The sequence below is a fragment of the Olegusella sp. genome, from assembly GCF_057238325.1.
Window position 1 is genome coordinate 1 of sequence record NZ_DBHHGF010000003.1, and the last position, 115,343, is coordinate 115,343.

Consider the following 115,343-nt stretch of genomic DNA (forward strand, 5'->3'; position numbering starts at 1 on the left):
CATCTACACAGGTAGATGACCCTATTTGCTAAAATTTGCTTCGGAATTCGGGATAGATGAATTAGCGCAAGTAAAAATTTTTTGCTTTAGCAAACTTTGCCGCCGAGAGGCATGTCTGCAGGCGTGGCTGGTATGCGGGCGCGTGCGCCTTTTATAAGCAGCGTAATAACGAGCAGCGCAACATGCATATTCAAGCTGGCGGTCTTGCTACGAGTAAAGGGCGCTTCTTGAACCCGATGCATGGCATTTATGGCAGGCGGTTCAAAAGCGTACCAAACGGCTCAAGCCCAGGTAAAAATTACCGCAAGGGTGCATATTGAACCCGATGTGGATAAAAGGGTGCTTCTTGAACCCGTTGCGGCCACTTTAACAAGATGGTTCAACTTTCGAACTTGCGAAAAAAATTACCTGCTTTTGCGGTCACTGAATTCGAAGTTTGAACCATCTGTGGATACTGAAAGCTACCACCCAAAAATGAAACGTATTAGCCAATCTCTTCCAAAATGGCTGGCGCTAAGTAAAGTGGTTTTAGCTCGAGCATATCCTTATGTGATGTGTCCTTTTGAGAAAAAAGAATACGCCTAGAGATAACACCCGAGTATTTCTTGGCAAACTCATCAATTGATTTATGGTTGTTTGCGTTGGAAGATTTTACTTCTATAGCGACAATCTTTGCTTTATCTGCAAGCAAAAAATCAACCTCGTATGAATGACTTTTTCCTTTGGGTGTCCAGCTGTGGTAGTACAAATTTTTACCTAAACTTGCAAGCGTTTGTGCAACTGCATTTTCGTATAGATACCCTAAATCAGCAGAAAGTTTGTCACTCAAAAGCTTTACATAAATATTTGCATTAATATGACTCTCGCTGTTGAACATCATAGTTACAAACAAACCAGTATCAGCTAGATATAACTTGTATGATTCAAAATCTTTTGTCTGAGCTAATGCCAAGCTAGGATTTGTAACGTTGTAGCAAGGAAGGACAGTCTTGGAATCCAGTAAATCAAAGAGACGCTCATTATCCTTATTTGTAAGACGCTTACCCGTAGCCGCTGATATACGAAACTGATTCTTTTTTGCCGCAAGCTGTGCGGGAATTGCTTCAAATATTGCTGAAGTACGTCCACTAGAATCAATTTTTTTAAAGTCTGCCTTGTATAGCTCTATAATTTCTCGTTTTATATGATCGATGGTTTCAAAATTCTCACCATGAACAAAGGCATTTACCGCTTGAGGCATACCGCCAACTGCCATATAAATACGGAAATCTCGCATAAGAACTCTATTTGTTGCATCGCCAACAGGCTTTCCCAAAGCCAATATCTGACGGAGAACATCAAAGCTATTCTTTCCCTGTGCCCAAGAGAACTCCTCGTAATCCATGGGATATACGGGAATCCGATGCTCCTCAGAAGGAATCACTATATCTTTTACATTCTTTTTTATAGATATAAGCGAACCGGTCTCGATATATTCGTATCGTCCATCTGCAACGAGATATTTAATAGCTTGGCGAACCTTCGGCGCCAGTTTGATCTCGTCAAAAACGATAACAGACCTCTTTGGTACGAGGGTAACGTTGGTCTGAGCCTGCAAGCGCAAGAAGAACAAATCAAGATTTGCCAAGTCATCAAATACGGCCAACAGTTCTTTGGTGATATTGGCAAAATCTATAATTATGTAAGAGTCATATTCTTCCTCAGCAAAAGCAGCTGCTATGGTGCTTTTGCCCACTCGCCGGGGGCCTTCTAGCAGCGCAGCATATTTATCTGCATAATTCTTCTTCCACTCCAGCAGTTTGCTGTAGGCTTTCCTTTTGAACATTTTTATCACCATAGAATATAATTACGATTTCGCAATATATTGTAATTGGTAAATTGGTAATTTCGCAAGGTAACTTTGCCGAAAAAATACGTTTTCGCAATATATATGGCTATGCAACAGTAGTGCCCCAAACTGCCGCAGACAGATCGAAAACGTTACAGACCTCCGTAAACGGTTTGATGCCGTCGCTTTGCTTCCACAAAAGCACTACTCAATTTTTTACTGAGGGTGCTTCTTGAACCCGTTGTAGCTACTTTCCGCAGGCGGTTCAAAACCGTACCAAACGACTCGAGAAACGGCAGGTAAAAATTAGCGCAAGGGTGCATGTTGAACCCGTTGTCTTCCATTTAATGCAGGCGGTTCAAAAGCGTACCGAGTGCGCGGGAAAAGGCCAGGTAAAAATTGTTGTAAGGGTGCTTTTTGAACCCGATGTGGAAAAAAGGGTGTTTATTGAACCGCCTGTGGGGAAATGCGAGTAAAAGGGAGCATATTGAACCTGATGTGACTACGTTATGGCAAAGGGTTCAAAAGCGTACCAAGCAGGACAAGAAAACCCTGCTGACGCAAGGCCAACAGGGTTGAAGCGTTATTTAAAAGCGCAATTTCGCGCGCGCCGTGCAGCGTAACGTATTTGCAGCGCAACGTACCCACAGCGTAACGTACTCGCAGCGCAATGTACTTGCCAACGTCACACACCTTCGACGCCAACATACCCGCCAGCGCAACGTACTTGCCGGCGTAGTACAGCAGCTATTCGTCGCCGAAAGAAATACCCAGCTCGCGCGCCTCGCGCACAAGGTCGCTCTCGGGGTCAACATACTTGAGCTTGCCAGCAATATCGGCCAATGGCACCTTTTTCATCTTGCCTGCCACCTGTGCAACCAAGAAACCATACTCACCGTTGACCAGCGCATGTCCAGCAACCGCACCACACTGGGAAGCAAAAATACGATCCTGCGCATCAGGTGCACCACCGCGCTGAGTATGGCCCGGAATAGCCACACGCGTCTCGCGACCCGTACGCAACTCAATCTCGCGCGCAAGCGCATATGCAACAGAAGGATCAGTCCTCTGAGCAACTGCTGCCTTGTACTCCTTCTTGTTGAGCATCTTTTCACCCTTGGTGATGGCACCCTCGGCCACCACAACAATGGCAAAACGCCCGCCCATTTTTTCGCGCTTCTCGATGGCCTCAACGACGTTATCGAGATCGTATGGAATCTCAGGAATCAAAATAACGTCAGCACCACCTGCAACGCCTGCATACAGTGGAATCCAGCCCACCTTATGACCCATAATCTCGATAACAAAGACACGACCGTGCGAGCTTGCGGTTGTCTTGATATCGTCAATCGCCTTGGTCGCAATATCGATAGCCGAGGGGAAACCAAAGGTCATATCAGTACCCCAAGTGTCGTTATCAATCGTCTTTGGCAGACCGATAACACGCAGCCCTTCCTCATTCAGCAGATTTGCCGTCTTGAGTGAGCCGTTACCACCCAGTACACACAGGTAATCAAGTTGCAGTTTTTTGTAAGTCTTCTTCATGGCCTCAACCTTGTTAAGACCATTTTCATCGGGTTCATGAATCAGCTTAAACGGCGTACGGCTGGTGCCCAAAATGGTGCCACCCGTAGTCAGCAGACCGCTCACATCCTGCCACTCGAGTTTGCGATACTGACCATACATCAGCCCACGATAGCCATCGAGAAAACCATAAAACTCGACTTGATCTTTGCATTCGTTGGTAACCGTACGTACAATGGCGCGCATGGTTGCGTTCAACGCTTGGCAATCACCACCGCTGGTGAGCATACCGACTCGAAGCATATGGTCCTCTTCCCTCTCACATCGCCGTTACTGTCATTTTTGCTGGTACCGACTCACAAACTCAGTACAGTCGTAGCTCTATTGTACGCCGCAGACAAGCCAGACAAGCAGAACTTAGTGCACAAGCAAGAAGTACGCCACCACGGCCACACCCAGCACGATTCGATACCAACCAAAAGGCTTGAAATTGTGCTTTTTGACAAAACCCATCAAGAAACGAATAGCAAGCAAAGACACCACAAAAGCAACTGCACAGCCAGCGAGCAGCAGCGTTAGTTCATTCGGAGCAAAGCTATTGCCTTTGAGGAAAAACTTCACCAAACGCAGGCCACTGGCACCCACCATTACAGGCACTGCCAAAAAGAAGGTAAACTCCGCCGCAACCGTACGCGAGCAACCCAAAAGCAGGCCACCGATGATGGTTGAGCCCGAGCGTGAGGTACCTGGCACAATCGAAAGTACCTGGAAAATACCAATACCTATTGCCGTCAACCAGGGCATATGACGTACATCCGTTACACGCGCATCAGCATCGGCAAGTTCACTGGGATTGCTTGTCACGGGAGTCGCCATATGACGAGCAGAACTTCCACGAGCAGCCAACTGCTGCGCACGACTATCACGACGAGACTCGATCACAATAAAAAGAACACCATAGACAATAAGCGCAGCGGCAATCACAAAAGGACTGCCTAGGTGAGCTTCCATCCAGTCGTCCAACGGAATGCCAATTGCAGCTGCAGGAATACAAGCAACGATAATCTGTGCCCAAAGCCGCCAAGTATCATGGCGCTCATCGGAGCTTTTCTTGCCTGAAAAGGGATTGAGTGCATGGAAGAAAAGCACGCAAACCGCAAGTATTGCTCCCAGCTGAATGACTACCAAAAACATATCCCAAAAATCTTTGGACACATTGAGCTTAACAAACTGGTCGAGCAACAGCATATGACCCGTCGATGAAATGGGTAGCCACTCGGTAATACCTTCTACTAAACCAAAAAGTACAGCTTTGAGCAGTTCAATCATATCCATGGACACACCCCCGCTAGTTTTTGGCTGCATTGCGTCTTGCTGCTACAGGCGGCCCGCCATAACGAGCACAACCATAGATACCGCGCACGTGCAGACTGCAGATGCCTTGCTTGACTATCTTTGCTTACCAATGTAGGACAAGTCAGCCGCCATCCACCCGCCCCCAGCGAACTGCCACGGAAAAACACCGACCGCCTACCGTCTAGAGCATCCACGGACAAACTTATCATCTGCCAGCTGGGTAAACTCTAGTTAATAGATACTCTACGGAAAGCGGGGGATTACGATGACAAAGACTTACACTGACCTCGGCTATGACAAGATTTTTGTAGCACTGGATGGAACTGACCTGCAATATAAGGTGCTCGATCGTGCAATCACAACAGCGGCAAATGATAACGCAGAGCTCTACATTGGTCATGTCATCGACTCGACTGCGCTAGAAACCACAGGGACCTATCCATCGGGTCTCATTTCCGCCCTTGAAGAGGATTTCCGCAATTCTATCGCCGAGCAAATCGCCAAGGCACAAGCAGAACCCAACATCAAAAAAGTCACGGTTATTGTCAAGGCGGGGCGCATCCGCGAAACGCTCAAGGATGAGATGCTTGACGAAATCAATCCTGATTTAGTGGTGTGCGGCGCGCGCGGATTGTCGCCAATCAAATATGTTCTGCTTGGCTCGATTTCGACCTTCTTGATTAGGACCGCAAAGGTCGACACTCTTGTGGTGAAGTAACGCCTGACTGAAGTAGCGTCTGACATTAAGTTGCCACAAGCCCTGCAAGCTGCGCGACTTTATTATGCGGTTTGTAGGGCTATACGCAGCTGCGGGGCTATATGCAGCTATACAGTCAAAAATACGGTGATGATAATCAAAGCAAAGCCCAACAGCTCTGCTCCAGAAAAAGTAGCACCAAGAAAGACAATCGATGTAATGGTTGCCACCACAGGCTCGGAAGTCGCAAGCAGCGAACCTCGCACCGAGCCGACTTCTTTGACACCTTGCAGGTAGAGACCGTAGGCGCCAAAGGTACCGATAACCACAGAAAACACGACGCCCAGCCAGCCAATCCAGTCAAGTGCGGGCATATTTTCCCAGGGACGCACATAAGCCGAAAGTAGCACTCCTGCCATCAAAAAAGCCAAACCATTGACCACAAAATTGCCCCAGCGGCGCATCATACGCGCTGGCAAAATAGCCAAAATAGCAGCGGAAACAGCACAAATCAAACCCCAAATAAGACCTTGAGGCTGCAGATTCATCTGAGTGGGCACACCCGCGGTTGCCACTAAATACGTACCCACCAGCGCGAGGAATAGACCGAGTGCTTCACGTTTGCGCGGCTTGCGGCGCGTAGTAAGGCACACATACACCAGCACCATGGGCATCTCTAGCGACTGCAACACCGTCGCCGTACCCGAGTCAGTCCAATCAATGGCCTCAAGGTAGGCGACCTGCGAAAATATAATGCCACCCAACGCCACAAGCAAAATTCCCCAAAGGTCACGCGGACTATGCAGGGCATCTATCAGACGACGGCGATTGCGCAACAGCGCCACAGCTAAAAATAACCAGCACGCAGTCAGCTCACGTACACAAGCCAACCACAAAGGGTCAACGTTATAGGCATCCATCAAAAATTTGGACACGGTACCGTTTGCACCCCAAAGTGCGCCTCCAAGCAGCGTAATAAACACGCCGCGCAGCAGTGCGCGTCCCGTGGGATCGGGAGTTGGCGCCTCGATTTTTCCTGAAGGCGTCGATTGAGGCTGAGGTTCAAGCATGGGCATCTCATCTCTGGGTATCATAAATAAGTGCACAAAACCTAAAGCACAATAGCACCAATACACCGCTTGGAGGACCTCATGCAACAGGATAAGAAGGACTTCACTATTCCCAACCCCAAACTTGTGGTTGGCAGCAAGCATTCGGGCTTTAGCGTCACCGCAATTCATCCTATCCCCGAGCTCTCAGCCACTGGCTATGAGCTACGTCATGACGCGAGCGGCGCACGTGCGCTCTGGCTGGCTTGCGACGATGTCAACAAGTCATTTGCCATCAGTTTCAAAACGCCACCTGCTGATGACACGGGTGTTTTCCATATCCTTGAGCATTCAGTGTTGTGTGGTTCGGATCGTTTTCCTGTCAAGGAGCCTTTCGTCAATTTAATTAAGACGAGCATGCAGACCTTCTTGAACGCGATGACTTTTCCCGACAAAACCATGTATCCCGTAGCGTCAACCAACGAGCGCGACCTCGAGAATCTCATGGATGTTTATCTGGATGCCGTGCTGCATCCTGCCATCTACCAGCGCCCGCGCATTTTTGAGCAGGAAGGCTGGCACTACGAACTTGCCGGCGAAGGTGACGACGCCCAACTTATTTACAACGGTGTTGTCTTTAACGAGATGAAAGGCGCCCTATCTGATCCTGATGAAATCGTATTTGAGCAGGTCAGTCGCGCGCTCTTCCCCGATACTCCCTACCGTTTTGTCTCTGGCGGAGATCCGCGATATATCCCTCAGCTCAGCTACGAGCAGTTCATCAACACGCATGCGCGCCACTACAATCTCGCCAACAGCTACACCATTTTGTATGGTGACCTTGATATTGAGCGCGAGCTTGCCTTTATCAACAAACGTTTTGAGCAAGCTGTTGATCGTGGCGTTGGCAAGCCCAACGTACTGCCGATGCAAGCCCCTGTCCAAGCAGGACTTTCTCAAATCAAAATGGCGACAGCCCCCGAGAATGCCTCTGTCTCGCTGGCTTACGTATTTGCAACCGCTGACCAGCGCAAACGTGTGCTAGCAGCAGATGTACTGCTTGACACCTTGGCGGGCTCCAATGAGGCTCCGCTCAAGCGTGCCGTACTCGAAGCGGGTCTTGGCCAAGACTTTAATGCCACGTTGATTGATGCCGAACTACAGCCTCAGGTTATCTTCCAGCTCAAAGGAGCAAAGCCAGGCGTGGCTAAGCAGTTCCGTGAGCTTGTTGAAAATACCTGTGCACGTCTAGTTGCTGAGGGCATCGAGCGCGAACGCCTAGAGGCATCACTTGCTCAGGCAGAATTTAATCTACGCGAAGGCGATTGGGGTGTCTACGCTGATGGTGTTGCCCTGTCGATGCAGGTTATGTCAAGCTGGCTTTACAACGATGATGACCCTGTGGCATATCTCCATTACGAGGACGCGCTCGCACAACTCAAGGATGCAGTCAAAACGGGCGGCTTTGAACAGCTGCTTGATGAGATGGTTGTTCATTCCCAGCATTCCTGTGCTGTAGAGCTAGTACCCACCGACGAAGGTGCTGCAAATGCAGAGGTCGCAGAGCTGGCCGAGTTGCGCGCGCAGATGTCTGCCGATCAACTGGCCGCCATAGCTGACGAGGTTGCAGCCCTTCGTGCCAAGCAGGAAGCCCCTGACGCTCCCGAAGATATTGCGCTTTTGCCTCGCCTGCACGTTTCGGATATCAAAGACGTACCCGAGGAAACGCTGGCTACGCTGGATGAAACAGCGGCTCTGCCCTGCTATGCCTATGATTTAGATACTCACGGCATTGATTACGTCTGGCACTACTTTGATCTGCGTCGCTTTAGCTTTGATGAGCTGCCCTATGTTAGTATGCTCACCGATTTGCTTGGCAAACTCGATACCACAGAGCATGACGCTTCGGCACTAGACATGCTTATCGAGCGCGAGCTGGGCTTCTTGAGCTTTAGCGTCGAAGCCTATGGCCGAGATGAAGACCCCAGCTTTGTGCACCCGCTACTGGTTGTACGCGCTTCTGCTTTGGCAGACAAAACGGCGGCACTGGCCACTCTACCTGCCGAGGTCTGGAGCAAGACCCTCTACACCGACACGGATCGTATCTACAACTTGCTGGTACAGCACCGTATTGCGATGGAGCAAAACTTCATCGGCGCAGGTCACCGTGCCGCAATGGCAGCACTTGCCACGCACTACTCAGCAGCTGCAAAGGCAACTGCACAAATGGGCGGTGTGGAGTACTATCTTTTCCTCAAAGATCTGCTTGCCCACTGGGATGAGCACAAAGACGCCCTGGTAAACACGCTCACCAACATCACACAGCGTATATTTACTGCAGATGAAGTGAGTGTCAGCTTTGCTGGTAGCGCTGATAGTCGCAAACGTTTTTGGGAGTTGGGCGGCACGCTGGGCCTTACCAAAGCAGGCAAGCAAACCGCCGCACATCAGCTAGAAATCGCTCTTCCCGACCCCGACACACCAATGCGCCAAGGCTATATCATTCCTTCCGATGTTTGCTACGTTGGCGAAGCGCAGCCGCGCTCTATGGCAGATAACTGCAGCTTGGGCGCTTGGACAGTGGCTTCGCGTGCGCTTTCTTTTGACTATCTGTGGAACGAAGTCCGTGTCAAGGGAGGTGCCTACGGCACTGGTTTCCAACATGGCAGCACGGGTGTGACCCAGTTCTGGTCTTACCGTGACCCTGGTATTGATGACACAATTGCTCGCTACGAGGGCGCGAGTGCATGGCTTGCCCAATGGAGCGGTGGTGAAGACGAACTTGAAGGTTACATCGTCTCTAGTGTCGCTAGTCATGACACGCCACTCAAGCCTCGCCAGATTGCACGTCGTCAAGATTCGCAGAGGTTTGCTGGCAAGCCGCAAGGTTGGCGCCATGATGTGCGCAATCAGATGCTAGCCACCACCGCCGAAGATTTGCGTGCGATGGCAGTACCCTTAAGTGAGCTGCACGATCACCGCAGCGTTGTAGTCTTTGGCGGCAAAGACAAGCTCAAGGAGTCACAGCTGAACCTAACGCTCACGCAACTGATGGATGAAGCAAACTAGCTGCCGCACTGCGTTATACGTTTTGCTTCGCCATATGAGTGCGGTTTGGCATCATTTTTTGCACCTTTATCGAGCCTCTGTGGGTATTTCAGCGAATGCTGCACCCACGGAGGCTCTCTCTGTCATAAAATTAACTTGTATGAGCCGCCTGTAAGGGGGCATTTGGCTCAGGTCTCGGCGGTTTTCCTGACGAGACACAGACGGGATGTCGGGTTTTGCTCGGCATCGTCGACGTTGGAGAGGAGTGCTATATGCAGTATTCAGCGGAAGTGGAGAGGATGTGCCCGGTTGCCAAGGGTGCATACCATGGTCCTGCCCCGATTCCCGAGGAGGGAAAGTGGGTTCAGGCCAAGAAAATTGAGGATATCTCTGGCTATACGCACGGCATTGGTTGGTGCGCCCCCCAGCAGGGTGCTTGCAAGCTTTCGCTTAACGTCAAGGCTGGCGTTATCGAAGAATGCCTAGTCGAGACCATCGGCTGCTCGGGCATGACTCATTCCGCTGCTATGGCTGCCGAGATTCTTCCCAAGAAGACCATTCTTGAGGCTCTCAACACCGACCTTGTCTGCGACGCTATCAACGTTGCTATGCGCGAGCTTTTCTTGCAGATTGTCTATGGTCGTACCCAGACTGCTTTCTCCGAGGATGGCCTGCCTATCGGCGCTGGTATCGACGACCTCGGCAAAGGTCTGCGCTCCATGGTGGGCACCACCTATGGCACCGCGGCCAAGGGTCCCCGTTATCTTGAGCTGACCCAGGGCTATATCACCCACATCGCCCTCAACGAGAAGGACGAGATTATCGGCTTTGAGTTCGTCAACCTCGGCAAATTCATGGATGACGTCAAGGCTGGTACCGATGCAAACGAGGCGCTCGAAAAGGCAAAGGGCCGCTACGGTCAGTGGGACGCGCCCGCCAAGGTCATCGACCCCCGTGCCGAGTAACTTGGGGAAAGAAAAGGAGGCACGTCTTATGGCAGTCACATTTGAAGGTTACGAGCGCCGTATCGCAAAGATTACCAAGGTGCTCGATAGTTATGGCATTTCCAGTCTCGAAGAGGCTGAGCAGATTTGTCTGGACAAGGGCATCGATGCTCGCAAAATTGTCTTTGATGTTCAGTCCATCGCATTTGAAAACGCCGCATGGGCATACACTGCAGGCTGCGCAATTGCAATCAAAAAGGGTTGCAAGACCGCATCTGATGCAGCTGCTGCTATCGGCGAAGGTCTGCAGGCGTTCTGCGTTCCTGGCTCTGTAGCTGAGGATCGTAAGGTTGGTTTGGGCCACGGTAACCTAGGCGCAATGCTTTTGGGCGAGGATACCGAGTGCTTTGCATTCCTCGCAGGTCACGAGTCTTTTGCTGCTGCTGAGGGCGCCATTGGTATTGCTAACAACGCCAACAAGGCCCGCAAGAAGCCGCTGCGTGTTATCCTGAACGGCCTTGGCAAGGATGCTGCACAGATTATTGCTCGCATCAACGGCTTTACCTATGTTCAGACCCAGTTTGATTACTTCACTGGTGAGCTGACCGTTGTCGAGACCACCAAGTACTCCGATGGTCCTCGCGCTGCCGTTAATTGCTACGGTGCTGACGACGTCCGTGAAGGTGTCGCTATCATGTGGCATGAAAACGTTGACATCTCGATTACCGGTAACTCCACCAACCCCACTCGCTTCCAGCATCCTGTCGCAGGCACCTACTTCAAGGAGCGCGTCCTCGCTGGCAAGAAGTACTTCTCTGTTGCATCTGGTGGCGGCACGGGCCGTACCCTGCACCCCGACAACATGGCCGCTGGTCCTGCTTCCTACGGCATGACCGACACCATGGGTCGTATGCACTCTTCGGCACAGTTTGCTGGCTCGAGCTCCGTACCCGCACACGTTGACATGATGGGTCTTATCGGCATGGGCAACAACCCCATGGTCGGTGCTACCGTCGCATGCGCTGTCGCTGTCGAGCAGGCCATGGCATAAGCGAGCTGCTCTGCGCTTAGGCGCATTAGTGGACGATTACGCCCACACCCCATACCCCCACAGGCATCCGCCCGTGGGGGTATTTTGTGCCCACATCATCTTGCATTTGCTTGCTTTGCCGGTCATCTATCTGGTTATAGATTAGGTTTACAATTCCAAAAGCCACGTTCTATTTCATGCCAAGTGTCAAACGCCACGTTTCATTTCACGCCAGATGCCAAACGCCACACTCTGTTTCATGCCAATTGTCAAAAGCCACGTTCTACTTCACTTTTTTCGCCAAAAGCCACACATCTCTTCACGCCCAAAAAATCTACCTGCACCGTGAAGGCCATTGAAGAGATCTGTGGCTTTTGACATTTTTTCTGAAACAGAATGTGGCTTTTGGCAAGCGGAGCAGCGATTGCTGAAACGATGTGTGGCTTTTGGCAGGCGAGGCCGTGGTGGCTGAACCAGAACGTGGCTTCTTTAGTCGCGGCTTATCCGTAAATCAATCAATCTCATTTGCGGTTTTCACGCCCAGATAATCGTAGTTTTAACCGTGGGTGTACTTTGTGGCAGCGTGAAGCATATTAACCTCACGTAGCTCAAGCTTACCCTTAATGTAGGGTCTGTACATTGCATCAACCGAAGCAACACCCATCGAGCAACCACCGCAATTTTCGCAGGAGCTATCATCACAAAATGACAAGCCCTGTGCCACAATAGCCATACGCTCCTCGGGAGTCGTATCCTTAATCAGCACACTCTTCATTACAATCCCCCTTAAAAACCGCAGCTACAGACCTCGACGATAGATTGCCCGCGTCGCTTCACTTAGCTGAGGATATGCCCAGCGCACAGGCGCCTTGTCCCCCATTTGCAAAGCAGAACCAATTGCCGTTGTAGCATCCCAATCATCCGCGTTGCGCAAAGCAAGCGCACGGCAAAACTCATCATCAACAGGAAAACGCAGAGAGTTACCCTCTTCATTAAGCAGGTAACTGGCATAGGCCACAGCAAAGTCGCCACCAACCGCGCGCACACCTTCAAGGCGAGCAATCAACTGCGAAAAGAATTCCTTCATGCCTTCTGGCGAGCAATTGCATACAAGTCGCCTCAGCAAATACGACTCCGTAATACGCAAAGACCTCTCAAGCACTGCAGCGTCAATATCCTGCTGATCATAGGCGTCGTAGAAAAACAGTAGCAAAGGATTGACCGCTGTCTGGGGACTAATATCCGCTTGACCAAGTTTGCGCAAATCTGCGAGTGCAGCATCAATTTCAGGTCGCGAATCGCAGCCCTCCATTATCCGTCCCTGGGTGATGTGCACATAAGAACGCACGGTGCGACGCAATTGGTTGATAAGAGTGATAATGGCATTTCCACTGCTATATCCGTTGTCACGTACATAGCGCTTGAACGTCGCATAGATATCAGAGCGCTTAAATGTTTGAGGCGCACAGCTGGCAGTTAGCCAGTCATGCAAGAAGTTCTCAAAAAGTTCCGCGCCATTATCAGTATCTAGCGACTGCTCAATCGGTCGCCAAAAACTGCGATACAGCGACTCTTGGCTCTCAATCGGAGCTGACATCAAAATAAAGTTGCGCACAAGATCAGCCGACGACAAATCCTTGCCCGTGGAATTCATCGACTCAAACACCAGCTGAGGATTGTCCTGACCTTCGGTTAGTGCAATAGATGCCACCTGTAGCTGCTGAATTCCCAGCCAGATAATATTGGCGTCGACGGTTTCTAGCTGACGCTCAAAATAGGCAAGATTTTCCTGCAGGTGACTTGCGCCTTCTGCCTGGACAAGCAGATCTCCTTCGGATGTTGCAGGCGCTATCGGCACAGGTGAGGCAGCTGCAGTCTCTGTTTGCTCACCTGATTCCAGCTCATCAACAAGTACCTGAAACACCGCACGGTCGCCTTTGGAAAGCGTCAGCTTGTAGTGGTCAACGCCATTACGATGTTTGTTGGTTAGATAGCCATCATCAAGTATTTCTTGAGCAGAGAAGCTGAGTTGCGACGCTCGCTCGGGATGGCAACATGCATAGCGCGCTAGAGCCACAAACACCAGCATCAACGTGGTGACTCGCTGCTGACCATCAATGAGCAGCCGCGACTCAACGCCCGAGGAGGAAACTGCCCCATCCTGCACCCACACAATTGAACCAGTAAAGTGACTTGGTGGCATCAGCGTGCGTCCACCATATTCACTACGAAGCCGTGCATCTTTTGCTGCACGCCCTACTGTCATCATATCGTCCCAAAGCTGTGCACACTCGCGCTGGCCCCAGGTATAGGGTCGTTGATATACCGGCACAACAAAACGCAGGTTAACAGGGGTAATGAGCCCGACAATAGTCGCGGTATCTGCATGCATGATTTGCTTCCTTAGCTAAAAAAGACATGCCGCCAAACCATCTTGGCAGCATGTCCAGTCTAGCAGTCAGCAGTTAATGCAGCGTATCTATTTTTGGGGCGCCTTCTCCGGAAGCGACTTGCAAAAATAATGCACCAGCACTTGTGTCGTAATTATCGCTAGGATGCTAAATACTAATAACACTGCCGGAGAAAAAAAGATATCTAAAGGCTGTATCTCGAATAAGCGAGAAAACAGGTAATTTGTAGTGTCAATAAGGAAAAAAATCCCAAATTCAAAAAAAGGAAATAGCAAACAAACTGCAGGTATAAGCCATCTACCCTTCCCCTTTCCGAACACTAGTGAAGATATCAAGAGTAATCCTGGGATTATCACTACACACCATAACCAAGTGCCAGACATAGCCGCAATTTCGTCAGCATGAGTTGTGTAGGTATCGATTGCCATCACAATGCCCGGAATCTCAGCCAAGGCAAAAACAATATGTAGGATTGTCGGCTTATTTACAAACATGGCTTTTTCCTCTTTACCGTCCCAGAAAACCAAGGAATTTCGTCAACATTTCAACGCGCAGCCCAAGCATTTCAGTATGGAAAAGAAAACTAGGTCATCTTTCAATTGTCGAGTGATCATTGGGCAATTTCAAAAAAGATTGGCAAAAATAATGTACAAGCACTTGTGTGGCAATAATTGCAAGAACGCAGAGAATTGTGCTTGCCTCCCTGCCAGGAAAGTAGGAGTTACTAACAGTCAATATCAATTCAGGGAACATATAACACGAATTAAGCGCGAAACAACAGGCGCCAAAAGTCTCGATAAACAACAGCAAACAGAGCGCAGGAATGAGGCGCCTACTTGTGCCTCTACAAAAAATAAGTGAAACCAGAAGCAGAACCCCCGGAACAACACCTGCGCACCAGAACAGCGCATCGGCAGACATGTCATATGCACTTAAATTGATAAACCAAAAATAAATTAGGACAGCTATGCCCGGAAGTTCAAGCAGGGCAAAGGCAAGATGTACGATTTTCGACTTATCTGCAAACACAGCGATAGGCTCACTTTCTCCTCCCCTTTGGGAAGTTGCTTCTGACCTACGTATACACTATTTGTTGTGGTACACCTGCACACGGTCACAATATATCGGTGAGCGGGCAAGCAGAAAGATTTTTTCTTGCAACGCTGATGCAATATTTATATGAGCCACAGCGCTAGAAAAGTTTTCGTCACGCGTCTAGCTGGGGTTCTAGAGCTTTTCAACCGCTTTTCTTCAAACTATCAACAATTGATTTCAGTATTTTAGGACTTGTCCACATTATGTGGTATAGATTGTCACCCAGATACCCAATAGATTGTGTATACTAGAATCTCAGATCATTTACTTAGACAAAAAGCGCTAGCGTAGCGCGCCATTCAGCAAGGAGACAGGCATGAAAATTATCAAGCGCAATGGCAGTGAAGTTGCCTTTGACCTCTCAAAAATTACCAATGCTATCCTTGCTGCAAACAAGGAAGTGCCTGCCGACGAGCGACTCACCGACCGTGAAGTTCAGTTTGCTTCTCTCAACGTCGAGGAAGAATGCAAGCAGCTCGCTCACACCGTGTCCGTCGAGGAGATTCAGGACCTCGTTGAGGACCAGCTGATGAAGCTTGACCGCTTCTCCGTGGCCCGTAAGTACATCATTTATCGCTATGTACAAAATCTCAAGCGCCAAAAGAACACCACCGATGACCGTATTTTGTCTTTGATTGATTCCAACAATGAGGAAGCAAAGCAGGAAAATTCCAACAAGAATCCTACTGTCGTTTCTGTCCAGCGTGACTACATGGCAGGCGAGGTTTCTCGCGACCTAACCGACCGCAAACTGCTCCCCGAAGACGTTGTCAAAGCTCATCAAGAAGGTATCATTCACTTCCACGACTCTGACTATTACGCACAGCGCATGCACAACTGTGACCTCGTCAATCTCGACGACATGCTGCAAAACGGTACTGTAATTTCGGGCACTATGATTGAAAAGCCGCATTCCTTCTCGACGGCTTGCAACATTGCAACCCAGATTATTGCCCAGGTTGCCAGTTGCCAATATGGCGGCCAATCAATCTCGCTAGAGCATCTTGCTCCCTTTGTTGATATCTCCCGCAAAAAGATCCGTCGTTCGGTCTATGCCGAGATGGAATCTATCGGGTTTGATGCTTCAAATGAGCAAATCGAAATCATGGTCGAGAAGCGTCTCCACGACGAGATTGCCCGCGGCGTCCAGACCATCCAATACCAGGTAGTCACCCTGATGACCACCAATGGCCAGGCACCCTTCATCACTGTCTTTATGTATCTAGGTGAAGCGCGCGACGAGCAGACCAAGCGTGACCTTGCTCTCATCATTGAAGAGACGCTGCGTCAGCGCTACCAGGGCGTCCGTAACGAAGCGGGTGTCTGGATTACGCCCGCCTTCCCCAAGCTTATCTACGTGCTTGAAGAGGACAACGTCCGCGAAGGTACACCCTACTTCTATCTCACCAAACTCGCAGCCAAGTGCACCGCAAAACGTATGGTGCCCGACTACATCTCTGAGAAGAAGATGAAGGAATACAAGCTCTCTACTGGTGAGACCGAAGGCAACGGTGATTGCTATACCTGCATGGGTTGCCGTTCCTTCTTGACACCTGACCGCAGCGCCAACGGTGGCTATGACAACATCTCCCGCGCAAAGAACTATGTCCCTGGCAAGCCCAAGTACTATGGACGCTTCAACCAGGGTGTTGTGACCATCAATCTTCCTGATGTTGCTCTTTCCTCTGGTGGCGACATGAACAAGTTCTGGAAGATTTTTGATGAGCGTCTGGATCTCTGCCACAAGGGTCTGCGTTGCCGTCACGATCGCCTAGTAGGCACGCTTTCCGACGCAGCACCTATCCTTTGGCAGTACGGCGCACTCGCCCGTCTTGACAAGGGTGAAGCCATTGACAAACTGCTCTATGGTGGTTACTCCACCATCTCACTGGGTTACGCAGGACTCTATGAGTGCGTAAAGTTCATGACTGGTCGCAGCCACACCGACCCCGAGGCAAAGCCCTTTGCTCTACAGGTTATGCAGCATATGAACGACCGCTGTGCTGAGTGGAAGGCTGCTGAAGATATCGATTACAGCCTGTATGGCACGCCCATTGAGTCCACCACCTATAAGTTTGCTAAGTGTCTACAGCGCCGTTGGGGCATCATCCCTGGCATTACGGACAAGGGCTATATCACCAACAGCTATCACGTCCATGTGAGCGAAAAGATTGATGCTTTCACCAAGCTCCAGTTTGAAAGCGAATTCCAGCGTCTATCCCCTGGCGGTGCTATCAGCTACGTTGAAGTTCCCAATATGCAGGACAACCTTGAGGCTGTTGTTGCCGTTATGCAGTTCATCTATGACAACATCATGTATGCCGAGCTCAATACCAAGAGCGATTATTGCCAGGTTTGTGGCTATGACGGAGAAATTCAGATTGTCACCGATGACGATGGCAAGCTCGTGTGGGAATGCCCCAACTGCCACAACCGCGATCAGGACAAGATGAACGTAGCACGTCGTACCTGCGGCTATATTGGCACCCAATTCTGGAACCAGGGCCGTACACAGGAGATTAATGATCGTGTGTTACACCTCTAAAGCATAGCACGGTGCCTGTCTGCTACTACATTCGGCGTCCACATGTATGACTCGGAGCCAGGGAAGTTTTGCTTCCCTGGCTTCTTTTAAGCACTTGTAGGATACAAACCGCAAATGCAAACCACAGATGGTTCAAGGATGGGGCACAAACCGCAAATGGTTCAAGTTTCGGAGTTGGAGTACACAAAACAGCTGGTCATTTTTTTCGGTAGACCGAAGGATGAACCATTTGAGTGAATACAGGCCGAAGGATGAACCATCTGTATGAATGCAGGCCGAAGGATGAATCATCTTTCGAAATGAACCATCCATCGAAATTTTGGCGACGCGGGAGATGGGCATCTGGTAGCACAGATAGAGGCAAGAAGGAACCTAGCAGCGTGGATAAAGACAATCTCAGGGAACATAAGTTGATACAAATCGGTATAAGTTACTATAAGTTAGTATGAGCCGAAACAGCTTGGTTAAAGTCAGCATACTCCCGCGTGCATCCCCCGAAAGGAAGACCACCATGGCAATTAATCCTTTTAAACCTACAGCGGGAAAACTCCCTCCCATCCTTATTGGCCGTCAGGCAATTATCGACGATTTCAGACATGGGCTGCTCAACGGCGCCGGCGCACCGGAGCGTCTGATGCTGCTGACGGGTCAACGCGGCTACGGCAAGACTGTTATGCTCACAGAACTTGGAAAAGTCGCGCTTCAACAAGGTTGGGAGCTCGTTTCAGAAACCGCAACCGCTGGTATGTGTGAGCGCATGATAGAGACACTAACTGCAGGAAGTCCTCGAGTAACGGGGGCAGATTTAGGACCAAGCATTGGCATTGGCAATATCGCAAGTCTGAGCCTAGGTCATGTCGATTTTTCCATCGAGCAGCAGGCACTCACTTTGCGTAGCGCTATTAACGAGCGCCTCAAGAAACTCCCGCCTGGACGTGGCATATGCTTTTCTATTGATGAAGCACAAGCAGCGTCTTTGGAAGATATGACTATGCTTGCCACTACCGTACAACACGTTATCCGCGACCAAGATTTGACCAACGCCAGTGATAAAGACCAAAAGGGTATAGCCCTTGTCTTTGCTGCACTTCCTTCGCTCATGGATGACTTACTTAATGACAAAGTTCTCACTTTTTTGCGACGAGCAGTTCAACGAAAATTGGGTCCGGTTCCTATTGTTGAGGTAAAAAATGCATTCATTACTTCGATAACACATTCAGGAAAGCAAATCGACACGACTTTGGCACTACATGCTGCACAGGAGACATTTGGTTACCCGTATATGGTGCAACTCGTGGGTTACTACATGTGGCAAGCAGCAGAAAGTCGCAGATCCCAACAGATCGAAGAGACCGACTTTAAAGAAGGACTGCGCGATGCAGTACTGGCATTTGAAGATGCCGTCTGTGCACCTGCATTTAAGGGTCTAACCCTTGCTCAACAAAGCTTTGTCATGGCTATGTTGCCCGACCAACCTCACGCTAGCAAGGTTGCAGATATTGCCGAACGTGTACATAAAAGCCAAAGCTGGGTTAGCAAATACCGTGCAAGTTTGATTGATGCGCGTGTCATTGAATCAGCAGGTTATGGGCACGTCCGCTTTGCAGTCCCCTACCTCGTTGAATATCTTATAAAACAAGACAAACACGAATGCTGACAGTACAAATAACCACAGATAACAAGGCAATTTTTCATGTAACTCACTAAAAACGGCTCCAAGCAATGATGCTGGGAGCCGTTTTTCTAGGCTATGACAGTCTCGAATTACTTCTTCAACTTCTTTGAGGCAAGCAGAGCAGAGCCACCCGCTAGGGCCATCATTGCTGTGCCACCCAAAACGCCTGCGTCACCTGTCTGAGGAAGTGCAGACTTGCGCGTCTTTACCACACGTTTGGTAGTTTTCTTGGAATGTGTCTTGGAGGCAGGTTTACTGGGTTTGGTATCAGGCTTGTTAGGCTCAGGATTGGGCTTGGGACTTTCCTTCTTTGCAAACACGGCATAGACGGTAATATCCTCCGTTACGGGAGTATCAGCAGTAAAGCTTGTGCCGCTGCCGTCAGCAACAGTATTCCAGCCCTCAAAGCTATAACCATCCTTAGTGGGATCTGCAGGCATTGCTTGGCCTTCATCTGCGCCAGTAGCAATAGTTTTGCTGTCCTCAACATTTACCTTGCTAAGCTCTTTGCCATCTTGGATAAAGGTAACGCTGTGCTTCTTAGGAGCGGAAATGCGGAAGCTATAGGTCATGAGATTGGGCTCGTCTGCAGGAGCTGCCTCATCGCGGCCTTCAGTATTCTGCTTGGCAGCAAAGACGTAGGGAAGACGGGAGAACTGATGTGCATCGTTTTCTGCGACTGAATCATCCTTATTAATGATTGCATCATTATCGCTTGACATGATGGTATCCGAGGCACCATACATGTAAGCGGTTGCTGTGAGATTGGTGTCAAAGGGTGCCTTATCTGTAACTTTAAGGCCATCAATATGAAGGGAAATATCCTTCCAATTTATGGCATTAATCTTCCTGTATAGCTCTTTGAGCATCTGGTAATCATTTGCGGGCTGGTTCATACGCGCCTTTACTACTAAGCGTTTGCCATCTTTTTCTGTCGTGGCAGCGAGAGTAAAGTTGTCTAGCTGGGAAAGCTTATAAGTCGTAGCATCCGTTGCTTCAAGTCCCTCGGGCAAATCGAGAACAAATACCAACTCACCGTCTTGAACAGCCAATCCGGTTTCTGGCATATTACGCTTCATGAGCTCTTGTGCAGGAAACTCTGAATTGATAATCGAAACCAGCATGGTATTCATAACCTTGCGATAAGTTTCCAGATTAACGCTCATATCCAGATTGATGGTGTCACCAACTTTGTGTTGCGCAATATCTGTACTCGACATTTTGTGCTCAGTAATATCACCATAGATGTTGTAGTCATTTGCTTCGTCTTTAATCAAATCCTTGTACTCATCAAGACCATAGGGCATCCATTGAGCTCCGCCCTTCCAGTAGTTATATTGTTCGTTAGGATTCTCTTTATGAGGGTAGTATCCTTCATCGCCTGGTTTCTTGGTATATGCTTCTACGAAGCCATCAAGCCAGAATTTTTCATCCTCTTCGAATTCCTGATTATTCTCTTCACGAATGCCAGCGTTAGGAAAAACAAAAGTTGAGTTTGCTATTTTGTAGATATTTTCACTTGCCCAGTTTGCTTTGCTGGTCTCAAAAAACTCATTGAGATAGGTTGGGATAACAAGACCTTCTTTGCCCTCGTTGAAGGAAGGCTGCAGGTGGTAGTTCAGCTCGGCCCAGTAGTTGCCATCAACAACTTGCTTCTGATCTTCTGGCATGGGTGCGACTTCGGCAAGCGCTGCGGTGGGAATACCACCAAGAGCAAGACTAAGACCAAGAGTCACTGCGGCAATACGACTTAGGTGCGGCTTGAGAGTCATGCGAGTTCCTTTGCTGTTTTTCTCTTAGGAGGACGAAATTATTTGTTGACACGTCCATCCACCTGCATCACTAAATGCACTCGTTACATCACCTTAAACTATCTGAAAGAAAAATGCACAGCTCAAGCAGTCATTCATGCCCCAAAAGGGCTAAACCTTACGTCAAATGTTCCAGCGTTTCTAAAATTTGTTCAGTTTTTTGCTCAGGCTGTCTCTCAATAGGCGGAAAGACCAAAATAACCGAAAACAGATCTGCATCTACTGCAAGTTTCAAACTCCCACCTTGCAACTCCATCAGGCTCTGAGCAATCGACAGACCCAAGCCCGAACCTTCGGTCGTGCGTGAAGAGTCTCCCTGCACAAAGCGCTCCAGCAGTTCCTCCGCACTTATATTCAATTGCGTCGCAGAGATATTCTTGCAGCTAATTTCTACTCCCCCCTCAGCTGAGGGCTTGGCACTGAAATAGGTTCTTGTTCCCGCCATGGCATACTTAGACACATTGCTAAGGATATTGTCAAAGATACGACCCATCTGCCTACCATCGGCCTTAATCATCAGCGGCTCATCGGGAGTAGTACATATCAGCTGAATGTTCTGCTTGTCCAAACGCTCTGTCCACTCACCACCCGCCTGCGCTACCAGCACAGAAGCATCCAGCGGCGCCAGCGCAACTGAGATATTGCCCGTCTGTGCCTTTGAAGCCTCGATTAAATCCTCAATGAGCTTCCTTAGACGCAGGGACTGACGGGCAAGCACATCAGAGCATTCCTCAAGCTTGTCTTCATCGCGACCCCCCGGAGCAATTGCAAGCTCAGCAGAAAGCAAGTCAGCATAGTTGATGACCGAGGTTAACGGTGTCTTGAGATCATGGCTCACATTGGCAATGAGCTCGGTACGGAGACGCTCAGCACGCACCTTATCCTGCTCGGCATCAAGGCTCCGGCGCAGTGCTTTCGCCCGTTCATCTGCAGCTACCGAGCTAGCTTGTGCCAACCTGTTGACATCACTTGCAAACCCACGAAGATTACCGCGCATCAAACTTTCATCCACTTGCGCCGTAAAATCACCAGCAGCTAGACGCTTAACCGTCTTGCTTATCTCGTCAAGACGAGCCTGGCGTTCACCCAGCATTACAAAACTCAGTGAACAAATTGCCAGTATCAAAAGTATGGCAAAAATATCTACAGTTCCACAAAAGAGCACCAGCACAACAACGACAGCATACCCCAGCGCCCAGCGCCAAAGATGCAACCAAGCGGTTTTGATATCGTCGACCATATCCCAATGCTTTGCCACAAATAGCATGCAAGCCACCATTGCACAATCAAGAGTGGTAATGATGTAGTAGCCCTCAGGAAAATCGCTCATGCCATATGCGGCATAGACAAAAAATGCATGGATCAGAGGAACCAACAAAAAGACGCTGATAATCGCCAAAATACACATGAGCCAAACCCAAATAGCACCGGCATGCTCATTGGGGATTTGCTGGTTGTTGCGCTTCACCGTGCGCCTCCCATCTTGTAGCCGCGGCCCCAAACCACCATAAGATAGCGAGGCTCAGCAGGGTTAATCTCTATTTTTTCTCGCAGGTGACGCACGTGAACGGCAACGGTATTTTCACAGCCATACGAAGGCGCACCCCAGACTGCTTCGTAGATTGCAGCGGGACTGTAGACACGTCCAGGATGCTGCATGAGGAAATGGCAGATGTCATATTCTTTGGGCGTAAGCGCAACCGCTTCGCCATCTACGGTAACTTTTTTTGCTGCGTCATCAAGCTCGATGCCACCAAGGACAAGCGTCGCGGTGGCCTCCTCTTCCTGAGGATTAGCTGCGCCTAGGCGCTTGTATCGGCGCAATGCGCTACGTACACGTGCCAATAACTCCGCAGGCACAAAAGGCTTGGTTACATAATCATCCGCACCCAAATCGAGACCGAGCACCTTATCCGCATCCTCACTTTTTGCTGTGAGCATAATCACAGGAACATTGCTGAGCTTGCGGATTTCCACCAGCGCCGCCGGACCATCCATCACAGGCATCATCACATCAAGCAAAACCAAATCGATGGGACTGCCTGCCTCAATCCCCTGTTCTACCGCCGCAACAGCTTGTTCACCGTTGTAGGCACAAAACAGCTCATAATCGGGATTTTGCAGGTAAATCTTGAGTGCACCAACAATATCATGGTCGTCATCTACCAAAAGAATGCGATACATCTGAGCTCTTTCTCAAGCAGACCATTGCATTGCAAGACAATGTGCGGTCAGGGCGGCTGGTATACATGCAAGACTATTTTCTCACGAGGATATATGAGTTTGCAGGCGCTAAGTTCTGCTTGTCAGACTTGACTTTTGCGCAGGACCCACAGATTTTGAATCTGGCCCTCAAGCTCGTCATAGGTCCAAATCTTATTGGAGCGTTCTTTGCTATTGGGATCACATACCACGATGCCATCATCCTTGAGACCTGCAAGGACAATAAAGTGACCGGTCTTGGTAAAGTCGCCTTTACCCATGATGCAAATAATAGGGTTGCCTACTTCGAGGTTGGCCTTAACACGTGCCTCTTGCAGGGGGATTTCGGTCACATCTAAGCCTAGTTTTCGGCCACCCTGAAATATGAGCGCCCAAGCACTGCCTTCACCATTGACCGCATAACCCTGAGCTGTTGCAAACTTGCCCATCGCAAGGGGCGACATCGACGTGTCACCCGTAAGATAGATATAGGCCATCGATAAACAGCTAGGGCCACAGCCAGAAAGTGCGAAATACTGACCAGCATAGCTGGTATAGCCCCAGCGCTCGTCCCACTGCAAGAAAAGAGGAACTATTTTACTCTGAGCGTATTCCGAAAGATCAATAGTTGGATGATCGTTGTGGTGCTTGTCGTAGTCCAAAACAAACTGGCGGGCTTCGGGATTGCGTTCAAACAGACTTACAAGCTCAGCAGGAGTTGTCTTTGAGGGACGCTGCCAGGGCAAATAGCCCTGCCGCAAACAGATGGCTCCAAGAATAATGAGTGTGAGGACAAAAAGAATGGTGAGACGCTTGAACCAGCCGCGATAACGATGTTGGCGGCGCGCACGACGCTGGTAGGACTGCAGGGTTGAAGCGCTGCGACTATAGCGCGTTGCGCTACCTTTATAGACAGCATCGTTATAGGGCGCAGACCCTCCGCGGATGGCTTCCATGCACCCTCCTTTCCTGATACGGACATTTCACGACATGGGTGTATCGCTCAAGCAAATTATCCGTTGACCGCACTTTAAGGAACCAGAGGCAAAATTCGAAAGATTTCCTTAACTTCGAATACCTAGGCGTATCTAGCAAATCAAATGGCTTTTTGCCTTAGACATTTAGTCCCATCTCAACCAGCGTCAAAAGAATTATTACAAAACACATCATCTAGTAGGTATAAATCAGTTTTGGGTCTATACTTTGTGGCTACCGACTACTACGGCAGGAGAGCACATGAATTACGCCACTATTAAATACTGCGATATTGCCAATGGTATTGGCGTAAGAACGACGCTGTTTGTGTCTGGCTGTCGTCGCGCCTGTCCGTTTTGCTTTAATCCCGAGGCATGGTCTTTTGAATATGGCAATCCTTTTGATGAGACAGTACAGCAGCAGATTATCGATAGCCTCAAGCCAGACTATATCCAAGGTCTTACTCTGTTGGGTGGCGAACCCTTCGAACCAGCCAATCAACGTGGATTGGTGGATTTTCTTGAGCGTGTGCGCCGAGAATGTCCAAATAAGAGTATCTGGTCGTATTCAGGCTTTACTTGGGAGGAAATTATGGGTGAAGACGCACCACATCCTCCCTATGACAAGCTGGGTGTCTCACCAGTAACCGAGGTGACCGAGCGTTTTGTTTCTTGCTTGGATGTACTGGTAGACGGACCGTTTGTTCAAGCAAAAAAAGATATTACCCTTTGTTTTCGTGGTTCTTCTAATCAGAGACTAATTGATGTACCTGCAACTCTTGCTGCACGAAAAACTGACCCTGCTCACCCCGTTATCCCCTGGAAAGACGAACCTGTCTTTTCCACACATACGATGTAACCTGACGGAATTCAAATAAACCGAGAAGTGCGCTGGCGAGCTGCCAACGCACTTTTTGTTGCGAACAATTGGCGATCATACACAAAGTTAGGACTTTGCTTGACCTATGCAAATGGAATGACTGTATCGCCCACTTTGACACGAGCAACATCGTTAACATCAATGATTTGAGGAAGCCAGATAGAGGTCTTGATCTGCTGCTTTTCGGCGTTGCGATCAATCATGCCACCGCCATTACTCTTAAATTTGATAACCTGTCCATCAACCATCGTCAATTCAATAGGTATCTCGAGATAGCTGTCCTCTTGGGCGCTCATCTTGTCGGGAGTCTTGCCACTAGGCACATCACTGAAATCATCCATACGGTCATCAGTAGTGAAATCAAGACTCAATGCCACGGGAGACAAGCTACCAGAGCTTAGCTCAGCAGCATGTCCGTTGTAGTTAAACTTGCTCGCCTTTTTGAGATCATGACCCGTATTCTCATAATCCATCTTGAAGCTCAAATCCCAGGTGCCCTTTTGCACAGTAGTCTTGCCTGCGTCTTCACCCATACAGGCGAGGTTCTTAAGGTGAACGTCCATCGTAGCACCAGTAACCTTGGCATCCGTTGCCATCTGTACGACATACTGGATAGAGTTATCGCTAGGATCTGCATCGTAGAAATAGGAAGCACCATACTGTCCATGCATCACAGGTTCAACAGTCACCAAACCAGTACTAAGATCGGTGCTACTATCCTCAAAGCCTAGAGGCAGCAGGCCATTTTTGTCAGGCTTGATATCAAAGACACTGCCATCATCTTTGGCAAGCGAAAACACGATAGCGTAACTGCTGTCATCGCCAATAATTGAGTCAGCGGTAACTGTCATGCCATTGTTGCTCGCTGATACACCGATAGGACGACCGACCTTGTTGACAATCTCGGTCTTTGGCTCTTTTCCAAAGAGCTGAGCTGCAGCAAGGGAAGGATTGATACGAATGATGCCCATAGCAACAGCGACGCCAGTACCTGCGATAAGTACGGCGCTTACGGAAGCAACAGCAACCACCACAAGGCGCGGCAAAGCATGGGACTTCTTCTTGAAGGGAATCACATTAGCCTTTACTTTCTGCGCGGAATTCTGCTGGAAAGCCAGCCGCTCGCGCTGTTCAATCTGCTCTGCTTGAGCGACAAGATGCTCTGCCATCTGAGCTTTTACGGTCTCAGAGAATTTCAACTCATCCATAGAGTTGCGAAACTGGGTACTCATCGTGCATCCCCCTCTAGAAGTTTGCGTAGACGGCGACGCTCACGGCTAAGGCGAGCCGTAACTGCAACTTCACTGCTTTCGGTCATTTCTGCAATCTGACGTGCGGAAAGGTTCTCGTAGTAATACAGATAAATCGCCATGCGCCACGCTGGTGGCAGCTGCTGAAGTTGAGCCAAAACATTGCTGGAAGCGGAGCTTTGCTCGATATATTCGGGGGCCACTAGATCCCATCCTGTGGATTCGCGCTTGGCATCGAGAGAATCGACACGCGAATACTGAGCACTTTTGAGCTGATCTTTGCAGGCATTAATGGTGACTCTGATAACCCAAGCACGTTCGTACTCGGAATCCATAAATGCCTGACCGCGCCGATAACGTAACAGCAGCTTTAGCAAGACGTCCTGACAAATATCCTCCGCATCTGCTATCTGACCCAAATAACTGGCGGCAAGACGAAGTACGAGGTCGGCATACAAATCCACCAGGCGGCAAGCTTCGATGCTAGACATTTCATACTCTTCGGACATCTCATCCCTCCTTTCACATCTCGTCGTGGTAAGGTGCGCATTCTCACTGCATATACGAACGTACAGCGAAAAGCTGACACCAATCCCATAAAAACAGCACCATTTAGTTCTGCTGCGCGCTTGAGACAATGAGTGAATTGCTATATTTTCGAGCTGCTATATGTTCCTCATGACTAACCATTAATAAATAAGCTTGCGGTGAATCCCTCTTCCCACTTTGAATCTACTTCAAGCTGGATATGAATATCATCTGCAAGCTGTTTTGCTAAATAGAGCCCCATACCGGTGGATTTCTTTCGTAGCTCACCGGAATCGCCAGAAAATCCCCGTTCAAAGAGGTACGGGAGATCACACTCTTTTACTCCCTGGCCATTATCGGAAATCCGCAGCAACACTCCGTTTTCGCGTCCTCTGGCTTCTCTTGTTGCAAGAAAAGAAAGGATGGGCGACGCTCCGGCATACTTGATTGAGTTGCTCACCAGTTGGCGGAGGATAAATTCCAGAGCTCTCGGATCCGTGAACACGCGAACGTCCAAAGCTACGGGATCATAACTCAGCTGAAACCCTTTTTCTCTCAACGATGGCCCATAGTCCGCAAGGACTTCCTCAACACAGCCCAACAGAGAGATGTCTTGGAACAAGTAATCCTTCTTCTTGCTCTTTATGCGGTGGTAAAAAAGAATTTGGGAAACATAGCGCTGTGTTTCATTGCGGATATAGTCCAGTTTGAAAAAGAGTTCTGGCGGAATAGTTCCATCGTCGTTATCAAGAATCATCGTGAGCAGCGAAAGGGGTAATTTTATCTCGTGCGCCCATGTTTCTACGTAGTCCACATAGTCTTGTCGCTCTCTCATGCTCTGCTGAATCAAGTCGTTCTTCTGCTGAAAGCTATTGAAAAGCTGCTTTAGAATCTCTTCTTTTTCTGCACCATACAAGTCATAGAGGCTATCGAAATTTTCTGCTGAGCTTGGGTCGTCCAAATAGCGCAGCAGGACTTTTTCTTTTTGCTTTTCTTTTCGCATCAGAAGGAGACAAATGGCGATAAAAAAGACAAGGGTCGCCAAGACAATCAAGCCAATCAAAGCAGTTAAGGCTTCAATATCTGCCATCCAAAGAAGAAAGATGCAGAATCCATCGACCGCCAAAATCGTCAGCAGCCACGGCAGATAGGGCTTGATTCGCTTGAGCTCACGCATCTTGGCCATCCTTCACCAAGGCATACCCCTTGCCTTGAACATACTGGATATGCTGAGGAATTCCCAAGTCTTTTAACCTCTTTTTCAGACGCGTAATATTCACGTGGAGTGCATTTTCATCGATATACTCCGTCGTCCCCCACAGTGATTGTGACAGCTCCTTTTTGCTTAGATAAGGCGCCTCCACCAAAAGAAAGCTTTCTAGAAGCTTTCCTTGGTTTCCTGGCAAAACCACAGACTGGTCGTTGAAATACAGCGTATACGTATGGCGGTCGAGGAGGAACTGCTCGCCTTCAAGCAGATTTTTTCTCCCCTCATAGCGCTTCAATACATTAGAAATCCTTGCAAGCAGTCTTTCTTTTCGGAAGGGCTTGGTGAGGTACTCGTCTGCACCCAAATCAAGAGCTTGTAGCTCGTCTTGCAACTGATCTCTGGAGGTAAGCACAAGAACAGGGATGGCACTCTTTTTCTTGAGAGTCCGACAAATCTGGAAGCCATTTTCCCCAGGAAGATTTATATCAAGCAGAACTAAGTCCGGCGAAAGACATAGCAACTGGTCAGACACACCATGAAAGTCTTGGATACATTCGACCACATAGTCTGCTGCCTGCAGCATGGTCTCAAGTTCCCTGCGAATCATAGGCTCATCTTCGATAATTGCAATGCGTTTCGCCATAGACTTCAGTCCCCCGCCTATTCCTCCCGCGCCGGCTTCATTAGTGTCCAGAGATATTGACTACTGCTCTGCTTTACTACCCTGATATAGATTGCTTCTACGATAGCAATTAGCACAAGGATGATGACAACAATGATGAGAAGCTTTCCGCTCTGATCGCGATATGAATACGGAAGTAATCCCTGGAAGAGTGTTTTGGTTCCAAATGCAGCATTTAAGAGCGCCACGAAAATAGGAATCCCAAAGTAGCCATTAATCTGGGTATTTGCCGCACGACACAAGGTCTTGTAATCTGCACCTAGATGAATCAGTGACTGATACCTCCTATGTGCCTTTTGCTGCTCCATCAAAAACTGAATACCAATGATGGTATTTCCAATAATCAAGAAGATTGTTGCCAAATAGAGCGTGAGATATGCCGATGAGACGATATAGAAAATCTGCCTACCGGCATTTTGAATATAGCTTTCATAGGAAAGGCCAGTTCCTACCAATTGGGCGTTGATGTCAGAAATCGCCATCATCAACCCTTTTTCCTCCACGAGCTTGGGCTGCAGAACTCCTCCCAAATAGCTGCTATATTCTCCTGCCGTCAGCTGGTCAAAAAGTTCATCTGGCACAATCCAAGCAACGCCAACGCTGATAGAGCGATCGGTCACAAAGTTTGTTTGTTGGATATTTGCATCAATCCCATAACTTGCAGCATCGATTTTAACAGCAACATCTGATTTCAATAGCTCACTGAGTTTCTTGATGCTTTTCTCATCGCTAAAGAAATGTTTTCCCAGATATAGACCTACCTTATTTTCACCCAGATCCAGTGGTTCCTTTCCTGCTGCTTTCAACAGTTCGTTGTATCCGCTTTCCGAAAGAATATTGTCATTATCCCTAGTAAATTGCATAAGGCTATCTGCGAACTCACGATTATCTATCATGGAGATGACATTGTTAAGCGCTGAGGCATCTATGGCAGAGGTTCCTATATTTTCCTGATAGGCACTTCCCAGCTTTACTTCCACCAAATCCTTAAAAGAATTGCTAAGCCCTACTGAAGAAAGGGTCTGGCGAATGTCTTTTACACTCGTCGTTTCATTTGGGTCTTTTACATTCGTTGGTTCATTTGGCAGGAAGGTGTAGTCCAGTACATGGTCGTCCTCTTGAATGTGCCGAAGTGCTACTGCACTGCCATAGCCTGCTAGGCAAAAGGCAGAAAACAGGAGGAGCGAGCAGATCGCCAGCAAGGTGGAGCGAGAAACAATTCCTTCCTGTATCTGGCGGAAATTGAAGTCGTGCAGTTTCTTCTTTTTTGAGTGCTTCATCACCCATTCAATGCCAAAACGCAGTGCATAGAACAGAAGAATGGTGCCAAGCGTACCGCTAAAAAGAACAAGGAACATAAATACGAGATTTTCCCACATATGTTCAGAAAGACCCAAATAATAAGCAAAACCAAGACACCCCACTGAAGATATGAAAGCAATAAAGCATGCTTTCTGATTGATTTGTTTTTTTGCTCCGACAGGCTCAAAGAAAAGTAACTCGCCGATTTCTTTGCTTACCACGCGTTTGCTGAGAACCAATATTGCCAGCAATTTCACCAGGGAAAAGCCTATAACGGTAAAAAGAATCGCAGAGAAGGACAGGGTAAAACGATGTCCCACGATTCCGATGCCAATGAGCTTTACCGTTACGAGACTGATAGCTTCAGACAGAATCACCGCAATCGGAAGTCCAATGGCAAGCGCAATCAAACTGTCCCTGACATCCTCCATCAAAATCATGCGAAACAACGTTTTGCGTTTCATCCCCAGAGTCAGATACACGCCAAACTCATGACTCCTTCTTTCCATCTGGACACTGGACGCAAAATAAACCAGCATCAGCAAAATGAAAAGGGTAAAGACATAAAACAGGGGCACCATGGTCAAGAGGCGATTGACCGCATCGCTTTCCATCTTTGTCAAAAAGCTAATGACGTCCTGATGCGAGAGGGACAAGATGATATAGAAAGAGATAACCGACAAGACCATTGAACTAAAGTAGAGCGCGTTGTTCTTTCGATTCCTCTGGCTATTTTGAGCGACTAGCTTAGAAAACATACGGTTCACCTCCCAGTCCTGCCATAACCTTTAGAATCCTCTGATAAAAATCTTCCTGAGACTCTCTGGGCTTGTCTCGCCTAAGCTCGTGATAGAGCTTGCCATCCTGGATAAAGAGGATACGGCTGCAAAAACTGGCAGAAGCGCTGTCATGAGTCACCATGAGGATGGTGGTCTGAAAATCGCTATTCATCTGGGTAAGTTTTTCCATGAGGGTGCGCGCGTTCTTTGAATCAAGTGCGCCGGTTGGCTCATCGGCAAAGACGATTTCTGGATCCAAAATCAAGGCACGCGCCGCCGCCACTCTCTGCTTTTGCCCGCCAGACATCTGTGAGGGGAACTTATCCATCACTGAGCTGATATCCAGGTACTCTGCCAGCGTCTGCAGGCGCTTCATACTCTCCTGCTCGGGGATTTCATGAAGGGAGAGCGGAAGCAGAATATTTTCTTTTGCCGTGAGATTGTCCAAAAGCTCAAAATTCTGGAAGAGATAGCCTGTCTTGTTTCCTCGGTAATCAGAAAGTGCATCTGCATTGAATGTAGCGATATTCGTACCGTTGAGGGTAATGGTGCCTGCGCTCGGTTTTACGATGGTCGCTAGGCAATTAAGAAGCGTGGACTTTCCCGATCCACTACTACCCATGATGCCCAAAAACTCTCCTGGCATAATCTCGAAGGAGACTCCATCGAGGGCCTTGGTCACCGAGGAGCCCTTTCCATAATACTTTTTTAGACTTTCAACCTGTAAAATAGCGTTCATGATATTTACACCTCCTGGCTTCATTGTAAAAAGCTATAGGTGTAAATAGAACTTACAGCTGATGTAATGTTCACGCCTCAAGAGGGCATGCAACGACTTCTTGTCCCGCGCAAAAGCGTACATAACTAGGCTGGCGACCCGTAAAAAGGCCGTCATAGAGGGTTCAAACCGCGAAGTTCCAAACTACAAATGGTTCAAGTTTCGAAGCCTTAAGCAATAGATGGTTCAAACTTCGACGCTTTAGACAATAGATGGTTCAAACTTCGGTGTGTCCTTCCACAAAACAGCAGGTAAAATTTTTCGAGAAACCGAAACATGAACCATCTGTGTTTATAGGTGCCGAAAAACGAACCATCTATGGGAACGTTGCTTTCTAGACCCGCAGCGGGAAAATTAGCGAGGCTCACCCCAGTAGAAGAGGGCCACGGTGCCAGGTCCGGTATGCACACCAATGGTGCTACCGATATTGCTGTACTGCACCTTGCCATTCATCTTGGGGAATAGTTCCTCAATCGCATCGCCCACCATATGCGCATCCTTGAGGCACTCGCTATTGGAAATATAAACTTTGTCGCTGTAGTCTAGGCCACCTACGGCACGCTCTTTCATGATTTCAACAACGCGACTAGCTGCACGTTTTTTGGTGCGAACCTTTTCGATCACAGCCAGCGAACCATCGTGTGCCACATTCATCACAGGACAAATCTTGAGCATGCCACCCACAAGACCTGCTGCCTTGGAGATGCGCCCACCACGAATAAAGAAAGTTAAATCGGTAGAGAAGAACCAATGATTGAGCTCGAGCTTGTGCTCCTCGACCCACGCCACCAACTCCTCGGCACTCATGCCCTCATCACGCAAATCAGCCAGTTTGTCAACAAGCAGACCATAGCCCGCAGAGGCCGCAAGACTATCAACAACATAAATCTTGCGCTCGGGATATTGTTCGGCAAGCAAATCTCGTGCGGTCACCGCAGCGTTGTAGCTACCCGAAATACCCGAACTCAATGTAAGGTGCACAACATCCTTGCCAGCTTCAAGCGTTGGCTTAAACAAATCGACGTATTCGCCCACACTTACCTGCGAGGTATGCGCTTCAGAACCCGACAAAATCTTGGCATAAAGCTCGGCAGGAGGTAGACTCTCGCCAAAGTCATCCTTGCCATCTATCCCATCTACCTGGAAATTAAAATATGCGTACGAAATATTGCGTCTGTCAAGATTCTCACGTGGGACGTCAACGGTAGAGCAACAACTCAGCACATATGAAGCCATATTTGCACCACTTTCTTGATGGGGACTCTCTTATCCTACTACCGATCACTACCAAACACAGAAAAATTTAGAGGTTAATGTAGCTTAACTTATTCCAATAATATGACCAAACTTGTTTGGGTGCCGACAAGTGCTTATTGGGCATAAGGATCAAAGCCCTGTGCAAATGTCGAAATCATCAGATTTGTAAGGCTTGAAGTATCGCGGCGCGGCATGGGAATTTCGTCTCGATGCAACCATACGGCACTGCGTAACTCAGAATGATCCACAGTTACATCGTCTCCTGCAGCCTCACACCAATAACCCACCAAGATAGAAGATGAGAAAGGCCAGGGCTGTCCGCGCCAATAGCGCAGTTTGCTCACCTCAAGGCCAACCTCTTCCTTGACCTCGCGCAGTACTGTCTGCTCAAAACTCTCACCCACCTCGGTATAACCTGCAACCAACGCATAATTGTCATAGCGATAGTGTGCGCGAGCATATTTGGTCAGCAGTAAACGTTCATGGCTTTTGTCAACAATACCCACAATGACACCCGGATTAATGCGCGGGTAAATCACATTTCCGCAGGCAGGACATACTAACTCGCGACTTGTTGGGGCAAGCTCGGTAGGATGGCCACACGCTCCACAAAAACGATTGCTCCGATACCAACCTGCTAGTTGGTGGCCCGTAATTGCTGCAAAGGCCAGCCAGCGCGGAGAAGCAAAACGCAATTCACGAATACTTTCCCAAGCAAAACGCGGGGAGGAAGAGTCCGCAGAAGCATTGGCTGCAGAAGCACCGACTCCAGACGAAAGCGCCTCCGCTGCATCCGCAGCACGGGCAAGAAAAAAGTCCTGCTCATCAACTGAAAATAGATAGACCAAATCTAATTCGGCTGCACTACGAGAAAAATCAGAAAAGCGGGGTAGTTCAAGATTGCCTCCCAAGCTAAAACCTGAGTTATCTTGGGACTTTTCTCCCGTCAGACAACAGAAAATCTCGATGGCACGACAACACAAAACAATGCTTTGCGCCTGGGGTTCTTTGGGTACATAACGATTGGAAAAGGCGTGCTTGCCAATATCTTGAATCATGGGGGGCCTCTAAACCAAGGGCAGCAAGTTCACTAAGGGAACAAGCACAATGGGTAAAAAACACGCCGGCAAAAAGTCTGCCACCTTGAGTTGGGTGATGCCCAGCAGATTGGTGCCAACTGCCAACAATAATAGTGATCCCGTAACCGACATCTCGGCAATAACCGCCTCAGTTAGCAAGGGTGCAATCAAACTAGCACCTAGGGACAACAGACCCTCATAAACAAATAATGACACTGCCACAAAGGGCACGCCAACACCCATTGATGCCGCCATAGGAATGCAAACTACAAGGTCAATGATGCCCTTTGCAATAAGTGTGCTGTGATCAAGCGACAAACCCGATGCAAGAGATCCCACAATTGCCATCGCACCTGTACAGCAAAATAAGGTCGTATTGACAAAACCTAAGGAAAGGCTTCCGAGCTGACCGCCCGTGGGTAACACTTTATCCAGCCGCGTCTGCACCCAGTCGCCTAGGCGATGCACTGCACCGTCAATCCCCAACATCCAACCAATCACGCCACCCAACGCTACAGCCAACGTCACCACAACAATATTGCCGCCCTTAGCTGCCATACCTTGCACCGCAACCAAAACTACGCACAGTCCTTGACCCTTGAGCAAAAAGTCTCCCAGATCATTGGATACGTGACTCTTAAATGTCAGACCGATCAAAGCTCCTAGTAATGCTTCTATGCCATTAAGCAGCGCTCCAAGCACAATCATGCTGCGTCTCCATCTTTGGTATTGCGCTTCAGCGCTTTCTCTGCCGCATCGGAACGAATTGCTGTACCCGTACGAAAAGTCTCTTTCCAAGGATTTGCTTCATTAGGGTCAGTGGGATCAAAACCACGGAAGGTTTTGCTTGAAGGATTATCGTCGTTTTCGTCAAGCGCAATCGTGCCGGGCTTGCCCATTGGACCCGGATGATCTGCGTCATCATAAAAAACCACGGGCGTTCCTAGCGGGCAATTGTCATAAATCCATTTGGCATCGCAAACTTGCAAACGCACACAACCCAAAGAAGCCGAACTTCCCTGCTTATTAAATTCCTTATATTCCAAATCATTTTCATGTTCGGACAGATATGGAACGCTATGGAACAAAATGTCACCATCAATACGGGTCACATACTGACCAAACACATCCTGAAACAACGCCCCCCAGCGATAACGCTCGGGCGTGTGAAAATAACCCAGTGGCGTATAGGTACCCGTTGCACATACCATTGCCATGTAAGGCTTTGTGTACTTGTTATCGGCATCTAACGCCAGCACGGTTACCGTATTGGCAGCTCGATTGATAGCAATCATATACGGTGCGGTTTTACCATCGGCGGCCTTTTGCGCCTGATAAGAAAAGCTCTCCGCATTGGCAAAATCTTTCCAAGAAGGGCAGTTATGTGCAATATTTTGCATTAACTTTTTGCCAAGCTTTGCATAATCATAAGGATCGCTCAGCTGACTTGGAGCCTTACCTGTACAGTTAAGCGAAGCGCGTTTACGCACGGTCTCAATACGCTTTTCGGCAGCACTCAGTTGTTTGTCCTGAGATGCAGATGAAGCAGAGTCTGCACCCAGACGTGACATACTCCCCTGTCTACATTCTCTTACGCAAACAAAAGCCACAGACACCACAACTGCCAACAAAGTGCAAACAACACCGCTCACAATGCGACGACGTTGCTGACGGCGTCGTGCCGCCTCACGGCGTTGGCGGCGTAGCTCGCGCCGCTCGGCATAGCTCTGTTGGCTATTTCTTGGCATGCTGCACTTCTTTATACCCACGCGCGACCCAGCCTACCCTAACCCAACAAATCAATGAGGTCTTCACGGGCAAGCGACGCTAGACCCATGCCGCCACCCGTACCAACTACCGCATCTGCAAGGTCGGCCTTTTTGGCTTGCAGAGCAACAATACGTTCCTCAATGGTACCTTTGCATATGACCTTATAGACGGTCACGTCACTGCGCTGACCAATACGATGCGCGCGGTCAGTCGCTTGATCTTCGGCAGCAACATTCCACCAAGGATCAGCATGAATCACTACCTGAGCGCCCACCAAATTAAGGCCCGTTCCACCAGCACGCAAAGAAATCAAAAAGACCGGCGTATCATCACTGTTAAACTCCCTAACTAGACGTACTCGCTCATCTTTGGGAGTCGAGCCCGTCAGTTCAAAGAAGCTCACATGCTCCTCGCGGAGCTTATCTGCAATCAAGCTCAAAAAGCTTGTGAACTGCGAAAACACCAATAACTTGGCTCCTGCATCAATAGAGGTGGATATCAAATCCCAAATCATATCTATCTTGCAGCTACCACCTGTATAGTCGTCATACACCAGTCGCGGATCACAGCAGAGCTGACGCAGGCGCATGAGTTCGGTCAAAATCTGCATCTTTCCCTTGTTCCAGCCTGCATCGCTTTGCTTTTCTAGAGAAAGACGTAGTGCCTGTTCGTGTGCATGGTAGAGCTTGCTTTGCTCATCTTCCATACGCGCAAAAATGGACGTCTCAAGTTTATCAGGCAGATCGGTCAAAACCCCGCGCTTAAGGCGGCGCAGGATGAAAGGCCCAACTGCCGCCTTGAGACGAGCGGCAACCTCCTCGTCTCCTGCCACAATTGGCTGCTCATAGCGCTCACGAAAACGTTCATAGCTGCCCAGGAGACCAGGCATCAGAAAATCAAAAATGCTCCAAAGCTCAGATAGACGATTTTCAACAGGAGTACCTGTCAGCGCAAAACGATGGCGAGCCTTGAGCGTCTTGACCGCTCGCGCTGCTAAGGTTTGGTGGTTTTTGACATACTGAGCCTCGTCCAAAATCACGTATTGAAAAGTCTCGCCCACGTAATCTTCGATATCACGTCGCAGCAAGTCATAGCTGGTAATAAGCACCTCATGACCCATCTCATGACGCTGCATAAACCTCTGTTGAGCTACGCCTGCCACCACGGCAATATCCATATCTGGCGCGAATTTTTCAAATTCTTCTTGCCAGTTATAAACCAACGAAGCAGGACAAACTACAAGACTTCTCCCCCGTCCACGGCGTGCAAGCAACAGAGAAATCATCTGCACTGTTTTACCGAGGCCCATCTCATCAGCAAGAATGCCGCCAAATCCCATATCAGAAAGGGCAGAGAGCCACTGAAAACCCCTCAGCTGATAGGGGCGCAAAGTCTGCGCCAAAGCAGCAGGAGCCACATAAGTCGTTGGATCGATGTTTTCAAAATCCTCTATCCACTGCTCAAAGGATTGGTCCTTGTCCTCCTCATGCAAAATACTATTGAGGAGAAATGCCTTGTACGAAGGCAGCTCAACGTTACCGGTGCCCAACTGACCAGCAGATATTCCCAGCTCGTCTACCAGTGCTGCAGCTTCAGATAAATCCAACTGAGAAATGTCCAATAGACTACCGTCACGCAGGCGATGATAACTTTTGCGTTTGCGATAACTGGCAAGCAGAGCATAAAGTTCAGAGAGAGGCAGATCGTCAGCCGAAACAGACAGGCGAATCAGCTCCGAATCCATCGTCACACCCCAATGAATAGCGGGACGCGCGGAAGAGATGAGCTTATCAAAAGCGGAGGTCGTGCGTACCTCTCCTGCGACACGCATGCGCCCAAGACCCGAAAATACCAAACGTGCCAAAGCATCTGTATCTCGCGAAGCCAAGGTCCACGCAGCATCGTTACCAACAGCGCCAACATTGGGCACAAAATAGCGCGAAGCCAGCTGGCGTGCCGAAGCTTCTGCAACGAGATCGCGACGCAAATCGCGCTCGCTATCGGGACGGGCAGGATACAGCTGCACTTCTTGGTCACCATAGCGTGCAATGATATTAAGCGTTACCAAACCGTTGACTTGGTCAAGAAGAAATACCAGCTCACAAGCTACAGGTTTAAGTGCCTCGAGCGCAGCAGGCGCCGCGATACCTAGGTTTTTTTGGAGTTGCGGCAAAACAGTCGCCGCAAAGCGAGGGGCATCCTCAGCAGCAAGGCTCAGCTTGGCCTCGGAGCTGCAATACACCGTTTGGATAAAATCCTTGAGCTCAAAAATGCGCGGGGAACAAATGAGGAGCTTGTCATTTTGTAATGCATAGGCGTGTTGCTCGGAGACAAAAAACCCAAGTCCATTATCAGAACGCACCAGCTCATATGCACCATCGCCCGTATCTTTTACGTCGAGGCGCACATCAGGATCACCTTCCTCTACAAGGAAATTTCGCAATTCACCTGCTTGGGCACTACTTGTTCCCGCTTCATAATCGCGTTCAATAAGCAGCTCGAGTGACCTGCCTTTATGCAGGGCGATAAGCTCATCAAGCTCAGGTCCAGATAAGCGCAGCTCACGCGCCGTACTTGCACCACTTCGAACGCTCACTCCGCTGTAATAGCGACCATACACACGCTCTGCCGCATAACTACGACGATTTTGCACAGCACGGACCAACCACTGTACTAACTCCCAGGAGTCGGCCTCAAAAGCCGTCTCATCATGAACAGCAGTAAGCTTTTTCCCATAATTGACAACATTGGCAGCACGCACATCGTCAACAAAGTCACCAAGATTTTTGACTACATACCCTCCGCGCGACCCCGAAATATGAAAACGAACAAACATCTCACCTGAAGCCAGGGATGTCACCAACGTGGGTTTAAGCTGCAGAGTTGCAGGTGGTTCCACTGGTCCTGCTGGTACAACAGGCAAATCGCGCTGATTACGATCGAGGAAATTTGTCACAGGCGACGAAGTCACAACATGCTTGGTCTCATCATGCCCCTCATAGAGCTCGGGACGCTCAATATAATCTAGACCCAAAGCAATCGCATGCTTGCAGGGACCCGAAAACCTATGAGCAGCGGGGCAATCACAGCTATAGTCCAGCAGGCGATCCGCTTTTTCATCAACTGAAATTTTGGTCTCATAGTAGTCAGCATAACCTGAGCTGCTTTCCACCAAGGCAACAATATCGGTTGTTTCACCTCGATATCTACAAGCACGGACCGAAAAGGCTCTAGGTGAGCTCGCAATCATACTTCCACGCTCAAACACTGCAGGTCTGACTTCTCTTTTGAGTGCTGACTGTGTAAGCATTACGCGTCACCCCCTTTGAAAACCATTTGCCATCTCGCTCTGTTCTGTCCATGCGTGCTCGCGGCAAAACAACAGCAAAAAGGCTGAACTATTAGTATATCCCCTTGATTTGAGAGGGATACGCCTAGTTGGGATGAGTTGTGCAAAATCTGCAGCTAAGAAGTATGGAAAGAACTAAAAGGCACTAATCCAAAGGAGCTTCTTCAAAAAACCAGCGATAGAGCTTTGCTTGCTCGGGAGTATCAAGACTGGATTTCAACTGGACTTTGCCTGGATGATTGTCCTTATACAACAGGCCACGCTCCTCAAGCAGATGTCTCGTCTGCCGCGCGGTACCTGCTGCTCCATCAAAGAAACGCACGTCACCGAGGACATCACGAATCTGTTTTGTCACAAAGGGATAGTGTGTACAGCCCAACACTACTCCATCAATTTTGTCTGCCCAGCACCCGATCAGAGACCCCAGCAGCGCGTGCAGATCAGCATCATCAAGATGACCTTTTTCTATCCGCGTTGCCAAACCTGCACAAGGCACTTCGATAACCTCTGCTGTACTGTGGCATTCACTTTTAAGCTGCTGATACTTGTCCAAACGCAGGGTCACGGGCGTCGCCATCACCAAAATGCGCCCATGAGGCAACGCCTCGCGAGCGGGCTTGAGCGCTGGTTCCACACCCACAATAGGTATATCGTATTCGTCACGCATCGCATCAGCAGCAGCGCTCGTTGCGGTATTGCAGGCAATTACTACGGCTTTTGCACCATTCTCTACCATCTGAGCAATGATATTGCGCGTTAGAGTACGCACTTCTTCATCAGTTTTTTCACCATATGGATTATGTGCGGAGTCACCAAAGAAGTGGAAATCCTCGTGAGGCAGCTCGCACACAAGCTTGCGTAGGACACTAATACCGCCCACGCCCGAATCAAGCACCCCAATAAAGTCCTTTGCCACCCAATCACCTCCACATATTCATGACCAAGTACCGTCGTCACTGGCAGCCGTTCTGCTTGACAGTTAGAATCCATACCGCACGACAATAGCACCTAAAGCGAATCTATAGGACACAACAATACACGCAGACGGGCGAACGGACACAAACCCAAAGGTGGGAGACTATGAGCAACGCAGGCAAAAAGGTCAAGGTTCACTATGTGGGCACATTGGATGACGGTACAAAATTTGATTCTTCACGCGACCGCGGGGAGGCGCTCGCTTTTGTTTGCATGGCGGGCCAGATGATTAAGGGTTTTGATGCTGCCGTCAACGAGATGGAAGTTGGCGAAATTCGCAACGTACATATTCCTGCAGCTGAGGCCTACGGCCCCCGTCGCCTAGAGTTGGTGCAGACCTTCCCCATTGCAGGCCTGCCTGGTGCCGAAAACCTCAAGGTTGGTATGCATCTGTCGCTGGGTTCGCAGTCAGGGGCTGCATATCCTGCCGTCGTTAGTGCTATGGACAAGGAAAATATCACCTTTGATATGAATCACGAAATGGCTGGTAAAGACCTCAATTTTGAAATTGAACTGCTTGAGATTGAGGACTAATGGCTACTGAGGAAAGTTTGTCTTCGTACAAATCCAAGCAACTCATTGTCATGCGCCGTGACCTCAGGATGCGCAAAGGCAAAATTGCAGCTCAAGCTGGTCATGCTTGCGTTGAAGCCGTGTTGATGGCGCTTGCACGCGAAAATCGTCTACAGGATGTATATCTGAACGTAGACGAGATGGGCGAACCTTGTTGGGCTGGCATTGATGACGCGGGTGAGCCATCGGCGTTGACCGACTGGTTTCGCTTTGGCGTGGCTAAGGTCTGCGTCTACGTTGATTCGGAAGAAGAGCTACTCGAGATCGCACATCAAGGTCGTGAACAGGGTTTTTTGGTGTCCCTCATTCGCGATGCAGGACTCACGGAATTCCACGGCGAGGCGACGTATACCTGCCTCGCCTTTGAGCCCCTTCGCGCATCCGACATAGACCCCATCACGGGCAAGCTTCCCCTCTATTAATCATAACCGCCCACTATGCGGGTGGTTATGATTGCGGGTCATCAACCCAGTCTCACACGTTTTATGCGCAAGACAAGAAAGAGACTGCAACAAAAACCCCTTTAAAAAAAGTCCTCTATGATTGCTTGTGGTTTTCCTGCATGCCGCAGACTACCCCTTATGTAAAGAGTTATAAGCACTTATGCTTTTCTTTCGACATAAATATATCGTTTGTCAATAATAATAAAATATAAACATAAAAAGAGTGTATACTGTATCGTAAGGATTTCAATAGATAGGAGGAACCATATGTATGCAAACAAATTTAAGCTTAAGCAGACCTTCCTGTCTTGTGTGATCGTTATTATATCTAGTAACCTATAGTGTAAGCGATACGCGTTTCTTGAATGGTAATATTAGCGGCCATAATTTAGTTACCAGCGTATATTACGGGTAGGTGATTACATGCCTGAAATTTTAGTTTTTTTGATTGTTGCAGTTATCACCGTTTCGATAATAAGAGCAATCCCATTTCTCATTGCAGCTGTACAAGAATTTATTAGTAAGTCCAAGTAGTGCTATAAATCATAAGGCTGTATCAGAAGTGAATCTGGTACAGCCTTATGATTAAAGTAGGTTGATGGACAGCATCTATCGACTATTTCCGTAACACCTTGCGTGTCAAAAGCCACAGGTTGTTTCAAGCAATGCGATTCTGCCTGCCAAAAGCTACGTTCCGTTTCATCCTGCACGGCTTTGCTTGTCAAAAGCCACAGTCTACTTCAGAAAAAATGCCAGAAGCCACGTTCTGCTTCAACACCCTTCACGTTTGCACAGGTAAATTTTTTGTGCGTGAAACAAAGTGTGGCTTTTGGCAAAAAAGAGTGAAGCAAAACGTGGCATTTGGCACTTGATATGAAACATGATGTGGCTTTTGTCACTACGTGACCACGGTTGCTCGTAGCAAGAGAAGAGAAGGGTTCATGATTCTTTTCGGACGAGATGATGAACGAGAACCCTTTTCGACAGCAGATGATGAATTAGGAAATCTTTCTTTGGAGCAGGACGATGAACGGAGTCTTTTCCCATGCTGCCAAAATTTCGATAGATGGTTCATGTTTCGGCCTCTTCTTTCCTAGATGGTTCATCTTTCGAACTTCGAGAAAATCTGACCTCCCCTTTTACGCTCGCTTACCTCGAAACTTGAACCATCTGTGAGTGTCGTGTTCGAAACTTGAACCATTTGCGGTTTGTGTTCTACCTATACTCGGTCTTTTGGCAGTCGGTACGAAGCAGAACGTGGCTTTTGACATCTAGCGTGAAATGAAGTGTGGCTTTTTGTTCCACGATGAGTTGCTACAAGGCAAGTTGATATGTCGCAAGATGTTGCTTATTCAAAATACTGATTATTCACTTTGATTGGAACTGCCGGGGTTGCGATGGCGACGGCGGTTAACACGCTTGCGAGGCTGAGGAGTCTGCTGCGTGCTAGCAGTCCCATTGCTGCCAGACTTGCGACCAGCACCAAAGCCACCCTGAGGTTTGCCACCCTGCTGAGCAGCTGCTCCACCACGGTCACCTGGACGGCGCCTCAGATGACGGCTAGCGCCACTACCCTCAGAAGTCGGACGATTCTGCTTGGCATTTGTCTTCATCTGCGGTTGTGCCTCCGCACCCTCAACACTGTGATGACGACGACGCTTGCGGAGAACTTCTGTCTGCGGCGCAATAACATTCCGCTTGTTATCATTTTTCTTGGAAGCAGAGCGCTCAGCAGTAGGATGTCCATTAGCAGAACGCCCATTTTGAGCTTCGGGTACTTCCTGAATTCTGCGGCGACGGCGACGAGGCTGAGCTGCTTCTTTCGCTACAGCTACGGGCTTTGCTTCAAGCTCATTTTTCTTTTCGGCAGGGCGACGAACTTTCTGTGACACAAAAATGTCACTTTCATCAAAGTCCTGCTCATCTGCGCCAACACCATTTTGGCGATCCAACTCAGCCAGCGCCATTTGTACGTCGGGAGAACTGAGCTTGTCTAAAATATCACGCGTTACGGTATCGGGACGACAAGGGCAATTAAGCTCTTCGCTCTTTTTGACCGCAGCATCTGACGTAGTCATATCAGCGAGTTTGACGCGGATAGTCTTGCCATTTTCCAGACGCATCGCCAGTTCTTCTTTGGGTGTGTTGTACTCGACAATCTTTGCCTTACCCAGTGGCGTATCAATAGTGGCATTACGCTTGGGTGCACGCTGCTTAAAGTCACGATATGCTTCAAACTCATAGCGCAAGCAGCACATCAAGCGACCGCAGGCACCCGAAATTTTGGCAGAGTTAAGCGGCAAATCCTGCTCTTTTGCCATGCGAATCGACACAGGCTCAAACTGATGCCCAAAGCGGGCACAGCAGAGCTCTTGGCCACAGTGACCATAGCCACCTACCAGCGCTGCTTCCTCACGCACGCCAATTTGGCGCATATCGATACGACGATGCAGCTCATGTGACAAGTCACGTACAAGCTGACGGAAATCCACGCGCTCGTCAGCCGAGAAATAGCAAACTGCCTTGGCTCCGTCAAAGGTGTACTCCACTCCGACAGGCTTCATGTCTAGACCTTCTTCTTCGGCCAGATGACGAAAGACAGGTAGCGCGCGCTCGGCATCCTCGGCGAGCTTGTCTGCCTGAGCAAGATCTTCTTCTGTTGCGACACGAATAACCGCCCGCAAGGGCACATCGCCAATAATATCGTGCAAATCGGCATCAGAATACTCACGAGCGTCAGCTGTGGTAAGTCCAATTTCAAGTCCGCGTTCAGTCTCGCAGACTACATGGTCGCCCTCGATAGCCTCGCTCTGGTGAGGATCAAAAAGCAAATCACAGCTCGCATAACGAAACTTTACCGGGATCGCGGTGGGCATATGAGCGCCTCCTTGATGCGCAAAAGCATGGCCTCAATGGTCAGCTGAGGTGTGACATTGTGAGAAAGGTCATCAGCTGCATGATTGAGAGCATCAAGCGCAGCAAAAACACCTTCAGTGCCACATGCGCTGGCAAGTTGCTCAACCACATCAGCAACATCGCTATTAACGATGTCCTGACCAACCCCCTCCGAACGCAGCAAAACGTCCCGCAAAACAGACGATAGAGCTGCAAGCATTTCCATAATACCTGAACGACCTTGAGCAGTCTGTTCGCGCTTTTCTGCATCGGCAAGCTGACGAATAGCCGAGGCGCTTAAATATTCTTTGCGAATATCGGCAAGCTCTTGCTCTTCTTCGCTCAGCTCAACGTTATCTTTTTTGGAAGTCTTTTTGTTAAGAGAAATACCTGCCGCCTCGACAAAAGTCCGAGCGGCAAGCAACGTATCCCAATCGTCTAGCTGAGCTAATTGCGCCAGCGTGCGTATCGCAACTGTACGTGCATTCCAACGCTGTGAAGACGAAAGTAGCTCTATCGCCTTTGAGGGTGTATGTGCAATCGAAAGAGCAATACGTGCATCAACAGTATCCGCAGCTGTCTGTGACTGAATAAGCGCACAGGCGTCCTGCTCGTTAGCCGCATGAAAGGGTAGTTGCTGGCAACGCGATGCGATGGTAGGCAAAAGTTGATCAAGCGTGCGCGCAATCAGGATAAAGACAACATCTGACGGTGGCTCTTCGATAGTCTTGAGCAGGGCATTTGCTGCAGCACCACCAAGCTTGCCCGCATCATGCAGGATATAAACCTTGCGCTGAGCTCGCACGGGAGCCATTGTAGCCTGCGCCGTCAGCTCGCGCGCTTGCGACACCAGATAGCCCGTCGCACTCTCGGGTTTCATAACCTGCACATCAGGGTGCGTACCATGTGCCACGCGCTGACACTCCTGACAATTACCGTCTCCCCCACGAGGACAGACGATGCACTGCGCCAAGGCAAACGCTGCTTCCGTTTTACCCGAACCCTGAGGTCCAACAAACAAATACGCATGCGACACATAATCATGTGCCAAGGCAAACGCAAGAAAATCTCGCACCTGGGGATTCCACTGAATTTGTTCCAAAGCCGGAGGCAGTGGGGACACAAGCTCACTCATTTCTAGCCTCCGCCAACCGGGGAAGCAAATCCGCTAAAACCCTACACACTCGGGCAAAAACCTCTTCGGGACTACCAGTGGCATCCACAAGTTTGACACGCTCGGGCTCTTCTTTTGCAAGCCTTAAGTAAGCAGAACGCACACGCTGCTGGAACTCTAAACCTGCCGCCTCCATGCGATCAACGCTGGTTGCGGTTGCGCGGGCAAAGGATTGTTCAACTGGCATATCCAGCACCAGCGTCCTGTCAGGCTTGCGCCCAAGACTACCCAGCTTATTAGCTTGACGCACCAATGAATCCAAAAGTCCTCGACCACCTGCTTGATAGGCGTAAGTCGAATCAAAAAAACGATCACAAAGTACTAAGGTATCTGCCGCCAGCGCGGGCTCAATTACCTCGTGTACCAGCTGCGCACGCGAGGCTTCGTAGAGCAACAATTCGCACTCAGAGCACATACCTGCATTTGCTGTATCCAACAACAGTGCACGGATCTTTTCGGAAACCACCGTCCCGCCCGGCTCGCGTAGACGGCATACACTAAAACCAGCCTCAAGAAGAGCAGTGTTCAACCGCGTGGTCTGCGTTGTCTTGCCGCAGCCATCGGGACCTTCAAGCGTTATGAACAAGCCGCTCATGCGACCATCTCCTAGCTCTTGCGTGAGGCTGTCTTTTTACTGCTTGCCTTTTTGGTGCTGGTCTTGCGCGTGGAGCTTGCCTTGCGCCCAGCGACGCGCCCACGAGTCGTGGGTTTCTTTTCTTTGCTAGGACAATCCATGTTGACGCAAATCTTCCAAGGACCACGCTGGGTATTGACCACCACCATCGGTGCACCACAGTCGGGGCAAGTCTCACCCGTTGCCTCAAGTTTGCCGCGCTGTGGCAAGGGGTAGCTCGTACCGCAGATATCATAGTTGGTACAGCGAATAAAACGTTTGCCCGTACGCTCGGATTTATGCGCTACCAAATCACCATGGCGGCCAGCCTCAGCACAGGCCTTGCACTCCCCCACAATAAGATCGGGTTCAGCATTGGTAGGACAAGCAGGATTAACGCAAGTTTCAAAGACGCGTTGACGGAAGGGATGCACCTTAACGCGGGGAGCGCCACATTCTGGGCAGACACCTGCATCACCCTCGAGCGGCTCAATGCGACCCGTTGGAACGGGATAAGTAACATCACAATCAGGCCAACCCATACAGCCAATAAAGCTGCCACGAGTCTTTGCCGAATGCTTCATCACAAGGTCACGACCGCACTTAGGACAGGCGCCCACCTTGGCATCAGCGGTCACCGCATCCGAAATACGGTCACCCAAATCATCTTTGTGCTCAATCAACTCGTCCATCATGCCGGCAAGCAACGCACGCGAATGCATAACAACCTGATCTTGCGACTTATTGCCCTCAGCCACTTTGGTCATATCGCCTTCGAGCTCGGCGGTCATATCGGGAGTCGTAATATGCGGAGCATACTGCGACAAAGCATCAATGACGGCCATGCCTAGCTGACTTGGCTCCACAGGATCATTTTTGAGATAGCGTACATCATAGAGACGCTGAATAATCGAGGCACGCGTGGATTTGGTACCCAGACCGCGCTTCTCCATCTCCTGAATGAGTTTGCCTTGGCTATATCGCGCAGGGGGTTCGGTTTGCTTGTGATCCTTATTCATGCTCGCAATCGACAGCACATCTCCCTCAGCAAGGACAGGCAACTGCTCGTCTTTGCGCAGACCATAAGGATAAATGGCGCGAAAACCTGGTTTCGCCAGCACAGATCCTGACGCGCGGAAAGGCTCTCCCGCAACATCAAGCATTACCTTGGTATCTTCGATAACCGCTGCCTCGGACAGCGTTGCCAAAAAGCGCCGCGCAATAAGGTTGTAGAGCTTCCATGCGGCCGGCTGGAGTTTACTAGGATCTGCCGCTGCCGTGGGATAAATGGGCGGATGGTCGGTGGTTTCCTGTTTGCCACGGGTTGCCGTCAGCTTTGATTTGCCAAGCAATTCCGTGCAGGTCGGACGGTAGTTAGGCACCGCCGAGAGAGTCTTTACTACATCACGCAAATCAAGTGAGCGCGGATAGACCGTATTGTCAACACGAGGATAGGAAATCAAGCCATCCATGTAGAGTGACTCTGCCAAACGCATAGTACGCGAAGGTGAAAGACCTTCTGATGCAGCTGCTGCCTGCAGTGATGTTGTATTAAAAGGCACTGGCGGACGTACGGTACGAGTCTTTTTACTAACAGCACTCACTGTGGCTTCCTTGGCATCACAGACACGCGCAAAAATCTCATCTGCAAGCTCTGCTTCCCAAAAGCGACCTTCCTTGGTGCCCGGGTGAGAAATACGAAAAGCGTCCTCAGCATCATCCTGCTGGCGATGCGCCATACCCCAAATAACCCAATAATCCTTGGGAACAAAAGCCTGACGTTCGCGTTCGCGTTCAACCACCAGAGCAAGAGTGGGCGTCTGCACACGACCAGCCGAGCGCACATTTCCAAAGCCACCAAAATGTGCCATCGTGAGGTAACGAGTCAACACTGCACCCCAGATAAGATCAATATACTGACGGCTCTCACCCGCATCTGCGAGGTCTTGGTCAAGCGGTACCAAATTGGCAAAAGCGTGGTCAATCTCAGATTTGGTAAAGGCTGAATAACGTGCGCGAGATACAGGAACTTCTGAAGCTACTTGCTGCATCTGCCGTAGGGCATCCGAGCCAATGAGCTCGCCTTCGCGGTCAAAGTCCGTGCCAATAATAATGGCATCAGACTTCTTGGCAAGATTTTTGAGCGCACGGATAATCTCTTTTTCAGCAGGCTGCTTTTCGATAGGAGCCCAAACCAAATACGGCAGGCTGGGCACCTTCCAACCTTTGATATCGATGCCATCAGCAAGGTAAGGCTTACGCTTACTCGTGTAGGGTGGACGATCCAATCCATCGGGCAAATCCGCAGCTAAATGCTCTCCTGAAAGAGTTTCTGCATACCAACCTTCACGCTGATTAAACCTCAACACGGGAGGAAAATCGGGCGCCATAATATGACCGCGCAAACCAATCGTGACACAGTCACGCCCATCATGACTAAAACGGTAGATGGGCGTGTTGTAAACCTTGTCTGGCTTTGGCTTGCCAATGTCACAGAGCAATCGTGCAATCTGTTGGGCAGCGTCATTTTTCTCGGTGACAATCAGTATCAAGCTTCTAAGCCTTTCTTGATAATGTCCTGGGCAAAGCCGGGCTTAGGACTTTTTCTTTGCAAGAGCCTTTTGTTGCTCGGCCTCCTGCCGTGCGAGTTTACGAGCTTCAAGCTCGTCTTGATGCTCCTCGTAATCTTCGCGACTCCATTTAAGCGCTGCTTTGCCATCGCGAACAGTAATAACCTGTCTGGCAACCGCAAGAGCAGCCTCGTACAAAAGTACCATAGGGAAATACATCAGCAGCATGGTCATTGGCGATGCATCAGGGGTAAAGCAGGCAGTCAGCACCAACAGGCCTACATAGACATAGCGCCAATTCTCGCGGAAAGCTTTGTAGGGAACAACATGCAAAATCGACAGGTAAAAAACGAATAGCGGCAGCTGAAAGGTCACGCCAAACGCAACTTCAAGCAGCATCATTAAGTTAAGGTAGTCGGTAGCCTCTGCCTGAACATTAGCCCCCAGCTCAACTGACTGCTCAACCAACCAGCCAAAAGCTGCCTGCAGAATCACGGCATAGCAAAAGGCCATACCCAAGAAGAAAAGAAAGACCATAATCACAAAGGTAGGAATTACCCAACGACGTTCTTTTTCCTTGAGAGCTGGCAGTACAAAACCAAAAATCTCCCACACAATGATAGGAGTGCAGACAATCACGCCAAAGAAGAGTGCTACTTTAAAGCGGATGGTAAAGCCACCCAAGGCAGTAAGCACCGTGAGCACGGTGCCCTTGGGCAGAGCCTGACGGATAGCATCCATCATCATCTCGATAAGCGTTGGGGTAGCCACATATACGACCACAGTAGTGATAAGTACCGAAACGATAATGATGGTCATCCTCCGGCGAAGCTCGCCAAGGTGATCCAACAAGGGCATACGCGCGGGACCGATAGGCATATCTATACGGGAACGCTACTTTTGCGCGTCCCCTCCCTCCTTCCTGGGGGTGAGGGCATATAGCGCAGCAGCGCTCGTATCAGGCTTTGCAGGCTCAACGATAGGCGCTGCAGGAGCATCACTGTCCGCATCAATATCTGCATCGGAGTCAACATCTTCTGCAGAAGTTACAGCCTCAGAAGCAGAACTCTCCTCAGCTTCGGCAGCTTCTTTTGCTGCAGCCTCAGCAGCAGCGCGCTCAGCCTTGAGCCGCTCACGACGCTCGGCAAAGGTCTCTTTGTGAGCAATAGCTGCCGTTTCCTCATCAAGATCCGCATCCTCCGCAGCAGCTGCAGCCACAGCATCACGCTTGGCCTTTGCCTCAGCAGGGTCGTTAAGCGCATCAGACAGTGGATCTACTACCTCAGCCTGCACAACCTGAGTAAAACCCTCCTGTGCATCACGGAACTGACGCAGCATGCGGCCAATAGTCCTGCCCATACCCGGTAATTTGTCCGGGCCAAAGAGCAAGAAACCAAAGATCAAGATGATGACCATCTCTGTTGTGCCGATACCAAACACCTTGGCTCCTCTTCTTTAGAACTCAGTAATTAGGATGCCCTAGTCGCTTTCACGCACGCCGAGCTTATCGGCAACGTCAAGCAGAGTAAAAACACGAGCAACATTGCGTTGTGGATTGGTTACATGAAATGTCACACCGGCCTCAAAGGCTTTGTGTGCAAATGCCACGAGCACACCAATACCCGTCGAATCAATATAGGGCACCTGTGCAAGATCAGCCTCAATGGTACGCGGCATGCTTGCAAGCTGCACGTCTAACTCATCACGCAGCTCAGAAGCATTCGATACGTCTACTTCACCTATAACGCTTACACGCACTGTATCTTCTAGGCGCATTGCTTGGATATCCATTGCCATGCGTTCCACCCCTCTCACATGAACTCAGTCCATGTTGTCCCTTAATAATATCTACTTATTGAGATCAGAAAGTAGACTGTCAACACTAGAAGTATTGTTGCCGGTCGCACTCGAACTATCTGTTGTTGTGGACTGTTGTTTGTCTGCCGTCGCAAGCTGTGCCAAGCGAGTCACAGCCATGCTACGCGCACCAAATTCATCATTTGGATCGAGCTTTTGTGCCTGCTGATAGGCCGCTTTTGCAGAATCGGTATCACCTTTTGCCTGATAAGCAATACCTAAGTACATATAGGCATAACCATACTCAGATCCAGCATCCTTAGGTGCAGCATCGGTTACCTTTTTGAGCGCTGCAATAGTGCTATCGATATTGCCTTCATAGAGGTCGCAAAGAGCCCTGTCAACGCGAACAGTCACCGCATCCTGTAAAGCCAAATAGCGATCAAAATAGCCTTTGGCCTGCTCAAAAAGGGTGGCGACCTTCTTTGCATCATCATTGGTTTTTGCCACGCTTGTCGCCTGGCCGCCCGCCTTCATATAGGTCTTGCCGCACTGCAGCAAATCTACCAAGCTATTTTTGTCCTTCTCCAATGCTTTTTCATGACGCGTAATATCGGCAGAGTAAAGCTTCATGATGCCATCAACTGTCGTGGTATCTGCCACTCCAGTTTGAGAAGCAGAACCCGTCTCAGCGTTTTGCTTCTTTTCTGCTGCCTCTGTTTGGGCCTGCTTGTCGGCCTGACTATTGTTAGAAGCAAAAATCTGAGCTAGCGAAGGCAGTGTCATCGAAAGAGCCATCAACACCGCAAAGGCAATAATAATGATGCTGGTGAGCTTTTTCTTGCCATCCTTCTTTTTGGTCTCGGGCGCTCGGCTATGCTTGTGCGACTTATCTGCGTTTTGTCTTGACATAAACGTTCATGCCTTTCATCCAGCCCTAACGGGCAGAAAAATCATCCATCTGCGTACTGGCAATCTATGTACCGACTAAGCTACTTGCCTGCACATAATGACAGCACTTATGGTGCAAAGTTCATAATATTACAGAAAAAGCTTTACCCATCGTTTTTGTATAGAGCCTACAGGTGCCCAGCGGAAGCCTCTCGGCAGTTAGCGGTTTGCCCGAGCAAGACGCGCAGAGACAAGCTTGACAACCAAAACAAAGACGTCGAGGGCACTCGAAAGCTCTTCCAAGCTAGGATAGGTCGGCGCGATACGAATATTAGTATCGTGAGGATCGATGCCACTAGGCCAAGTTGCACCAGCATCAGTCATTTTGACACCAAGCTCAGCCATCAGCGACACAATTGCACGCGCCGATCCCTCAGGACCATCAAAGCTTACAAAGTAGCCGCCACGAGGATGGCTCCAACTAGCCACATGAAGTTCGGAGAGACCCTCACTGAGTTTGCGCTCAACCAGCTCAAAACGTGGACGAACAATGGCTGCATGCTTTTTCATATGGGCACGGACCCCAACTGCATCACGCAAGAAAAGCACATGGGCAAGCTGGGTAAGCTTTTCGGGGCCAACCTGCTCGACTGCAAGAGTTTCGCGCACTTCAACCATGTCTTGGGGATCGGCCGTAACCCATGCCAAACCAGAGCCAGGGAAGGTAACCTTGGAGGTTGAGGCAAACTCATAGACGAGATTTGAAGTGCCCGCTTCTCTCATCGCATCAAAAATATTAAGCAGCTGGTCGGACTCATCGTAGAGATCGTGGACGATATAAGCATTATCCCAATAGATACGAAAATCCAGTGCTGCTGGTTTGAGCGCAGCAAAACGACACACCACCTCATCGGAATAAGTTATTCCATTGGGATTGGCATACTTGGGGACACACCAGATACCCTTGACCGAACTGTCATTGTTGACAAACTGCTCAACCAAATCCATATCAGGGCCATCAGAATTCATTGGTATGGGGATATTTTGAATACCGTAGGTTTCGGTCACGCGAAAATGACGATCGTAGCCAGGGCTGGGACAAAGCCACTTGACCGTGTCCTGCTTGCACCAAGGTGTATGCCCTGCCACCCCACGCGTATAACCATGTACCACAAGGTCATGCATTAAATGCAGACTCGATGAGCCTGAAACCACGACATTGGCAGGATCTACATCAAGCAACTCAGCTGCCAGCTCGCGAGTCTTGGGCAAGCCATCGGGAAAACCATAGTTATCGGCAACTCCCCCTGCAGCTGTAAAATCACTGCTTGAACTCAGCAAATCCAGCATGGGGCGGGATAGGTTGGTTTGTTCGGGGCTGGGCTTACCACGTGCCATATCTAGCGAAAGATTACGAGCTCGCACCCCTTCAACATGACTTTCTAAAGAAGCAATTTCTGCATCAAGAGTTGGGGTATCCATCAAATCGAATGCGCTCTTCATAGTTGCCTCCATTGCCTGCATCACACGATGGGCTCGACTACTTGTCTCCATCTTTTCCTGCACGAAGTATAAACTACCTAGACCTCAGACCCTGTTAGTATGGTGTGCACACCACAGACTTATCTGTTAGGAGTTCTCATGACACGCCGAACCCAAGCAGCGCCCTCGGGTAGCAAGCCCGCCGCAGAGTACGGAGAATTGCAACGCTTGGTTGACGAACTCTATGCGCAGGGACCTTCACAGGCGGTATCACGTATGGATGCCTTGGTGCGTGCAGAAGTCGATGATCTATCCGAGGATCTCATCGAGATTATCGAGCTGTTACCTGCAGGTTCATATCATCGTGGCAAGCTCTGCGACCAGCTGAATTCCATCATCACTGCCCACGGCTGGGCCTACGTCTACGGCACTGTAGAGTAGGCCAACGCCCTACATATGACCCAAAGTGAGCTGCAACATGAGAAAGGGTTCATCCTTCGGCGCACACTCACACAGATGGTTCATCCTTCGGTCTACATTCACACAGATGGTTCATCCTTCGGTCTACCGAAAAAAATGACCAGCTGTTTTGTGTGCTCCAACTCCGAAACATGAACCATCTATTTGGAAATGATCCGAAGCTTGAACCATCTGTGGGTGCAGTGCCCGACACCTGAACCATTTGTGGTTTGTGTCCCACCCGCGTTCCAAATAGAGAAGCTATCCCATCCGTAGTCCAAATAGCAAAACTTGCATGTGCTAAAAATGGGCTCCAAACGTACGCATTTGAGTATCCTACTTGGATTTTTTGCTTAAGGCATCACTAATATTGACATAGAGCAAGCCCAAGGTACTCGAAGCCACTGCTGCAGCTAAAATTGCGCACTTGGCAATATTGGCCTCGTGCGGGCCAAAAGCTAGGCTGGCAATCAAGATAGACATCGTAAAGCCGATACCACCCATAAGACCAACTGCGGCCACCTGATGCCAGTCCACACGGTGCGGCAGCTCAAAGATACCTGTCTTGACCAACAAGAAAGTCACACCAAAAATTCCGATGGGCTTACCAAACACGGCACCCAAAAACACACCCTGCGCCACAGGATCAGCGACAACTTGTCCTAGGTCAACACCCACAATACGCACTTGCGCATTCACAAAGGCAAACAGTGGCAAAATCAAAAAGTTCACTGGCACGGTCCAGTACTGCTCCATACGTTGCAGAGGTGGACGCACATGATGCATAACACGTTCGACATACCAAGCTGCATGCGTAAAATCATGCTGACCCAAAATATGCTCTTGGCTATCGTAGTCACGGTCAAGCTCAACAGCCCGTGCATCCAACCATCCACGCAGCTCAGAAAGCTGAACATCGGAATGCGAAGGCAAGAAAAACGCCAAAATAACGCCCGCCAACGTAGCGTGAATACCCGAATTAAACATGCAAAGCCATAACACAAGCCCCACAAACACATAGGGCTTGAGCGAGTAAACCTTTGCGTGGTTAAGCAAAGCAAGCGCAAAAATTGCTCCTAGGGCTGCTGCTGTCCACATCACATCAATGGTTTGTCCATAAAAGAGCGCCAACACCACAATGGCCAAAATGTCATCTGCAATAGCAAGTGTCTGAAAAAAGACCTTTGCTTCAGGAGAGACTTTATTGCCCAACAGGCTCATTACTCCCAGTACAAAAGCAATATCCGTTGCAATAGGAGTGGCCCAACCCTGGTGTACACCATGTAGATTAAAGATGAGATAAATAACTGCAGGTACGACAACACCACCAACAGCAGCAAGCATTGGAAGCGCAGCTTGGCGAGGGTGACGCAGCTGGCCAACGGTCATTTCATACTTGAGCTCAACACCTACCAGCATAAAGAAAATGGCCATCAAAAAGTCATTGACAAATTGCTCGGCACTGATTTCAACAGCAGCCCGTCCCACACCTACCATCAACGGCGCTTCAATTGCATGACGTACTGCTTCATAAAGCGGAGAATTGGCAACAATAACAGCCAGCACCGCAGCAAAAACCATCGCTGCAGCAGCAATCGTTGAGCTTGAGCTTAGTTCGGATAGGGCGCTACGCTGACCGATACGACGTATGACCGCATCTTCGTCATAAATGCGTGCAGCATGGTGGCGTGCCTCTTGAGCCTTGGTATGGCTAATGAGAGACGTGTATTTGCTACTTCTTTTTTCACTCATATATCTACTCCATTAGAAATTCTTAGCTGAATAAGAGTAATTCTGCTCTAGTCTTTTTCCCCTCTCTTTTCAAAAATATCCTAAAGCAGCTTTCTGCTAGACGCTAGAGCCTGCATGCTGCCGAAACGCATATAGGCAAGAGAAGGGAGTCATTATGAAGCATAAAGGAATTATCAGCCTGCTTTTGGGAACTCTGTTGCTTTGCTTTGTGCTAGTCGGCTGCGGTGGAGGCACCTCTTCTGCGGATGCTAGTGCCTTTATTGGTACGTGGGATTTATACGAGATTACCGGCGACGATGGTGCCAGCCACGAAGATATCAAAACCATGAATGACTTTGGTATTGAGACATATCTTGAAATAGAAAAAGATGGTAAAGGCACCTTCAATGTCTTTGGAGAAGACATTCCCCTTACTTGGAAGGCAAAAAATAACACACAAATTGATGTCACTATAGAGTACGAAGGAAAAAAGCAAACTGAGCCTCTCACACTCAAAGATGACAAGGTGAGTTTTTCCATAGAAGGCGAAGACTCCACCATGGTCTTTGAAAAGGGCAAAAAGCATGACAAGTCAGATAAGTCTGCTTCTGGCTCAGAAGAAGGCGGAACTGCTGCACTTGACAGTTTGATGGGTAATGATGATGAGCAGAACGTCACAGAAATCAATAGCGTGGTAGCTGATGATGAAACTATAAAAATTGAAGCTATTAAGATGTATGACAATAGCTTTAGCGATGCCGTCATTGAATTTAAGGTCACCAATAAAAGCGATAAAAACCTGATGATTACCTGCGAATATGGTAGTTGGTCGGTCGATGGAAAGATGGTCAATCCATCCATGTATGAAAAAATTAAAGCAGGCGCTTACGCTGACGCAGACCTTTATTTCACCAAAGATGAGCTGGGCGGAGGCACAGAAAAGCTCGTCAATATCGACGGTAAATTTGAACTTACTGATGATGAGTACAACACCATTGCCACCTATGAGTTTAAGTATGGACAGAAGAGTTAGTTAACTGGGCAAATTTGCCCTAGTTGAGCGGCGCACATCAGACTCGGTTTTTGGATGTGCGCCGCACTTTTTGTCCAGCGAACCACTTTTACTGCTGCGATGCTAGTTCGCCGACATGTCGCTGCTCCACCTAGCGCCAGAGCTTTGTGAAGGTCATACTAAAGAAGACCTGCGAGCACGTTAAAGGAATTTGTATGCCTAACGAGACTGTGAACTACCATTGCCCTGCATGTGGCGGGTCAATGCACTACGACGGCGAGCTTGCCAAACTCCGTTGCGATTTTTGCGACTCAACTTTTACGGTGGCAGAAATCGAAGCTCTTTATGCTCAGGAGCAACAGCAAGCAGATTCTGCTGCAGAAGCTGCCGATGAGCGTGCCGCAGCAGGCACTCTAAGTGATTATGAAGTTGCAGGTAGGGTCGCTGGTGAAGGCAAACGCACAGTGGCCGAGTCTATCGCAGATGCTCGCAAAGTTTCGGCCGCAGAAGTTGACCCTATTAAGGCTTTTCTTGACCGCGCAAGCTGGAATGAGAGTGAGCGAGCAGGACTCAGAACCTATACCTGCTCATCTTGTGGTGCAGCCCTCACGGTTGATGCGACCCAAGCGGTGGCCGAGTGCCCTTATTGTGGAAGCAGTGCTGTAGTACCTGGAGCCCTCACCGATAGTGCACGACCCGAAATGGTCATTCCATTTAGGATTAAACATGACGATGCACAGGCAGCCTTGGCAGGCTACTACAAAGGAAAGAAATTCTTACCCAAAGCGTTTGCTTCGAGCAACCGCATCGCACATATTCAGGGTGTCTACGTTCCATTTTGGCTGTATGACTCCCAAGCTTCAGGACGCGCGAGCTTTGAGGCTACCAATACTCACAGCTATGTTTCAGGTGATTATCGCGTTACCAAAACTGATGTATACGATGTGAGACGCGCAGGTAGCCTAGCGTTTTCACGAGTACCTGCTGATAGTTCATCAAAGATGCCGGATGCGCATATGGACGCTATTGAGCCTTTTAACTACGGCGAGATGACAGATTTTTCAACTGCATATCTCACAGGATACCTGGCAGAACGCTATGACATTGAGGCAACTGAGTGCCGATCCCGCGTAGAGCAGCGTATGAAGCAATCAATGCTTGATTCGTTGCAAGCAACAGTCACGGGCTATGGCAGCGTAAGTCTTAACTCTGGCGAAGCACAGGTGAGTTGGAAAGACTTGCACTACGCTCTGCTTCCCGTGTGGCTGCTACATACACAATGGCAGGGTGATGACTACCTTTTTGCCATGAACGGGCAAACTGGGCGCTTTGTCGGAAATCTGCCGGTAGATAAGCTCAAAGTTGCCCTCTGGTTTGTTGGCATGTTCTTGCTCGCGACGGCAGCTACCTGGGCCATCTGTATATTTCTGCTCGATATGGGTGACGATACACTGCTATGGCCAGCGGTTATAGGTGTTGGCGCAGCTATTGCAGCGGGAATTTGCTGGATGTTTTATTCCGAAATGAAAACCGCACGCGAGCGAAGTGAAGCCGCCGAGTATATCTCGACTCCTCTAGAGCTCAGCGAGAAGTCAGACCGCTATGTCACCACCCGTGTCACGCGCACGCGCATTGAACGTCCTAAGAGCTAGCGCGTGACACAAAAGGCAGCAAGCTGGGTATGCTAAAGGTGTTCCGCATACCCGATGAACGACGGAAGGACAAGCACCAAACCACAAGGTCAAGTGCTTGGAATCTAAAGGAATCCGAAGCGCTAAGGGCGACGACGGATCAGCGAAAGGGGCCACGATGGGTCTAATTAAGGCAGCAGTAGGGGCAGCGGGCGGCGTCTTAGCTGACAGCTGGAAAGAAATGATTTACTGCGACTCTTTGCCCGAGAATGTACTTGCAGTAAAGGGTCAAAAACGCACTAGCGGACGTAGCTCTAACGTTCGTGGTGAGGAAAACATCATCACCAATGGCTCACGTATCATCGTTAACGACGGCCAGGCAATGATTATCGTAGACCAAGGAGCTGTCGTTGATTTTTGCGGCGATCCTGGCGAGTACACCTACGATCAATCCAGCGAGCCGTCCTTCTTCTCTGGTGATCTTGGTGAGAACATCACCAAGATGTTCGAGCAAATCGGCGGACGCTTTGCCTTTGGTGGCGACACTGGCCATGACCAGCGTGTGTACTATTTCAACACCAAAGAGATTATTGGCAACAAGTATGGAACCGCAACACCCGTCCCCTTCCGTGTGGTTGACAATAATATCGGTCTTGATGTTGATATTTCGGTTCGCTGCAATGGTCTGTATAGCTACAAGATTACCAACCCCCTGCTCTTTTATAAGAGTGTCTGCGGCAATGTTGAGCAGCCGTATACTCGCGACCGCCTAGATGCACAGCTCAAGAGCGAGCTGCTAACAGCCCTGCAGCCCGCCTTTGCCAAGATTTCTGGCATGGGCATCCGCTATAGCGCAGTGCCTGCACACACCCTCGAACTTGCCGAAGCGCTCAACGAGCAACTGAGCAGCAAGTGGCGCGATTTGCGCGGCATCGAGATTGCAGAGTTTGGCGTTAATTCAATTTCTGCTTCGCCTGAAGACGAGCAGATGATTAAGGATCTGCAGAAGTCTGCTACGATGCGCGATCCCAGTATGCGTGCCGCCGCCTTGGCGGGTGCTCAGGCCGATGCAATGCGTGCTGCTGCCAGCAATACTGCAGGTGCTATGACCGGCTTTTTGGGCATGAATATGGCGGGAATGGCTGGTATGGGTGCTCAGCAAACTTACGCTCAGGCTCCTGGTCAAACGCCAACCAATCAGTACCAGACCGCAGCAAGCGGTGGCTTTGCTGCGCCTGCATCCGCGCCTGCGGCAGCTCCCGCACCTGCAGCGGCGCTCGCTGGTAGCTGGACCTGCAGCAACTGTGGTGCTACCAACACAGGTAAATTCTGTGCTGAATGCGGTACACCCAAGCCTGCAGCATCTGGTCAGTGGACCTGCTCCAATTGCGGAGCTACTAACACGGGCAAGTTCTGCTCTGAGTGTGGCACTCCACACGCGTAGTCAAGCAAAGCGGCTGCTGCTTTGCTGAGCTTGGCCGCACCCTTCTCGCGCTGCTCTGCGTGTCCGCCCAACGCTCTGCATCCGTCTGACGCCCCGCATTCATCCGATGCCCCGACCTGCGGTATCCCCGCTCGTCGGGGCTTTTTGTCTCCATCGGTATGCCTCCGTTCGTGCCCACCTCACATCCGGTTCACAATGCACCCTTTTCCCCACATCGGGTTCAATATGCGCCCTTATGCCAATTTTTACCTGGCCTTTTCTCGCACACTTGGTACGCTTTCGAACCCTCTGTGGAAAACGTTATGCATCGGGTTCACAAAACACCCTTTTGCCTGCAGGCGGTTCAAAAAGCACCCTTTTACCCGCAGGCGGTTCAATATGCGCCCTTACGCCAATTTTTATCTGGGGTTTCTCGAGTCGTTTGGTACGGTTTTGAACCGTCTGCATTAAATGGAAGACAACGGGTTCAATAAACACCCTCAGTAACGAAGCGGCAGAAGACGCCTACCAAGAAAAAGGGCAGCAGGACAGCATGAATCGTGCGTGCGAAGTCATCAGCACTTCCCCACCTGCAAGCCCTGCACCAACATGCGCAACTCTAACTCAAAGCTTCTCCCATTCACGCGCACGGAAGCGGTACAAAACGGGTATAGTCAACTTGTCAGTTTCAGGGCGGGGTGAGATTCCCCACTGGCGGTGACGGGACTCATGTCCCCCAGTCCGCGAGCCGTGTTGCGGCAGACCTGGTGTAAATCCAGGACCAACGGTACAGTCCGGACGGAAGAAACGGAGCCATCATGGCAGCTTTTTCCTCGCAGCATCCATCTGCAAATCGCCACGACACACATTCAACGACTACCCAAGGCGGATCGTGGTCAACCAAACGCATCGCTACTTTGGGCATCCTTTGCGCCGTTGGCCTAGTGACCAGCTTCATCGAAATTCCCATCTTTCCCCCCGCGCCTTGGCTGAGCTTTGACCCCTCTGGCGTAGTAGCACTAGTTGCAGGCTTTGCTTTTGGACCAGGCACTGGCGTTCTCGTTGCTGTGCTGAGCTGGCTTGTTCACATGCTTTTTGCCTTTAACCCCTACGGTGTCATCATGGCAATTCTTTCGTTAGTATCTCTTGTGGCACCAGCATCGGCAATCTATTGGCACAAACTCAATATGCGCGGCGCAATCACGGGCATGATTGTTGGTAGCATTTGCTCCATTGTGGTTTGCATTTTGGCAAACCTCGTCATCACGCCACTTTACACACCCATCGCCACAAGTGATGTTATCGCGATGATCGTGCCTATTTTGCTGCCTTTCAACCTGCTCAAAGTGGTTTTGATTTCAGTTATCACGGCTCTTATTTACAAGCCCATCTCCAAAGCAATCGCGAGCTAGCAGGGTATCGTGGCCAAAGCTTTTAACAGCAACAACGTCCTTGCCAAGCAGAGCTCGCAAGGAGATGCACTGCTCGCCACACATCATGTCAGTCTGGTTTACGATGACGCTCACAACAAAAGCAATTACGCGCTAGACGATATTTCGATCGAGCTACGTGCGGGTGAACGTCTGTGCATTTTGGGTGCCAATGGCTCGGGCAAGTCGACCTTGGCATCAGTACTTTGCGGCTTGTCGGCACCCGACGCAGGTGATGTATATCTATTGGGCGAGCAGGTCTGCCAAGACGGGCAGATTGATTTGGAAGCCTATCGCCGTGCACGCCGTGGCATTGGCCTTGTATTCCAAAATCCTGGCGACCAGATTGTAACAAGCGTCGTTGCGGAAGACGTTGCCTTTGGTCCCGAAAATCTTGGCGTTCCCAGCGACGAAATCGCCGCTCGCGTAGAGCGAGAATTGCATCGTGTTGCTCTCGACGCCTATGCTGATGCAGATCCACGCCGTCTTTCTGGAGGTCAACAGCAACGTGTTGCTATTGCTGGCGCACTGGCAATGGAACCGCAGGCGATTATCTTTGACGAGCCAGGGGCGCTTTTGGATGTGCGCGGGCGTCGTTCAATTTTGCATGTAATGGATCGCCTACGCGATGCGGGAGTTGCGGTCGCTCACATCACTCACTACATGGAAGAGGCCCTCGGCGCTGACCGTGTTGTCGTACTTGACCACGGTAAAATTGCGCTAGAAGGTACTCCTGCCGAAATTTTTTCTCAGAAAAATAACCTAGCTGCACTAGGACTTGAATGGCCTTTTGCTGCTCGTCTTGCACGCAAACTACGCGAGCGCGGACTGCCGATCCCTTGGGTTTCCACAGACAAAGAGCTACTCGCAGAGCTTGGTAAGTTAAAAAGCATATCAGTGGCATCCCCTGCTAAAAACAGTACAACAGTCCCCCAAGCTGCTTCCGTTCTCGCAGCTCAACAGCTAAGTTTTTCTTATACCCCGCAGCATAAAGCGCTAGAAAATATCACCATCACAATTCCTGCGGGCAGCCGAGTTTCTATCGTAGGCCAAACTGGTTCGGGCAAATCCACACTGCTCCGCTTGCTTTGCGCACTTGAACTACCCGATGAGGGCAAGATACTCATTTATGGACAAGATAGTGCAAGTGGAGGTCAGGGCCGTCGCGGACGTGCATGGCGAGCAAAGCTAAGGTCACGCGTAGGCTATGTTATGCAACGTCCCGAACGCCAACTTTTTGCTAATACCGTTGCAGAAGATATAGCTTTTGGTCCCTCCAACCAAGGGCTTTCAGTGCAAGAAGTGCAGAAACGCGTTGAGGAAGCGATTGAGATTTGCGGACTACAAGACAAGCGTACTGCTTCTCCTTTTGAACTTTCGGGAGGTCAGCAGCGCCTCTGTGCGATTGCTGGTGTACTTGCCACAAAACCCAAGGTACTGGTGCTTGATGAGCCCACGGCGGGACTTGACCCGCATGGGCGCCAAGAGTTATACCGTCTGCTTTCGCTGCTCAACGCTCAAGGAGTTACTATCGTGCAGGTCACGCACTCAATGAATGACGCTGCAAACTCTCAAATTGTATACGTGCTTAACCAATCGCATTTACTTGCCGCAGGTACCCCTCAGGAGATTTTTTGTCGAGCAAATCAACAAGAACTAAGGTCTTGCGGGCTGGGCTTACCTTTGGCTTTGCAGTGGGCAATCAAACTCGAAGAAGCAGGATTTGTCCAAGCAGGCGAGTTGGGTCAGCCGCTTACCCTCGATGAGCTGGCGGACAGTCTCGCCTCAAAATATGTTGCAAAGGAGGCGTATGATGGCAGTCAAAATTAGCCTTGGACAATACATCTCGGGCGATTCTTGGCTGCATCACCTCGATCCCCGATCCAAACTTTGCTGTGGGCTTATCTTTGTAATTGCCGCATTTACGGTGGTTACTTTGGAGCAGCTGATACTTGCATTAATGTGTACAGCAGCCATTCTCATAAGCAGCAAAATCTCCCCTCGAGCTGTATTGCGCTCGATTCACCCTGCACTTGCTCTGCTTGCCATCTTGGGGCTTTTTAATCTCTTTTTCATCAAGACGGGTACGGTGTTACTAACTTTGGGAAGCGCTCACATCACCAGCCATGGTGTATGGGCAGCTATTCTCTATCCCACCCGCTTTGCCATTGCGCTGGTTGTCGGCTCGTTGACAACACTTACTACTACCCCCACCGCCATCGCAGATGCCTTTGACTCTCTGTTATCACCACTATCGCGCATAGGTCTACCAGGACATGAAATTGCGATGGTGTTAGCACTAATGCTGCGCTTTATCCCAACACTCATTGATGATGTACAAACTATTTCTGAAGCCCAAGAATCTCGCGGAGCTGCACTTTCTTCGGGAAAGATGGGGCTACGCATACAAGCTGTGACCGCTCTTTTAGTTGCTCTTTTTGCAAGCGCTCTACGCCATGCCAACAATCTCTCGCGCGCATTGGATGCCCGCTGTTACGAAGGAAACGCGCAGCGCACTCACTTGCACCCTCTCAGATTTCAGCATCATGACCTCATCTGCGCAATTTTGACCTGCTCATTTGTGGCATTCCTCATCTACCTTGCCTAAATTTATCTACCTTGCCTAAATTCTCCAGCTGTATGTTTTGAAACCCTTAACTACCAGGCTTGCCATGCTTTTGCAACATCAAATCCGTTGCAACCTGAGGTTGCAACACCAGACCATCTAGCTGCAGAAATAGCATATATACGCAGGTAGGGCACTTACAGAAATAGACGTTGCAACCTGAGGTTGCAACGTCTGGAGATAATACCAAGCAGGACGTAGCAGCAAGCAATCCTAATTCAAGCTTGCAAAGGTCGTTTAAGCTTGCACAGGTCGACCAGCTATCATCAAACAGCTCGCTTCACCTACTTCACGCCGGTCTCAACCTTAGCGCGCTCAATTTCTGCCAGCTGCTCATCAGTCAGATGTAGCGAGAAATGACTTTCCCCCTGACCCATATCAGTGCTGCAGCTACCGCCTTCATTCACAATTGAGTCATCCAGCTGACCAGGGCGGCGATGCTCCTCAAAGACTGGCCAATCCTGACGCTCGGTTGGATCGTCATCGTTTTGCAGCTTGAATCCACCATTCTCTTTGAAGTTTTCCTTGGCAACTGAAATCATCAGCTTGATACGGTTAAGCTGGTTGACCTCAGATGCGCCAGGATCATAATCGACCGCAACGATATTGGATTCTGGATGCATCTGACGCAAACGCTTGATAACTGACTTGCCTACCACATGGTTGGGAAGACAAGCAAAAGGCTGCGCGCACACAATATTAGGCGTACCATGCTCAATCAAGTCAATCATCTCGGCAGTCAACAACCAGCCCTCGCCCATGTTGTTGCAGAGTGAGACTACTCGACCGGCTTTTTCGGCCAGAGACATGATTGGCTCGTAGGGCTCAAAGCGCTCGGACTTAATAAGCATCTTGTCAATGGATCCGCGAATACTTTCAATGAGCTTGATACCAGTGCCATGCACCGCGCGCGTCACTGCAGACGAACCTAGCTCATGACGGCCAGTAATGGGATTCGCAAAGCCATACAGGAAGAAGTCCACCAAACCTGGCACGTTGGCTTCGCAACCTTCCTCCTCAATAACTCTAACCAACTCATTATTGGCCGTAGGATGGAACTTAACTAAAATCTCACCGACCACACCGACACGAGGTTTGCTACGGTCATTGACCAGCGGCAATGCATCAAAAGCTTCAATCGTATCGCTACACAGACGGAAGAATTCCTTGCGGCTGCAGTGCACCAACTGCACGCGAGCACGACTATTAAAGCTCGCATATAGGCGATCAGCAGCACCACGCTCAGCCTCATATGGACGCACACGATATAGCAGCTGCATCAACAGGTCGCCATACAGCAAGATATACACCGCACGCATCAAGAACTTGGGCTTGAGCACATCAAAGCCAGGATTATCCTCATCCAAGCCACCTGCCATCGCCAGTGAAATAACTGGAATATTCTCATGACCAGAATCTTTGAGCGCCTTGCGAATTAACGCAATGTAGTTGGTAGCGCGGCAGCCGCCACCTGTCTGGCTGATAAGCAGTGCCGTGCGGTTAAGGTCATATTTGCCAGAAAGAACGGCTTCCATCAGCTGACCTACGGTCAAAATCGATGGATAGCAAATATCATTGTTGACATACTTCAAGCCAGTTTCAACGGCACCATGGTCAACGGAGGGTAACAGCACGAGGTTCAAACCAGCGTCATGCAGCAATGGCTCAATCAAATCAAAGTGAATGGGACTCATCTGCGGTGCCAAGATGGTGTAGCCCTGCTGAGCCATCTCCTTGGTGAAGCGAACCTTTTTAAAGGCTGCAGAAGTCGCCTTGCGATAGACGGGATTGCGACGAGAAAGATCCGTTGCACGTGCGTGCTCTAAAGAGCCATCTGCCATGTAGACATCCTGAGGCTGCTCTTCCTGAACCAGTCCTGCAACTGTCTGACGTCTGAGCTCAGCTTCTTGCTCGCGCAGAGCTGCCATCAACGAACGAATACGGATACGCACTGCACCAAGATTGGACACCTGGTCGATCTTAAGGTTGGTGTAAATCTTACCCGAGCCTTCCAGGATCTCTTGCACCTCATCGGTGGTCAGAGCATCCAAGCCACAACCAAAGCTCTGCAGCTGCACAAGATCCAAATCATTGCGTGATGCAACAAAACGAGCCGCGCGATACAGGCGGCTATGATAGGTCCACTGGTCAACAACACGAATCGGGCGCTCAATTTCCATCTTGTGTGCAACGGAATCCTCAGTGAGCACTGCAAAACCAAAACCAGAAATTAGCTCAGGAATAGCATGGTTGATCTCTGGATCGTTATGGTACGGACGGCCCGCAACAACGATGCCATGGCGACCAGTCTTCTCAATCCAGGCAAGAGTCTCGTCACCTTTGCGACGCATCTGCGCCTTAAACTCAAGGTCGGCATCCCAAGCAGCATTAACAGCGTCATCAATCTCAGCACGAGTGATATGCTCGCCCTTAAAGCGACCCTTGCCCTGCTTGGCATCAGCCTCACGCTGAATTGAAACCAACTCATACAGACGACGCTTGAGCTCGCGCTTGTTATCATAAGGAATGAAAGGCGCCATATATTCGATCGACGGGTCAGAAAGCTCATCTACATTGAGCTCAAGACTCTGCGGATAGCTCATAACAATCGGGCAATTATAGTGGTTGGTCGAATGTTCATCTTCCTGACGCTCCCAACGAATACAGGGCATCCAGATGAAATCAGGGTCCTTGGCCAGCAAGTTCATGATGTGGCCATGACTAAGTTTGGCGGGATAGCACACCGACTCAGATGGCATCGACTCAATACCCACCTCATAGGTGTTTTTGTTGGTCTGATCGGAAAGCACAACCGAGAAGCCCAAGCGTGTAAAGAACTCATGCCAGAAGGGGAAATTCTCATACATATTGAGCGCGCGTGGAATACCCACGGTACCACGAGGAGCCATCTCAGCAGGTAACGTCTCACGCTCAAAGAGGAGCTTGTTTTTGAAAGCAAAGAGGTTTGGTGCAGGCTCGAGAGTCTTTTCTTTCTTAACTTTGCCTGCGCCACGCTCGCAACGATTGCCTGTAATGAACTTGCGACCCTTACCAAAGCTATTAACTGTCAACAAGCAGTTATTGGCACAAAGGCCGCAATGCACATTGGTGTGCCTAACCTTCAAAGCGTCAATCTCTTCACGCGGCAAAATGCTCGAAATGCCATCCTGACCTGCACGATCGCGGGCAAGCAGAGCAGCGCCAAAGGCGCCCATCACACCTGCAATGTCAGGACGAATAACATCGCGACCAGTCAGCAGCTCAAACGCACGCAGAGTCGCATCACTCATAAACGTGCCACCTTGAACGACGATATATTTGCCAACCTCGTCGTAATCACGCAGCTTGATGACCTTAAAAAGGGCATTCTTGATGACCGAATAGGACAGTCCTGCCGCAACGTCACCAATGGTGGCACCCTCTTTTTGGGCCTGCTTGACACGGGAGTTCATAAAGACGGTGCAACGTGAACCCAAGTCAACAGGAGCAGTACCACGAACTGCCGCCTTGGCAAAGTCCTGCACACTCATGTTCATCGAGTCGGCAAAGGTTGCAATAAAAGAACCACAGCCCGAAGAACACGCCTCGTTTAGGCTGATATGCTCAATAACACCATCTTTGATCTGCAAGCACTTCATATCCTGGCCACCAATATCGAGAATAAAGTCGACATCGGGGACAAATGCTTTGGCACCACGAAGATGAGCAACTGTTTCGACTTCACCCGAATCCGCGCCAAGGGCTGCTTGCAAAATTCCCTCGCCATAACCTGTAGTTGTAACATGGCCGATAGTACAACCCTCGGGCAACTGGTCGTAAATCATATCCATGATTTTGCGTGCCATGCCTACAACGTCACCGTTGTTATTGCCATACCATGTCCAAAGCAGCTCGCCACTCTCACCAACAACTGCAGCTTTGATAGTGGTTGAACCCGCATCAATGCCGATAAAGACACGCCCCTGATAACCCTCAAGGCTACCCTTAGGTACGACCTGCTCGTCATGACGGGCTTTGAATTCCTGATAGTCCTGCTCAGTTGCAAAAAGCGGATCGAGACGCTCGACCTCAGAACCCTGAGTATCACCCAGATTATCAAGCGCATCGATAACCTGCGCAAAGCTGACCTGCTTGTCAGACTCACCTGCCATCGCAGCGCCCGTTGCAACAAAGAGGTGAGCATTTTCGGGCAACACACGGTGCTCTTCATCAAGATGTAAGGTCTCATAAAAACGATGACGCAACTCGGAGAGGTACTGCAAAGGACCGCCGAGGAAGGCAACATAACCACGAATGGGATGTCCGCAGGCAAGACCAGAAACCGTCTGATTTGCTACAGCCTGAAAAACCGATGCCGCAATATCCTCACGGGGGGCACCCTCGTTAAGCAGGGGTTGAACATCAGACTTGGCAAAAACACCACAGCGGCTAGCGATGGGATAAATATGGGTTGCCGACTTTGCCAGCTCGTTGAGACCAGGTGCATCAGTCTCCAAAAGCGATGCCATCTGATCGATAAAGGCGCCCGTACCACCGGCACAGGTACCATTCATACGCTGCTCAATGCCATTATCAAAGAAAATAATCTTTGCATCCTCGCCACCAAGCTCAATAGCACAGTCAGTCTGGGGAATCAACGTCTCAACTGCACGCTTGGAAGCAATAACTTCTTGGACAAACTCCAAGTCGAGCCACTCAGCCAGCAACATACCACCCGAACCCGTAATAGCAACACGCATAGGCACATCGCCTACGGTCTTGCGCGCGCGAGCAAACAAGGCGCGAGCCGTCGCCTTAACATCGGTATGATGACGCTCGTAGTTGGCATATACCAAGTGATTTTGGCTATCTACCACAGCAAGCTTGACCGTTGTTGAACCAACATCAATACCTAGACGCAGACGAGCATGTGACAGGTCTGCTTTACGCGGAACAAGTTCGGCATCGTGCTGCACAAGCTCAAGCGGCTCTTTTGCAGCCGCCTGGGCGCGATTGCTAGAAGTAGTGTTAGTCATGATTTTCTCCTAATCCTGACCCATAAAGCTTGCGAGCAGCGAAAGTCCAAACGCTGGCGCATCAAAGTCGATAGTTTTGCCATACAGATCGCCGGGACGTACAAACATAAGCGAAGTCATCACACGTGCCATCAACTCAACACTTTCATGAGTGCCGGTTGTAAGCCAACGCACCAACACGCCCGTCTCCGCCGAGATGGCGTAAGTTAGGTAGTAGTCAAAGAAGGCGCCAAAAACACTCAAGTCAAGACCTTCTTGAGCACGCTTTTCAATAGCATGGCGAGCAACCACCTTCATGCGCTCGGCAAATGCAGGATCTCCCCCATCACCAAGCAATGCCGACAGATAGCTCGCACGATCACGAAAATAGCTCAATAAAGCGACGGTGCCCGGACAAGCTTCCTGTGCTGCAAGCGCCACTTCCAGCTCATCCAAATGCACTGCCGCAATATCTTCCATCAGTGGACGCAAATCCGAGAGGGTCTCACCCTCAATCTGGGCAACCAAATCGGGAATGTCACGAAAGTGAGAATAAAATGTACGGCGAGTCACTCCAGCACGGTCAGTAACTGCCTTGACCGTAATCTGAGACAAGTCACCTGTCGAAACAATTTCTGTAGCAAGAGCATCGCGCAGCGCCAAGCGCGTACGTTGAGTGCGCGGGTCACCTGAAGCCGTGTGTAAACGAGTGGCTGTTCCAGCCGCAAGCGGCATAGTCAGCGTCTGTGACATAGAACTCCTTTGACAAGAAGAACCTATTACTCATAGTGTGCAAATTACACAGTGTGTGAATTATTACTCAGAGTGTGTCAAAAATCTCGCAGTTTGTAGACTGCCACAGACTCGCCATATTTTTTTGCGAATGGTGCCAAGCAATGCAGCTGACAAATCTCATCTCATATATCCCGCAGCGAGTTGCCCTCTTAGAGTTTGCCTTTGAGACTGCAGCTTTTGCGATCATAGTTGGAGCCTAAAACATCCTCACAATACTTATGACAGCTCTCAAGGGTGATATTTGTCAGATTTTTCTTTGCCAGCTTATCGGTGTAATCGGAAAGCTTATACACACTAAAGTCCGTACCTTTAGCACGCTGGGTTACCACTGGGTCAAACTCCCAATTGGTTACCCGTGCACCATCTTTATCTTTTACGAGCTTTATCTTGACCTGTCCACCAAGCGAAGTCATCGTGCCTTCTATCTGATTGGACATGAAGTTGCCCAATGAATAAAAAATCAGCATTTTATGACCCGATTCATTGGTCATCGTATCCACAGGACCGATGGTATGCGGATGAGAACCAATCACTACATCAACGCCAATTTCATTAAATAGCTGGGCATAATGCTGCTGAAACTCATCGGGAGTTGCTTGATATTCGGTACCCCAGTGAGGCCAAACCACCACGAGATCGGCCATCTTTTTTGCTCGGACCACATCCGCACGAATCGTATCGTCATCAAAGAGATGTGTGGCATAGGGGTTGGATTCAGGAATGGGAATGCCATTGGTACCATAGGTATAATTCAAAAATGCCACGCGGAAGTCATCTTTTTCGTAGACGTAAATGTGGTCGTAGCTTTCCTTACTATCTGCCATGCCAATAATGACTGTCTTGGGATGTTGCTTGCGCCAAAACGCAAGCTCTGCGCTTATGCCATCTGCACCCATATCCAACACGTGGTTAGATGCCTTAACCATTACGTCCCAACCTGCTTTGACCTCGGAATCACCAATTTCTGTAGGTCCATTAAAGGCAGGATAACCCGAATATCCAAAGTCCCTGCCACCTAAAACCGTCTCTTGACTAATCAAAGCGAGGTCGGCAGCCTTTACTTCCTTGGTCACATGCTTCCACAGATGGTCATAGTTATAGCTGCCATCAGACTTTTGCCCACTTTTGATTACGGGACCATGCACAACCACATCGCCCGAAGCCAACAAATTAATGGTGACCTGATCCTTCTTTTTTTCAGGTTGCACATCGAGATCGCCCACAATGGGCACTTGCTCACCCTCAAAAAGCTTAGCCGCTGCGCTCGCACCAAGACTCGCAGCACCACCAACAAGCTTAATTACCACGATGAGCAGAAGCAAAACTCCGGCAGCGATGCTGAGCCAATTCCAAATTGGCCTACGGGAATTATGATTTCTGTTTTTTGCTCTGTTATGCGGCTTTGAACTCATCGCCTACCTCCTGCTGCACAACGCATGCTGCCCCATATAGTGTCTCATGCCCCACCACTTCCGTCTGCCTTTCACCGCCTAGTAATTCTGTAAACGGCAGAAGCTTTGCAGACGCGTCATAATGTGAAAGCTAGTCGCAAAGTCATCCGATACAAGGTGCAAGCGACAAGCAGAGAAAATTTGGGTTGTCTGTAAGCAGAACCATCCAGCTGCAGGCATTTTTTCGAGGAGGCACACGTGTCGATTACCCCCGAAGAGGTCGCCGAGACCCGAAGCATGGTTGCCGAACAGCACCTTGACCTACGTACTATTACCATGGGCATCTCCCTTTTGGGCTGCGCAGACGAAAACATGGATCGCATGGCAGCCAAGGTATATGACCGCATTACACAAACGGCCGAGCAACTAGTACCTGTAGCCGAGCAACTCGAGCGCGAGTATGGCATTCCCATTGCCAACAAGCGCATCTCTGTTACGCCAATTGCACAAGTAGCAGCAGGTTGTGCAGACAACGATTTTTCACCACTCGCACGTGCAATGGATCGCGCTGCCGAAACTCTGGGCATTGATTTTATGGGCGGCTTTTCTGCTTTGGTACACAAGGGCATGGGTGTCGCCGACCGTAAACTCATTGATTCAATCCCTGAAGCACTGGCATCAACCACGCGCGTGTGTTCTTCAGTCAACGTTGCAAGCTTGCACGCGGGCATCAACATGGATGCCGTTCTGCTCATGGCACAAAAGATGATTGATGCGGCGCGTCTAACCACTGATACCAACTGTTACGGCGCGGCAAAACTGGTTGTCTTTGCCAATATGGTTGAGGATTCTCCTTTTATGGCAGGCGCCGTACATGGTACTGGTGAAGCAGATGCTGTCATCAATGTAGGCGTTTCCGGTCCCGGCGTTATGGCAGCAGCGCTGGAGCGTCTGCCTAGGGATGCCGACTTGATGGACGTGGCTGAAGAAATCAAACGTACTGCTTTCAAGATTACCCGCGCCGGAGAGCTGATGAGTCGCGAAGCAGCGCGTCGCCTAGGTGTCGCAAAAGGCATTGTCGATTTGTCGCTAGCACCCACTCCTGCTGCAGGCGATTCGGTTGCGCGCATCTTGGAAACCATCGGCGTTGGCACCTGTGGAGGCCCTGGCACTACGTGCGCGCTTGCTCTGCTTAATGATTGCGTCAAAAAAGGCGGCGTGATGGCAAGCTCCAGCGTAGGCGGCCTGTCGGGTGCTTTTATCCCTGTATCTGAAGATATGGGCATGATTGCTGCTGCCGAGGCGGGAGCCCTATCGCTAGAAAAGCTTGAGGCCATGACCTGCATCTGCTCGGTCGGCCTAGATATGATTGCAATTCCAGGCGACACATCAGTCGAAACCATTGCCGGCATCATCGCAGATGAGATGGCTATCGGTGTTATCAACAACAAAACCACCGCTGTCCGTCTAATCCCCGCAATTGGTCATAAAGAAGGCGACATATTGGAATACGGTGGTCTCTTTGGTTCTGCACCAGTCATGCATGTCAATCCGCATGCAGGCACGGTGCTTGCACATCGCGGCGGTCGCTTCCCCGCTCCTCTCAACTCGCTCAAAAATTAGACTCTATGCACAAAGAGCGGAACATATCGGCAGTTCAAAGGCTCGTATGCCAAGTCCAGCGATTGGGCTTGGCAATACTTGCTACTACCCTTGCAGGGGTAGGCGTGCTCGTAGTTGCCACTTTCCAAGGAGCTCATATTAGAGGCAAAGCAGAACCTGTAGCTTCAACTCTTTCGCATTCCGAAGGCTCATCTGCTTATAACACTTCCAGCATAAAAGCTGGATATACAGCCAAAAGTTCTGATACAACGGCACTAGATGAGATCGAGCCATTTGCAAATACTGCAAGTCTCCTGCCTCTTTTCTTTGACGAACATGGTCAATCCTATCTACAAAATCCCAAAGCAACTGCACTTCTAAAGAGTGAAGCTATAGGCGATCTTGCCAACGAGATTTCTCTGCTTGAAGAAGACGGTTACAGCGTTGGAATTGTTCTGCTGGATATTCAGACGGGACGACAATTGGCCTATCACGCCGATGAAGTTTTTTATCCTGCAAGCAGTATCAAAGGTCCCTATGTCACCGACCTCTACCAGCAACTTGTCGAGACGGGACAGGTGAAGGAGTCTGCGCTGGATGCGGCCGTTAGCAATGTGTTGCGCTACTCTGACAACAATAGCTATGCTCAGCTGCGCCTTCGCTATGGATCTGAGCCTTTCGAAGCTTGGCTTACGGCAGCAGGTGTTGATGCAGGAGCCTATGACACACTCGCCGATTATGCCAAGCCCTCCTATCCCAATACCACTCCCAAACAGCCACTTGCCATGTGGCAACAGACCTATCGCTATTTGGAGCAGGACAGTGACCCAGCTAATATCTTGGGGTATTTAATGTCGCAGCGCGAAGTTTCTGCTCTTGACGATGCGCTAGAAGGCCCTGAGCTCTCTTGGGGTAAGACGGGCTGGTATCCAGCGGACGCAGGCAACGAATATAGTGCCACTGTCGATGCAGGTATCGTATGGTCCGACCAAGGACCTTATATTGCTGTTGTAATGAGTGATGTACCTGATGATATGGCCGCCCTTATACCACTTTTCGCTGCCCTTGATGACATCCATACTGAGTTTGTCACAGCGACATCAGAGGTGCTCATGCCTGCTAAGACAGAAGAGTAGCGTGTTGTTAGCGCACTGGCTTGAAGGTTTTCTTCAACTATTCGAGCACTCACTTAGCCTAGAAAGCGGACCTCAGGCTCCATATGGACGCCAAACTGACGCTCAACCTCATCTTGGACATGCGAAATCACCGCACGAACATCGGCTGCAGTTGCGCCACCTAGATTGACAACAAAGCCAGCATGCTTGGTCGATACACCTGCACCGCCATACTGGTAGCCCTTAAGCCCCGCATCGGTAATCAACTTACCCGCAAAATAACCCTCGGGACGCTTGAAAGTCGAACCAGCGCTTGGCAATTCCAACGGCTGTTTTTCTTCGCGGCGCTGAGTAAAGTCATCCATCTTGGCGCGAATCTTTTCGGGATCTCCGCGACGTAGAGCAAAACTCGCGCTTACAACCACGAGATTGTCCGTCTTGACGCGGCTGGTACGATAACCCATTTCCAGCTCATCAATACCAAGAGTCTGTTGCTCGCCTGTTGGCAAAATTACGCGGATGCAAGATAGCACATCGGCAATACAACCATCATAGGCACCAGCATTCATAAAGCAGGCACCGCCCACAGATCCTGGAATGCCACAGGCAAACTCAAGACCTGTCAGACCCAATTCACATGCCATCTCAGACGCCTCACGCAAAGGCACACCCGCCTCGCAGGTCAACAGCTCGTCATCGGCAGTAACGCCTGTCAGACCATCCGCAAGACCAATGATCACGCCACGATAACCCTCATCAGCAACAAGTAGATCAGAGCCCTTGCCTAACACAAAATACGGCACTTCTCGCTCGCGACAAATCTCAAGAATCTCAGCAAGTTCAGCCGCATCCTCAGGAATCACGTACAGGTCGGCGGGACCACCAATCTTGAAAGTCGTATGCTCACTCATAGGTTCATTGAGAAGAACATCTTCTTCTCCTACTATCGAGCGAAACTTCCACGCCAGACCCTCAAGGTCATAAGCAGACTCCGACATCGTACTCCCGTCCTCGCGGTATAAGACATAACTAGTTTGACAGATTTGGGCTGCTTCGTCACACCAACCAAAGTAATGCAGCATAGGCAAGCATACCCACAACAGCACTCCAAATGAGCGACCCTGTCTTTTTTGCAACAAGAATGACTGGCAGCGCAGCCACAAAAGGCAGTATCCCTGCTTTGGGATCACCCATCAACACATCAGGCTGGATAAGGTCATTTGCCACCAACGCCGCAAAAGCGGCTACTGGTATCAATGAAAATGCTTCCTCAACGCGCTCAGGCAGGGTACGTCCTTTAAGCAGCAAAATAGGCGTCACACGACAAACGAGCATCTCAAGCAAAACGCCCACGTAAATGAGAAGGTAGCTCGCATGGGGACTCATGATTTCACCGCCCCATACACCGTACCTGCTATAACGCCAAGCAATGCCCCGATAAAAACTGCAAGCCCACCCAATCCCACAAGTTTACAAGCAGCAACACCCAACACAGCCACTACCAGCGCAACTACTGCCTCAATGCGCATTTGCTGACCTACCAACAGACAAATAAAAATACTTGTCATTGCAAAAGAGGTAATCTCGGTTGGCAATGCAAGCAAGGGTCCGACCATTGCACCGACACAGTTTGCCGTCGCCCAAGAAAACATACTTTCAAGATTTATCGCCAACGCATCTTGAGGAGTCCAATCCTCACCAACGCGTGAGAGCTTGTCGAGATTGATACCAAATGTTTCGTCAGTTACCGTAGCCGAAAAAACTACCGTGAGTAGCCGGCTTGTCTTGCGAAAAAAAGGTGCAAAGGCCGCCGAATAAAGTACTTGGCGCGTGTTAACCAGCGAAATCGAAGCGATAATTGCAAGCGGACTTGCCCCTGCAAGCACCATATTAGGAAACATAAACTGACCCGCGCCTGAGTAGACCGTTGCGCTCACGACAAAACAAGCCCATGCGGGAACGCCCACCTGAGCCGCAAGAATGCCACTCGGCAGACCAATGGCCAGATAGCCCAACATTACAGGCAATGCCACAGGAACCGTTTTTCTAAGTCTCTCAATCATGCAAAACATTCTAATGGCTTGCGATACTTTATTGCGACAAAGTGTGCGGCGGCACAATTACATCAAAGCGCACCGTTTTACCCGAAAGACTGTAACTAGGACGCGAAGCCGCAAGCGTTGGTGCCTTGATAGGTCGCTTAATAACCACTTTACGCGGGTTTGCTGCAAGCGCCGCATATAACAGTGCTACTTCATCAGTGCAAGGCTGCTCAAGATGATGTAAGAGCTGGAATTTCTTCTTGGCTGCAGCTGACTTGGTACGACTGGGAAACATAGGATCGAGATAGACTACATCCACCTTGTTTGCCCAATCGGGTAGGGCGTCAATACTGTCTTTTTCAAAGAGCTGCATGCGTGCGACGATGGACGCTAGCTGGGGTACGTTCGCCGCTCGTTGTAAACCGTCACGCAACAATGCCGCAATGACTGCATCGCTTTCAAAAAGCAAAACCTTACAACCGGCAGCAGCAAGAAGCAGCGAATCTTCACCCAGACCCGCTGTGGCATCAATCACTACAGCTTGTGTAACACCTTTGATACGCGCTGCTCGCACCAATAATTCATGCGCCAGCCGATCCTGTCGCAGACGCGGTAGCAGAGCCGTAAAATCACAACTCAACTCCATTGTGCCGTCAGTTAAGACCAAACCACATTCGCCTTTAGTGAGTTCGAGCTCTGCTTGTCTTGCTTTCTGCTGCGCTTGCCTTAAGTCTGCGTCCATCAAATTGCCTGTACAAAGCTATGCCTATACGCGTTTGGCAAAGAAAGACACTGCAATAGCACCAGGACCAGCATGCGTACCAATAGTGGCACCCATAGGCCAAACGGGCGGCTTGCTTGCAGCACCCTCCCAAAGGTGATGGTTGTCATTGATGTATTTCTCGGCAAGATGCGCAGAGGTGCCGGCATAGCCCACATTAATAGGCAGCTCGTAATCGATACCGCCCACCTCTTCAATCTTTTGGTTGAGCAGGTTTTTGCCATTTTTGGAGCCGCGCGCTTTGCCCAAAATACCTACAACGCCATCACGAACCTCAACTACGGGCTTGATAGAAAGCAGGGTACCCACCGCAGCAGCGCCTCCTGTAAGACGGCCTCCGCGACGCAGATACTCAAGTGTGTCAAGCAACACCACGATGCGCAAATCGCGCTTGCGCAGCTCGAGCTCCTTGACAATTTGCTCGCAGCTCATACCTTCGCCAGCCATGCGCAGCGCCCACTCTACTAGCGCACGCTGACCCACACAGGCTGAACCCGAATCAATGATATGCACGCGCGCCGCATACTCAGGATCGCTCGCTGCAATTTCGGAAAGTGCGAGCTGAGCGCTCTGATAGGTACCTGAGAGTCCAGATGCGAGTGTAATGACTACAACATCATCGTTGGCCTCGCGAGCTGCCAGATACGCATCGCGAAAAAGGCCAGGGGCAGGCTGGCTTGTCTTGGGTAACGCATCCGTTTCAACCAGCAACTCGTAAAAACGCTGCGGAGTCAAATCAACACCATCAGAATAGACTTTTGCAGTTGTACCTTCACCAAAGGTAATAGACAGAGGAACAACCTCAAGGCCTTGTTGAGAACCTTGAGCAATATCGGATGCGGAGTCAGTAATGATGCGGATTGACATAGTTTACCTCCACTTCACTGCCGACCAAAGGACCGGCATTCGTGCCTGTAATTCACCTAACAAGTGCATTTTGACGCGAAAAGCCTTAACCCAAATGCTAGAAAAGCCTCAACTCAAATGCAAAAAAGCCCTAACCTAAACGCGAAAAACTCAACTCAAACGCTTCTTAATAGGATACTCAAATAGCAATTGTGCCGTCTACTTCCTTGAAATGATAGTATGAGCCAACAATGTTTGCGGTAAAAGTATGAGCCCTTTAATTATTTGGCGTGGGTGAATAGCCCGCACCAAGGTTGCAACATGTCAAGGGCAACTGACGAAAGGTTGGATGTGAAAACTGAAGTCCCAACAAGCTCTCCTGAAAAGCCCACGATTGGTGAGACTCCTCGTGAACTTACTGTCACTGGCCTCATAATAGGCATCATTGGCTGTGTCATCATCACAGCCTCATCTGTCTATACCGCGCTTAAAATGGGTGCGCTCCCTTGGCCGACGATTTTTACCTCAATTACGGCACTCACTTTGCTGCGCGCTTTTGGTCATCGCAGCTTGAGTGAGGCAAACGTCACACAGATCATTATGTCTGCGGGCTCAATGGTTGCTGGTGGTCTCGCATTTACCATTCCAGCAGCTTGGATGCTCGGTATGGCTGACCGCGTAAGCTGGGTAGTAATGCTGCTAGTGGCACTAGGCGGTACATTGCTGGGTCTCAGCTGGACAGCACTCTTTCGCCGTCGTTTAGTGGAGCGCTCTGGATTGGAATACCCCATCGGTATTGCTGCGGCTCAGACACTAGAAGCAAGTACAGCTGGCGGCAGTACAGGCAAAAAACTCTTTGGCTCAATGGCAGTAGCTGGCCTTTGGAGCATTGCGCGCGATGTATTGGCTCTCATGCCTCCCATCGTGGCTCAGCTGCCCATCCCTGGCATTGCATTTGGCATCTATAACTCACCAATGATGCTTTCTGTTGGCTTTCTTGTAGGTGGTAGCGCTGTGGCGTTTTGGTTGGGCGGTGCCCTGTTTGCCAACTTTGGTCTCACGGTGGGCGGCACTGCACTGGGACTTTGGGACCTCGCTACAGCAAGCCGCATTGTGCCAAGTTTGGGTATGGGTCTGATGATGGGATCTGGTGCAGGCGTTATTGTCAAGGACATCATTCCTCAGTTCATTCACTTCCTGCGTGAATCCAAGCATGGCGATGCAGCTCAGAGTAGCGATACTGCTGAGTCTTCTTGGCTCTCTCGTACCGACGCAGGCGCCTTAGGTTTGCTGGTAGCTGCAGCGGCACTGCTCATTTGCTTTGGCTTGGGGCTAGGTCCTGTAGCAACACTCGTTATTGTGGCGCTAAGCTTTGTGACCACTATCATGAGTGCACAGTCTGTTGGCCAAACTGGCATCGATCCAATGGAAATTTTTGGCCTTATTGTTTTGCTGGCCATTGCTGCTTTGGGAGAAGCTGATGAAGTTAAGCTTTTCTTCGTCGCAGGTATTGTGGCTGTCGCTTGTGGTCTTGCGGGCGATGTTATGAGCGACTTCAAGACGGGTCAGCTCCTGGGTACCAGCCCTCGTGCCATGTGGAAGGGTCAGGCTATCGGTGCTCTGCTTGGCTGCGTAATTTCGGTTGCTGTTATGGCAGCACTGCTTGCGGCACATGGTGCGGACGCCTTTGGTCCTGGCAAGGAATTTGTTTCGGCTCAAGCTTCTGTTGTAGCAACAATGGTTGCCGGCATCCCAAGCCTACCTGCCTTTATCACCGGTATTGTTGTAGGAGTAGTATTGCACTGCTTTGGTCTACCCTCAATGATGTTAGGACTGGGTGTTTACCTGCCACTTTATCTGTCGCTCACCGCTCCTATTGGGGCACTTGTCAAGTTTATCTATGATCGCATACGTCCTCAGGGCAAGGGCGAAGAAGACGGTATTGTCATAGCCTCTGGTCTGCTTGGTGGAGAATCCATCGTCGGCGTTGTGATCGCATTGATTGCTGTCGCCACTGGTTTGCTTGCCTAACGTCTAAGCGTGGCGCGCGTCGCAGACTGTAGGCGCGCGCCACAACCCTATGCCGCTCACATAACCTCATATCATCCTCGACTCCACGCTGCTCTCGTATCCCCCTATCGCAAAGGGTTCATTTTTCTCCGATTCTCAAATTGAAACCTGCGCATTTGCAATTTCGAACGACGGTTTTGAACCGCCTGTATAAATGAGCAGCAAAAGACAAGCAGATTGCTTATATTTCAGATGAACTTAAGAAAAGCTTAGGGAATCACATACCTCTTGACTAGGTTTGGGCACCATCATAGTGTCATCGACAAACAGCACAGGTGTTCAAGGAGGGACATCATGTGGGAACGTTATGAACTAAAGGAAAAGGCCAAGAGTAGTCTTCGTGCCAACTATTGGAAGACCGTCCTAGTTGCTTTTTTGGTAGCAGCAATTGCAGGAGCTGGCATGGGTGCTGGCGCTGTTTCAGCTGCTAATGCGGCACTTCAGGGTGCCGTAGCGGGCGCTGGCAGCGCAGGTTATGCAGGTTATGTCTCAACTGAACACTACACCAGTAGCGACCCAGAATTTTTCAACGACTTCGATACAGACTCCGAATACGGCTTTGGGGAGGATTCTGGATATAACTTTGGCGAAGATGAGGATAGCTTCGTCATGAATAACTCAGATATGGCCTTCCATCACCACAAGTACGCCGATTCATCCCTGCCTGCCATTGCACTTCTACCCGTTATTACTTTGATCATCTTGATAATTGTTGTGGCTATCGGCGCTGCAGCCGCGTTGCAAATTCTTATCTACAACCCCTTGCGTGTTGGTATTAGCCGCTTTTTCCTGCGCAATCTCAATCAACCAGCCAATGTAGCCGAGGTTGGTCGTGGCTTTGACCGCAACTTTACCGAAAACTTCAAAACGCTCTTCTTTATGGATCTGTACATCTTTGGTTGGTCCCTGTTGTTAGTCATTCCCGGTATCATCAAGTTCTACGAGTACCGCATGATTCCGTATCTGTTGGCAGATGACCCCACCATGACCCGCGAGCGTGCTTTTGCTGAGAGTCGTCAGATGATGGACGGCAATAAGTGGCAGACCTTTGTACTGGACTTATCCTTTATCCCTTGGCATCTGCTCGCTGGCTTGACCTTGGGCATTCTCGATATCTTTTATGTTGAGCCCTACATTCAGATGACTTACGCTGCTCTCTATGAGGCTCTACGCTATGGCACAAGCCCGTCTTCCCTGCCCTTTACTGCAGATGAGCAAAACAGCAGTTGGAACAGTTACACCGATCGTGGTCCTGTACCCCCTACGGTAAGCTATCCCATAAGCACTATTTCCGTAGTTCCAGCTCCTATCGAAACTCCCGCCGATGAAGATTCCACTCTAGAGTCCGCTACAGAACAATCCACTGAAATCGCCAATGATGAGAGCGCCGCTGGTGACGAGGATACTGCTGATGGTGAAGACGCCGCTGGTGATGAAGGCGCCGCTAACGATAAGGGTGCCGAAAGCAACGAGGACGATAGTCCTAATAGCCCTAGTGCAAGCGATACCGACGAAACGGCGCTCCTCTAAGCGAGACTCGCCTAACGCTGAGCTTGCATATTACTTTCTAGCGTTACCATTTGTCTTGAGACGCGCCGCCCGGGCATTGCGCTCGAGCGGCGCCCGTGTAGTTAAAGGGGAAATCACATGAGCAGCAATGAGCGCCGTTGCATCTTGATTGCAGATGATGAAGCAGAGATTCGCGAAGTTTTACGTCTCTACCTAGAAAATGCTGGTTTTCAGGTAGTAGAAGCAGCAGATGGTCAAGAAGCACTAGATGCTCTTGCAACTCAACCCATTGACTTGTGCCTATTGGACATCATGATGCCCAAGGTTAATGGTTATGAGGTTCTACGTCAGCTGCGTGCCACAGCACCCACACCCGTAATTTTGATTTCGGCAAAGGGACAAGATGCTGAGCGTGTCATTGGTCTGGATTTAGGTGCCGACGATTATTTAGTTAAACCCTTTAATCCTCTAGAGGCAGTCGCACGCTCCAATGCATTAATGCGCCGCGTTTACGCTATTGACGCACAGCCTCTCCCCTCCCAGCCTGTAGCTACAGAAATAGCGGGTACCAATACAGCCACAGCATCCACTCAAACTGAGAGTGACGCAAATCGCCAGCTCAGCGTGAGAGACCTTGTACTTGACTTAGATGCCTGTGAACTCACCCGTGCGAGCGAACCCATCGAACTCACTTCGGTAGAATTCCGTGTGATGGAACTTTTAATGGAACACCCTGGACGCGTTTTTACCAAACAGCAAATTTACGAGAAAGGCTGGGGAGAGACCTACATGGCTGCTGAAAATAACGTCATGGTATGCATTAGCAAGCTTCGCGCCAAGCTCTCCGACGATGCAAATGCCTATATCCGCACCATTCGTGGTCTTGGCTACCGTCTGGAGCGCTAGGTTATGGCACACAACACCGAGCCAAAAGTACCACCTAACAACGTCAATGAACTTGGATCCTTTAACAAGTATCTCAGCGTTAGGTTTTTGTTGGTATGTAGTTTGGTGGTCTTTGTCGAATGGATTGTTTGGCCCTTCGCTAACAGAATTGTTTTCCGACATTCCTTTTCACTTATCAACTCGGCAATTCAGGGTAATTCAGCAGCTTGGAGTCACGGCATCGCCACTTTACTCTTTGGCATGTCGTTGATATTGGCTCCCCTTATTATTGGTTCATTGCTTTTTGTTCGCATGATAGAACGTCGCGTCAAGCAGGAGCAGCATAAACGCGATCTTGAACAAGCAAAACTCTACGCAAGACGCAATCTCATGATTACCGATATGGCTCACGATTTGCGCACACCCGTAATGAGCATTGGCGGTCTTGCTCAGGCACTGGCAGATGGTCTAGTAAGTAAACCTGACGACCAAGAACGTTATCTGCGTTCCATCCAAGCAAAGGCTGCTCGTATGGGTCGTCTGACTGATGTACTTTTTGATTTTACCAAGCTCGAAAGCGAGGGTTATACTCTCAATCGAAAGCGCTGCGACCTACCCCAAATCGTACTGAGAGAAGCGGCTGCTAGTTATACCGATGCTGAAGAAGCAGGAATAACACTTGAAGTAGAGGTGCCTGAGGCTCCACTTCCCATCTATGCTGATGCGCATCAACTCGGTCGCGTTTTTGCCAACCTCATCACCAATGCCATCAGGCACAATCCCGCTGGTACCACCATCTACGTGGGACTTGTTCGTCTTGCAGGGGCTGTGGCTATCGTTATCGGCGATACAGGTGTGCCAATCGCTGGAGATACGGATGTACTTTTTGAACCTTTTTCACGCGGTGATATGGCACGCAGCACTAGTTCAAGTGGTAGTGGGCTGGGTCTTTCCATTGCAAAAAAGATCGTCGACCTTCATGGATACCAAATACGCCTCGATCAGCCATACGGATGGCTCACCAAGGCGTTTGTAGTAACTTGCACTATTGAAGACTAAGACTGGCTCGATACACTAACCTTGCGTCAGGCCCTAGTCTGCCCAGAACATTTGAACTCAAACACCCATTTTCACAATGTGTTAGCCCTTCACATTTCCTTAATTACAATGCAAGCCTCTTCATTAAGGCGCATATTGATAGCAAAACAGCGCATACGTAATATATGGCCATCCTTTACAAGCTATAAATATTAAGACTGCAGTTCATTTAGGCTATTTTTCTCATTTCTTAAGAAAGCGTAAGCTTAGATGTAAGGTTTTCCTAAGATTTTCCTCCTACCATTAAAGCCGTTTCTTATCACATTGCTGCATGTAGAGAGAGGCTTTAGTCGTGGAAAAGGCACACATCCTCATTGTCGAAGATGATGCAGATATTCGTGAGGGCATCCATATCTTGCTTGCCAACGAAAATTACGAAGTGTTTGAGGCTTCTTCTGGTGAAAAAGGTCTTGAACTTTTTGACAAGCAGCCCAATATTGATTTGGTGATTTTGGACATTATGATGCCTGGCATGTCCGGCATCGAAGTTTGTCGTGAACTCCGCCGTCGCTCCACTTTGCCCATTTTGTTTCTCTCGGCAAAAACACAAGATGCGGACAAGGCATTAGGACTGGTTTCTGGAGGAGATGACTATCTCGCAAAGCCCTTCTCCTCCGTCGAACTGCTTGCTCGTGTCAACGCTCTGCTTCGCCGCTATCACGTTTATCAAAACCAAGACGAGCAGGACGGATCTCATGATAACGCCACTATCATTCGCGATAATGTCGAGCTTGATTTGCGCGGAAAGAAAGTCCTCCGCGACGGCAAGCCTGTTGTGCTCACAGATACGGAATATGGCATCCTGTCTTTCTTGGCTAATGGTCGTGGCACCGTATTTTCCGCTCAGGAGATTTACGAAAATGTCTGGGGCAAAGCCTATGATCGCTCCGTTAATGCCACCCTTATGGTGCACATTTCCCGCCTGCGCAACAAGTTAGAGACTGATCCTAAAGATCCTCGCCTCGTACGTACTGTGTGGGGAAAGGGTTATCGCTTTGAGTAATCGCCTAGTACAGGCAGTTCGTAAACTGCCCTCCTCGATTTATTATCTCCTCACCCGAGGAGGGCTTGAGCATAGACTTGCAAAACTGGTGCTCTTCTGCGCGGTAGCCATGCTGGTCTTTTATCACGCCATGATGCCTCTCGTGCGTTGGCTCAGCACATCAAGTGCATTTCACCACTCCTTTGTTGAATCACAGATTACCGACGATGTAAATTTGCTCCAATACAAACTTGACCACAAACCCTCAGGTACAAACGACTTTGACATCATTGATACATGGAACCAATTTGACTCGCATACCCGTTTTGCCGCAATTACCGAGAGTGGCTCGGTTATCTATCCCTTTGCACTCAGTGGCAATATTAAATCCCCCATCAACGACAATGAATATGACGTCGCAGAGCTTAGTTTTTCGGGTAATCGCGCAGTTACAGCCTACGTTATCAACGATTACGACTACGTATTTTTTGCTCTACTCTCAATAGGCATGCGCGTGCTCTCGGTCGTACTCTTTCTTGCTATTTTTATCTGGGGCGTACGCCGCCGTATTGCTTATATTTTTCAGCTTGAAGAAGAAATATCCCATATCGAACAAGGTGATCTTGATACCAAGATCACTATCGACGGCGAAGATGAGTTGGCATCACTCGCCGAAAAGATGAATGATGTGCGCCTTGCACTTGCTGAGCGCGTTCACAGCGAAGAAACGGCACTTGCCGCCAACCACGATCTCATTATGACTATTTCTCACGACATACGCACGCCGCTAACCTCACTGTTGCTCTACACGCAAATCCTTAAGGCAGCCAACCCCGAAGACCTACCAAAAATGATCCGTTACCTCGATAAAATCGACAACCGTGCACTACAAATCAAATCTTTATCTGATTCACTCTTCGAACATTTTACTGTTGGAGCAAGACAGCAGGAGCACCAAGAAGAAGGGCCTTTTGCCATTATCATGAGGGATTTGATATCCAACCTTGTGGCCACACTCGAAAATTCTGGCTTCCGGGTCGTTGCTACGGGCACTGCTAAAGGTGCCGATATGCTTGTCAACATTCAAAAGCTCGATCGTGTCATAGATAACATTTTGTCCAATATGCTCAAATATGCCGACCGTACTCAACCTATTCGTATCAATGCAACTAGTTTGGGTAATAAGTGGCAGGTGCGTTTTAGCAATACCATCGCACCAGACTTTGCTCAACAAGAAAGCACAGGGATTGGTATCAAAAATATGCGCAGACTAATGGCAGCACTTGGTGGTACGTACACCGAAAAAACCACCATTGATGGTATCTATATCTCTACCCTGATTTTTCCCATTGCACCAGAAAATACTTTAACTACCACTAACCCCGCAAAGGAGAACTACAAGCTCTCTAAGCAGATAAGTTAGCACCTTGAATCTCGACACATTGCTAAAGCCGCACACCACGGAAGGAAAAGTATGACTTATACGAATGTTCTTCAATGGCTTGAGGAGTCAGCCCAACAGTACGCTGACAAGATTTCATATGCCGATGATAAGAAAGAACTGAGCTATTCTGAGCTCCTCACTCAAGTTCAAAGCGTAGGCAGCACGCTCGCACGGCATGGCAAAGCACAGCAGGCGGTAGCCGTTCTGTTACCTCGTGGGGTAGATCAGGTTGTAGCGCTATTGGGTATCGTCGCTGCTGGTGGCCATTATGCCATCCTTGATGCTGAGTCTCCTCGCGAGCGTCTGGTAAGCATCGTCTCGTCTTTTAAACCTGCAGCTATTTTGGTCTGCGATCAGACTGCCAAGCTTGGAGAAGAACTGCTTCCCGGCGCTTGCATCACTATTGACGGGGCAGTTGCGGGCGACATTGATACCACCGTGCTAGCCGATATTCGTAGCAAGACCTGCGCCAACGATTTGCTTTATGTGCTCTATACCTCGGGTTCAACTGGCACACCCAAAGGTGTCATGGTAAGCCATGCCAATGTTATTTCCTATGTCAGCTGGTTTGCCGAATGCTTTGACATCAGCGATGAAACCATATTTGGTAGCCAGACACCGCTGTACTTCTCGATGTCTGTCTCGGATATGTTTGCCACCATTCGCCAGGGCGCCACGATGTACATCATCTCCAAGCGTCTCTTTAGTTGGCCAGTACCCCTAGTAAACTGGCTTAATGAGCGCAAAGTCAATACTATCTATTGGGTACCAACCGCTCTTGGGATGCTTTCTCGTTGGGATGTGCTATCAGTCGCTCCGTTAGAACATATCCGCAAAGTTCTCTTTGCCGGTGAGGTAATGCCCACGCCCACGCTCAATTATTGGATGGACAAGCTACCCGAGGCAAAATTTGCCAATCTCTTTGGTCCCACCGAAACTACCGATATTTGTACCTATTACAAGGTCAACAGACGTTTGTCTGACGAAGAGTCACTGCCCATTGGCCGTGCCTGTGAGGGTATGAAAGCTATTGTCATGCGCGAGGACGGCCAAGAAGCCGGCATTGATGACGAGGGCGAGCTTTATGTAGGCGGACCTTTTGTTGCCTTGGGATATTTGGGTGACGCCAAGCGAACCTCAGAAACCTTTGTTGCCAATCCGCTAGATGCAAATGACCCACAGCTCTACTACCGCACCGGTGACATTGTGCGACCTGCTAGCGATGGCGATTTGCGCTATGTCAGTCGCAGAGACTTCCAAATTAAACGCAGCGGCTACCGCATTGAGCTAGGTGAAATTGAGGCTGCCGCAGCTGCATGTGAGGGTGTCGCAAGCTGCGCTGCTATCTGGGAACCTACCCAAGGTCATATTGTTATCTTTGCTTCAGGCAACAAGCTCAACAAAGACGAGCTACACAAGCAGCTGACTCATCGTCTGCCCACATACATGATGCCTGACAACATCAAGTTACTGCCTACACTGCCTCTTAATGCCAATGGCAAAATTGACCGTCATGCTTTGCTTGATGCTTGTTATGTGTAGCTTTAACTGCAGTTTTTCGCTTCTATATACTGTTCAATGGTAATTTTTCAAGAAAAGGGGAATGTCATGGACGAAATCAAAGAGCAAGTACACGATATGCTGCAGGAGATCCTTCCTGATGTCGATATCGACAACACCGATGACCTCGTTGGATCGGGTGCCATCGACTCGATGACTTCTATTATGCTCGTTAGTGCTATCGAAGACGAGTTTGAAGTTCGCGTGTCTCCCCTAGAAATGACACCCGATAACTTCGCATCTGTTGGTTCCATCGCGGCACTTATTGAGCGCCTGCTCGACGAATAGAGTTTAACGTGTCCCTCACAGCCTGGAAGGGTCTGGCGCTCTATCTTGGAGCGTTCCTCCCCCTTGTCTACATAGCTTATTTCATTGTCCCCAAGCGTTGGCGCTGGATAGTCCTGTTGGGCGCCAGCTACGCTTTCTTCTGGAACTCCAGCAAGATCTTGGTGGTCTATCTAATCGCAGCTACCTTGGTAACCTGGGGCAGCGGACTGCTTATTGAGCGGGCAAAAAATTCCATCCAAAAGCCTGAGGGACGTAAAGAGACCCGCGACGAACGCAAGCAACGCCGCGCTATCACACAAAAGCGTATGCGCTTGGTATGCACAATCGGTACCCTCATTTTGCTGGGTATTCTTGTGGTGCTAAAGTACGGCAGCTTTATACAGGGGGTTTTTATTGAGCTCTTTAAGGCCGACGCCAAGCTGCCACTGGCAAAAGTTGCACTACCACTGGGCATCTCGTTTTACACGATGTCTGCTGTGGGCTATGTTATCGACGTATATCGAGGTAAATACGCCGCCTGCCACAATCTAGGGACCATTGCCCTATTTTTATCCTTCTTCCCTACACTCACCGAAGGCCCCATCGGACGCTTTGATGAGCTCGCGCCGCAGCTACGCGCTGGAGAGATTGCTCGTGGTGAGCGTCTGGTCTATGGTCTGCAGCTCATTGTGTGGGGCATGATAAAAAAGATTGTAATTGCCGATCGTATTGCACCTTTGGTAGGCATGATTTTTACCGACCACACCAAATACGAGGGCGTTATGGTAATCATTGCTGCAGCGCTCTATACTCTGCAGCTCTACGCTGATTTCTCGGGTGTTGTGGATATTGCCCGTGGCAGCTCCGAACTCTGCGGCATCACGTTGGCACAAAACTTCCGTCAGCCTTTCTTCTCAAAAAGTGTAAATGAATTTTGGCGTCGTTGGCACATGACGCTGGGTGGCTGGCTGCGCGACTACGTTTTTTATCCCGTATCGCTGTCAGGCGCCACTAGGTCGCTTTCCACTTGGGCGCGTAAGCATCTTAAAGGCAACGCCGTTCGCATCGTACCAACCATTTTGGCTCTGCTTGCCGTATGGTCTGCCACAGGTATTTGGCACGGTGCCGACTGGAAATACCTAGCCTATGGCCTGTACTACTTTGCACTAGTCATGGTAGGTATGCTGCTGGAACCCTTGTTTGTAGCTTTCTTTGAGCGCACTGGTATCAAACGCGATGGTCTGCTTAATAGTGGCATCGCAATGGTACGCACCATAGCCTTGGTCATCATCGGCATGATGCTGTTCCGCGCCGATACACTCGCTGACTTTGTGCAGATGTTTAAGTCTATCTTTGCTGGCCCCGGTACCGAACCCCTCGTTAACAATCTGTGGCTCAGTTTCCGCGTCTCTGATGCCGATCTCAATATTGCGCTTATTGGCGGCGCGTTGATGCTTGCTGTCGATATTACCCATGAGTTTGATGTCGCTCTGCGACCATTGCTGCTCAGGCATGGTACAGCACTGCGCTGGGCAGTAGGCATCGCCTTGGTCGCTTTTATGCTGACCTTTGGAGCCTATGGGCCTGGCTATGATGCCATTCCCTCGATTTACGCCAACTTCTAGGATGAATCATGATTGAAGAAAAGAAGAACCGCGATATGGCTACTGATGCGCAAAATGCAGATGGGCAAAAACCTTCTGCCGAGGGTGGAAACTCAAACGCGCCATCTCTCCTGCATGGCATTGTGCGCTCGTTGGGATTTATGGCTGTGCTCTATGCAGTTCTGCTGGTGCTTTCTGCTGTAGTGACACCGCGCAACCCTGTAGTTACGCTGGGTCTACATTTCCCCAGCCAGTTTGATTACACACAGCTGGACCGTAACAGTCTTGATCTTATCTTTGTTGGCGACTCAAGTGCACAGAGCAGTTTTGCTCCTGAGATTATTGAAGAACGAACAGGTGTCCACTCATACAATTCTGCTCGTCCGCTACAAAAGCTCGCCGAGTCAGTTGAGATTGCCGACGACACTTTTAACTATCACCACACCAAGATTGTCGTTGCCGAAACCAATAACTTTTTCCATCGCACGGGCATTCGTATGGTGATGCAGGATATTGGCCGCAGGGTCTGCCCCCTGCTGCGCTACCACAATAACTGGAAGCTCATTGCGGGCGGTCATATGAACGACAATCCCATCGGTCTTGCGCCGCATATGGGCTACAAAAAGAAAAATCATGTAGTCCCTTATAAGGGCGGCGATTACATGAAGGACAAAGGCAACAAGATTTCCTTGACTCCCATTGCCGAGTACTACCTCAACGACCTAAAGAAAAGTTGCGAGGAACATGGCGCGATATTAGTACTGGTCAGCGCCCCAAACGCTCGTGAGTTTAGTTTTGCGAGGCATGTTGAGCTTGCACGTTGGGCAAAAAAGAACGGTGTGAAGTACTACGACATGAACATGCCGTCCTCTAAGGTTGGTATCGACTGGTCAGTCGATTCGCGTGATGGTGGTACGCATCTTAATTTTGCGGGTGCCACCAAGGCTAGCAATTGGCTTGCCGATCGTCTTTACGCCGACTTTGGTATTGGCAATCAACCTGCTAAGGACTAGAAAATGGCAGATGGTTCAAACTTCGGAATCCAGACGCGAAAAACACCAGGTCAGGATTTTATAAAAGTCGAAGTTTGAACCATCTGTGGTTGAGGGTGTGTTTGACTGCGTGCTGCCAACACACGAGGCTGGCTTAGCGGGCTTTTCTTATAAAGAAAAACTCGGTATCCGTAGAAAGAGTGTCGGCAAAGTGCCAATCTGGAGAGTCAAAATGCTTGAGCTCCTCGGGCACTTCAATTTGGTGAACCGCGGCATAGCGCACCATTTCACCGCGAGCCATCTTGCAGTAAACGCCTTTTTGCACCAGACCGCGCGGGGTTTCAACTACAAAATTGCAGCTAACCATCCGGTCTTGCGGCATCAGATAGCGCTTGAGCATGCGTGAATATTCCTTGGAAGCAAGATTAACAATCACATGGTCAGCACCTGCACCACGCATTGCTTCTTGGTAGACAGTATCGCTCCAATACTCGTAAAGACTACGCGTACCAGCTACCTGTGCTTTTTCTTGCATCTCTAGGCGATAAGGCACCACACCATCAAAGGGTCGCAACGCACCATATAATCCCGAAAGTATAAGCAGGTGATCCTGCAGATAGGCAAGCGGTTCTTCTTCCAAAACACCAGCCGCAAGATAGCTAAAAGCAATTCCGTCATATGACAAAATCGCAGGTACAAGTCCTCGCTCTAGATTTGCATGCGCAACAGCATCATAAGCTGCCTGTGCAATAGAGTCGCTTGTCTTCCACAGAGACTTTGCTTCCTCATAAGAAAGCGACTGCAACCACTCAAGCACTGTTTGCGCCTGTGCAAGAAAAAGCGGCTTTGTGAGCAGAGCAAGATCATCCGTCTCACTCTGCATGCGTTTTGCTGGGGAAAAGATAATCCTCATTGCGGGGACAATCTCCTAAGCATCAAGTAACTCAAGGGTGTCTTGGGGGTTTTCTGCGGCCTTAACCTTGGTCTGCACATATGCAATGCAACCTTCCTCATCAATAAGGAAGGTGCTGCGCACAATGCCCATGTAGGTTCTGCCATAGTTCTTCTTTTCCTGCCATACGCCATACATCTCGATAACTTTGTGCTCAGGGTCAGATAATAGAGTAAAGGGCAGATTAAACTTCTCCTGAAACTTCTTGTGTGATGCCACAGAATCTTTGGAAACTCCTAGTACAACAGCACCCTTCTCAAGGAACTGAGGATAATGCTCGGCAAAGCCACAGGCCTGCTTGGTACAGCCCGAAGTATTGTCTTTGGGATAAAAATACAAAACGACTTTTTTACCACGATAATCGCTCAGCTTGTGAGCCACACCATCTTGATCTGGCAGCTCAAAGTCTGGTGCAATGGTTCCAATTTCTAACATATCCCTCCTTTTAAAGCAGGGACGCAACGCTATTGCGTCACGCCCCGTTTGGATTTATCTGACGCTACTCATTGCATCATGACACAGCTGTGTCATGATACGTCTGCAAACCGTCTACTTATAAGAATAAAAACCCTCGCCAGCATTGATACCAGTCTTGCCCTCTGCAATCATGGCCTCGATCTTCTTGATAAGGATATTGTGAACATCGTTGGGGTCATCAGTGGTGACCTGCATCTTGGCGATATTAAGCACCGTAGCCAGGCCAACGATATCAATGATGCGGAACGGACCATGAGCGGCACCTGTAGCAATCTCCCAGACCCGGTCAATATCCTGGGGACTCGCAACATCCTTTGCCCAGAGCATCTGCGCTGCACTCAAGAAAGGTACCAGCATGGAGTTGAGAACATAACCCGGCTGTTCTTTGTGCATTTGAATGGGGACCATAGCAATGTCTTCGGAGTACTTTACGAGTTGCTGATAAGCATCATCACTGGTGCCGGGGTGCGGCATAATCTCAGCAGTGTTACCAATCCAGATGTTATTAGCAAAGTGATAGCCCAAAAACTTTTCGGGACGCCCGGTCTTCTCGGCAAAAGAGCTGGGCAACAGGGTCGAAGAATTAGTCACTACGATAGTCTTCTCGGGAAGGTGCTTCTGGAGCTCCTCATAGAAGACAACCTTCTGCTGAGGATCTTCAGCGACAGCCTCGATAACAAGGTCAGCATCGCCAAAAGCCTCGTCCCAATCTGTGGTTAAGGTGAGATTGGCACGGGCAGCCACAGCAGCAGCCTTAAGCTCGTCAATATGCGCATCGGTAGCCTCTTCGGGCTTGCCAAACCCAGGAGCCCATTTGCTCTTGTCAGTCTTTGCAGCCTCGAGGCTGGCAACATAAATACCCTGTAGACGATCAAGCTTGGGCTCGCAACGACCAATGGAGGCCTCACTGCGCAACCAAATGGTAACGTCAAAACCCCTAAAAGCACTTTGGTAGGCAATCTGGCTGCCTAGGACACCGCCACCAGCAATGGTGACCTTTTTAATACTCATGATTGACTCCTTTCAAAGAGCTGTAGAAGAATAACGAAGTAAGTCGCTAGGATTTTATTAGCCACGCGCTTCGTCAGCCATGAGCCAAGTTATACCCCTCGCTACACGTAAATAGACATCAGAAAAGTGATTGCCAGGGTTGTTTTGGTAAATGGTGCGTATTTTCTGTTCAGCGTAATGGCGGACAAGAATTTCATAGATTTCAGCATTCCCACGAAGGATTTTATTTTTTGTTTTGCTCTCACGGTCACCAAGAGAAAGGTAGATTGCCTTGGGCATAGCGGCTTGAGTGCGCATAGCAAATGGATGAGTAAGCGCGTATTCCTTGAAATCAGGAAACCATAGCGAGCTAGAAACACAGGCCGCCCCCTTGAAAATATCTGTCTGATAGAGCGACCAAAGGGCAAAAAGTCCTGCCAGAGAATAACCTGAAATATATGCTTCACCGTAAGATTTACCTAACTCATACTGAGTAAGGGGTATCACTACACTAAGCAACCAATCTAGGTATGCAGGCGCGCCACCTGTAAAGTGATTTTGATTTCCAAGAACACGATTTGCTTCCCAAGGGGATAGATCCTCATTCCAATTGATATCCGAAATCGTGACTAAGTGGAAAGGTGGACAATCAAGGGCTGCGCATTCTTGTAGGATTTTCCTACCATCGCTATCAAACTCGCTACTAAATACCACTGGTCGTTGTGCATCTTCTGCAGGAAAGATTTTGATAGTGCGATCATCAAGCTTATATTCGATAACTTCTACCATTGCGCTCTTCCCCCGCTTTTCTTAAGCGAGTGAATAAGAGAAACGAGCTGATTTGCTGCCTCGGAGGTCGTTGACCAACTTGTTGCAAACCTCACTAATTGGCGACCATCAGGCCATGTTTCCATAAAACCATAGTCGACCGTTTCATCAAGCTTCGCAATTGTAACCTCATCTGCAAGGAAAAAGACTTGGTTGGTCGGAGCGGGATAAGGCATCTCAAAGCCCTCCTCCGCCAAAGCTACGCGAATCTTGTCAGCTGCCTCAATCGCAGGACGACCCACTTTCGCATAAAAATTATCTTCAAACAAGGCGCCAAACTGCACACCAAGTAGACGACCTTTGGCAAATAGCGCTCCGTGCTGCTTGATCTGCGTGAAGAAGCGAGGGGCAGTATCAGCCTTCGGGAAGACAACTGCTTCACCACAAAGAGCCCCACATTTGGTGCCGCCGATATAAAACGCATCACAGAGACGCGCAAGATCTGGCAGACTTACATCATTTGCATGACAAGCCAACGCATAGGCAAGACGCGCCCCATCTTCAAATAGAAACATCTGCTTTTCATGACAAAAAGCAGAGAGTTCCTCTAGCTCAGAGAGGGAATAAAGCGTGCCATATTCTGTCGGCTGGGAGATATATACCATGCCAGGCTCAACTATGTGTTCCCAGTTGGTATCGCCCTCCCACGCCTCGCGGCAGGCACGCACACGAGCCACATCAAGCTTACCCAACTCACCAGCAACAGCAATTACTTTGTGTCCACTATATTCAATAGCCCCTGCTTCATGCACATTTACATGACCAGAATCCGCAGCTATAACCCCTTGCCACGGCTGTAGCAGCGCGTCAATTACCACCTGATTGGCCTGCGTACCACCACCAAGAAAATGCACTTCACCCTCGGGGCAATTGCATGCCACAAGGATTTTCGCTCGCGCATCATCGCAAAAAGGATCATATCCGTAGCCGCCGACACTCTCCATATTGGTATCAATGAGTGCTTGCAGCAAGCGAGGATGCGCACCTTCCATATAATCAGATGCAAAATGAAGCTTCTCGCCCATATTCGCCCCTCAAGACCAGCGCAGAATCCTAACCTGCACTTTTGTATACATGACGCAGCTCAAGTAAAACTTCACAGCAGAATAACGCGCAAGGGAGCCTTATTCGACCTTGCGCTCCCAATACTCAAAGGCATCACTCCAGGGATCTTTGGATCCGTGCGCACGGAAGTATTCCTCAGCATCATCGGCATATTCCTCAGGGCTATCGTAATCCCAAGGATCAAGTAGCTCAGTTAACTTGTCCCCGGATTTTGATGTACCGGACGCTCGCTTTGCCTTTCGCTCTACACCAGTACCCGAGCGATCAGGAAAAGGGCGCATCCTACCATTTTCATCTCGCCAATAGTCGGTATCTCTGTTACGGCACGCAACGACGATAACCTTGTAATCTTTAATATAGGCTTCATAGATTGCGTCACCTGAATCTGCCGTCCAGCAGTAATAATATGCATCCCGATAACGACCTGAAGTCATTTTCTGCGCGGGCGCACTCGACTCGCCCAGCCATGTTTTGCCAATTAACCTAGCGTCCATTCCGACAAACGGCAGACTTTGAGAAACAGGCTTTCCGCTAGGAGCAAGCTCCTTATCGGGGTCGAGCGCGGGGGCGGGTTCCGATTCAGGCGCAGTGGCGTACTCACCATTTGAGTTGGTGGTAGACACTTCACCCGAACCATTATTGGCACTATTTGCACCAGATTCAGATGAGGAGACCACCGCAGTGTTAGCACTTTCCATCTTTGGTTTTGCGTCCCGTATAGAGCAGGTTTTTACTGCCCATGCCATCAGTATCAATACCAGCACGCCTACCACAACATAACCCATACGGTACGTAAAACCTATTTGCCTGAGCTTTTTCATTTCGCCGTCCTTCGCTCAGCTAGACGTCCGCATAATTACTACTTCCCTCTATTGTAATAACTCAGAATTTGTCACAACGCTGTGACGCTTTTCTTACCAGTTGAAGGGACGATTGCCTCAAAAAGCCGGCAACCTTGACCCCTATTCGCTCTAACGCACGATATGCGCCAATTCATGGGTATTTTTGTTTGATTATTAATGCGTTTATTTTGGTTGCAGTCCAACTACCAGCGCTTTTACGAATACAAAAAATCAAGACAAAACCCGGGGAAACACCTGTCCCAAAAATCAGCGCATCTACCAGCACAAACATACTTGCTCAAATATTGCTTAATGGCGCATATCATGCGTTAGAGCGAATAGGGGTGAAGAAAAGTATATAAACGTATCAAAACGTTCTTCCTTTATAAGATATTTTGCAGTGAAAACGCAGCCTTCTCTCCGTCACTCCACTTTGGTCAAAGGAGGTGTAGAGGGAATTGCTGGCCATACATTTTTTCAACTTCAATGCCAAAGAAAAGGCTCCTTGGATGTTATGGCATCATCCAAAGGGCCTTGATGAAGTTTCAATCCGAAAATCAGGCGTTAGACATCCTCAGCAGCAAATTTCTTGAGCAAATACAAAAACTCTTGAGCATCTTGCGCTGCAATTAACGCATCAACATGCTCGGGATACATAAGCACACTGGCAAGCTCTGCCATTAAATCAAGATGACTGGTATCGTCCACCGCCGCAAGAGTAATGATAAGGCGAACAGGATCATATTCAGCAACACCAAATTTTACGCCTGGCGTAAAGGTTGAAAAATGCACTGCTAGTTCACGGACATTGCCATCGGGTCGCGCATGAGCCAAAGCAACCTGTTTACATAACACAATATAAGGCCCAACACGTTTAACCGAGTCAATCATTGCGTCAATATAAGCAGCAGTAATCTTCCCTGTTTCAAGTAGCGAGCGAGAAGATCTCCTCAGCGCTCGGCACCAATCGGTCTCTGATAAGCCAATCTCAATGTCTGATGTGGTAATAGTCTCTAGCATGATTCTCAATATCCCAATTGAACCGCAGCAAACTGTTTTTGCGTATCTGTAAGATTAAAGTCTACAAGTGAGGATAACACCTTATATGCACCAGAAAATTCACCATGCGCAGTAATTTTATTAGGTACTACTAAGCAAGGCATACCTGCTGCCTTGGCAGATTTAAATCCATTTTCTGCGTCTTCAATAGCCAGACAGTCAGAAGGTTGGCACTTTAACATTTGTGCTGCAACAAGATATGGGTCTGGTGCTGGCTTAATATGATCAAATAATTCCGCCGTAGCTAAGACATTGAAGAAGGGAAGCAAGCCCAGCCGCTTTAAATGGTAGGTTGGCTTTTTACAGGTAGCTGACGTACAAAGGCCGATTTTAATACCTGCAGTCTTTGCCTGATGAATGGTATCTATAACACCTGGCAAAGGAAGGAGATTGTCTGATAGCTCCATAAAATGAGAAGTAGCACGTTTTTCGAAAAACTTGGGATCCTCTATCAGAGCAACCTCCTTCCGCAAAAATTCAAACAACTCATCAGTATTGGCGCCCACACATACAACGTAGTCTTCGAGTTTAAGCTGGTAGTTGTATTCATCCTCTAGCCACGTACGATATAAGTCAAACCAAATACTTTCGGTATCAATAATCACACCATCAAAATCGAAGATAAGGGCGCGCAACATAGTAGTTCTCCTCGTCTTAGAATAATTATCTTTGAGCGTTTCGAGCTTCTACTATTTGCTTAACAATTTCATCATACTCAGGGGCATTAAGATAGTCTGTAATTTGTACCACGGTTGTTTGCGGCTGATGCTCTTGAGCAACCTGAGCTAGCGACTCATGCGTGATAATCAAATCAGCCTCTTGAGGCAGATCAACAACGCGAGCATGGGGTACCGAAATATCTGAGATACCCACTGCTTTGAGCTTACGAGCAACTACATTGGCTCCCATAGCACTGGAACCTAAGCCAGCATCACAGACATACAGAATGGTTTTAATCTTCGCAAAATCAAGCTCTGGTGCTGTTTGATCGGCATCCTGTACTTCGTCCTCTTCACCGTTTGCAAACACTGAATGTACACGAGAGCGCTTGCCCTTCAGTGTTTCCATCTGAGATGCAGCAGCACGCATATTAGCATTCTCAGTTTCAATATCTGTTTCCTTTGAAGCGCGGAGAATAACAGAGGCAATAGCAAACGAAACCGCAGCAGCAGCAAAAATACCCAGCAAGATGAAGAGACGATCGGTACCCGCAGCCATAATCATGATGGTGATGATACTCCCTGGCGAAGAAACGCCTACCAGACCCACATTAAAGAGTGTAAAGATGGTAGTTCCTGTAATACCACCAGCAATTGCAGCAATGACAAGCGAGGGCTTCATAAGGATAAAGGGGAAGTAAATTTCATGAATACCGCCCAGTGCCTCAATAACAACGGCACCATAAGCATTAGCCTTTGCATTACCGCGCCCAAAAACACAGTAAGCAAGCAAAATACCGAGACCAGGGCCAGGATTAGATTCAAGCAAGAACAGCACGGATTTGCCGTATTCAGTAAGCTGAGTTGCTCCCAAAGGAGTCAGAATACCCTGGCCGATGGCGTTATTCAAAAATAGTACCTTGGCAGGTTCAATAAAGATTGCCGTGAGCGGAAGTAGACTATTTTCCTGCAAAAAAGCAACGCCTGCGGAAAATACGACGGAAAGCGAAGAAATGGCTGGAGCAAGCACGTTGCACGCAATTACCGCGATAAGAGCACCAAGAACAGCCACTGTTAAATTGCCAAACAAGAGTTCAAAGCCTACAGGTGTATGAGGTTCAATAACAGCATCAACTTTCTTTAAAAGCCATGCAGCAATAGGGGCGATAATCATAGCACCCAGAAGCATAGAAATATCTGCGCCGATAATAACACCCATGGTGGTAAATGCGCCAATAATACCACCCTTCTCGCCATACACGAGCTTGCCACCCGAGTAACCAATCAAAACAGGAAGTAGATAATTGAGAACCGGGGCTATGAACCCACGGAGCATATCATTGTTGAGCCAGATGGCAAGAGCCGTAATAATGCCCCAGCCCATAAAAGCACCTAAATTGGGAAGAACCATTGCGCTGAGTTTGCCACCAAAGCGCTGCGCTTGGAGACGCCATCCAGCATGAGTCATATCTTGCGCCATTGATACCCCAATCTATATATAATTAATTACGAATATACGTAGCCTTAGAGGTCAACCTCGACACCAGCAGCGATTGAGCGCTCAATAGCGTCAATAACGCGCAGATCATTAAGAGATTCTTCTGCTGTGATAATGGATTTGGTGCCATTGACAATGTTGTCAATAAATGCGGTAACTTCCTCGGATAGATCTCCGTGAGCTTCGCCGTTGATGGTATACCAGTGACGAGAATCGGGGTATTCAATCTTTCCGCTCTCGCTTACAAAACGCACACCATAGTCACAGGAGTCCACATAGGCAACACCCTTGGTTCCCACAAGTTCAACCTTATCATCAATAATGGTTGGTGAGTTTTCGGGAAGAGTCCAGCAAGCTTCCATGCAGCACACAACACCGTTCTCATAGGTAACAAGCGCATAAATTACGTCGTTCATGTTGAACTCTTTAAGCCTGACGCTCCGTGCTTTTGCATATACCTTCACAGGCTTGCAGCCAACCCACCAGTTTAGATAGTCAATATCATGAATCATAACGTGCATACTGAGGTCAGAATGGCCAATATAACGGCGAGGCCCAATGATAGGACTATTACGACGCACGTACGCATGAACAATATCGCCCAGCTCTCCCTGCTCAAGACGATTCTTAATCATAGAGAAGCGTGGATCAAAGCGAAGCAGGAACCCCGTAGTAAAAACCTTGTCATAGTCCTTCAAGATTTCGTACATCGCGAGACCATCTTTAAGCTCCTTGGACAAGGGCTTCTCAAGAAGAATATGTTTCTCATTAGCAACAGCTATTTCTACTGCTTCGCGGTGCATATTATCAGGCAATACAATACTTACTGCATCAATATCAGGCGAGGCAAGCATTTCTTTATAGTCCTTGTAAAGACGTACGCCAGAAAACTCCTCTTTTAGCTGTTCACGGCGTGTGTCATTATACTCACAGAGTGCTACAAGATTTGCCTGTGGGAGACGCTGATAAATCTGAGCATGAAGCGTGCCCATTTGACCAACACCAACAACACCGACATTCACTGAACTCATAATCTCCTCCTTGCCGTTTATTTTTGAAGGCTGGGGTTATACAAGAGTTCTTTGCATATCTTGCCCAACCTTTTTATTGTTGAAGTGTATGGACAAAATACACACGAGGTGCGTGCAAGAAATGCCAGTGTATACGGAAATTGTATCCTCTGTAATTAGTAATTCTTTTTCCACTACCAGTGGCAAACCTCTCAACAAATTCTATGAAGGCTTATGGTGCATCAATATAAGATGAAGATACATATGCCGCATATGCGTACTCCTTCAATTTTGACTCACTACACATATAGTAAAAAGCTTACTGACGCGGCGGGGAGGTGAAATCAGTGCTTCAGCTCAAACGACATAGACAACTGATTGCTCTTCTTGTTGAACACGGACTTCATGCTGCACCAAAAGAGTTAGCCGCACAGCTTAAAGTATCAACGCGTACACTGCGTTCAGACGTAGCTCGTATTTGCCGTGAGCTCAAAATATATGATGCAAAAATTGAAACTGCTCATGGTCAAGGATATGTACTTCGAATTTCTCCTGAGCAGCTTAAACGATTGCAAGAGGATTTGCGCAAAGACCCTCTCATTCCGCTTGAGACTATTGAAGATAGAACCGTCTGGCTTACGGTTGTTCTCCTCATGAGTCACGGTTATGTATCCAAACATGCTCTAGCCGAACAAATTTGTGTAAGCACAACAACCATTGCCAGCTATATACGCCATGTACGCAAGTGCCTTACCCAACACGGATTGGAACTCAAAGCACGTCATAACCTCGGATATGCTGTAACAGGTTCTGAGACATCCATTCGCTCCTGCTTATACGAACTTCTTGCACCCTCAAATGGGCGAGAAGCACTGTCGTTTGATGGCATTCGCGGACGTGCTCTTGATCCCGATATTGTTATGAACATTACCTCAACACTGCAAACCTATTACACGAGTCTCGATGTTCACCTTGACGATTTAACGCTAGGCCTTCTTTCAACTGATGTGGCAATATGCTATCGCCGTGTAAAAGAGGGGTTTACCCTTGAGCCAGATACTTTTGTTTCAGAACCAACCGATAACTTCACCGAACTTTTTTCGTTTCTTGATAGAGCAACAGGGATTACCCTAAAAACCCAAGATCGCCTCTTTGCTATTTCTCGCATTGCGCGAACCGCTGGATTTCCCTTTACCTCATCATCTGATCGACGCTATGCCCAGCTGATAACGCAACGCATCATTAAAAATGTCAAACAGTCCTATCACTTTGATCTAGAGCAGGATGAAAGATTGCACAAAGACCTTGAGAATCATCTTTGTCAGATGATCTCCTCTAGCCGCTATGCACATAACGAGCAGAACCCTTTACTTGCAACCATTAAAAAACGCTACGTACTTGCCTACGAAATTGCATGTACAAGTATTGCTAACGCCCTTTCTGATTTGCCTTTTGTACTATCGGAAGATGAAATTGGCTATGTTGCACTCCACATTGGCGCAGCACTTGAGCGCATTGAGAAAGAAGTAGCATCCGAACCACTGCATATAGCTGTTCTGTATGGTGGAAAATATGCAGAGGGTGCTTTTATTGCATCAGAGCTATCCTCTCGTTTTAAGGGAAAACTTCAGGTAGATGTTATACGTCCAAGTAATGAAGCTGCACAAGTAGATACCCTTCCTGTTGATCTCATTGTAAGTACGATAGTGCTACACACTCCTATTGTCACTCCTTGGGTATTAGTTACGATAGCTCTTGATGCCGCCAGCATTGAACGCATTACTGAGGCGCTCATCTCATGTCAAAAGCAAGAAAGCATCCTTCGATCTTTCTTCGACACACGCGTCTTTCTTCACCTAGACACACAGGATAAAGATGCTGTTATCGAGAGTCTTTGTATAGCCATGCAGGCATGCGGTTATGTCAATGATGATTTCAAGGCTTCTGTCTTTGAGCGAGAACAACGCATCCCCACATCCATGGATGATGTTATTGCGCTACCCCACCCTATGGAGGCCAATCTTACATCCAATAAAGTGGGCATTGCGGTATTGGAACATCCTATTGCATGGTCATCTGATCATACTGCACAAATTATTTTCCTTTTGGGACTTTCTGAAAACACAGAGGCAACCACGGTGCTCTACGACACTCTTGTTCAGATTGCCTACGACCACACCCTCGAACAGCGACTAATAAATGCTTCCACATTTGATGAGTTTATCGATCTTATGTGTGAGGCACATAAGACGTAAGCTGATAAATACACTAATACGAGCAACTTTTATCCAAGTAAAATATCCAATCAGTCTGGTCTTGGGCGAATACTTATAAATTGGACAAATACCTATAAAAGTCGTTATAGGTTTGTAAAATTGGACTTACCAAAGAACTTTTCTGCCGCCCATAGAGACCGATAGTTTGGCTTAAAACAATTACGACAATCTACACACCTACTCCTATGAGGAGGAAAACCAACAGTTTTGACCCCTATTCGCTCTGAGAGCCGATTTGCGCCATTGCCCCGTTTTTGTATCGCAGTATTTTCACTGGTAGAAGGCTTGTTTTGGAAGGCAGGTATTTCCCCGTGTTTTGCCACACCTTGCGAGGTGAACAAATCTGCAGGTAGATGATGTGGGTCGACATTCTGGGTATAAATATTTAATCCAATTCTAGCCCTAAATGGCGCATTTCGACTCTCAGAGCGAATAGGGGTCAAAAAGGATGCGACCCTTAACGGACCACACCCCTTTTGCTGCGACAACCTATCTTTACTCTACATCCTCAAATTCAACCTTATAATCCTCACCAATCGCCTTGCCAACATTTTGAACGTAGCCAGTTATAAGGTCTTCTGCGCGACTCCGTGCCTGTTTTAGCATGACTGTATCCGCTTTTGCTGCCTTCTCGAGGTCATCTTGCGCATTGCTGATTGCTTTATTTTTTTCGCTAATCGAAAGATCTGGCAAGAAAGCTATTGGCTTGTTTTCCGCAACTAGCTGAATGGTTTCCTCCTGCAAGTCGGGCCGGCCAAAAACCTGAGGTTGCGGCATTTTCACTGTAACAACCATACGTGTGCCAACTTTATGCGGATGCCCGATTTCAAGCTTATTTGCGTCGATTCCGTAAGTCACAATCGCATCATATTCGAACCACGACCTCCGGTCGAGGAAAAGAACTTTTGAGGTATGACGAGCAACATTGTGCGTATATACCTTGTATGTCGCCAGTTCCGCCACTGCGCGCGCATTGGAGAAGTCAGGCTCTTTTGCCCCTTTATTTTGCTTACAGCCACACATAGAAAAAAGGCAACCACAGAGACACAACGCCGTAAGAAAAGGAATGATTTTACGCCGCATTTGTATCATCCTCACTCACGTTAGTGTTCTCTGGCTTATCTTCTGGCCATACGATTTTATAGCCCTTGGATTCCAGAAGATTCATTGAAAGCCCTTCCACAACTTTGCGCGCATTACCAGTAGCTAGACTTTTGATATCTGCTTTTTTCTTAACTTCAGAAATGGCATCCTCTTTGCATGCTGTTAGAACCGATGCCTGGTTGATGTTTTGTGCGTCACGCTCAAGACAGTCAATACGATCATCCACATTAGGATCAGATATGGTCATCTCGGGCAAAGTGGGAATAACAACCTTTGCCTTATCGTCCACAGCGTAGGTGATATCGCCAGGGTTAAAACTAGCCTTGAACTGTGCTTTATAGTAAATGTGCAAGGGATCTTTTTTATGTCCATCACCCTTGTATATGGCAATACCTTCGTAGTTAAAATCAACCACAGCAAGTTCATTGATGGCTACTACCTTGCTAATTTGAGCAGAAGTTAAAGTTTCAGAAGGACGCGTTGAGGACCAGCCAACATATCCTCCGATTGAAATAACGGCCGCAACCGCAAGAATTATCAGCACTCCCTTTACTCCTAGGAAGCGAAAAATACGCCCAGCTATCTTTTTTCGTTGCTTTGATCTTTCTTCGGAAACTTTAGCCTTAGCTTTGCGTCTGGCTGTTTTGAGTTCTAATTCTGCTTTAACAGAAGCTTCCTTTGCTTTTGCCTGAACCTCTGCGAGGCGCGCCTGAGCTTCTGCTTCCGTAATGGCTGTCTGCGCCTTCGCTTTTGCAATAGCTAGCTCTGCCTCGGCTTTTGCCTTTGCAAGCTCAATCTCCTCAGCAGAAAGGTGGGTGTCAGGGACCTCAATCATGTCTGCATCCTTGGCTTCGCCAAGTGGATCTAATGCTTCAGAGACGACCCCCCCCCTGACTAATTTCCAATTTATCATTTACTTCTGAGTTGGCACCCATTGATTCCTGAGGCTTCTCATACAAGGAGCCGTGATCCCTTTCATCCACGCCAGACCTCCTAACCTTTTCCAGTAACTTCACCCGGGCAGTGCCTTCATTATATGAAATGCAAATTACGCGGGCTGGATTAATTTGAACAAGGACAAACATAATTCTGTGGGTGGCATTTGTATGCCCAAGCATTTCTTATTATGGGCAACTCAGCTCTCAACTTATGCAAGTTAACGTAACCAGAAGCACATTTTCTCTCCCCTCCCTTATGCTTTCATTACACGAAGATATGGGAGAAGAGATGCTTATACAGCACATACAACAAGAGGGCCAGTGCGACATCAAGGTAGTCGTAACCAGTGCGCCATCTGACCCGCGCGCAACGAGGATTGTTGATAAGCTCAAAACACTCGATGGGAAGCTCATCGCATATGAACCTGGCACTATAACACGCCGCATGCTGCCATATAGCGAGGTGCTATTCATTGACATCCGTGCTCATCAATGCTGGATTCACTGTACTCATGGCATTGAGTTCGAAAGTTCTCAGCGCCTTTACGAACTAGCGGAGTCACTTGCGCATACAGAATTCATTCGTATATCAAAGCAAGTTATTGTCAATTTTGACAAGGTCGTGCGTATCCGACCTGAATTCAACCACCGTCTTATGCTTGAGCTAGAAGATGGTACGCAGGTACTCGTCACACGCAGCTACGTATCCGAAATTAAGCGACGACTTAGCATGCTATAGGTCCAACCATATATCCGTATTCTAAGAAAGGATAGCTATGAAAACAGAAAATGGCACGCTTTCTACCAGTATATTTGGCGAAGCATACGAGCATAAATCATTAACCATAGTTGTACGCGGCATATTCAGCGGCAGCGTATTTGCGGTTGTGTTGCTACTTCTCTCTTGCATTTTTTGCGCAGTAGCAGGCAGATGGAATCAGGGGATAGCTATGTGCTGTTCTTTTATCGTAGCGAGTCTTTTGGGGGGATTGTTACAGCAATTTTGGTTTAGCTATGCACTGCTCATCAAGCCAAACTACCCCATGAGAATTGCTGGTTTTGGTCTCAGCTACTTTGTAGTTCTTGCATTTTGTGCTGCAATAGGCGCGTGGTTTCCCGCAAAAAACCCTAATGCATGGATTGGTTTTACGGTTTCCTACCTGCTCATTCTTGCCATTATTACCGCTGGTTTTACCTTTGCATTTCGCCGTCAAGGCGCCAGCTACAGCGAACGTCTCGCTGCCTACCGCAAACAACAAAACAAGTAACCAGCAATCCAAATCAAAACAAGTAACCATCAATCAAAGTTCCCACAAAGGGGCTGTATCAAAAGTAATGCAGCCCTTTTTGGTGCGCCGAGCTGATGGGTAGCATGCTATCGACTTGCCTCTGTAATGCTCTGCGTGTCAAAAGCCATATATCATTTCAAATGACATCGTTGCGCTTACCAAACGTCACGTATTCTTTCAAGCAGTACAGTCCTGCTTATCAAAGCGTTAGCCATCCCCACGCGAAAAGGGTTCCTAGTTCATCCCACCCCAAAAAGCTTCCTAAAGCATCATCTCGTCCAAAAAGGGTTCACGATTCATCAGCAGGCAACGAAAAGGGTTCCTAATTCTCTTTTGGGGCTACAAATGTGCAGGTAATTTTTTCACCTGTGATGCTTTAGGAACCCTTTTCGACAGCGGGTGATGAATTAGGAACCCTTTTTAAAGTGGGAGCATGAGCAACGAGTCACGCGCTTGCCAAAAGCCATAATTTAAATAAGTTTCGATAGATGGTTCATCTTTCGGCTTCTTCTTTCCTAGATGGTTCATTTTTCGAACTTCGAGAAAATCTGACCTGCGCTTTTACGCTCGCTTACTTCGAAACTTGAACCATCTGTGGGTGTCGTGTTCGAAACTTGAACCATTTGCGGTTTGTATCCCACCTGCACTCGGTCTTTTAGCTAACGCTCATTAATTTAACTAGCACACATGAAGTTTGATGCGATACGTATACATTTGTGTAGGATAATTCTCCCAGCAGTTTTCTATACTAGAAAAAAGTCATTTGAATACCTAGTTTTGCTGTATCCCAACCAGCATTTCAAGCGCGACACAAAGAAGGGATCGCTGTGAATTTGCCTTGGAACCTCATCGTTTCACTGATTGCCACCATCCCACTGACAATCTCCGTCTTTCTTTTTGTCAGACAATGGCATCGCGAACGCAGAGTCCTAAGGTTGGCCGCAGAACTAGGGTTAGTTATTCTTTGCTTGGTATTCTTTATTGGCGGTATCAGTACACAGCTGGGGACTGAGTCGCCTTTTGTTCGCATCGGATTGGTAATACTTGCCATTATGGCGCTCGTTATTATTAGTTTCCCTTTTGTACTCATTATTTCTGCCATTGTGACAGGCATAACTCTTATTCGCCACGAAGGCCTCAAGCCGAGAAACTTGCTTTCCCTAAGTACTGGCTTGCTTGCTCTGTTTTATCCTCTGGCATGGGGACTCTTTCAACCTCAAACTAACAACAGTACTCTTCTCACCATCTTTGGGATTGCATACACACTGTTCTCCACAGCGGTAGCCTTTATTTCCATTCTCTTTTTGCTCTACGTAGTAGCAAGCTGGCTCAATCTTATTCCTCTACATCGCAAGCACTACGACTACATTGTTGTATTGGGAGCAGGACTCAGCGAAGGTCGAAAGGTGACTCCTTTGCTTGCCAAGCGCGTAGAAACGGGCATCAAGGCTTGGCACAAAAACCCCGATAGCACACTTATCATGTCAGGTGGACAAGGCGCAGATGAACTTGTCCCCGAGGCGCAGGCGATGAGCGAATATGCAATCGAACAAGGTATTCCCAAAACAGCAATTATGGAAGAAAACCGCTCGGTCAACACGCTACAAAATATTCAGTTTTCCTTTGACATCATCAACGCTAAAGGCGGCACCAACCCCAACGTCAACCCACATGTGTTAATCGTGTCAGATGACTACCACGTATTTCGCGCACTGCTTCTCGCGCACAACAATGGCTTTATGTGCGATGGACGCGGTTCACGCACACGCCTGTACTTCTACATCAATGCAATGGTACGCGAGTTTGTCGCATTTCTTGTATCTCAAAAAGCCCAACTCGCAAAACCACTGGCTATTGTTTTAGGTCTGGAGCTTTTTGTATTTATCATACAGTTGGTCTCGTAGCGTGTATCAGTGCATTATTTCCCAAGAGGTTACATCCATAAAATGGAGGTATAAGGATGATTGAGTTGGAGAAAAAGATGTTCCCCGTCTATTTTGCCACCTACTCGTCCCCTTTGGGCAAAATTTCCCTTGCTGCCAACACAGAAGGACTTTGTGGGGCATGGTTTGAAAACCAAGCGCATTTCGAAGAAAAGCTCGCTATACGTCTAGGCATTTCAACGGTGGATTTGCCCCACGGCGACATCAAAAGAAACGCAAGTCTCCAGAGTTCGCAGTCTATCTTACTTACCTGCAAATGGCTTGACGCTTACTTTGCAGGTGAAATACCTACTGCCCTCCCTCCTTTTTCTCTTCATGGGACAGCTTTTCAGGAGGAAGTATGGGCACAGCTAGCTCAAATCCCTTATGGCATGCATACCACTTACGGCACGCTTGCACGTCAGATAGAAAACCAGCGAAATGACGGGCGACGCGTATCGCCTAGAGCCGTTGGCTCGGCAGTCGCACGCAATCCTATTTCAATTATTATTCCGTGTCACCGCGTTATAGGTGCAAATGGTAGCCTTACAGGTTATGCGGGCGGTCTTCAGCGCAAACAAAAACTTCTTGCCTTTGAACAAAGGACTATTGGAGTAATGTGACGCAGTATGCATCAAAATATAAATAAAAGCAGGGATAACATGGCAGAAAGCTACCACGAAAGCACCCACAGCAACCCAAAGGAAAATAATGCCAGTCCAAAGGATGCAGACCGCACCTTTATGAATTCTATCCATTTGTTTGCTGGACTGCCTGATGATGCCAAAGAAGATCTTATCTCAGGAGCAATACATGCATTACGGCCAAAAGGATCCATCTTGGTACATGAAGGCGATCCCATTAATTCCATTATTATTGTTCGCTCGGGTCGCATCAAAACATTTCGTACCGACAGTGATGGCCAGGAATATGTATTGGATGTTCTCCATGATGGGCAGGCAATTTGGCATGGCGTATTTATGGAAGAGCAGACCTATCACTACTCCGTAGGATGTCTTACCGATGTTGATCTGTATGTCATTCGCCGCCCTCATTTTGAGGCGCTCATCAAAAACAATCCTAGGGTAGCCATAGGACTTGTACATATGCTTGGCGCAGAACTTTTTGAAGCCGAAGAAAAAATTATGATGCTGGGTATACGTGACCCCCAGCGTAGGCTTGCAGAGTATCTGCTGTATCGAGATGAGCGATGCGTCGGCCCTGAAATTCGTCTTAAGTTACAAGATATTGCGGGCTCTGTTGGACTACGACCCGAGACGGTTTCACGCACTCTAAGTACCTTTGAACGCAAAGGTATGTTGCGTAGAGTTGGACAAGGAAGACTCTTGTTGCTCGATCGTTCTGCTTTACACGACGTAGCAGTTGGAAGCAACTAACTAGACAATTGGGCATGGGGAGTCGCCAGGTATACGAAGATACCTGTTGCAGACAGATGGATACGCGCAGAAAAACTTTGATCCAACAAACCTGAACCATGCAACTCAAATCCAACGCCCCGCAACTCAAAAAGGTTGCTGAATGAAAAGAATCACATCCGTGATGGAGTCGTGGATTTCCCACAACTTGATTCTAATCATAGAACGCGCCTCTCCCCCGCTTTAGATTGGCGTTGTACAACGTGAGGAATTGCTGCGGGGAGATGTAACAGATGCTGGGAAGGGTTCACTCGACAGAGTCGTTCGGTTCGGCCGACGGTCCTGGGGTGCGTTATCTTATTTTTCTCCAAGGCTGCTCAATGCGTTGTCGTTACTGTCACAATGTCGATACATGGGCGCTCGACAAAGGTGAGCTAAGAAGTGCTGATGGGCTGCTAGATCAGGCCGAACGCTATCGTAGCTACTGGGGAGAAGAGGGCGGTATCACGGTAAGCGGAGGCGAAGCGCTTCTGCAAATTGATTTTCTGCTTGAACTCTTTTCCAAAGCACATAATCGCGGCATTAACACCTGCCTTGATACGTCACTTGCGCCTTTTTCACGAAATGAGCCTTATTTTGAAAAATTCCAAAACCTCATGCAGGTCACTGACCTCGTTCTCGCAGATATCAAGCATATCGACCCTGTTGAGCACAAAGCCCTTACGGGCAAGAGCAACGAAAGCATCCTTGATGCACTGCGCTACCTCTCCTCTATCAACCAGCCCGTCTGGATACGACACGTGCTCGTTCCCGGCATCACAGATGATGACGACTACCTCAAGCAAACACGAGCCTTTATCAAGACATTAAATAATGTCAAGCGTATTGAGGTATTGCCTTATCACAGTCTCGGTACCTTTAAGTGGGACAAACTTGGAATCCCATATACCTTGGGAGATACCAAGCCGCCAACTGCAGAACGCGTGGCTAACGCAGAGCGCATTCTTCTTGGAACAGATGAATGCGATGCAAAGCATAAATGCTAAGGAGGCATAGAAATGCAACTTCGTGACGAATGGAGCGGCTTCACAGGAGGCCACTGGACTGAAGACATCAATGTGCGAGACTTCATCCAGAAAAACTACACCCCTTATGAGGGTGACGAGTCATTCCTCGTAGGTCCCACTGAGGCAACCGACAAGCTCTGGGGCAAGGTGCAGGAACTTCAGGCTCAGGAACGCGCAAATGGCGGCGTGCTTGATTGCGAAACCGAGATTGTCTCTGGTCTCACCGCATATGGTCCCGGCTACATCGACGCTGATATGAAAGACTTGGAGCGCATTGTCGGCCTTCAGACTGACAAGCCTCTCAAGCGCGCTTTTATGCCTTACGGCGGCATCAAGATGGCCCAGCAGGCAGCCGAAACCTATGGCTATCACGTAAACGATAAATACGATCAGATTTTCAATGAGTACCACAAGACTCATAACCAAGCCGTCTTTGATGCTTATACCCCCGAGATGCGTGCCGCACGTCACTCTCATATCGTAACCGGCTTGCCAGATACCTATGGTCGTGGCCGCATTGTTGGCGACTATCGTCGTGTTGCACTATATGGCATCGACTTCCTCATCGCCAAAAAGCAGGAAGACCTCGCTAATTGCGGCGATCGCACCATGACTGACGATGTCATCCGCCTGCGCGAGGAAATCGCCGAGCAGATTCGTGCCCTTAAGGGTATGAAAGAAATGGCCAAGATCTACGGCTATGACATCTCTGCTCCTGCTACCAATGCGCATGAAGCCTTCCAGTGGCTTTACTTTGGCTACCTTGCTGCTATCAAGACCCAAAACGGCGCGGCCATGTCTGTTGGTCGTATTTCCACCTTCCTCGATATCTATCTCGAGCGTGACCTTGCCGCAGGGACGCTGAGTGAATCTGAAGCCCAGGAACTTGTCGACCACATGGTGCTCAAGTTCCGCATGGTCAAGTTTGCCCGCATCCCCTCTTACAACGAGCTCTTCTCGGGTGACCCCGTATGGGCAACGCTTGAAATGGCCGGTCTTGGCATGGATGGTCGTCACATGGTGACCAAGAACGACTACCGTTTCCTGCATACACTTGAGAATATGGGGCCTGCACCCGAGCCCAACCTTACGGTTCTCTACTCAAAGAATCTTCCCAAGAGTTTCCGTAATTACGCTGCTAAGATTTCTATCAATACCTCATCGGTTCAGTACGAAAACGATGACATCATGCGTCCTGTCTGGGGCGATGACTACAGCATCTGCTGCTGCGTGTCCGCTACCGAAACTGGCAAAGAAATGCAGTTCTTTGGCGCCCGCGCAAATCTGGCTAAGTGCCTGCTCTACGCTATTAACGGCGGTGTCGATGCTAAGTTTAAGGACAAGCAGGGACGCAATATGCAGGTTGGCCCTGAGTTTGCTCCTATTACGTCTGAATACTTGGACTACGATGAGGTCATGCACAAGTTTGATCTCATGATGGATTGGCTTGCTGACATCTATGTCAATATTCTGAACCTCATCCAATACATGCACGATAAGTACTATTACGAAGCTGCCGAGATGGCACTTATCGATACCAACGTTCGCCGTACGTTTGCCACAGGCATTGCGGGCTTCTCGCACGTTGTCGACTCGATTTCGGCAATCAAATATGCCAAGGTCAAGTGCCTTCGCGATGAAAATGGCATTGTCTACGACTTTGAGACCGAAGGTGATTTCCCGCGTTACGGCAACGATGATGACCGTGCAGACGATATCGCTGTATGGCTGCTTAAGGCATTCATGACCAAAATCAAAAAGCATCACACCTATCGTGATTCTGAGCCAACCACCTCTATTCTTACCATTACCTCTAACGTGGTATATGGCAAGGCAACGGCTGGCATGCCTGACGGTCGCAAGCCCTACACGCCATTTGCCCCTGGTGCCAACCCCGCATATGGTGCCGAGCAGAACGGTCTGCTTGCCTCACTAAATTCCGTAGCAAAGCTCCCCTATGAGTACGCCCTTGATGGCATCTCTAACACTCAAACTATCAGCCCCAGCGCACTGGGCAATGACCCTGAGCAGCGTAAGGCAAACTTGGTGAGTGTGATGGATGGCTACTTTGCTGCAGGCGCACATCATCTCAATGTGAATGTTTTTGATACTGACAAGCTCAAGGATGCAATGGAACATCCCGAAAAACCTGAGTACGCAAACTTCACCATTCGCGTCTCTGGCTATGCTGTGAAATTCATCGACCTCACGCGCGAGCAGCAACTTGATGTTATTGCTCGTACCTGCCACGATCAGATGTAACACCACTCTAATGGAGGAAATCTCCAGCTAGAGATGCTGGGGTGCGGGCTACTATTTGCCAGCCAACGGATTGTGCCATTGGCCATCGTGGGTTTGTCTTGAAGACCTAACAAACCGTCACAACCAATTGGGCTGTGGCGGTTTGTTTTGGGTACATAGGGCAAAATGCATGGCTGCTCGTATTTTGATAGATGGTTCGTTTCGCTAGGTGGTTTATTCCGAAAGATGGTTCATTTCTCGGACTATAGAAAAATGTGACCTGCCCTTTTGTGCTTGCTCACCCCGAAGCTTGAACCATTTGCGGTTTGTATCTGTGGTTTGTATCCCATCTGTGCTCCAAATAGCGAAACTTGCATGTGCTGGAAAGCGTCTTTTAATATTTATATAAAGTTAGTCTATACTTACTTTTTGATATAAACATCTAGTAGCAGAATGCGCATTGAAGGGAACAAAACGATGCGGCAGGAAAAAATCTTTCAGAAGTGGAGTGTCCGCGAAATTGTGACCGCGGTGTTGATGACAGTGTTCACCATTTTGCTGATGTTTGCGGGGTCCTCTATTACGATGCTTAACTACGACTTTGCAATGATTGCCTCAGGTGGTTTTGCCGTGCTTCCTGCAGCCCCCGCCTTTATGCTTATGGTGCTGCGCGTTAACCGCTGTGGCGTTATGACCGTCTTTACTACGCTGGCATCTCTGCTTTTTTGCACAATAGGCAACTTCGCCTTTATGATTCCCTTTTATATCATTGGTGGTATTGCACTTGATCTGATATTTTTCCGCAGTGAAGCCATGCGCCAAAACGTTTGGTATATCACCGCAGCTTGGACCACCTTTAGTGGCCTTTACCTGCTCTCAACACTTCTTCCCTTCTTTCTCAATCTGCAGGCTTACATTGAAAGTCTCAAAAATACCAATGGTATGAGCCAGGAATATATTGATGTGTTCCTACGCTATTTCAGCAATCCTGTCTTGGTTGCGGGTATCGCGGTACTCACTATGGCTCTGGACTTTTTAGGCTCACTCATTGGTCAAAAACTTGCCCACAAACACTTTGAAAAAGCAAACGTGCTCTAATGCCTGTACAAGCAATGACCCTAGCCATCCCCAATATAAAGATGCGATTTGCCGTTGGCAGCAAATTTACCGTACTTGTCGTGCTGGCCATAGCGACATCTTTTCACCTACATGACATCGCATCAGGTGTACTCAGTATGGCAACGATAGTATTTCTAGCTTTCTGCGGACAAGAAAAAATGGCAAAGGCGTTTGGCGGATGGTATTTCCCCATCGTAGGCATTTATGTGGCATTTACCTACTTTGGAATTCGCCCACCCATTTTTTCACCCATGCATATTGCTTCCGCATTCAGAAGTTACTCAGTAGTTATTGCAGCGTTTGCATTGGTAAGTTCACCACCAGGACTCATCAGTGCAGCACTCACACGCATTCATTGTCCCCGTTCAATCATCTTGGGAACTCTAGTTATGCTGCGTTTCTTTCCCACCTTTAGAACAAACCGCCAAGCATTGCGTGATTCCATGCGCAAGCGCGGCTTATTGGACCTAAACTTTATCCTCAAACATCCCTACGAAACCTATGAATATATGCTGGTACCATCGCTGTTGGCCTTGGTCAACAGCGCCGATCAGCTGGCATCATCGGCAGTCACACGAGCAGCAGAAGCCCCTATGGAGCGTACAAGCTATTACGAGCATGCACTTAATTTCGCGGATTATAGCTGTATGGGGATCTTTATCACCCTCGCCACATCCGCAATTATTTTGAGTGGGGTATTCGCATGAGGGAGACGTGGACAAGTAGTACTGCTACCAACAACAGTTCCACTCCCATTGTTGATTTGCGCAATGTTTCATTTGCCTATAGAGCTGCAGAAGAAACACTGCATGATGTATCGCTTAGCATCCAGGCTGGAGAGTGTGTTGTACTTTGCGGCGCTTCGGGCAGTGGTAAAACCACCTTGATTCGCTTGATAAATGGTCTAGCTGGCGGCTACTATGCAGGCAAAACTAGCGGAGAAATTATCATCAACGGCAATATTGCGCAGAAGATTCCGCAATGGAGGCGCGCCGAGACCGTCGGTAGCGTGTTTCAGGATCCAGCGGCACAATTCTTTTCGAGTCAACTTGCTGGAGAAATAGCTTTTACCTGTGAAAATCTTGGCTACAACCACAATCAAGTCGTACGTAATACCGATCAAGCTATTTCTACTTTTAAACTCGATGATTTGCGCAACACCCCAAATGATGCACTTTCAAGCGGACAAAAACAAAAGCTTGCTATCGCTTCGGTTATGGCTCCCCACCCCGCACTGCTCGCAATGGACGAACCTTCCTCCAACCTTGACGAGAGTACGGGCTGGGCCTTGGGCAAAACTCTTGCTCAGCTCAAAGCCAGCGGGCACACCCTTGTTATTGCCGAACATCGTATTGCTTACTTGATGAATGTTGCTGACCGCTTTTTCTACGTGCGCGACGGCCGCATCCAAGCAGAACTTACACGCAAGCAAATGCTTATGTTGAGCGACGATGAGCGCCGCGCCATGGGTCTGCGAGCACCGCGAAAAATAGTCCGCCCTGAACTTCCGTTGCCTCAGCTCATCCCCACGAACACACATGCGACACCTACCCTAGAAGTGCGTCAGGCAATGATGGCATTTGACCACCACCAGATATTTTCAGATGTGTCTTTTACTGTCGATCAAGGACAGATTGTTGCTCTTACAGGCATAAATGGAGCTGGCAAGACTACTCTCGCACGCATTATCGCGGGTCTTCTTAAATCAAAAAGCTCGCAAATTCTCATCAATGGCAAACGGCTTTCAACCCAGCAATTACGTCATAGCGTATGGTTTAGCCCCAATGATACGCGGGCGGAATTCTTTACCACCAGCGTTGCCGAGGAAGTCATGCTGCTCGTTCCTCCCAATGAGAAAAATGAGAGGTTCGCACAACGCGTCTTGCATGAGCTTGGACTCTGGAAGCTAAAAGACCACTACCCTGCAACACTTTCAGGTGGACAAAAGCAGCGACTATCTATTGCCTGTGGCCTTGTTGCACGCAGACAAGTGCTGATACTCGACGAACCTACAAGCGGTCTTGACTCTTACAATATGACACGCCTTGCTGAAACTCTTAGCTACGCTGCCCACAAAGGACAAGCAGTGCTTGTTATCACCCACGACAATGAATTCATTTCCAGCTGCTGCACTCATAACTACGAGTTGGCAAGCAAACCCTCTCACTAGATCGAGAGATAAAAGAGGTGCTGCCTGCAAAGCCAGCACCTCTTTTATCTGAAAATCTTTTTATTGCATATCAGATATTAGTTATCGGTCTTGCGGACCTTCATACTCAGAGCCACCGCAACTACAGCAACACCTGCAATAGAACTGGCGATAGGCAATATGCTTGTATCGTCACCAGTCTGAGGCAGCACCTTCCTCTTGATCTTCTTTACCTTAGTCTTTGTCTGAGGTTTGGGAGCAGGCTTAGGCGTAGGCTTAGGCTGCGGTTTGGGCTCGGGTTCGGGATCAGGCGTAGGAGCTGCAACCGCAAAAGGCAGCGTCGGCACTTCGAAGTCTTCGGCAGTACCAACAACACCAGCAGAATCAGTGGGAACCAAAGTCGCACGCGTATTAGTAGCCAGAGTGTAGTTGCCTGGCTGAGTAGGAGCTTGTTTCAAATCAACCTTGTAGGTCAGATGCACTGGCGCAAAGTTGGAGATGTTCTCATGGCTTGTCAGGGTGATTGAATCAGACGCAACATCATAGGTCAGGGTGTAGCGAAGCTTTGTGGTATCAGGATCAACAAACTCCCAAGTATTCTCACTCTTCTTGTTTGCGGTCAACTGAGTATCGCCCACGGTCAGAACAGCACTACCAGCCTGGAAGTCAAAGTTGTAGTTATCGCCTTTACCCATCGAGTCGGTAATCTTGGTCTCGGGACCGCAGGCATACAAGATATTATTAGCAATCTCACCGAAGCCTATGTCCGTCTTGCCCTTGTTAAGTTCGTCCATAAACTTCTTGGAGAAATCAGAGTCACTGCCCGTACGCACAGCAAAGCAGTGATAACCTTCCGCAACCATTTGCTGATATGTGTTGTAGGCTTCATATACCGCACGGTCAACAGCCATTGCATGCTTTGCCTGGGATCCATGCTCAATAAAAGCAAAATTAGTATCGATAATAGCGCCCGTAGCAGGGTCTTTTACTTTAGTAGTTGCGTCATTACCATACTTTTCAAAATCTCGTGCGTAGGTATCGCCATCAGCTGCAACCCACTCTTGAAGTTGAGTGTAATAGGCATTCCAGCTACCAAAAGGCATGGTGTAGTCAGAACTATCAGGAGTGCGCGTTTGCCTCCACTCATCAATCATTCCAAAATAGACAAAACTTCTCAGATCACAATCACTGGCGGGCTTTTTCGAATTCGGATCGGAATAAGTGTACTGATAGTAAATATCCTTTACTTTGCCATCACTGCCAGTAAAGAGACGGGTCAAACCGTCACTTACCAAAATCATATATTTACGATTGGCGGGGGTTGCGCTATCGCTATCAAGCATATCCTTGGCCTTAAGCAGACCGTCATGCATATTGGTACCGCTCTTGATGCTGCCCGTGTATCCATTCTGAATAGCAGCCTTAAAAGCATCAAGACTTCCTGCATTCAGGGCAGATAAATCTTTTTCTACCTTGCCATCGCCCTTGAATGAAACAACACCAACCTTAACCTGCTCAGCACCCTTGACCTCAGTCACCAATTTGTCGAGGGTATCAAGAGCGCCATTAATTGCATCGTCTTTGCAGCTAGAGTTATCTACTACAAATACGATATCAGAGGAAAGCTGAGCCTCGGAACTGGGCACCTGAAGGTCAATCTGAGCTGTCTTACCCTCTTCAAGCCACTTGGCGGTCTTGGACTTCTCAATATTCCAAGTAGTATCTAA

General features: G+C 48.9%; 94 protein-coding genes and 1 riboswitch (1 of these 95 running past the window's edge). Of the genes, 39 read left to right on the forward strand and 55 right to left on the reverse strand.

Features of this window, described 5'->3' with window-relative positions; all coding sequences use genetic code 11:
• Window positions 1–484 precede the first annotated feature (484 nt).
• The 3 genes from ACO5JD_RS03510 to ACO5JD_RS03520 form a co-directional block, all read right to left on the reverse strand.
• The gene (locus ACO5JD_RS03510; RefSeq protein WP_484987634.1) at window positions 485–1,825 is read right to left on the reverse strand and encodes an ATP-binding protein; all 1,341 of its coding nucleotides are present in this window, start codon (window positions 1,823–1,825) and stop codon (window positions 485–487) included.
• 750 nt (window positions 1,826–2,575) lie between these two features.
• Window positions 2,576–3,655 (reverse strand): 6-phosphofructokinase, encoded by a 1,080-nt coding sequence (locus tag ACO5JD_RS03515; protein WP_021625554.1) that lies wholly within the window; start codon window positions 3,653–3,655, stop codon window positions 2,576–2,578.
• Window positions 3,656–3,769: 114 nt separating this feature from the next.
• Entirely contained in the window at window positions 3,770–4,687 is a 918-nt protein-coding gene (locus ACO5JD_RS03520; protein WP_035438208.1) for an undecaprenyl-diphosphate phosphatase, read from the reverse strand.
• Between the two features lie 286 nt (window positions 4,688–4,973).
• Here ACO5JD_RS03520 and ACO5JD_RS03525 point away from each other — a divergent pair, with 286 nt between their 5' ends.
• A complete protein-coding gene (locus ACO5JD_RS03525) occupies window positions 4,974–5,426 on the forward strand; it encodes a universal stress protein (RefSeq protein WP_021625556.1) in 453 nt (150 codons plus the stop codon).
• A gap of 107 nt (window positions 5,427–5,533) precedes the next feature.
• On the opposite strand, the gene ACO5JD_RS03530 is transcribed toward ACO5JD_RS03525, so the two are convergent.
• Window positions 5,534–6,475 (reverse strand): DMT family transporter, encoded by a 942-nt coding sequence (locus tag ACO5JD_RS03530; protein WP_232204024.1) that lies wholly within the window; start codon window positions 6,473–6,475, stop codon window positions 5,534–5,536.
• 81 nt (window positions 6,476–6,556) lie between these two features.
• On the opposite strand from ACO5JD_RS03530, the gene ACO5JD_RS03535 reads away from it, so the two are divergent.
• The 3 genes from ACO5JD_RS03535 to ACO5JD_RS03545 all read left to right on the forward strand — a co-directional run bounded on the left by ACO5JD_RS03535 (window position 6,557) and on the right by ACO5JD_RS03545 (window position 11,497).
• On the forward strand, window positions 6,557–9,523 hold the full coding sequence (locus ACO5JD_RS03535) for an insulinase family protein (RefSeq protein ID WP_484987636.1): 2,967 nt from the start codon (window positions 6,557–6,559) through the stop codon (window positions 9,521–9,523).
• Between the two features lie 251 nt (window positions 9,524–9,774).
• Window positions 9,775–10,467, forward strand: coding sequence for an iron-sulfur cluster assembly scaffold protein (locus tag ACO5JD_RS03540; protein ID WP_021625559.1), 693 nt, complete (start codon window positions 9,775–9,777; stop codon window positions 10,465–10,467).
• A gap of 28 nt (window positions 10,468–10,495) precedes the next feature.
• Window positions 10,496–11,497: a GGGtGRT protein gene (locus ACO5JD_RS03545; protein ID WP_035438214.1), complete on the forward strand. Its 1,002-nt coding sequence runs from the start codon at window positions 10,496–10,498 to the stop codon at window positions 11,495–11,497.
• A 535-nt stretch (window positions 11,498–12,032) separates the two neighbouring features.
• Here ACO5JD_RS03545 and ACO5JD_RS03550 read toward each other — a convergent pair.
• The 4 genes from ACO5JD_RS03550 to ACO5JD_RS03565 form a co-directional block, all read right to left on the reverse strand.
• Entirely contained in the window at window positions 12,033–12,251 is a 219-nt protein-coding gene (locus tag ACO5JD_RS03550; RefSeq protein ID WP_484987638.1) for a hypothetical protein, read from the reverse strand.
• A 24-nt stretch (window positions 12,252–12,275) separates the two neighbouring features.
• The gene (locus ACO5JD_RS03555; RefSeq protein ID WP_484987640.1) at window positions 12,276–13,868 is read right to left on the reverse strand and encodes a DUF262 domain-containing protein; all 1,593 of its coding nucleotides are present in this window, start codon (window positions 13,866–13,868) and stop codon (window positions 12,276–12,278) included.
• A gap of 87 nt (window positions 13,869–13,955) precedes the next feature.
• Window positions 13,956–14,381 (reverse strand): hypothetical protein, encoded by a 426-nt coding sequence (locus tag ACO5JD_RS03560; RefSeq protein ID WP_021625564.1) that lies wholly within the window; start codon window positions 14,379–14,381, stop codon window positions 13,956–13,958.
• A gap of 94 nt (window positions 14,382–14,475) precedes the next feature.
• On the reverse strand, window positions 14,476–14,916 hold the full coding sequence (locus ACO5JD_RS03565; RefSeq protein WP_484987642.1) for a hypothetical protein: 441 nt from the start codon (window positions 14,914–14,916) through the stop codon (window positions 14,476–14,478).
• Window positions 14,917–15,298: 382 nt separating this feature from the next.
• Between ACO5JD_RS03565 and nrdD the strand changes: the two genes are divergently transcribed.
• Both nrdD and ACO5JD_RS03575 read left to right on the forward strand, forming a co-directional pair.
• A complete protein-coding gene (nrdD, locus tag ACO5JD_RS03570) occupies window positions 15,299–17,527 on the forward strand; it encodes an anaerobic ribonucleoside-triphosphate reductase (RefSeq protein ID WP_484987644.1) in 2,229 nt (742 codons plus the stop codon).
• Window positions 17,528–18,038: 511 nt separating this feature from the next.
• Window positions 18,039–19,184 (forward strand): AAA family ATPase, encoded by a 1,146-nt coding sequence (locus ACO5JD_RS03575; RefSeq protein ID WP_035438243.1) that lies wholly within the window; start codon window positions 18,039–18,041, stop codon window positions 19,182–19,184.
• Between the two features lie 107 nt (window positions 19,185–19,291).
• Here the strand turns inward: ACO5JD_RS03575 and ACO5JD_RS03580 are convergent, their stop codons facing one another.
• From ACO5JD_RS03580 to ACO5JD_RS03595, 4 genes are all read right to left on the reverse strand, one after another.
• The gene (locus tag ACO5JD_RS03580; RefSeq protein ID WP_484987646.1) at window positions 19,292–20,974 is read right to left on the reverse strand and encodes an InlB B-repeat-containing protein; all 1,683 of its coding nucleotides are present in this window, start codon (window positions 20,972–20,974) and stop codon (window positions 19,292–19,294) included.
• Window positions 20,975–21,131: 157 nt separating this feature from the next.
• On the reverse strand, window positions 21,132–22,481 hold the full coding sequence (locus ACO5JD_RS03585) for a sensor histidine kinase (RefSeq protein ID WP_484987648.1): 1,350 nt from the start codon (window positions 22,479–22,481) through the stop codon (window positions 21,132–21,134).
• Window positions 22,478–23,197, reverse strand: a complete 720-nt coding sequence (locus ACO5JD_RS03590; protein WP_484987650.1) for a response regulator transcription factor — start codon at window positions 23,195–23,197, stop codon at window positions 22,478–22,480. The genes ACO5JD_RS03585 and ACO5JD_RS03590 overlap by 4 nt, the downstream gene beginning before the upstream one ends.
• 122 nt (window positions 23,198–23,319) lie before the next feature.
• A complete protein-coding gene (locus ACO5JD_RS03595; RefSeq protein ID WP_484987652.1) occupies window positions 23,320–24,171 on the reverse strand; it encodes a C39 family peptidase in 852 nt (283 codons plus the stop codon).
• 280 nt (window positions 24,172–24,451) lie between these two features.
• On the opposite strand from ACO5JD_RS03595, the gene nrdG reads away from it, so the two are divergent.
• Window positions 24,452–25,048 (forward strand): anaerobic ribonucleoside-triphosphate reductase activating protein, encoded by a 597-nt coding sequence (gene nrdG, locus ACO5JD_RS03600; RefSeq protein ID WP_484987654.1) that lies wholly within the window; start codon window positions 24,452–24,454, stop codon window positions 25,046–25,048.
• 104 nt (window positions 25,049–25,152) lie between these two features.
• Here the strand turns inward: nrdG and ACO5JD_RS03605 are convergent, their stop codons facing one another.
• The 12 genes from ACO5JD_RS03605 to murI all read right to left on the reverse strand — a co-directional run bounded on the left by ACO5JD_RS03605 (window position 25,153) and on the right by murI (window position 39,969).
• The gene (locus ACO5JD_RS03605; RefSeq protein ID WP_484987656.1) at window positions 25,153–26,301 is read right to left on the reverse strand and encodes a DUF4179 domain-containing protein; all 1,149 of its coding nucleotides are present in this window, start codon (window positions 26,299–26,301) and stop codon (window positions 25,153–25,155) included.
• Window positions 26,298–26,828 carry an RNA polymerase sigma factor gene (locus tag ACO5JD_RS03610; protein WP_484987658.1) on the reverse strand — a complete coding sequence of 177 codons (531 nt, stop codon included), beginning with the start codon at window positions 26,826–26,828 and terminating at the stop codon, window positions 26,298–26,300. The genes ACO5JD_RS03605 and ACO5JD_RS03610 overlap by 4 nt, the downstream gene beginning before the upstream one ends.
• Window positions 26,829–27,001: 173 nt before the next feature.
• Window positions 27,002–28,024 (reverse strand): sensor histidine kinase, encoded by a 1,023-nt coding sequence (locus tag ACO5JD_RS03615; RefSeq protein WP_484987660.1) that lies wholly within the window; start codon window positions 28,022–28,024, stop codon window positions 27,002–27,004.
• Window positions 28,017–28,700 carry a response regulator transcription factor gene (locus tag ACO5JD_RS03620; RefSeq protein ID WP_484987662.1) on the reverse strand — a complete coding sequence of 228 codons (684 nt, stop codon included), beginning with the start codon at window positions 28,698–28,700 and terminating at the stop codon, window positions 28,017–28,019. The genes ACO5JD_RS03615 and ACO5JD_RS03620 overlap by 8 nt, the downstream gene beginning before the upstream one ends.
• 17 nt (window positions 28,701–28,717) lie before the next feature.
• On the reverse strand, window positions 28,718–30,655 hold the full coding sequence (locus tag ACO5JD_RS03625; protein ID WP_484987850.1) for an FtsX-like permease family protein: 1,938 nt from the start codon (window positions 30,653–30,655) through the stop codon (window positions 28,718–28,720).
• 133 nt (window positions 30,656–30,788) lie between these two features.
• Window positions 30,789–31,559, reverse strand: coding sequence for an ABC transporter ATP-binding protein (locus ACO5JD_RS03630; protein WP_021735838.1), 771 nt, complete (start codon window positions 31,557–31,559; stop codon window positions 30,789–30,791).
• A 393-nt stretch (window positions 31,560–31,952) separates the two neighbouring features.
• Window positions 31,953–32,834 (reverse strand): DegV family protein, encoded by an 882-nt coding sequence (locus tag ACO5JD_RS03635; protein ID WP_484987664.1) that lies wholly within the window; start codon window positions 32,832–32,834, stop codon window positions 31,953–31,955.
• A 134-nt stretch (window positions 32,835–32,968) separates the two neighbouring features.
• On the reverse strand, window positions 32,969–33,913 hold the full coding sequence (gene nudC, locus ACO5JD_RS03640; protein WP_484987666.1) for an NAD(+) diphosphatase: 945 nt from the start codon (window positions 33,911–33,913) through the stop codon (window positions 32,969–32,971).
• Window positions 33,914–33,922: 9 nt separating this feature from the next.
• Complete coding sequence (locus ACO5JD_RS03645) at window positions 33,923–34,642, reverse strand: DUF554 domain-containing protein (protein WP_484987668.1); 720 nt, start codon at window positions 34,640–34,642, stop codon at window positions 33,923–33,925.
• Window positions 34,639–35,682, reverse strand: coding sequence for a L,D-transpeptidase (locus ACO5JD_RS03650; protein WP_484987670.1), 1,044 nt, complete (start codon window positions 35,680–35,682; stop codon window positions 34,639–34,641). Before ACO5JD_RS03650 ends, ACO5JD_RS03645 begins: the two co-directional genes overlap by 4 nt.
• Before the next feature lie 38 nt (window positions 35,683–35,720).
• Window positions 35,721–39,014 carry a DEAD/DEAH box helicase gene (locus tag ACO5JD_RS03655; RefSeq protein ID WP_484987672.1) on the reverse strand — a complete coding sequence of 1,098 codons (3,294 nt, stop codon included), beginning with the start codon at window positions 39,012–39,014 and terminating at the stop codon, window positions 35,721–35,723.
• A gap of 184 nt (window positions 39,015–39,198) precedes the next feature.
• Complete coding sequence (gene murI / locus ACO5JD_RS03660) at window positions 39,199–39,969, reverse strand: glutamate racemase (RefSeq protein ID WP_484987674.1); 771 nt, start codon at window positions 39,967–39,969, stop codon at window positions 39,199–39,201.
• A 164-nt stretch (window positions 39,970–40,133) separates the two neighbouring features.
• On the opposite strand from murI, the gene ACO5JD_RS03665 reads away from it, so the two are divergent.
• A complete protein-coding gene (locus ACO5JD_RS03665; protein ID WP_021625041.1) occupies window positions 40,134–40,562 on the forward strand; it encodes an FKBP-type peptidyl-prolyl cis-trans isomerase in 429 nt (142 codons plus the stop codon).
• Window positions 40,562–41,023, forward strand: a complete 462-nt coding sequence (pth2, locus tag ACO5JD_RS03670) for an aminoacyl-tRNA hydrolase (RefSeq protein WP_484987676.1) — start codon at window positions 40,562–40,564, stop codon at window positions 41,021–41,023. Before ACO5JD_RS03665 ends, pth2 begins: the two co-directional genes overlap by 1 nt.
• Window positions 41,024–42,408: 1,385 nt before the next feature.
• Here the strand turns inward: pth2 and ACO5JD_RS03675 are convergent.
• The 9 genes from ACO5JD_RS03675 to ACO5JD_RS03715 form a co-directional block, all read right to left on the reverse strand.
• Window positions 42,409–43,920 (reverse strand): PSP1 domain-containing protein, encoded by a 1,512-nt coding sequence (locus tag ACO5JD_RS03675; protein WP_484987678.1) that lies wholly within the window; start codon window positions 43,918–43,920, stop codon window positions 42,409–42,411.
• Window positions 43,899–45,074, reverse strand: a complete 1,176-nt coding sequence (locus ACO5JD_RS03680) for a DNA polymerase III subunit (protein WP_484987680.1) — start codon at window positions 45,072–45,074, stop codon at window positions 43,899–43,901. The genes ACO5JD_RS03675 and ACO5JD_RS03680 overlap by 22 nt, the downstream gene beginning before the upstream one ends.
• Entirely contained in the window at window positions 45,067–45,708 is a 642-nt protein-coding gene (tmk, locus tag ACO5JD_RS03685; RefSeq protein ID WP_021625048.1) for a dTMP kinase, read from the reverse strand. Before tmk ends, ACO5JD_RS03680 begins: the two co-directional genes overlap by 8 nt.
• Before the next feature lie 11 nt (window positions 45,709–45,719).
• Entirely contained in the window at window positions 45,720–48,278 is a 2,559-nt protein-coding gene (locus tag ACO5JD_RS03690; protein ID WP_484987682.1) for a DNA topoisomerase I, read from the reverse strand.
• Window positions 48,279–48,320: 42 nt separating this feature from the next.
• Window positions 48,321–49,175, reverse strand: coding sequence for a twin-arginine translocase subunit TatC (gene tatC / locus ACO5JD_RS03695; RefSeq protein ID WP_484987684.1), 855 nt, complete (start codon window positions 49,173–49,175; stop codon window positions 48,321–48,323).
• A 15-nt stretch (window positions 49,176–49,190) separates the two neighbouring features.
• On the reverse strand, window positions 49,191–49,736 hold the full coding sequence (locus tag ACO5JD_RS03700; protein ID WP_484987686.1) for a Sec-independent protein translocase subunit TatA/TatB: 546 nt from the start codon (window positions 49,734–49,736) through the stop codon (window positions 49,191–49,193).
• Between the two features lie 39 nt (window positions 49,737–49,775).
• Window positions 49,776–50,093: an STAS domain-containing protein gene (locus tag ACO5JD_RS03705; RefSeq protein ID WP_021625052.1), complete on the reverse strand. Its 318-nt coding sequence runs from the start codon at window positions 50,091–50,093 to the stop codon at window positions 49,776–49,778.
• Window positions 50,094–50,144: 51 nt separating this feature from the next.
• A complete protein-coding gene (locus ACO5JD_RS03710; RefSeq protein WP_484987688.1) occupies window positions 50,145–51,005 on the reverse strand; it encodes a tetratricopeptide repeat protein in 861 nt (286 codons plus the stop codon).
• 198 nt (window positions 51,006–51,203) lie between these two features.
• Window positions 51,204–52,487, reverse strand: coding sequence for an aspartate aminotransferase type Ic (locus ACO5JD_RS03715; protein ID WP_484987852.1), 1,284 nt, complete (start codon window positions 52,485–52,487; stop codon window positions 51,204–51,206).
• A gap of 138 nt (window positions 52,488–52,625) precedes the next feature.
• Between ACO5JD_RS03715 and ACO5JD_RS03720 the strand changes: the two genes are divergently transcribed.
• Window positions 52,626–52,907 (forward strand): hypothetical protein, encoded by a 282-nt coding sequence (locus ACO5JD_RS03720; RefSeq protein WP_021625055.1) that lies wholly within the window; start codon window positions 52,626–52,628, stop codon window positions 52,905–52,907.
• A gap of 354 nt (window positions 52,908–53,261) precedes the next feature.
• On the opposite strand, the gene nhaA is transcribed toward ACO5JD_RS03720, so the two are convergent.
• Window positions 53,262–54,677, reverse strand: coding sequence for a Na+/H+ antiporter NhaA (gene nhaA / locus ACO5JD_RS03725; protein WP_484987690.1), 1,416 nt, complete (start codon window positions 54,675–54,677; stop codon window positions 53,262–53,264).
• A gap of 154 nt (window positions 54,678–54,831) precedes the next feature.
• Between nhaA and ACO5JD_RS03730 the strand changes: the two genes are divergently transcribed.
• The 6 genes from ACO5JD_RS03730 (at window position 54,832) to ACO5JD_RS03755 (ending at window position 62,760) form a co-directional block, all read left to right on the forward strand.
• A complete protein-coding gene (locus ACO5JD_RS03730; RefSeq protein WP_021625057.1) occupies window positions 54,832–55,689 on the forward strand; it encodes a hypothetical protein in 858 nt (285 codons plus the stop codon).
• A gap of 194 nt (window positions 55,690–55,883) precedes the next feature.
• Window positions 55,884–57,320, forward strand: coding sequence for a TFIIB-type zinc ribbon-containing protein (locus ACO5JD_RS03735; RefSeq protein WP_484987692.1), 1,437 nt, complete (start codon window positions 55,884–55,886; stop codon window positions 57,318–57,320).
• A gap of 157 nt (window positions 57,321–57,477) precedes the next feature.
• Window positions 57,478–58,743, forward strand: a complete 1,266-nt coding sequence (locus ACO5JD_RS03740) for an SPFH domain-containing protein (RefSeq protein WP_484987694.1) — start codon at window positions 57,478–57,480, stop codon at window positions 58,741–58,743.
• A 659-nt stretch (window positions 58,744–59,402) separates the two neighbouring features.
• Window positions 59,403–59,536: riboswitch (FMN riboswitch) on the forward strand.
• Between the two features lie 4 nt (window positions 59,537–59,540).
• Window positions 59,541–60,134: an ECF transporter S component gene (locus ACO5JD_RS03745; RefSeq protein ID WP_484987696.1), complete on the forward strand. Its 594-nt coding sequence runs from the start codon at window positions 59,541–59,543 to the stop codon at window positions 60,132–60,134.
• A gap of 9 nt (window positions 60,135–60,143) precedes the next feature.
• Window positions 60,144–61,982, forward strand: a complete 1,839-nt coding sequence (locus tag ACO5JD_RS03750; protein ID WP_484987698.1) for an ABC transporter ATP-binding protein — start codon at window positions 60,144–60,146, stop codon at window positions 61,980–61,982.
• Window positions 61,966–62,760, forward strand: coding sequence for an energy-coupling factor transporter transmembrane component T family protein (locus ACO5JD_RS03755; RefSeq protein WP_484987700.1), 795 nt, complete (start codon window positions 61,966–61,968; stop codon window positions 62,758–62,760). Before ACO5JD_RS03750 ends, ACO5JD_RS03755 begins: the two co-directional genes overlap by 17 nt.
• Before the next feature lie 302 nt (window positions 62,761–63,062).
• On the opposite strand, the gene ACO5JD_RS03760 is transcribed toward ACO5JD_RS03755, so the two are convergent.
• The 3 genes from ACO5JD_RS03760 to ACO5JD_RS03770 all read right to left on the reverse strand — a co-directional run bounded on the left by ACO5JD_RS03760 (window position 63,063) and on the right by ACO5JD_RS03770 (window position 69,874).
• The gene (locus tag ACO5JD_RS03760; RefSeq protein WP_484987702.1) at window positions 63,063–67,793 is read right to left on the reverse strand and encodes an acyl-CoA dehydratase activase-related protein; all 4,731 of its coding nucleotides are present in this window, start codon (window positions 67,791–67,793) and stop codon (window positions 63,063–63,065) included.
• A gap of 9 nt (window positions 67,794–67,802) precedes the next feature.
• The gene (locus ACO5JD_RS03765; RefSeq protein WP_484987704.1) at window positions 67,803–68,525 is read right to left on the reverse strand and encodes a TetR/AcrR family transcriptional regulator; all 723 of its coding nucleotides are present in this window, start codon (window positions 68,523–68,525) and stop codon (window positions 67,803–67,805) included.
• Window positions 68,526–68,716: 191 nt separating this feature from the next.
• The gene (locus tag ACO5JD_RS03770; RefSeq protein WP_484987706.1) at window positions 68,717–69,874 is read right to left on the reverse strand and encodes a CapA family protein; all 1,158 of its coding nucleotides are present in this window, start codon (window positions 69,872–69,874) and stop codon (window positions 68,717–68,719) included.
• A 342-nt stretch (window positions 69,875–70,216) separates the two neighbouring features.
• Here ACO5JD_RS03770 and ACO5JD_RS03775 point away from each other — a divergent pair, with 342 nt between their 5' ends.
• Together ACO5JD_RS03775 and ACO5JD_RS03780 are read left to right on the forward strand one after the other, a co-directional pair.
• Complete coding sequence (locus tag ACO5JD_RS03775) at window positions 70,217–71,581, forward strand: DUF711 family protein (protein ID WP_484987708.1); 1,365 nt, start codon at window positions 70,217–70,219, stop codon at window positions 71,579–71,581.
• Between the two features lie 68 nt (window positions 71,582–71,649).
• Complete coding sequence (locus tag ACO5JD_RS03780; protein WP_484987710.1) at window positions 71,650–72,696, forward strand: serine hydrolase; 1,047 nt, start codon at window positions 71,650–71,652, stop codon at window positions 72,694–72,696.
• Window positions 72,697–72,749: 53 nt separating this feature from the next.
• Here the strand turns inward: ACO5JD_RS03780 and murB are convergent, their stop codons facing one another.
• From murB to ACO5JD_RS03805, 5 genes are read right to left on the reverse strand one after another with little or no spacing between them, the layout of a single operon-like run.
• On the reverse strand, window positions 72,750–73,673 hold the full coding sequence (gene murB, locus ACO5JD_RS03785) for a UDP-N-acetylmuramate dehydrogenase (protein ID WP_035437815.1): 924 nt from the start codon (window positions 73,671–73,673) through the stop codon (window positions 72,750–72,752).
• 58 nt (window positions 73,674–73,731) lie between these two features.
• Window positions 73,732–74,061, reverse strand: coding sequence for an AzlD domain-containing protein (locus ACO5JD_RS03790; RefSeq protein ID WP_484987712.1), 330 nt, complete (start codon window positions 74,059–74,061; stop codon window positions 73,732–73,734).
• On the reverse strand, window positions 74,058–74,738 hold the full coding sequence (locus tag ACO5JD_RS03795; RefSeq protein ID WP_484987714.1) for an AzlC family ABC transporter permease: 681 nt from the start codon (window positions 74,736–74,738) through the stop codon (window positions 74,058–74,060). Before ACO5JD_RS03795 ends, ACO5JD_RS03790 begins: the two co-directional genes overlap by 4 nt.
• 28 nt (window positions 74,739–74,766) lie before the next feature.
• Window positions 74,767–75,459 (reverse strand): class I SAM-dependent methyltransferase, encoded by a 693-nt coding sequence (locus tag ACO5JD_RS03800; RefSeq protein WP_484987716.1) that lies wholly within the window; start codon window positions 75,457–75,459, stop codon window positions 74,767–74,769.
• 24 nt (window positions 75,460–75,483) lie between these two features.
• Window positions 75,484–76,365 (reverse strand): DegV family protein, encoded by an 882-nt coding sequence (locus tag ACO5JD_RS03805; protein ID WP_484987718.1) that lies wholly within the window; start codon window positions 76,363–76,365, stop codon window positions 75,484–75,486.
• A gap of 300 nt (window positions 76,366–76,665) precedes the next feature.
• Between ACO5JD_RS03805 and ACO5JD_RS03810 the strand changes: the two genes are divergently transcribed.
• The 10 genes from ACO5JD_RS03810 (at window position 76,666) to ACO5JD_RS03855 (ending at window position 88,776) form a co-directional block, all read left to right on the forward strand.
• The gene (locus ACO5JD_RS03810) at window positions 76,666–78,375 is read left to right on the forward strand and encodes an OPT/YSL family transporter (RefSeq protein WP_484987720.1); all 1,710 of its coding nucleotides are present in this window, start codon (window positions 76,666–76,668) and stop codon (window positions 78,373–78,375) included.
• Window positions 78,376–78,708: 333 nt separating this feature from the next.
• Entirely contained in the window at window positions 78,709–79,944 is a 1,236-nt protein-coding gene (locus ACO5JD_RS03815) for a DUF975 family protein (protein ID WP_484987722.1), read from the forward strand.
• A 117-nt stretch (window positions 79,945–80,061) separates the two neighbouring features.
• Window positions 80,062–80,829, forward strand: coding sequence for a response regulator transcription factor (locus ACO5JD_RS03820; protein WP_021625081.1), 768 nt, complete (start codon window positions 80,062–80,064; stop codon window positions 80,827–80,829).
• Window positions 80,830–80,832: 3 nt separating this feature from the next.
• The gene (locus tag ACO5JD_RS03825) at window positions 80,833–81,867 is read left to right on the forward strand and encodes a sensor histidine kinase (protein ID WP_484987724.1); all 1,035 of its coding nucleotides are present in this window, start codon (window positions 80,833–80,835) and stop codon (window positions 81,865–81,867) included.
• Between the two features lie 331 nt (window positions 81,868–82,198).
• On the forward strand, window positions 82,199–82,909 hold the full coding sequence (locus ACO5JD_RS03830) for a response regulator transcription factor (protein WP_484987726.1): 711 nt from the start codon (window positions 82,199–82,201) through the stop codon (window positions 82,907–82,909).
• 109 nt (window positions 82,910–83,018) lie between these two features.
• Window positions 83,019–84,311 (forward strand): HAMP domain-containing sensor histidine kinase, encoded by a 1,293-nt coding sequence (locus ACO5JD_RS03835; protein WP_484987728.1) that lies wholly within the window; start codon window positions 83,019–83,021, stop codon window positions 84,309–84,311.
• 51 nt (window positions 84,312–84,362) lie between these two features.
• Window positions 84,363–85,874, forward strand: coding sequence for an amino acid adenylation domain-containing protein (locus tag ACO5JD_RS03840; RefSeq protein ID WP_484987730.1), 1,512 nt, complete (start codon window positions 84,363–84,365; stop codon window positions 85,872–85,874).
• Window positions 85,875–85,940: 66 nt separating this feature from the next.
• Window positions 85,941–86,180 carry an acyl carrier protein gene (locus ACO5JD_RS03845; RefSeq protein ID WP_484987732.1) on the forward strand — a complete coding sequence of 80 codons (240 nt, stop codon included), beginning with the start codon at window positions 85,941–85,943 and terminating at the stop codon, window positions 86,178–86,180.
• An 8-nt stretch (window positions 86,181–86,188) separates the two neighbouring features.
• A complete protein-coding gene (locus ACO5JD_RS03850; RefSeq protein ID WP_484987734.1) occupies window positions 86,189–87,784 on the forward strand; it encodes an MBOAT family O-acyltransferase in 1,596 nt (531 codons plus the stop codon).
• Between the two features lie 8 nt (window positions 87,785–87,792).
• Window positions 87,793–88,776, forward strand: a complete 984-nt coding sequence (locus ACO5JD_RS03855) for a hypothetical protein (RefSeq protein ID WP_484987736.1) — start codon at window positions 87,793–87,795, stop codon at window positions 88,774–88,776.
• A gap of 133 nt (window positions 88,777–88,909) precedes the next feature.
• Here the strand turns inward: ACO5JD_RS03855 and yaaA are convergent, their stop codons facing one another.
• The 10 genes from yaaA to ACO5JD_RS03905 form a co-directional block, all read right to left on the reverse strand.
• On the reverse strand, window positions 88,910–89,668 hold the full coding sequence (gene yaaA / locus ACO5JD_RS03860; RefSeq protein ID WP_484987738.1) for a peroxide stress protein YaaA: 759 nt from the start codon (window positions 89,666–89,668) through the stop codon (window positions 88,910–88,912).
• Between the two features lie 15 nt (window positions 89,669–89,683).
• Complete coding sequence (bcp, locus tag ACO5JD_RS03865) at window positions 89,684–90,142, reverse strand: thioredoxin-dependent thiol peroxidase (RefSeq protein ID WP_484987740.1); 459 nt, start codon at window positions 90,140–90,142, stop codon at window positions 89,684–89,686.
• A gap of 114 nt (window positions 90,143–90,256) precedes the next feature.
• Entirely contained in the window at window positions 90,257–91,195 is a 939-nt protein-coding gene (locus ACO5JD_RS03870; RefSeq protein ID WP_484987742.1) for a 3-hydroxyacyl-CoA dehydrogenase, read from the reverse strand.
• A gap of 57 nt (window positions 91,196–91,252) precedes the next feature.
• Window positions 91,253–91,963 carry an alpha/beta hydrolase gene (locus tag ACO5JD_RS03875; protein WP_484987744.1) on the reverse strand — a complete coding sequence of 237 codons (711 nt, stop codon included), beginning with the start codon at window positions 91,961–91,963 and terminating at the stop codon, window positions 91,253–91,255.
• The gene (locus tag ACO5JD_RS03880) at window positions 91,957–93,027 is read right to left on the reverse strand and encodes a threonine aldolase family protein (protein ID WP_484987746.1); all 1,071 of its coding nucleotides are present in this window, start codon (window positions 93,025–93,027) and stop codon (window positions 91,957–91,959) included. Before ACO5JD_RS03880 ends, ACO5JD_RS03875 begins: the two co-directional genes overlap by 7 nt.
• 99 nt (window positions 93,028–93,126) lie before the next feature.
• Complete coding sequence (locus ACO5JD_RS03885) at window positions 93,127–93,888, reverse strand: hypothetical protein (RefSeq protein ID WP_484987748.1); 762 nt, start codon at window positions 93,886–93,888, stop codon at window positions 93,127–93,129.
• A 585-nt stretch (window positions 93,889–94,473) separates the two neighbouring features.
• Window positions 94,474–94,929: a PTS sugar transporter subunit IIA gene (locus tag ACO5JD_RS03890; protein ID WP_484987750.1), complete on the reverse strand. Its 456-nt coding sequence runs from the start codon at window positions 94,927–94,929 to the stop codon at window positions 94,474–94,476.
• 5 nt (window positions 94,930–94,934) lie between these two features.
• Window positions 94,935–95,606 (reverse strand): HAD family hydrolase, encoded by a 672-nt coding sequence (locus ACO5JD_RS03895; RefSeq protein WP_484987752.1) that lies wholly within the window; start codon window positions 95,604–95,606, stop codon window positions 94,935–94,937.
• 25 nt (window positions 95,607–95,631) lie between these two features.
• Window positions 95,632–97,038: a PTS transporter subunit EIIC gene (locus tag ACO5JD_RS03900; RefSeq protein WP_484987754.1), complete on the reverse strand. Its 1,407-nt coding sequence runs from the start codon at window positions 97,036–97,038 to the stop codon at window positions 95,632–95,634.
• 113 nt (window positions 97,039–97,151) lie between these two features.
• Window positions 97,152–98,156, reverse strand: a complete 1,005-nt coding sequence (locus ACO5JD_RS03905) for a Gfo/Idh/MocA family protein (RefSeq protein WP_484987756.1) — start codon at window positions 98,154–98,156, stop codon at window positions 97,152–97,154.
• 326 nt (window positions 98,157–98,482) lie between these two features.
• Here ACO5JD_RS03905 and ACO5JD_RS03910 point away from each other — a divergent pair, with 326 nt between their 5' ends.
• Window positions 98,483–100,390 (forward strand): BglG family transcription antiterminator, encoded by a 1,908-nt coding sequence (locus ACO5JD_RS03910; RefSeq protein WP_484987758.1) that lies wholly within the window; start codon window positions 98,483–98,485, stop codon window positions 100,388–100,390.
• Between the two features lie 516 nt (window positions 100,391–100,906).
• On the opposite strand, the gene ACO5JD_RS03915 is transcribed toward ACO5JD_RS03910, so the two are convergent.
• On the reverse strand, window positions 100,907–101,374 hold the full coding sequence (locus ACO5JD_RS03915; protein WP_484987760.1) for a DUF4230 domain-containing protein: 468 nt from the start codon (window positions 101,372–101,374) through the stop codon (window positions 100,907–100,909).
• A gap of 109 nt (window positions 101,375–101,483) precedes the next feature.
• Window positions 101,484–102,350 (reverse strand): DUF4230 domain-containing protein, encoded by an 867-nt coding sequence (locus ACO5JD_RS03920; RefSeq protein WP_484987762.1) that lies wholly within the window; start codon window positions 102,348–102,350, stop codon window positions 101,484–101,486.
• Window positions 102,351–102,709: 359 nt separating this feature from the next.
• Here ACO5JD_RS03920 and ACO5JD_RS03925 point away from each other — a divergent pair, with 359 nt between their 5' ends.
• From ACO5JD_RS03925 to ACO5JD_RS03970, 10 genes are all read left to right on the forward strand, one after another.
• Complete coding sequence (locus ACO5JD_RS03925) at window positions 102,710–103,192, forward strand: LytTR family DNA-binding domain-containing protein (RefSeq protein WP_484987764.1); 483 nt, start codon at window positions 102,710–102,712, stop codon at window positions 103,190–103,192.
• Between the two features lie 37 nt (window positions 103,193–103,229).
• Complete coding sequence (locus ACO5JD_RS03930) at window positions 103,230–103,721, forward strand: hypothetical protein (RefSeq protein ID WP_484987766.1); 492 nt, start codon at window positions 103,230–103,232, stop codon at window positions 103,719–103,721.
• A gap of 848 nt (window positions 103,722–104,569) precedes the next feature.
• Window positions 104,570–105,646: a YdcF family protein gene (locus tag ACO5JD_RS03935; protein WP_484987768.1), complete on the forward strand. Its 1,077-nt coding sequence runs from the start codon at window positions 104,570–104,572 to the stop codon at window positions 105,644–105,646.
• A 56-nt stretch (window positions 105,647–105,702) separates the two neighbouring features.
• Complete coding sequence (locus ACO5JD_RS03940; RefSeq protein ID WP_484987770.1) at window positions 105,703–106,287, forward strand: methylated-DNA--[protein]-cysteine S-methyltransferase; 585 nt, start codon at window positions 105,703–105,705, stop codon at window positions 106,285–106,287.
• A gap of 39 nt (window positions 106,288–106,326) precedes the next feature.
• A complete protein-coding gene (locus tag ACO5JD_RS03945; protein ID WP_484987772.1) occupies window positions 106,327–107,061 on the forward strand; it encodes a Crp/Fnr family transcriptional regulator in 735 nt (244 codons plus the stop codon).
• A 272-nt stretch (window positions 107,062–107,333) separates the two neighbouring features.
• Window positions 107,334–108,086 carry a pyruvate formate-lyase-activating protein gene (gene pflA / locus ACO5JD_RS03950; protein WP_484987774.1) on the forward strand — a complete coding sequence of 251 codons (753 nt, stop codon included), beginning with the start codon at window positions 107,334–107,336 and terminating at the stop codon, window positions 108,084–108,086.
• Window positions 108,087–108,098: 12 nt separating this feature from the next.
• Window positions 108,099–110,369, forward strand: a complete 2,271-nt coding sequence (pflB, locus tag ACO5JD_RS03955) for a formate C-acetyltransferase (RefSeq protein WP_484987776.1) — start codon at window positions 108,099–108,101, stop codon at window positions 110,367–110,369.
• A 456-nt stretch (window positions 110,370–110,825) separates the two neighbouring features.
• Entirely contained in the window at window positions 110,826–111,446 is a 621-nt protein-coding gene (locus tag ACO5JD_RS03960) for an MptD family putative ECF transporter S component (protein ID WP_484987778.1), read from the forward strand.
• Window positions 111,446–112,174 carry an energy-coupling factor transporter transmembrane component T gene (locus ACO5JD_RS03965; RefSeq protein ID WP_484987780.1) on the forward strand — a complete coding sequence of 243 codons (729 nt, stop codon included), beginning with the start codon at window positions 111,446–111,448 and terminating at the stop codon, window positions 112,172–112,174. The genes ACO5JD_RS03960 and ACO5JD_RS03965 overlap by 1 nt, the downstream gene beginning before the upstream one ends.
• A complete protein-coding gene (locus tag ACO5JD_RS03970; protein ID WP_484987782.1) occupies window positions 112,171–113,637 on the forward strand; it encodes an ABC transporter ATP-binding protein in 1,467 nt (488 codons plus the stop codon). The genes ACO5JD_RS03965 and ACO5JD_RS03970 overlap by 4 nt, the downstream gene beginning before the upstream one ends.
• A gap of 77 nt (window positions 113,638–113,714) precedes the next feature.
• On the opposite strand, the gene ACO5JD_RS03975 is transcribed toward ACO5JD_RS03970, so the two are convergent.
• Window positions 113,715–115,343, reverse strand: partial view of a vWA domain-containing protein gene (locus tag ACO5JD_RS03975; protein WP_021625105.1) — the 3' portion only. Its footprint extends 132 nt past the window's final position; the window shows 1,629 of its 1,761 coding nt (coding positions 133–1,761); the start codon falls outside the window, past its right edge — the gene reads right to left on this strand; its stop codon occupies window positions 113,715–113,717.

Excerpts from the sequence above, each read along its gene's own strand:
- ACO5JD_RS03510 (WP_484987634.1), bottom strand. The coding sequence starts at position 1,825 with ATGTTCAAAAGGAAAGCCTACAGCAAACTGCTGGAGTGGAAGAAGAAT.
- ACO5JD_RS03515 (WP_021625554.1), bottom strand. The coding sequence starts at position 3,655 with ATGCTTCGAGTCGGTATGCTCACCAGCGGTGGTGATTGCCAAGCGTTG.
- ACO5JD_RS03520 (WP_035438208.1), bottom strand. The coding sequence starts at position 4,687 with ATGGATATGATTGAACTGCTCAAAGCTGTACTTTTTGGTTTAGTAGAA.
- ACO5JD_RS03525 (WP_021625556.1), top strand. The coding sequence starts at position 4,974 with ATGACAAAGACTTACACTGACCTCGGCTATGACAAGATTTTTGTAGCA.
- ACO5JD_RS03530 (WP_232204024.1), bottom strand. The coding sequence starts at position 6,475 with ATGCTTGAACCTCAGCCTCAATCGACGCCTTCAGGAAAAATCGAGGCG.
- ACO5JD_RS03535 (WP_484987636.1), top strand. The coding sequence starts at position 6,557 with ATGCAACAGGATAAGAAGGACTTCACTATTCCCAACCCCAAACTTGTG.
- ACO5JD_RS03540 (WP_021625559.1), top strand. The coding sequence starts at position 9,775 with ATGCAGTATTCAGCGGAAGTGGAGAGGATGTGCCCGGTTGCCAAGGGT.
- ACO5JD_RS03545 (WP_035438214.1), top strand. The coding sequence starts at position 10,496 with ATGGCAGTCACATTTGAAGGTTACGAGCGCCGTATCGCAAAGATTACC.
- ACO5JD_RS03550 (WP_484987638.1), bottom strand. The coding sequence starts at position 12,251 with ATGAAGAGTGTGCTGATTAAGGATACGACTCCCGAGGAGCGTATGGCT.
- ACO5JD_RS03555 (WP_484987640.1), bottom strand. The coding sequence starts at position 13,868 with ATGCATGCAGATACCGCGACTATTGTCGGGCTCATTACCCCTGTTAAC.
- ACO5JD_RS03560 (WP_021625564.1), bottom strand. The coding sequence starts at position 14,381 with ATGTTTGTAAATAAGCCGACAATCCTACATATTGTTTTTGCCTTGGCT.
- nrdD (WP_484987644.1), top strand. The coding sequence starts at position 15,299 with ATGAAAATTATCAAGCGCAATGGCAGTGAAGTTGCCTTTGACCTCTCA.
- ACO5JD_RS03575 (WP_035438243.1), top strand. The coding sequence starts at position 18,039 with ATGGCAATTAATCCTTTTAAACCTACAGCGGGAAAACTCCCTCCCATC.
- ACO5JD_RS03580 (WP_484987646.1), bottom strand. The coding sequence starts at position 20,974 with ATGACTCTCAAGCCGCACCTAAGTCGTATTGCCGCAGTGACTCTTGGT.
- ACO5JD_RS03590 (WP_484987650.1), bottom strand. The coding sequence starts at position 23,197 with ATGTATCGCATTCTTTTGGTAGATGACGACCATGATATTGTTGGTGCA.
- ACO5JD_RS03595 (WP_484987652.1), bottom strand. The coding sequence starts at position 24,171 with ATGGAAGCCATCCGCGGAGGGTCTGCGCCCTATAACGATGCTGTCTAT.
- nrdG (WP_484987654.1), top strand. The coding sequence starts at position 24,452 with ATGAATTACGCCACTATTAAATACTGCGATATTGCCAATGGTATTGGC.
- ACO5JD_RS03605 (WP_484987656.1), bottom strand. The coding sequence starts at position 26,301 with ATGAGTACCCAGTTTCGCAACTCTATGGATGAGTTGAAATTCTCTGAG.
- ACO5JD_RS03610 (WP_484987658.1), bottom strand. The coding sequence starts at position 26,828 with ATGTCCGAAGAGTATGAAATGTCTAGCATCGAAGCTTGCCGCCTGGTG.
- ACO5JD_RS03615 (WP_484987660.1), bottom strand. The coding sequence starts at position 28,024 with ATGCGTGAGCTCAAGCGAATCAAGCCCTATCTGCCGTGGCTGCTGACG.
- ACO5JD_RS03620 (WP_484987662.1), bottom strand. The coding sequence starts at position 28,700 with ATGGCGAAACGCATTGCAATTATCGAAGATGAGCCTATGATTCGCAGG.
- ACO5JD_RS03625 (WP_484987850.1), bottom strand. The coding sequence starts at position 30,655 with ATGGAAAGCGATGCGGTCAATCGCCTCTTGACCATGGTGCCCCTGTTT.
- ACO5JD_RS03630 (WP_021735838.1), bottom strand. The coding sequence starts at position 31,559 with ATGAACGCTATTTTACAGGTTGAAAGTCTAAAAAAGTATTATGGAAAG.
- ACO5JD_RS03635 (WP_484987664.1), bottom strand. The coding sequence starts at position 32,834 with ATGGCTTCATATGTGCTGAGTTGTTGCTCTACCGTTGACGTCCCACGT.
- nudC (WP_484987666.1), bottom strand. The coding sequence starts at position 33,913 with ATGATTCAAGATATTGGCAAGCACGCCTTTTCCAATCGTTATGTACCC.
- ACO5JD_RS03645 (WP_484987668.1), bottom strand. The coding sequence starts at position 34,642 with ATGATTGTGCTTGGAGCGCTGCTTAATGGCATAGAAGCATTACTAGGA.
- ACO5JD_RS03650 (WP_484987670.1), bottom strand. The coding sequence starts at position 35,682 with ATGCCAAGAAATAGCCAACAGAGCTATGCCGAGCGGCGCGAGCTACGC.
- ACO5JD_RS03655 (WP_484987672.1), bottom strand. The coding sequence starts at position 39,014 with ATGCTTACACAGTCAGCACTCAAAAGAGAAGTCAGACCTGCAGTGTTT.
- ACO5JD_RS03665 (WP_021625041.1), top strand. The coding sequence starts at position 40,134 with ATGAGCAACGCAGGCAAAAAGGTCAAGGTTCACTATGTGGGCACATTG.
- pth2 (WP_484987676.1), top strand. The coding sequence starts at position 40,562 with ATGGCTACTGAGGAAAGTTTGTCTTCGTACAAATCCAAGCAACTCATT.
- ACO5JD_RS03675 (WP_484987678.1), bottom strand. The coding sequence starts at position 43,920 with ATGCCCACCGCGATCCCGGTAAAGTTTCGTTATGCGAGCTGTGATTTG.
- ACO5JD_RS03680 (WP_484987680.1), bottom strand. The coding sequence starts at position 45,074 with ATGAGTGAGCTTGTGTCCCCACTGCCTCCGGCTTTGGAACAAATTCAG.
- tmk (WP_021625048.1), bottom strand. The coding sequence starts at position 45,708 with ATGAGCGGCTTGTTCATAACGCTTGAAGGTCCCGATGGCTGCGGCAAG.
- tatC (WP_484987684.1), bottom strand. The coding sequence starts at position 49,175 with ATGCCTATCGGTCCCGCGCGTATGCCCTTGTTGGATCACCTTGGCGAG.
- ACO5JD_RS03705 (WP_021625052.1), bottom strand. The coding sequence starts at position 50,093 with ATGGCAATGGATATCCAAGCAATGCGCCTAGAAGATACAGTGCGTGTA.
- ACO5JD_RS03710 (WP_484987688.1), bottom strand. The coding sequence starts at position 51,005 with ATGTCAAGACAAAACGCAGATAAGTCGCACAAGCATAGCCGAGCGCCC.
- ACO5JD_RS03715 (WP_484987852.1), bottom strand. The coding sequence starts at position 52,487 with ATGAAGAGCGCATTCGATTTGATGGATACCCCAACTCTTGATGCAGAA.
- ACO5JD_RS03720 (WP_021625055.1), top strand. The coding sequence starts at position 52,626 with ATGACACGCCGAACCCAAGCAGCGCCCTCGGGTAGCAAGCCCGCCGCA.
- nhaA (WP_484987690.1), bottom strand. The coding sequence starts at position 54,677 with ATGAGTGAAAAAAGAAGTAGCAAATACACGTCTCTCATTAGCCATACC.
- ACO5JD_RS03730 (WP_021625057.1), top strand. The coding sequence starts at position 54,832 with ATGAAGCATAAAGGAATTATCAGCCTGCTTTTGGGAACTCTGTTGCTT.
- ACO5JD_RS03735 (WP_484987692.1), top strand. The coding sequence starts at position 55,884 with ATGCCTAACGAGACTGTGAACTACCATTGCCCTGCATGTGGCGGGTCA.
- ACO5JD_RS03740 (WP_484987694.1), top strand. The coding sequence starts at position 57,478 with ATGGGTCTAATTAAGGCAGCAGTAGGGGCAGCGGGCGGCGTCTTAGCT.
- ACO5JD_RS03745 (WP_484987696.1), top strand. The coding sequence starts at position 59,541 with ATGGCAGCTTTTTCCTCGCAGCATCCATCTGCAAATCGCCACGACACA.
- ACO5JD_RS03755 (WP_484987700.1), top strand. The coding sequence starts at position 61,966 with ATGGCAGTCAAAATTAGCCTTGGACAATACATCTCGGGCGATTCTTGG.
- ACO5JD_RS03760 (WP_484987702.1), bottom strand. The coding sequence starts at position 67,793 with ATGACTAACACTACTTCTAGCAATCGCGCCCAGGCGGCTGCAAAAGAG.
- ACO5JD_RS03765 (WP_484987704.1), bottom strand. The coding sequence starts at position 68,525 with ATGTCACAGACGCTGACTATGCCGCTTGCGGCTGGAACAGCCACTCGT.
- murB (WP_035437815.1), bottom strand. The coding sequence starts at position 73,673 with ATGTCGGAGTCTGCTTATGACCTTGAGGGTCTGGCGTGGAAGTTTCGC.
- ACO5JD_RS03790 (WP_484987712.1), bottom strand. The coding sequence starts at position 74,061 with ATGAGTCCCCATGCGAGCTACCTTCTCATTTACGTGGGCGTTTTGCTT.
- ACO5JD_RS03795 (WP_484987714.1), bottom strand. The coding sequence starts at position 74,738 with ATGATTGAGAGACTTAGAAAAACGGTTCCTGTGGCATTGCCTGTAATG.
- ACO5JD_RS03800 (WP_484987716.1), bottom strand. The coding sequence starts at position 75,459 with ATGGACGCAGACTTAAGGCAAGCGCAGCAGAAAGCAAGACAAGCAGAG.
- ACO5JD_RS03805 (WP_484987718.1), bottom strand. The coding sequence starts at position 76,365 with ATGTCAATCCGCATCATTACTGACTCCGCATCCGATATTGCTCAAGGT.
- ACO5JD_RS03810 (WP_484987720.1), top strand. The coding sequence starts at position 76,666 with ATGTCAAGGGCAACTGACGAAAGGTTGGATGTGAAAACTGAAGTCCCA.
- ACO5JD_RS03815 (WP_484987722.1), top strand. The coding sequence starts at position 78,709 with ATGTGGGAACGTTATGAACTAAAGGAAAAGGCCAAGAGTAGTCTTCGT.
- ACO5JD_RS03820 (WP_021625081.1), top strand. The coding sequence starts at position 80,062 with ATGAGCAGCAATGAGCGCCGTTGCATCTTGATTGCAGATGATGAAGCA.
- ACO5JD_RS03825 (WP_484987724.1), top strand. The coding sequence starts at position 80,833 with ATGGCACACAACACCGAGCCAAAAGTACCACCTAACAACGTCAATGAA.
- ACO5JD_RS03835 (WP_484987728.1), top strand. The coding sequence starts at position 83,019 with ATGCTGGTCTTTTATCACGCCATGATGCCTCTCGTGCGTTGGCTCAGC.
- ACO5JD_RS03840 (WP_484987730.1), top strand. The coding sequence starts at position 84,363 with ATGACTTATACGAATGTTCTTCAATGGCTTGAGGAGTCAGCCCAACAG.
- ACO5JD_RS03845 (WP_484987732.1), top strand. The coding sequence starts at position 85,941 with ATGGACGAAATCAAAGAGCAAGTACACGATATGCTGCAGGAGATCCTT.
- ACO5JD_RS03855 (WP_484987736.1), top strand. The coding sequence starts at position 87,793 with ATGATTGAAGAAAAGAAGAACCGCGATATGGCTACTGATGCGCAAAAT.
- yaaA (WP_484987738.1), bottom strand. The coding sequence starts at position 89,668 with ATGAGGATTATCTTTTCCCCAGCAAAACGCATGCAGAGTGAGACGGAT.
- bcp (WP_484987740.1), bottom strand. The coding sequence starts at position 90,142 with ATGTTAGAAATTGGAACCATTGCACCAGACTTTGAGCTGCCAGATCAA.
- ACO5JD_RS03870 (WP_484987742.1), bottom strand. The coding sequence starts at position 91,195 with ATGAGTATTAAAAAGGTCACCATTGCTGGTGGCGGTGTCCTAGGCAGC.
- ACO5JD_RS03875 (WP_484987744.1), bottom strand. The coding sequence starts at position 91,963 with ATGGTAGAAGTTATCGAATATAAGCTTGATGATCGCACTATCAAAATC.
- ACO5JD_RS03880 (WP_484987746.1), bottom strand. The coding sequence starts at position 93,027 with ATGGGCGAGAAGCTTCATTTTGCATCTGATTATATGGAAGGTGCGCAT.
- ACO5JD_RS03885 (WP_484987748.1), bottom strand. The coding sequence starts at position 93,888 with ATGAAAAAGCTCAGGCAAATAGGTTTTACGTACCGTATGGGTTATGTT.
- ACO5JD_RS03890 (WP_484987750.1), bottom strand. The coding sequence starts at position 94,929 with ATGCTAGAGACTATTACCACATCAGACATTGAGATTGGCTTATCAGAG.
- ACO5JD_RS03895 (WP_484987752.1), bottom strand. The coding sequence starts at position 95,606 with ATGTTGCGCGCCCTTATCTTCGATTTTGATGGTGTGATTATTGATACC.
- ACO5JD_RS03900 (WP_484987754.1), bottom strand. The coding sequence starts at position 97,038 with ATGGTTCTTCCCAATTTAGGTGCTTTTATGGGCTGGGGCATTATTACG.
- ACO5JD_RS03905 (WP_484987756.1), bottom strand. The coding sequence starts at position 98,156 with ATGAGTTCAGTGAATGTCGGTGTTGTTGGTGTTGGTCAAATGGGCACG.
- ACO5JD_RS03920 (WP_484987762.1), bottom strand. The coding sequence starts at position 102,350 with ATGATTGAGGTCCCTGACACCCACCTTTCTGCTGAGGAGATTGAGCTT.
- ACO5JD_RS03925 (WP_484987764.1), top strand. The coding sequence starts at position 102,710 with ATGCTTTCATTACACGAAGATATGGGAGAAGAGATGCTTATACAGCAC.
- ACO5JD_RS03930 (WP_484987766.1), top strand. The coding sequence starts at position 103,230 with ATGAAAACAGAAAATGGCACGCTTTCTACCAGTATATTTGGCGAAGCA.
- ACO5JD_RS03940 (WP_484987770.1), top strand. The coding sequence starts at position 105,703 with ATGATTGAGTTGGAGAAAAAGATGTTCCCCGTCTATTTTGCCACCTAC.
- ACO5JD_RS03945 (WP_484987772.1), top strand. The coding sequence starts at position 106,327 with ATGGCAGAAAGCTACCACGAAAGCACCCACAGCAACCCAAAGGAAAAT.
- pflA (WP_484987774.1), top strand. The coding sequence starts at position 107,334 with ATGCTGGGAAGGGTTCACTCGACAGAGTCGTTCGGTTCGGCCGACGGT.
- pflB (WP_484987776.1), top strand. The coding sequence starts at position 108,099 with ATGCAACTTCGTGACGAATGGAGCGGCTTCACAGGAGGCCACTGGACT.
- ACO5JD_RS03960 (WP_484987778.1), top strand. The coding sequence starts at position 110,826 with ATGCGGCAGGAAAAAATCTTTCAGAAGTGGAGTGTCCGCGAAATTGTG.
- ACO5JD_RS03965 (WP_484987780.1), top strand. The coding sequence starts at position 111,446 with ATGCCTGTACAAGCAATGACCCTAGCCATCCCCAATATAAAGATGCGA.
- ACO5JD_RS03970 (WP_484987782.1), top strand. The coding sequence starts at position 112,171 with ATGAGGGAGACGTGGACAAGTAGTACTGCTACCAACAACAGTTCCACT.